We start from the raw sequence: 113,587 nt of genomic DNA, 5'->3' as shown, positions 1-113,587 counted from the left end.
ACGTGCACCAATGCGTGCTGCTTGCGCTCGACGGCGAGCCGGTATGGTTCGGCCGCGGTCAGGACGCAAACGGCGCGAAGCGCACGGTGTTCATGCAGCACGACCATATAGTTGGTTATCCAGATCATTATGTGCAGTCCGCCGTGCGTCACCCGATGGACTACCTCGCGCGCGATGTGATTGAAGCGCGCGGCTGGGGCGCGCTGAGAATCGGCGTCGAAATGGATAACTACTATTTCAGCGCAGCGGCTTACCGCTCGCTCGTCCAGCATCTGCCCAACGCGAAATGGCATGACGCAACGAGCCTCGTGAACTGGCAACGCGCGGTGAAGTCGCCGCGTGAAATCGAATATATGCGCGTGGCGGCGCGTATTGTCGAGGCGATGCATGAGCGCATTGTCGAGCGAATCGAGCCGGGCATGCGCAAGAACGATCTGGTGGCCGAGATCTATTCGACGGGCATTCGCGGCGTGGACGGTTACGGCGGCGACTATCCGGCCATCGTGCCATTGCTGCCGACCGGCGCGGACGCCGCCGCTCCGCATCTCACGTGGGACGACACGCCGTTCGCGAAAGGCGCGGGCACGTTCTTCGAAATCGCCGGCTGCTTCAAGCGCTATCACTGTCCGCAGTCGCGCACGGTGTTTCTCGGCAAGCCGCCCAAGCATTTCATCGACGGCGAACGCGCGGTCGTGGAAGGCATCGAGGCCGGGCTCGCCGCGGCGAAACCGGGCAACACCTGCGAGGACATCGCCAATGCATTCTTCGCGATGCTGCATAAATACGGCATCGAAAAGAACAGCCGCTGCGGCTATCCGATCGGCGCGAGCTATCCGCCCGATTGGGGCGAGCGCACCATGAGCCTGCGTCCAGGCGACAAGACCGTGCTCGAACCGGGCATGACGTTTCACTTCATGCCGGGCCTATGGCTCGACGATTGGGGACTCGAAATTACCGAAAGCATCCTGATCACGGAGAACGGTGTCGAGACGTTCTGCAATACGCCGCGCAAGCTGTTCGTGAAGGAGTAGTGCATATGCGCGCCTCGCCTATTCAGCCGACCGTCGACTTCAATGTCGACGGCGAACAGCATGGCTTTCTAAAACTGCCGCATTCGCACGATGCGTCCGCGTGGGGCGCCGTGATGATTCCCGTCACCGTGATTCGCAACGGCGAAGGGCCGACCGCGTTGCTCACAGGCGGCAATCACGGCGACGAATACGAAGGGCCGATCGCGCTTTCACAACTCGCTTCGACGCTCAGAGCCGCGGACGTGAAAGGCCGCGTGATTATCGTGCCGTTCATGAACTACCCGGCGTTTCGCGCGGGCAGCCGCACGTCGCCGATCGATCGCGGCAATCTGAATCGCAGTTTTCCTGGCAAGCCGGACGGCACCGTCACCGAAAAGATCGCCGATTACTTTCAGCGCCATTTGCTGCCGCTCGCTGACTATGTGCTCGATCTGCACGCCGGCGGCCGCACGCTGGATTTCGTGCCGTTTGCCGCGATCCATCTGCTATCCGACGAGCGGCAGCAGGCGCGCTGCGAAGCGGCGATGCGCGCATTCGGCGCTCCTTATTCGATGCGTATGCTGGAACTGGACAGCGTTGGACTCTTCGATACCGCGGCCGAGGAAGCGGGCAAGGTTTTCGTATCGACGGAACTCGGCGGCGGCGGCACGGCCAGCGCAAAAAGCGTCGCGATCGCAGTGCGCGGCGTGCGAGGATTTTTGCAGCACGCGGGCATTCTCGTTCAGGAACCGGGCGAGCAAGCGGCACGCACCACCACATTGCTCGATATGCCCGACGGCACCTGCTTCACCACGAGCGAACACGATGGCCTTCTCGAATTGTGCAAGGACCTCGGCGAGATGGTGGAAAGCGGCGAGGTGATCGCGCGAATCTACGATGCGTCACGCACGGGCGTTGCGCCGGTCGAATATCGCGCGCGCCGCGGCGGTCTGCTCGCGGCGCGGCATTTTCCGGGGCTCGTGCGGATCGGCGATACGGTTGCGGTGGTCGCCGATGTCGTCGAACGCGGCATACCGGTGAGCGTCTGAGCGCGATGAAACTCGACCGTTACGACCTCGCGATCCTGCGGATTCTTGCGCGCGACGGACGCATCACGAAGTCGCGTCTCGCGGAGGAAATCAATCTGTCGATTTCGCCGGCATGGGAGCGCGTCAAGCGCCTCGAGGACAGCGGCGTGATTCGCGGTTACCGCGCGGACGTCGACTGGCTGCGCGCGTTCAAGGGCGCGCGCGTGGTGGTTGAGGTCACGCTCGCGCGGCATACCGCGCAGGACATGCGGCGTTTCGAGGAACGCATTGGCGCGTCGCCCGAAGTCGTGCAATGCCATGCGACGGGCGGCGGCGTCGACTATGTGATGCACGTGATGGCGCGCGACATCGACCACTATCAGCGGTTTATCGATTCCTTGCTCACGGCTGAACTGGGTATCGAAAAGTACTTCACGTACATCGTCACGCAGGTCGTGAAAAGCATGCCCGAAGGTGTGCCCGACTGGGCCGACGAATCGTCCGGCGACGACAGTTGAAGCACGCGGCGACGCTGCCGAAAAAACACCACGCGCCGCCGCGCATTACGGAAAAAACGCCGGCTTCGGCGCACGCGAACCGAAAAAACCGCGAGGCCGCTCAACGTACAGTGACAGACATACATCGCACACAGGAGGTCGTCATGTTGCTGGGTCATCCGGTTCTGTTCAAATCGCTGTGTTACGTCGACGGGCGCTGGGTGCATAGCGCAAGCGCGGCAAGTGTCGCCGTGCGCAATCCCGCGGATCAGGAAGTGCTCGGGCATGTGCCGATGCTCGACGCGGCGCAGATCACGGAAGCCGTCGACGCCGCACAGCGCGCCTTTTCCGCGTGGCGCTGGCTGCCGGTCGCGAAGCGCTCGGCGCTGCTGCTGCGCTGGCACGAACTGATCCTGCGCCATCAGCACGACCTTGCGGCGATTCTCTCGCTCGAACAGGGCAAGCCGTTCGCCGAAGCACGCGGCGAGATTGCGTATGGCGCGAGCTTCGTCGAATGGTTCGCGCATGAAGTGCGGCGTCTGAATGGGCGCACCATTCCCACGCATATCGACGGCGCGCAACTCGGCACCGTGATCGAACCGGTGGGCGTTGCCGCGTTGATCACGCCGTGGAATTTCCCTTGCGCGATGATCACGCGCAAGGCGGCCGCCGCGCTCGCGGCCGGTTGTACGGTCGTCGTGAAGCCCGCGCACGAAACGCCGTTCTCCGCGCTCGCGCTCGCTCAACTCGCCGAAGAAGCCGGTTTTCCAGCGGGCGTATTCAACGTGGTGCTCGGCGAGCCGCAGATGGCGATGCAAACGCTCGTTGGGGATTCACGCGTGCGCTCGGTGAGCTTCACCGGTTCGACTCGCGTCGGCGGGCTCGTGATGCAGGCCGTCGCAAACGCGGGCATCAAGAAGACGGCGCTGGAACTGGGTGGCAACGCGCCGTTCATCGTCACCGAAGACGCCGACCTCGAACAGGCCGTGCGCGTCGCCATCGCCGCGAAATTCCAGACGTCGGGCCAGGATTGCTGCGCGGCCAATCGCATTTTCGTTGCGCGTCCGTTGTACGAGACGTTCGTCACGCGATACAGCGACGCCGTTCGCACATTGAAAGTGGGCTCGGCATTCGAAGCCGATGTGGACGTCGGCCCGCTGATGCATCAAGCCGCATTCGACACGACCGTGCAGCGCGTCGCCGATGCGCAAGCCAAGGGCGCGCGCATCACGGTTGGCGGATCGGCGCACGAACGCGGCGGCTGGTTCTTCGAGCCGACCGTGGTGGCCGACGCCGCGCCTGGCATGCGCATCTACGACGAAGAAAACTTCGCGCCGATTTCCGCACTCACGCCATTTGATTCGCTGGACGAAGTAATCGAGCGCGCGAACGACACCGAGTACGGTCTCGCCGCTTATGTCTGCGCGCGCGATCTGAACACGGTCTTTCAACTGATTCGGCGCCTGGACTTCGCGATGGTCTCGGTGAACGGCGCGAAGTTCACGGGTGCGCCGATTCCGTTTGGCGGCATCAAGTCGTCGGGACTCGGCCGCGAAGGCGGCGCCGAAGGCTTCGAACCTTTTGTGGAAACACGCTATTTCTGCCTCGGCCAACTCGGCTTGCCGGTGACGCAAAGCCTGCCCGCTCGCAGCGCCGCGGCCGCCTAACTCATTCACGCATTCAACGAAGGAGCATTTGATGACTCAGCCCGAACAACTCGATCAACTCTTCAGCGCCGACCGCGCGCATTTCATGCACCCGTCGACGCATGCTCACGACCATGCGAGCGGCGCGCTGCCGGGCCGCATTGTGACGGGCGCAAAAGGCATCCGCATTGAAGACCATCAAGGCAAGTCTTTTATCGACGCCTTCGCGGGTCTCTATTGCGTGAACATCGGCTATGGACGCACCGAAGTTGCCGAGGCCATTTACGAGCAGGCGAAGAAGCTTGCCTACTATCACACGTATGTCGGCCACTCGACCGATACGATCATCGAACTGTCGTCGCGCATCATCGATTGGGCACCGCAGGGCATGAAGAAGGTGTACTACGGCATGTCGGGCTCGGACGCGAACGAAACGCAGATCAAGCTCGTCTGGTACTACAACAACGTGAAGGGCCGGCCGAACAAGAAGAAGATCATCTCGCGGCAGCGCGGCTATCACGGCTCGGGCATCGTGACGGGCAGCCTCACGGGTCTGCCGAGTTTTCATCAATACTTCGACCTGCCGATCGAGCGCGTCAAGCACACCACGTGTCCGCACTGGTATCGCAATGCGCCGGCCGGCATGAACGAAACGCAGTTCGTCGCATATTGCGTCGAGGAACTGGAGCAACTGATCGCGCGCGAAGGCGCCGACACGATCGCTGCGTTCATCGGCGAACCGGTCATGGGAACGGGCGGCATTCTGCCGCCGCCTGCCGGCTATTGGCCCGCGATCCAAGAGGTGCTGAAGAAGCACGACATTCTGCTGATCTCCGACGAAGTGGTGTGCGGCTTCGGCCGTCTCGGCTCGAAGATGGGCGCGCAGCACTACGGCATGACGCCCGACCTCATCACCGTCGCGAAGGGTTTGACGAGCGCGTATGCGCCGCTCTCCGGCGTGATTGTGAGCGAAGGCGTGTGGGATGTGATCGACAAGGCTTCGCAGGAATTCGGTCCGATGGGGCACGGCTGGACCTACTCGGGACATCCGATCTGCGCGGCAGCGGCGCTGGCGAACCTCGATATTCTCGAGCGCGAGAATCTTACGCAAAACGCGGCGCAAACCGGCGCGTATCTGCTCGAGCAATTGCATGCCGCGTTCGATTCGCATCCGCTCGTCGGCGAAGTGCGTGGCGTGGGCATGCTGGCCGCGCTCGAATTCATGGCCGACAAGGACGCGCGCCGTCCGTTCGATCCGGCGCTGAAGGTCGGCCCGCGCGTGTCGGCTGCTGCGTTGCAACGCGGGCTGATTGCGCGCGCGATGCCGCATGGCGACATTCTCGGTTTCGCGCCGCCGCTCGTGACTTCGCGCGACGAGGTCGACGAAATCGTCAAGCTCGCTCGCGCCGCAGTGGATGAAGTGGCCTCGCAGGTTCTCACGCCCGCGGCTGCTGTTTGATCGAAGCCGTACGCCTCTTTGTGTGCCGCAGCAGGTGCCTTACGGATTTGCGCGGCTTCGCAAAGAGGCGCTTCGCATGTTATAAGCCCAAGGGAACTGTCGTTATCGTCAGGTGAAACAGTCGTCTTGGGGGATTAACAATGAGGTTGTTCCGCAACGCCAGATCGTCGGCCAGCGTGTTCGCACTGGCCACTGTGTTGTCTGTTTCCTTCGGCTTTCTCGAGGCCACGCCGGCCGTCGCGAAGCCGCCCGTCAAAGCGCAGCCGGCGGTTCTCACCGCGTCCGCCATCGCGGTCGCCGACGAGTACAGCGCGGATGCCGCCGAACAGATCTTCAAGGAAGGCGGCAATGCGGTCGATGCCGCGGTGGCCATCGCCTTCACGCTTGCCGTGACTTATCCGGAAGCGGGCAACATCGGCGGCGGCGGTTTCATGACGCTGTACGTGGCCGGCAAGCCGTACTTTCTCGACTATCGCGAGCGCGCGCCGCTGGCGGCAACGAAGAACATGTACCTCGACGATAAGGGCGAGGTCATCAAGGGCATGAGCCTGTACGGTTATCGCGCGGTGGGCGTGCCCGGCACCGTTGATGGCATGTGGCAGGCGCAGCGCCGCTTCGGCAAGCTCAAATGGAAGCAGGTGCTCGCACCGGCCATCCACTATGCGCGCGACGGCTTCGTGGTCAGCGAGCAATTGCAGGAGCGCCGCGATGCGGCGGCCAAGGAATTCGCCGGCAAGACGAACTTCGACACCTACTTTGGCAACATGAAGCAGGGCGTCAACTTCAAGCAACCGGATCTCGCCGCCGTATTGCAGCGGATTTCCGATCAGGGCGCGAAAGATTTCTATTCGGGCAAGACGGCTGATCTGATCGCCGAGTCCATGCGCGGTCACGGCCTCATCACCAAGGCCGACTTGCAGCAGTACAAGGCTGTATGGCGTCAGCCGATCCAGGCCGACTGGAAGGGCTACCGCGTGTACACCGCGCCGCCTCCGAGTTCGGGCGGCATCGGCCTCGTGCAACTACTGAAGATGAAAGCCGATCGCGCGGACGACTTCAAGGAGGTGCCGCTCAATTCGCCGCAATACATTCATCTGATCGCGGAAATCGAAAAGCGCGTATTCGCGGACCGTGCGCAATATCTCGGCGATCCGGACTTCTACAAGGTGCCGGTCGCGCAATTGACCGACGACGCCTACATCGCGAAGCGCGCCGCCGAGGTCAATACGGAAACGCCGTCGGACACGAAGAGCGTGCAGCCGGGACTCGGCACGTCGATGCCGGAGAAAGCGGAAACCACGCATTTCTCGGTGGTCGACAAGTGGGGTAACGCGGTGTCGAACACGTACACCGTGAACGGTTACTTCGGCTCGGGCGTGGTCGCCGATCGCACGGGTATCGTGCTGAACGACGAGATGGACGACTTCTCCGCGAAGCCGGGCGTCGCCAACATGTTCGGCGTGGTGGGCAGCGACGCCAATTCGATCGAACCGAAGAAGCGCCCGCTTTCGTCCATGAGCCCGACCATTCTGACGAAAGACGGCAAGGTGTCGCTTGTCATCGGCACGCCGGGCGGCTCGCGCATCTTCACGTCGATCTTCCAGGTGATCAACAACGTCTACGACTTCAATATGCCGCTGCCGGAAGCGGTCGCCGCGATGCGTTTCCATCATCAGTTGCTGCCGCCTAACACGATTTTCTGGGAGCCGTATATGCCGATCGACGGCGAGCTTGCAAAGGCCGTCGAAGCAAAGGGCTATACGCTGAAGGCGCAGAATTTCAACGGCGACATTCAGGCGATCAAGATCAACGACAACACGCCCGAACCGGCAGCCGATCCGCGTGGCCGTGGCGTGACGCGGATCATCCAGTAAGCGTTGTGCGGATTGTGTGAGCGGTGCATGGGTTGAGATGTGCCGCTCACAATTAACGGAAGACCTCGCGCTCGAAAGAGCCCGGGGTCTTTTTTCCGTGCCGTGTGAGACACTTTCCGGTACTCGCGCGCCGTTCGCGGCCGCTACCCGGGGAGTGAGCCACCATGAATTCGTCTGCCACGCCTTCCGATGTGCCTGCACCATCGTCCGATGCCGAGCCGCGCATCGAGTCGCTCAGCGCGATTACGCTCGCCACCGGCGACATGCAGCAAGCGGTGCGCTTCTATCAGGCTGTTGGCTTCCCGCTCAAATTCGGTGGAGAAGACGCGGCGTTTACGTCGTTCGAGTTCGGTGGCACGTATCTGAATCTGATCGCCGATCCGCGTGCGCCGGTGAATTGGTGGGGCCGCGTGATCGTCTATGTGTCCGATGTCGACGCGGTTTATCGCAAGGCGCTGGCGGCGGGCTTCGAGCCGTCGTTGGAGCCGTCCGATGCGCCTTGGGGCGAGCGCTATTTTCATATCAGCGATCCGGACGGCCACGAACTCAGCTTCGCGAAACCGTTGCGCGACGCGCGGGCGTCGGCGAAAAACTCGCTATCATGAAACGGCTGAACGGTAACACGGCTGACACCGGGCGCACCGATAATCGGGCGCGTCCGCGTCGCGCTTGCCGCCGCGCGCCCGATCATTTCCGTCGCCAGGAGAGCCGCAATGAAAGAGCAGGACCCGAGACCCGAAGCCGAGTTGCTGACTGAGCGGCAACGCCGTTTCGAGGAGGACCTCATCGACGCGTACGACGAGGAACTCGAGATGGAGGTCGACGACCGCATACTCGACGGTTCGGAAGCCTTCACGCCGGAGAACCGCGAAGCACGCAAGATGTACTTCCGCGAGCTGTTCCGCTTGCAGGGCGAACTGGTCAAGCTGCAGGACTGGATCGTTGAGACGGGGCATCGCCTTGTGGTCATTTTCGAAGGACGCGATGCCGCGGGCAAGGGCGGCGCGATCAAGCGCATCACGCAGCGGCTCAATCCGCGCGTGTGCCGCGTCGCGGCGCTGCCGGCGCCGAACAATCGCGAGCGCACGCAATGGTATTTCCAGCGCTATGTGTCGCATCTGCCGGCCGGCGGCGAGATGGTGCTGTTCGATCGGAGCTGGTACAACCGCGCGGGCGTCGAGCGCGTGATGAATTTTTGCACCGACGACGAATACGAAGAGTTCTTCCGCTCTGTGCCGGAGTTCGAAAAGATGCTGGTGCGCAGCGGCGTGCAGATCGTCAAGTACTGGTTTTCGATCACCGACGAAGAGCAGGAAATCCGCTTTCAAAACCGCATTCACGATCCGCTGAAGCAGTGGAAGCTCAGTCCGATGGATCTCGAAAGCCGGCGCCGCTGGGAGGCCTATACGCAGGCGAAGGAAGTGATGCTGCAGCGCTCGCATATTCCCGAGGCGCCGTGGTGGGTGGTGCAGGCCGTCGACAAGAAGCGCGCGCGGCTGAACTGCATCCAGCATCTGCTGAATCAGGTGCCGTATCACGAGATCGAACATCCGCGTGTCGAATTGCCCGCGCGTGTTTATCACGACGAGTACAGCCGCCAGCCGGTGCCGGCTTCGATGATCGTGCCTGAGGTTTATTGAGGGGGGAGTCGATTACGTGCGCGCGATCGACTCAGAAGCGCGCGCCTTTTAATCGACTCATGATTTGAGGCGAATGCGGGCCTTAATCGCCTCAAATCTCATCAGCATCATGTCGGCGCCTTCAGACCGCAGCAGCGGCGCTAAACCACTGCGGTCTGAGCGAAGCTGCATAACACCTTAAAACACCGCCCGAAACACCCAATACAACCCCGCCGCGAGCGCGATCGAAACCGGCAGCGTCAGCACCCACGCGAGCACGAGGCTGCGCACCGTCGCCCATTGCAAGCCCGAGCCGTTCGCGGCCATCGTGCCCGCCACGCCGGAAGACAGCACGTGAGTCGTCGAAACCGGCAGACCGTACATGTCGGCCGCGCCAATCGTCATCATCGCAACCAGTTCCGCGGACGCGCCCTGTCCGTACGTCAAATGCTGCTTGCCGATTTTTTCGCCGACAGTCACGACGATCCGCTTCCATCCGACCATCGTGCCCAGGCCCAGAGCAATCGCGACCGCGACCTTGACCCACGTCGGAATGAACTTGGTGGCGTGATCCGTTTGCGCCTTGAAGTTGTCGATGGCCTTCGCGTCTTCCGGTGCGAACGCCGGTTGCTTCGCCTTGTTCATCAGGCGGATCGCTTCCGACGCGACATACATGTTGTTGCGCACGTTATCGACGATTCCTTGCGGTACGCCGGCCATCGAACCCGAGGCGCCGACCTGCTGCGCGATCACATCCGTCAGTTGTTTTAGCGCGGGCACGGTTGCAGGCGTGAGTTGATGCGTACGCACATAGGCTTCGACATCGGCGCGCGGATTGGCCGACGGCGGCGCGCCGTTCGTGTAGCGCGCGAGCGCGGCCGACGTTTGCTGGGCGACCGCGACGAAGGTCTGCGTTTCGGCGGGCGTGACGGCCTTGTTCAACGCATACGCCGTCGGCACGGTGCCGATCAGGATCAGCATGATGAGGCCCATGCCCTTCTGGCCGTCGTTCGAACCGTGCGCAAACGAGACGCCCGTGCAGGTCAGAATCAGCAGGCTGCGAATCCAGAACGGCGGCGGCTCCTTGCCCTTCGGCTCGGCGTAAAGCGCGGGCACGCGCACAACGGCTTTGAGGATCATCAACAGCAGGCCGGCCGCGAGAAAGCCGATGAGCGGCGAAAACAGCAGCGACTTGCCGACGCCCAGCGCCTGGTTCCAGTCCACGCCACTCGCGCCGCTCGCGCCATGCATCAATTGATTCATCAGGCCGACACCGATGATCGAGCCGATCAGCGTATGCGAGCTCGACGACGGCAAGCCGAAATACCAGGTGCCGAGGTTCCAGATGATCGCGGCAATGAGCAGCGCGAACACCATCGAAAAGCCGGCGCTGCTGCCCACTTGCAGAATCAGTTCAACCGGCAGCAGTTGCAGAATGCCGAACGCGACCGCGCCGCTCGAAGTCAGCACGCCGAGAAAATTCCATGTGCCCGACCACACCACCGCGAGATTCGGCGCGAGCGAATGCGTGTAGATGACGGTCGCCACCGCGTTCGCGGTATCGTGAAAGCCGTTGACGAATTCGAAGCCGAGCGCGATCAGCAGTGCGACGCCGAGTAGCAGATACGGCAGGATGGAACCTTCGCGCACGGGTTGCAGGTCGCCCACGAGCTGCATGCTGCAATAGCCGATGCCGACTACGATGACGGCGAGGAAAACCACGAGGCCAAGATTGCGCCCCTTGCCACTGACCCCGCTCGATTGCGGGTATGAAAGCTCCGGCATGACGTGTGCCCCTGGAAGAATGTCGCGGAACTACCGATCCTGCTGGGCGCGTGTGTCGGTACGATGACAACGGCCGGCGCTCGCACAGAAGGGCTCGCACCTGACGACGCTGGCGGATCGCGCCTCGGTTTTGCCGCTGCGCGGCAGGGTGCTAGCGGCATGCGGGAATCTTTTTTGCTACGCTGGGAACGCGCAGCACTTTCCAGGGAGCTTCAATGAAGCGCGACGGTCACAAGGAAAACCGCAAAGCGGACGCAGGCGCCGCGGCCAGCGGTTCCAACGCGAGCGAGCCGACGGCGCAGGCGGCGTTCGCATCGTATGCGGCCCCGCTCGTGAGCGACGCGATCGCGTACGCCAATGCGGTGCGCGACGATCCATCGCCCGAAGCGCTGCACAAACTCCGCGTTTCGCTGCGCCGCTTGCGTTCGTTGTGGTGGGCCTTCGCGCCGCTCCTCGAAAAGGGCGAAAACACCCGGCAACGCGCGCTCTACAAGTACCTGGCCACGGCGGCCGGCAAGACGCGCGACTGGGACATCCTGATCGAACTGATCCGGCATGAAAACAGTGGCGCGGGCAGCGTCGCGCCGACGCTCGAGAAAGCGCGCGGCGATGCGCTCACAACGAGCCGCGAAACGCTGACGAACGCGGACGTCAAACATCTGCTGCGGGACGCGTTGACGAGCGCATCCACCGACATCAATACCGCACATGAACGCGTGCCGCTGCGCAAGTTTGCCAACAAGCGGGTCGCAGCGTCCGAGCGTTCGCTGATGAAGCGCGCGAAACGCGCGCGCCACGCAAAGCGCTCGAACTACGCGGCTTTTCACGACGTAAGAAAAGCCGGTAAGAAGCTCCGCTATCTGCTGGAATTCTTCGAGCCGGTGCTGAGCGGCGGCCATAAGCGCACGCTCAAGCGTCTGAAGCAGGTACAAAAACGTTTCGGGACACTAAACGATATTGTCGCAAGCGAAGTATTGCTGCGCGACAACGCCGGCCTGTTCGCCGGCTCGGGCGACGCAGCGGACGTGCTGCAGTGGCTGCACAAGGAGCGCAAGCGCCGGATGCGTTCGGCAGCCGGGCTGCTGCGCAAACTGTGACGCGCGAAGGTAACGTCCGAAGGTAAATAACTCATAACGGCCCGATGTCGATTCATGCGGGCCCGCTTGCAACGGAGGCAACGCGCAGGTGGCACATCGAGCGCATTGGCAGCGACGGCGCTGGCGCAGAAATTTGCGGCACGGAGCAGCCGGCGTCGCGCGTTACGTGGGCAATCATCCGGTGCTCGCGGGTCTGGCCGGCACGCTGGTCGCCGTCGCGATGGCGGGCCTCACGCTGCTCACGCTCCTCAACGGCCGCGCCGACGCGCTCGACCATGCGCGCGAGACGTCGCAGAATCTCGTCTCGATCATTTCCAGCGACCTCGAAAGGAACGTCGAGATCTACGCGCTTTCGTTGCAGGCGATGGTGGACGGCGCCGAGCATCATCTGAGCGCGGATCTGCCGCCCGACCTTCAGCGAGCGGTGCTGTTCGATCGCGCGACCACGGCCGCTTACCTTGGCGGCGCATATGTCGTCGGTGCGAAGGGCGAGGTGATCGCGTCGCAAAGCGGCGAGATCAGCCCGACCGTTCGCTTCACCGACCGCGACTATTTCCTCGTGCATCAGCGCAATCCGGCAGTGGGACTTTATCTGTCGCGTCCGTTTCGCTCGCGCTTGCGCGACGGCAAGTTGTCGATAGGTCTGACGCGGCGTATCAATGACGAAAACGGCGGCTTTGCCGGCGTCGCATTGCTCGCGATCCGCATCGAGTATTTCCAGCGTCTGCTCGACCGGATCAGCGTGGGCCAGCACGGCTCCGTGTTCATCGCGATGGACGACGGCACGCTGATCGCGCGCAAGCCGTACTCGCCGCGCGACATCGGCGGGAGCATCGCCGGTTCGCCGACTTTCCTGCGCATGGCCGCGCAGCGCGACGGTTCGTATGTGGCGCGCTCCGCCGTCGACGGTGTGCAACGCATGTTCACGTTCGTGCATGTGCCGGGCACGCCGCTGATCGCAGCCGTCGCGCCCGCCGTCGACGACGTGCTCTCGCCGTGGCGCCACCGCGCGATGATCGCCGGCGCGCTGACGCTCGCGTTCGGCACGGTGTTCGTGATCGTGTCGTGGCTGCTGGCGTTTGCACTGCGCGACAAGCTGCGCGCGCAGGCCGCGCTGATGCGGCTCGCCGCCACCGATCCGCTGACCGGTCTCAGCAATCGCCGCGTGCTCGACAACCGGCTCGACGAGGAATGGCGACGCGCGCGGCGCACGGGTCAGCCGCTGTCGGCGCTTTTCATCGACATCGATCATTTCAAGCGCTTTAACGACACGTACGGCCATGCAAGCGGCGACGAGGCGCTCAGCGCCGTGGCCGAATGCATTTCGTCGACGGTGCGCCGCGCCGTCGATCTGGTCGCGCGCTATGGCGGCGAAGAGTTTGCCGTGATTCTGCCGGACACGTCAGCCGATGGCGCCGCTGCCGTGGCCGAAAAGATTCGCCGCAACGTGCAGGCGCAGGACATCTTGCATGGCGGCGACGGCAGCGTGGCGGTCACGGTGAGCGTCGGTTGCGCGACGATGGTGCCCGCGCAGGGCGCGAACGCGCTCGATCTGCTGGCCGCCGCGGATCGGCAGCTTTATCTCGCGAAGGCGGCGGGACGCAATCGCGTTTCTTGCGGACGGTCGGCGGTGGGATCGGTGGCGGAGGACTCGCCGTCGTAAGCGAGACGACGCTCGGCCAACGCGCCGACGTTGCTCATGCGTTGGCCCTGCGTCGCGGCGCAAAACCGCGCAGCGTCACGGCGTTGTCCGCGGTGCGTGCATTGTCTGCGTCGCCGCCCGATTCGGCGTGCGAGGGCTCGAGCTTGCCCGTCGACACCTCATCGGCGAGCAGCAAGCCCACCGGAAAACCGCGCCGCTGCCATGCATCGAGTCCGCCATGCAGCGCGCGAATCCGCGTATAGCCGTAGTTGCGCATCCGCACGCTGATCTCGGCGGCGGTGGCGCTGTCCGGGCATACGCAGTAGATCACCATGTCGTAGGCGCGCAGTGCGAAGTCGATCTGTTCGGGCGAGTGCGGATCGAGTGCGAGCGCGCCGGGAATCGGCGACGCGGCGTCGAGCGCCGCGCCTTGCGGGCGGGCGTCGAGTACCTTGGGCGTCGGCTTGCGGCCCGATGCGTGCGATCGTTGGCCATCCGCGTCGGCATCGCCATCGGCGATGAGAGCGGCCTCACGCCGCGCCCGCCGCTGCATCACGAGCCGGTACGCGAGATACAGCAACGCGACGGCTATCAGCAGGTCGATCACGGTCCCGCCTTGTGCTCTGACGAACGCGAACAGCATGTGCAACTGCCGCTCCGCCGCCGCGCCGCCGAGCAGCCAGAACGTCGCCCACGCCATCGCGCCCGTGAGGTCCCACAGCGCATAAATGCGGGCGTCGACGGCTGTGGTGCCCATCAGCGGCGGCGTGACCAGCGCGAGGCCAGGCACGAACTTCGAGATCGACACGAGCGGCACGCCGAAGCGCTCGAACAGCGCGCGCGCCTGTTCGACGCGGGCATCGACGGCAGGCAGCATCTGGCCGAGCACGCGGATCAGCTTGCGGCCGTAAAGACGGCCCGCGGTGAACCAGACGCCGTCGCCGATCAACGCGCCCAGGACGGCCGCGGAGAGCACCGGCCAGAACGACAAGTTGCCCGCGGCAATCGCGGAACCGGCGAACAGCAGCACGGGGACCGCGGGAATCGGCACGCCGAGGCGCGTCAACAGCACGTTGACGAAGACAATCGCGCCGCCCCAGGTGGATACCGCCGACGACGGAAACTCGACCAATTAAGCGGCTCCTGTTTGTTGTTGGCAAGTTGGCTGCGCCGGTATTGCCGGCTGCCTGGCCCGACGCGTACGCAAAGCCTGTTCCCGCGCGGCTTCGCGTGCTTCCTTCGCATGCTTCGCCAATCAGGATACTCGATGGATCGCGCACGCGGCCATCGCGCGTCGGTCTGCAATTTCGTTCAAGACCTGCGCGCGCCGCATGCTTAATCTGCGTGCTGGTCCCTTGTCCTGGAGAAGCACGATGAATTCACGGTATGTCGGCTACATCTGCTGCGCCCTCGCGATGATCGGCGTCGGCAGCACGGTGGTGGTCAGCAAGTCCATTGCGGCCGGCTTGCCGCCGTTCAGCGCGACCGCGCTGCGCTTTGCGATTGCGTTCCCGTTGTTTGTGCTCGTGATGCGTTGGCGTGGCGTGCGCTGGCCGCGCCTCGACCGGCGCGACACCGCGCTGGTGATCGCGCAGGCCGCGGCGGGCAGCGTCGGTTATACGGTGTTGCTGATCAGCGGCATGAAGCTCGCCTCTGCCGGCGATGCAGGCGTGATCGCCGGCACCTTGCCCGCAGTATCGGCGATGGTGGCCATGCTCGCGTTGGGCGAGCGCCCGTCGCCCGCGCTGCTCGGCGCGATCGTTCTGGCGACAGCGGGCGTGCTTGCGTGCACCGTGTATGCCGGCGACAACGCCGCGCCGCACGCGGGCGGCTCTATTGTTGGCAACCTGCTGGTGTTCGCGGCGATTGTCTGCGAGGCGCTGTTCATTCTGCTCAATCGCAAGCTGCGCACGCCGGTTGCACCGCTGCCGCTGTCGGCGTTGATGTGCGGCATCGGCTTCGCGGTTTCGATCGTGCCCGCCTGCTTCGAGCGAGCCTGGAACATGCCGATCGACGCCGCGGCTCTCGGCGGCGTGCTGTATTACGCGCTGGTGCCGACGGTGGCCGGTTTCGTTCTCTGGTATGAAGGCGCGGCGCGCGTCAGCGGCGCGGAAGCCGGCCTGATGACCGCGCTCGTGCCGGTCAGCGCGTTGGCGTTGGCCGCGCTGCTGCTGCGCGAGCCAGTCAGCGCGGCGCAGCTTACGGGCGTGGCCTGTGTGCTGGGCGCCGTGATGCTCGCGACGTTTGGACAATCGCTCGGCGCGCGGAAGGTGGCGTGATGGACTCCGCGCTTACGTGTTATGCACCGCCACCGCGCCAGGATTGCCGACGATCGACAGAAACTCGCGCCGCGTGGACGGGTCCGTGCGGAACGTGCCCAACATGCGCGACGTGACCATCGTTACGCCCGCCTTATGCACGCCGCGCGTCGACATGCACTGATGCGAGGCTTCGAGGATTACGCCGACGCCCTCCGGTTGCAGCACGTCGTTCAGCGTATCGGCGATCTGCACTGTCATCTTTTCCTGAATCTGCAGACGCTTCGCGAATGCGTCGACGAGCCGTGCGAGCTTCGAGATGCCGACCACGCGATGTCCGGGCAAATAAGCAACATGCGCGCGCCCGATGATCGGCACCATGTGATGTTCGCAATAGCTTTCGAAGCGGATGTCCTTCAGCACGATCATCTCGTCGTAGCCGTCTACTTCGGAAAACGTGCGGGCGAGAATCTCGCGCGGGTCGATCTGATAGCCCGCATAGAACTCCTCATACGAGCGCACGACGCGCGCCGGTGTGTCGATGAGCCCTTCGCGCTCCGGGTTGTCGCCGGCCCAACGCAGCAGCACGCGAACCGCTGCTTCCGCTTCCTCGCGGCTCGGGCGGCCGTTCGCGGCCTCGGTTGCATTCGTGGCTGTGGTTTGTTCTGTCTTGCTGCTGGTCATCCGTCGCTCCTCCGCGATCGCGCGTCGACCTCGAGTGGAGTGGAGCGCGCGGGTTCATGAGTACAGCCATTGTTCCATGTTTACGGCATAACGTGCCGATGCCCCTTCAGGCGTCGCGGAGCTGACGGTTTCATTTCGGCCACTCGTCGAGCGCGTCGTTGAAGAGTTCGGCGACCACGCCACGCAGCCAGGTGCCGCGCGGATCGTTATGAAACTTGCGATGCCAGTGCTGCCGCAAATCGAAGCGCGGCAGCGGCAGAGGCGGTTCGACGAGCGTGATCGACGCATGCTCGGACACATACGCGAAGCCGATCGCGTGCGGCACCGTGGCGATCAGGTCCGTGCGCGCGAGGATGAACGGCAGGCTCATGAAATGGGGCGTTTCCAGCACCGCGCGCCGCTTGATGCGCTTTTTCACGAGGTACTGTTCGAGGACTTCCTGGCTGCGTCCTTCGGCGCGCACCACCGCATGTCCCGACGCGACATATTGCGCGAGCGTCAGCGGCGCTTTTGATAGCGGATGACCCGTGCGCATCAGGCAAATGAACCGGTGCGTGAAGAGCCGTTGCTGAAAGAAGTTATTGCCCGACAGATCGGGGAAGTAACCGACCGCGAGATCGACGTCGCCCGATTCGAGCCCGCGTTCCACATGCGAGGGCGGCAGCGACACCGAACGCAGATTCGCGTGCGGCGCGCGCTCGGCGAAAAGCTGCAATAGCCGCGGCAAAAACACGATTTCGCCGACGTCGGAAAGCGCGATCGAAAAGGTATGCGTGCTCGTGTCGGGATCGAACTCCTGCGCGTCGAGCATGCCTTTTTCGATTCGCAGAAGCGCGTCGCGCGCCGCGGGCAGAATCGCGAGCGCGCGCGGCGTCGGCTCCATGCCTTTGGACGTGCGCACAAACAGCGGGTCGTCGAAATATTCGCGCAGCCGGCCGAGCGCCGTGCTCACACGCGGCTGGCTCACGCCGAGTTGCTCGGCCGCGCGGCTCACGTTGCGCGTGTCCTCCATCGCAACGAGGTAGGGGATCAGGTTCAGGTCAAGGTTCGTGTCCGACATGCTTTTCGACGAGGGTCGCGTGGTGCTGTTCGTATTCGATGTGTCGATAAAGGGTAGCGGAAGAATCGCCGAACGCGATAGTGGGGTTTTTCTTTGCTGCCGATCAGAATCGGCGGCTCGCGACGGCCAGGTGGCGCGCACTTCGCCTTGCGGGAACCTATGATTAAGGGAAAGTCCGCGCCTTGACAATGCGGCGCAAGCGCAACCATAATCTTCGAATCGTTCGCTAATCGAATCAGTGTTCGCTATAAGAACATTGCAAGCTTCGCGGAACAGCGCAGACAACGCGATGGCGAGCCCGACGCGCGTAGCGCCTCTCAAGGAAATTCGACATGATCAACAAGATTTTCGAGTCACTTCAATCGGCCGTCGCCGATGTCCACGACGGCGCGACCGTCATGATCGGCGGCTTCGGCACGGCCGGCATGCCGTCGGAACTGATCGATGCGCTGATCGAGCAGGGCGCGCGCGAACTCACCATCGTCAATAACAACGCGGGCAACGGCGACATCGGCCTCGCGGCGCTGCTGAAGGCGAAGCGCGTGCGCAAGATCATCTGCTCGTTTCCGCGTCAGACCGATTCGTATGTATTCGACGCGCTCTATCGCGCCGGCGAAATCGAACTCGAACTCGTGCCGCAAGGCAATCTGGCCGAGCGCATCCGCGCGGCCGGCGCGGGCATCGGCGGATTTTTCACGCCGACCGGCTACGGCACGAAGCTCGCCGAAGGCAAGGAAACGCGTCTGATCGACGGCCGGCATTACGTGCTCGAGTCGCCGCTTCACGCGGATTTTGCGCTGATCAAAGCGTATAAGGGCGACCGCTGGGGCAACCTTGTTTATCGCAAGACGGCTCGCAACTTCGGGCCGATCATGGCAAGCGCCGCAAAAACCGCCATCGTGCAAGTGTCGGAAGTGGTGCCGCTCGGCGCGCTGGACCCGGAAAACATCGTGACGCCGGGCATTTTCGTGCAGCGCGTGATCGAAGTGCCGCAAGCGGCACATGCCCCGCAACCCAATCCGCGCGACGCCGCAGCCTGAACCGGAGACCGACATGAAGAAACTGACCCGCGATGAAATGGCCAAGCGCGTCGCACAGGATATTCCCGAAGGCGCGTATGTGAACCTCGGCATCGGCGTGCCGACGCTGGTGGCGAACCACCTTGCCGCCGACAAGGAAATCTTCCTGCACAGCGAAAACGGCCTGCTCGGCATGGGCCCGGCGCCCGCGAAGGGCGAGGAAGACGACGAACTGATCAACGCCGGCAAGCAGCACGTCACGCTGCTGACGGGCGGCGCGTTTTTCCATCACGCCGATTCGTTTGCGATGATGCGCGGCGGCCACCTCGACTTCTGCGTGCTCGGCGCATTCCAGGTCTCGGCGAAGGGCGACCTGGCGAACTGGCACACCGGAGCGCCCGACGCGATTCCGGCCGTCGGCGGCGCGATGGACCTCGCGATCGGCGCGAAGCAGGTCTACGTGATGATGGAGCATCTGACCAAGCAAGGCGAAAGCAAGATCGCCGCGGAATGCACGTATCCGGTGACGGGCGTCGGTTGCGTCGACCGCATCTACACCGATCTCGCGATGATCGACGTGACCGACCAGGGCCTCGTCGTGCGCGAGATTTTCTCGGACATCGACTTCGACGCCTTGCTGAAGCTCACGGGCGTGCCGCTGATCGACGGCACGCAGGCGGCGCGGGCGGCTTAAGCGCGCTGACAACTGCGGGCACTGTGACGCGCAACGCGTCATACTGCCCGCAGTGCTACATTCACCAGATCATCCGATCATCGACGTCATCATGCTCGACTCCAGCGGCCGGCTCACCGGCCTTCTTTGCGGCACGCAGCCGATGAACGACATCTGGGCGCCGCGCGCCACACTGCAACGGATGCTCGACGTCGAAGCGGCGCTCGCGCGCGCTTCGGCCGCGCACGGCGTGATTCCCGCAGCGGCCGTCGCGGCAATTGAAGCCGCGTGCCATGCGGATCAACTCGACGCCGACGCGCTCGCACGCGACGCCGCGCTCGGCGGCAATCTCGCGATTCCTCTCGTCAAGCAACTCACCGCGCGCGTGAAAGCCGCCGACGCGCAAGCATCGAAATACGTGCATTGGGGCGCGACGAGTCAGGACATCATCGACACGGCGACGGTGCTGCAACTGCGCGACACCTTCGATTTGCTCGACATCGGCCTGCAATCCACCTGCGACGCCATCGCGAAGCTCGCGGCCACGCATCGCGCCACGCCGATGATCGGCCGCACGTGGTTGCAGCAGGCGTTGCCTATCACGCTCGGTCTCAAGTTCGCGCAATGGCTCGACGCATTGCTGCGTCATCGCGAACGGCTCGACGCATTGCGCGCGCGCGTGCTCGTGCTGCAATTCGGCGGCGCGGCCGGCACGCTCGCGAGTCTGCGCGATGCGGCGCCGCAGGTCACGCAAGCGCTCGCGCAGGAACTCGGTCTCGCTGTGCCCACTTTGCCGTGGCATACGCAGCGCGATCGCATCGCTGAAACGGCATCGTTCTTCGGCATGCTGATCGGCACGCTCGGCAAGATCGCGCGCGACATCTCGCTGCAAATGCAAACGGAAATCGACGAACTATCGGAACCGGCCGCGGCCGGCAAAGGCGGATCGTCGACGATGCCGCACAAGCGCAATCCGGTCGGCTGTGCGGCGGTGCTCACGGCGGCCACGCGCGCGCCGGGGCTCGTCGCCACGGTGTTCGCGGGCATGGTGCAGGAACACGAGCGCGCGCTCGGCGGCTGGCAAGCCGAGTGGGATGCGTTGCCCGATCTCGCGCGGCTCGCGGGCGGCGCGCTTGCGAACATCGGGCAGATCGCGAGCGGACTCAACGTGAACATGCCGCGCCTGGCCGCGAACCTCGACGTCACGCATGGCCTGATTCTCGGCGAAGCGGTGATGCTCGCGCTCGGCGACAGCATCGGCCGGCTCGACGCGCATCATCTGGTCGAGAGCGCGTCGAAGGCGGCGATCCGCGAAGGGCAAACGCTTTTCGACGTGCTCTCCGCGGACTCCGCCGTGACCCTGCATCTTTCTGTCGAGCGGCTTAAGCAACTGCTCGATCCCGCTCAATACGTCGGCCAGGCGCACGCTTACGTGGACGCAGCGCTGGCGCTTCATACCGCGCGTTCGCAGCGCGCCACTTCGAAGGAGTAACCGGCATGCCATACGCCGCAGTCAACGGCACCGAGCTTCACTATCGGATCGACGGCGATCGTCACGGCAGCGCGCCGTGGGTGATTCTGTCGAATTCGCTCGGCAGCGATCTGTCCATGTGGACGCCGCAAGTCGCGGCCTTGTCGAAGCACTTTCGCGTGCTGCGCTACGACACGCGCGGTCACGGGCATTCGGAAGCGCCGAAAGGACCGTACACGATCGAACAATTGGCGGGCGACGTGCTCGGCCTGATGGATACGCTGAAGATCGCGCGCGCGCATTTTTGCGGCGTGTCGATGGGCGGACTCACGGGCGTCGCGTTGGCCGCGCGTCATGCGAGCCGCTTTGAGCGCGTCGTGCTCGCGAACACGGCGGCGCGCATCGGCTCGCCGGAAGTGTGGGTGCCGCGCGCCGCGCGCGCTCGCAGCGAAGGCATGCAGGCACTCGCTGACGCGGTGTTGCCGCGCTGGTTCACAGCGGATTACTTCGAGCGCGAGCCCGTCGTGCTTGCGATGATTCGCGACGTGTTCGTGCATACCGACAAGGAAGGCTACGCGTCGAACTGCGATGCGATCGACGCGACCGATCTGCGCCCCGAAACGCCTGGCATCAAGCTGCCGGTGCTCGTGATCAGCGGCACGCACGACGTGGCCGCGACGCCCGCGCAAGGCCGCGAACTGGCGCAGGCGATTCCGGCCGCGCGTTACGTCGAACTGGACGCCTCGCATATTTCGAACATCGAGAAGGCCGATGCGTTCACGAAGGCTGTGATCGATTTTTTGACGGAGCCCAAATGAACGACGAAGACCGCTACGAAGCCGGACTCGGCGTGCGCCGCGCGGTATTGGGCGACGCGCATGTGGACCGCTCGCTTGCCAACCGCACCGAGTTGACGGAAGAGTTTCAGAACTTCATCACGCGTTATGCGTGGGGCGAAGTGTGGACGCGCGAAGGTTTGCCGCGGCACACGCGCAGCCTGCTCACGATTGCGATGATGGTCGCGCTCAATCGCAGCGAAGAACTCGCGCTGCATTTGCGGGCCGCGAAAAACAACGGCGTGACGCGCGAGCAGATCAAGGAAGTGCTGCTGCAAACCGCGATTTACTGCGGCGTGCCGGCGGCGAACTCGGCGTTTCATCTCGCCGATAAACTGTTCCGCGAAGACGATGCGGCGGCGAAGACTTGAGGGTTTTGCTGTGGCGATGGTTTGATGAAGAAACGCGCGCCTGTGCTACGGCGCGCGTTTTTTATTGGGCGGTTGTCTCTCTCGAGTGCTTTACTTATGCCTCCGTGTCCGCATTCAAGCTAGCATTCGACGCGACATCAACCGGCAATTGCAGACGCACCGCGCGCAACACCGTATCTTTGATCACTTCGCGCCAATGCGCGAGCGCTGCCTTGTCCATCAGCGCTTCGCCGAGAAACGCGCCTAACGTGTACTGATTGGCGTTATAAAAATAACCGAGCGACGCGATCATCAGATACACGTCGCGTGCTTTGACGTCGGCGCGAAAAACGTGCTGCGCCTTGCCTGCGTCCAGCAACTTCTGCACGACTGAAATCGCGTAGCCCGAAATCTCCTTCAGCTTGGACGACTTCTTCGCATGCTTGCCTTGATGCAGATTCTCGCTCGATAGCAGCGTGACGAACTCAGGGTGATCGAGATAGTACTGCCAGACGAATTCGACCATTTGTTCGAGGCCGTGAACCGGGTCTTCGAGGTCGAGGTCGAGTTTGCTTTCCGCTTCGTTGAACTGCGTGTAGATGGTCTCCAACACTTCGACGAACAACTGCTCCTTGCTGCCGAAGTAGTAGTAGATCATGCGGTCGTGCGAGCGCGCGGCCTTCGAAATGCTTTCCACCCGGCCGCTCGCATAGCCCTGCTTCGCGAAGACCTTGATTGCCGCTTTCAGAATCTTGGCGCGCGTGTCCTGCGCCTGTTTCGCGCGGATGCCCGTGGCGCCCGGCTTGCGGCCGGCAGTGGAATTCATGGCGATCTGGTATCTCTTCGTTGGCGTGTTGAAGGGATTGAACTCTCTTGCGCGCTTGGTTCGGCATGCAGGCGTCCTCATCATACCGTGCGCATTGCAGACTGCCGAGTCTCTTTCTAGCGATGCACGGTGAACTGCTTCGGCGTAAATTGAATCTCTGGCGACGAGGCCGCGTTCAATGTTCGAGTCAGCGTTTGAATGCGGCGGCGCACCATCCGCTTGCGGGCCGGAAACTCATTGCGCAGTCTATTTTGATCGGGTAGATTTCAGACAGCTTTGGTGTAGCGAATACTACACGAACGGTAAGTGACCGCAACATGGAATCATGCGTGGAAACATGCGAGTCACGCGAAAGTGCCCTGAAACAAGGGCTATTCGTCAGCCGGGCAGGACCGATTGTGATGTCGTCGTATGGAACCCCACTATGACAGAACATACGAAGGTCGATTTCGGTGCGGAACGCGTCGACGGCGATATCGCCTCGACGCCGGGTCCCACCGTGCTCGAGAAGGCGGCGCCGCGCAGCGAGCGTATGGCGTCGAACAAGATCGAATGCAATGCCTGTCCGGTGCTGTGTCAGATCTCCGAAGGGCGCACCGGCGCATGCGATCGCTATGCGAATGCGGACGGGCGGCTGATTCGCGTCGACCCTGTCGTATTCCTGTCGCGCTCGCAAGCCGATAGCACAGATGCCCTGGTCGAATTCGGCGCATCTCAAGAAGAAGCGCGAGACGATACGGCCGACGCCGCGCTCTTCGTCACGGGCGTGGGCGCATCGTCCACCTATCCCGACTACAAGCCCGCGCCTTTCATCGTTGCCTCGAAGCTCGACGACGTCGACATGGTCACGGTCGTCACCGAAGGCATCTTCAGCTATTGCAGCTTCAAGGTCAAAATCGACACGGACCGCTTTCTCGGACCCGAGCAGGCGAACGTGCGTTGCCAGGGCGAGATCGTCGGCCATGTGACGACGGCGGAATACGGTTCGCAAATGTTGAGCCTCGGCGGCGTGCATCATCTGACTGGCGGCAGCAAGAAAGAAGGCCGCGTGACCTGCGACATGATGCTTGCACTCGGCAACAAGCAGGCGGTTGAACTCAGCATAGACGGCGGCGCGAGCCTCGTGGTGCGCGCGGGCGCGGCGCCAGTGGTCGACGGCGTCGAGGAACGGCGCATGCGCGTGGGCTGCGGTTCCGCGACCATCGGCATTTTCGCGAAACAATGGTTCGGCCATGTCGATGAGGTCGTGGTCGTCGACGATCACATCACTGGCGTCTTGACCGAGCATCAGGCGGGGCGCTGCCTCGGCATGACGCGCTCGGGCATCAAGATTCGCGGACGCAAATCGACGCCAGGACGCTATTTTCAGGTGGCCAATCCAGGCATCGGTTGGGGCGGCACCGACATACAAGACCCGCTCGCGATTATCGAAGGCTTCGATCCCGCTGTCGCTCAACCCGGCATGCGTCTCCTGATGGTGTCGACTACCGGCGAGCACGCGCAGTGGTATGAACTCGATCATGAGCTCGTGCCGCGCGTCGCGGCGATGCCCGATGCGGTGCGCCGCACGGTGGAACGCATCGGCGAAAACTGCGAGCCGTCGCTTGCCACGGTGCTGTTTCTCGGCGGCGCGGGCGGCAGTCTGCGCGCGGGCGCGACCGAGAACCCCGTGCTGCTCACGCGTGCGATCAAGCAGAAGCTCGTGAACGTGACGTGCGGCGGCGCGCCGGCTTATGTGTGGCCAGGCGGCGGCATCACCGTGATGGTCGACGTGTCGCGCATGCCCGACCGTTCGTTCGGCACCGTGCCCACGCCGGCGATCGTCGCGCCGATCGAATTCACGATGACGTACGACGCTTATCGCGATCTCGGCGGCCATCTGGATGCGGTGCGTTCGTTGGAGAGCGTGCTCGCGAATGGTCCCGAACATACGGAAGGCGCGCCGCTCGCGCGTCGAACGTTGGCGCGCAATCCGGACAATCCGTGGCCGCCCGCCATGCCGCCGATGCTGGGCTAACCGACTAACGCGGCTAACAATTCGGCCCACAACCACGCGATGAATCCAACCCGCACCCGTATCGACGCGACGCGCTGGCATTGGCAGCATGGCCCGATCGATCTGATTCTCAGCGCCGACGGCGAACCTGCCGCGCTGCAAGCCGCATATGAAGCGTGCTGGACGCGTTTCGTCGATGTATTGCCTGAGCTGGTCAGCGAACTGAAGATGCTTCGGCAACCCGTGCGCGCCGATGCACCGCTCAACGAATGCCCGCTGCAAGGCCGCGTGGCGCGCAGCATGTGGGCCGTGTGCCATCCGCATCGCGCGCGCTTTATCACGCCGATGGCAGCCGTTGCAGGCAGCGTCGCGGACGAACTGATCGGTGCATTCAAACGCGAAGGCGTGTCGCGTGCGTTTATCAACAATGGCGGCGACATCGCGTTTCATTTGACCGAAGGCCAGCAATATCGCGTGGGCGTGTTCGCGGATCTCTCGCAGTGGCTCACGAAGACGCAGCGTTCAAACGGCGATACGCTCGACGCCAACCTCACAATCGACGCAAGCATGCCGATTCGCGGCATCGCGACGAGCGGCTGGCGCGGGCGGAGCTTCAGCCTCGGCATTGCCGACAGCGTGACCGTCCTCGCAGGCGACGCGGCGAGCGCGGACGCGGCCGCGACGATGATCGCCAACGCGGTGAACCTCGATCATGCGGGCATCGTGCGAAAGCCGGCGTCGTCGCTGAAGGATGACACCGACCTCGGGGATCGGCTCGTGACCGTGGATGTCCCTGCGCTGCCGCAACCGCTCATCGACTTCGCGCTTGCTCGCGGCGTGGAAGCCGCGCGGCGCTTGGTCCAGCGCGGCCTGATAGAAGGCGCCGCGTTGTTCCTGCAAGGACGCGTGCGCACGGCCGGCATGCACGGCACACACGCGTTGCTGACGATGCATCGCGCTCACTCAACAACGGAGGCTCCGTGTTCGAAATACGCCGCGTGCTGACGCACGTCGAAGACATCTTTCACGAATTCGGCCCCGCGCCGGCAGAGCCATTAAGACGCGGCGCAATCGCCGCCGTGATGACGAACCCGTTCGCCGGCCGCTATGAGCCGAACATCGAACACGCGATGGAAGCGCTCAAGCCGATCGGCTTCGACATGGCGCAGCGTCTGCTCGCGGCGATGGCGGTGCCGCATGCGTCGATAGAAAGTTATGGCAAGGGCGCGATTGTCGGCTCGCGCGGCGAACTCGAACACGGCGCGTTGTGGCATGTGCCGGGCGGCTATGCAATGCGCGAGCTGCTAGAAAAGAACGGCGTGCCGACCAACGCAATCGTGCCGTCGACGAAAAAAGTCGGCGCGCCATCCACCGCGCTCGACGTGCCGCTCACGCATGTCAACGCGAGCTATGTGCGCAGTCACTTCGACGCAATCGAAGTGCGCGTGCCAGGCGCGCCCGCCGCGGACGAAGTGGTGTTCATCCTCGTGATGAGCACGGGACAGCGCGTGCATGCGCGCGTCGGCGGGCTCGCCAAAGAGGCGATTGTGGGCAAGGACGGCTTGCGCTGAACCACGCTGCATGTTCACTGAAGGTCGCTGAAGGTCGCAACACATACATCGAATCTCGGAGAGCGAAATGGCAATCAGGCTTCGCAAGCTGGTCGTGCAAGTGGACGAAACCCGCATTGAAATGGGCCAGAACATCGATCCGCCCACGCGCCGCGCGGTGGCGATCGCGGTGATCGACAATCCGTATGCGGGCCGCTATGAGGCAAAGCTCGACGCGCTGATCGACGCCGGCGAGGAACTCGGCGCGCTGCTCGGCAAGCGCTGCGTCGAGGCGCTCGGTATCGAACCCGGCGAAGCGCAGAGCTACGGCAAGGCCGCGATTGTCGGCGAGGCGGGCGAACTCGAACACGCGGCCGCGATCTTGCATCCCAAGCTCGGCGCGCCGCTGCGCGCGGCCGTCGAAAAGGGCGCGGCGCTCGTGCCGTCGGCGAAAAAAATGGGCACGCTCGGCGCGGCAATCGACGTGCCGCTCGGCCACAAGGACGCCGCCTTCGTGCGCAGTCATTTCGACGCGATCGAGGCGCGCGTGTCGGACGCGCCGCGTGCCAATGAAATCGTCGTCGCGGTGGCGGTGACGGCGTCGGGCCGGCCGCTGCCGCGCATCGGCGGCTTGCAGGCGAACGAGATCAAGGGCGAGGATGGTTTGCGCTGAGGTGTGCATGCATTTGTTTCGCGCGTCCCCACAAGGGATTTCTTTCAGGTAGTGTGCTGCCGTTGATGCGTGCGAGCACGGTGCCGCACGCGCCGCAACGTCTGCTGGCCGAGTGGCATGCGCATGTCGCGTGCGGGCGGTCGGCAAGCTGCCGAGGGTCTCGATGCTTTCGAATTTGCTGGTACAACTGGTCAACGGACTCGCCGATGCGTCGACGCTCTTTCTCGTCGCCGCCGGTTTGTCGTTGATCTTCGGCGTGACGCGCATCGTCAATTTCGCGCACGGCTCGTTCTATATGTTCGGCATCTACATCGCGTACAGCATCGCGAGCCGCTTCGGACATACGGCGGGCGGCTTCTGGCTGTCGGTGCTGGCCGCGGCGCTCGTCGTCGCGGTGCTTGGTGCGCTGGTCGAGGTCATCGTGTTGCGGCGCATTTATCAGGCGCCCGAACTATTTCATCTGCTTGCCACGTTCGCGCTCGTATTGATCTTTCGCGATGCCGCGTTGTGGCTATGGGGCCCGGAAGATCTGTTCGGGCCGCGCGCGCCGCATCTTGCCGGCGCGGTGAATTTCCTCGGCCATCCGCTGCCGACCTACGACATCGCGTTGATCGTGATCGGCCCGGTCGTGTTGCTGCTGCTCTGGTATGCGCTGACGCGCACGCGTTGGGGCACGCTTGTGCGCGCGGCGACGCAGGACCGCGAGATGCTCGGCGCGCTCGGCATCAATCAGGCGTGGCTGTTTACCGGCGTGTTCTTCGTCGGCGCGTTTCTCGCGGGTCTGGGCGGCGCGCTGCAAGGGCCGCGCATGTCGGCGAATCTCTCTCTCGATCTCGAGACGATCGGCAATGCGTTTGTGGTCGTCGTGGTCGGCGGCATGGGTTCGATTCCGGGCGCATTCGTGGCCGCGCTCATCATCGCGGAGATCAAGGCGCTGTGCATCGGCATTGGACATGTGACGATTTTCGGCGTCGGCCTGTCGTTGAGCCGCTTTACGCTGGTCGCGGAATTCGTCGTGATGGCGGTCGTGCTGGTCGTGCGGCCCTGGGGTTTGCTCGGCCGCGCGAGTGCTGCGGTGCGCGGCATGGCGGCGCCCGAAGCGCCGTTGCGTCCCGCAGGCAAGCGCGTCAAATGGCTGGCTGCGATCGTACTGCTGGTTCTGCTTCTCGCGCCGCTCTTGGCCAACGCATTCCCGTATATGCCGGTGCTGCTGGTGGAAATTCTGATCGCTGTTCTGTTTGCAACGAGCCTGCATTTCATCATGGGACCGGGCGGCATGCATTCGTTCGGCCACGCCGCTTATTTCGGGCTCGGCGCGTATGGCGCGGCGCTCTTTCTCAAAGTACTCAATCTGCCGATGGAAGCCGCGTTGCTGCTCGCGCCGCTACTCGCAGTGGGCGGCGCGCTCGTGTTCGGCTGGTTCTGCGTGCGTTTGTCCGGCGTCTATCTCGCGATGCTGACGCTCGCGTTCGCGCAGATCGTCTGGTCGGTCGTATTCCAATGGGACGATGTGACGGGCGGCAGCAACGGCATTCTCGGCTTGTGGCCGGCCGACTGGCTTTCGTCGCCGGTGGCCTTCTATTACGTGACGCTCGTGTGCGCGGTGATCGGCGTGTGGCTGTTGCGGCGCATGCTGTTTTCGCCGCTCGGCTATGCGATGCGCGCGTCGCGCGATTCGGTGTTGCGCGCGGAGGCCATCGGCATCGACGTGAAGCGCGTGCAGTGGGCGGCGTTCGTGATCGCGTCGCTGTTCTGCGGACTTGCGGGATCGTTGTATGCGTTCTCAAAAGGCACGATCTCGCCGGAGGTGATCAGCGTGAGCCGTTCCGTCGACGGTCTCGTGATGGTGCTGCTCGGCGGCTTGCAGACGCTCACCGGCCCCATCGTGGGCGCGGCCGTGTTCACGTGGCTGCAGGACACCGTCGCGCGGCAGACCGACTATTGGCAGGCGCTGCTGGGCTTCGCGATTTTGCTGCTCGTGATCGCGTTTCCGCAAGGCATCGTTGGCTCTATTCGCGATCGTTTCGGTGACGACATCAACGATAACGCCAACGACGCCAACAACGCGGCCGGCAAAACCACCGCACCCACTTCGCAGCGCGCGGCGATCAAGGAGGGGCTATGAGCTTGCTGCAAGTGTCCGGCCTCTCGAAGTCGTTCGGTGGACTGAAGGCCGTCGACAACGTGTCGTTCACGCTCGAAGCCGGCCAGCTTCTCGCGCTGCTCGGCCCGAACGGCGCGGGTAAATCGACGTGCTTCAACATGGTCAACGGACAGTTGCCGCCTTCGTCGGGCTCGATCCGTTTCGGCGGACACGAACTCGTCGGCATGCGTCCGCGCGACATCTGGCGGCTCGGCGTGGGCCGCACATTCCAGATCGCCGCGACCTTCAATTCGATGACCGTACTCGAAAACGTGCAGATCGCGCTCGTTTCGCGCGAACGCAAAACCTTCGGCCTGTGGAAACCCGCGGGCTCGCGCTACGCCGATGAAGCGTTCGCACTGCTCGAACAGGTCGGCATGGCCGCCGACGCGAAGCGCGCCTGCGGCGTGCTTGCATATGGCGACGTCAAGCGTGTCGAACTCGCGATTGCGCTCGCGAACCGCCCGAAGCTGCTGCTGATGGACGAACCCACTGCGGGCATGGCGCCGAAGGAGCGTAACGAATTGATGGCGCTGACGCGGCGGCTCGTTACCGAGCAGAAGATCGGCGTGCTGTTCACCGAGCACAGCATGGACGTCGTGTTTGCCTACGCCGACCGCATGATCGTACTCGCGCGCGGCAAGCTGATTGCCGAAGGCGACGGCGAGACGATCCGCAACGATCCGCGCGTGCAGGAAGTGTATTTCGGCACCGGCAAGACGTTTCAGCCACACGCGGCGCTGCATGACACGGCAGGCGGCCACGCCGGCGAAGGAGTCCTGCAATGAGCGAGCCGATGCTGAAAGTCGCGGGCCTCAACGCGTTTTATGGCCGCGCACATATTCTGTTCGACGTCGGCCTCGAAGTGGGACGCGGTGAAGTGGTTGCGTTGATGGGCCGCAACGGCGCGGGTAAATCGACCACGATGAAAGCGGTCATGGGTTTGCTGCCGCGCCGCCAGGGCGAAGTGACGTTTCGCGGACAGAACATCGCCGCGCTGCCGCCGTACAAGATCGCGCGCATGGGCATGGGCTTCGTTCCCGAAGACCGGCGCGTGTTCGCCGATCTCACAGTGATGGAGAACCTCGACGCGGGCCGTCAGCCGCCGCGCGAAGGCGCGCCGCAATGGACGCCGGAAAAGCTGTTCCGCCTGTTCCCGAATCTCGGCGAAATGCCGAAGCGTCCCGGCGGCCATATGAGCGGCGGCGAGCAGCAGATGCTGACGGTATCGCGCACGCTGATGGGCAACCCGTACCTCGTGTTGCTCGATGAACCGTCGGAAGGCGTCGCGCCCGTGATCGTCGAGCAGATGGCCAACATGATCCTCGAACTGAAGCGCGAGGGGCTGTCCATTCTGTTGTCCGAGCAGAACCTGCACTTCGCCGAGATGGTCAGCGACCGCGCTTATGTCCTTGAAAAAGGGCAAATCCGCTTTAGCGGCAGCATCGGCGAACTGGCGAAGAACGAAACCGTGAGGCGCGCTTATCTGAGCGTGTAATCGAACCGTCGTTGCAAAAGGAGAGGCAGATGGCAGCAGAGACGTTGACAGGATTGTCCGGCAAGGTCGCGGTGACGAACATCGGCCTGCTGTTATCCGGCGACATCGATCAGCCGATTCTCGACGCCGATACGCTCGTGATCGACGACGGCGTGATCGTCGCGATCGGCAAGGAAGCGGACTGCGACCTCGAAGGCGCGCGCACTACCGTCGATTGCAAGGGCACGACGGTAGCACCTGGCCTGATCGACTCGCATGTGCATCCGGTATTCGGCGACTGGACGCCGCGTCAGAATCAGCTCGGCTGGATCGAATCGAATCTGAACGGCGGCGTGACGACGATGATCTCGGCGGGCGAAGTGCATTTACCTGGCCGTCCGAAAGATGTGCTCGGCGTGAAGGCGCTTGCGATCACCGCGCAGCGTTCGTTCGAAGGCATGCGTGCGGCGGGCGTCGGCGGTGGCGTCAAGGTGATGGCGGGCGCGCCGGTGATCGAAAAAGGCATGGTCGAAGAGGACTTCAAGGAGCTCTCCGAAGCCGGCGTGAAGCTGCTGGGCGAAGTCGGTCTCGGCAGCGTGAAGGCCGGCGAGGAAGCCGCGCAAATGGTCGCGTGGGCGCGCAAGTACGGCATTCAGAGCACGATTCATACGGGCGGTCCGTCGATTCCGGGCTCGGGGCTGATCGACCGCGACGTGGTGCTTGCGGCCGACGCCGACGTGATCGGCCACGTCAACGGCGGGCATACGTCGCTGTCTTATCGCCATGTTTGCGACTTGTGCGAGCAGTCGAGCCGCGCGCTCGAAATCGTTCATAACGGCAACGAACGCATTGCATTGCTGACGGCGCGTCATGCGATCGAACTCAAATGCCCGCACAGGATCATCCTCGGCACCGACAGCCCGGCCGGCTCGGGCGTGCAGCCGCTCGGCATCTTGCGCATGATTGCGTTGATTTCGAGCCTCGCCGACGTGCCTGCGGAAATCGCGTTCTGCTTCGCGACGGGCAACACGGCGCGGCAACGCAACTTGCGTCAGGGGCTGATCGAAGTGGGCCGTCCCGCCGACCTCGTCTTCATGGACCGCGCGCAGCATACGGCCGCGGACACGCTGCTCGAAAGCGTGCAACTCGGCGATATTCCAGGCGTGGGCATGGTGATGATCGACGGCTTGATCCGTTGCCGGCGCAGCCGCAATACGCCGCCCGCGACCGAAGTGCCGGTGGTGCTATGAATGCGCGTCTTAGAGCGCGGTCGGCGCGCTCATGAACGGTCCGGCGCCGCTCGCGTTGCAGGTCAACGGCGCGACGCATGTCGTCTGCGCCAGCGCGGACACGCCTTTGCTTTACCTGCTGCGCAACGACCTCGCGCTCAATGGTCCGAAATTCGGCTGCGGCCTGGGCGAGTGCGGCGCGTGCACGGTGCTGCTCGACGGCATGCCGACGCGCGCCTGCGTGACCACGGCGAAGGTGGCGCTGGGGCACGAGATCACCACGCTCGAAGGACTCGGCACGCGTACCGCGCTGCATCCGGTGCAACAGGCGTTTATCGACGAACAGGCCGCGCAGTGCGGCTATTGTCTGAGCGGCATGATCATGACGACGAAGGCGCTGCTCGAGCGCGATCCGCATCCGAGCGTCGAGACGATTTGCCGCGAGTTGTCGCGCAACCTGTGCCGTTGCGGCACGCATGTGGAAATCGTGCGGGCCGTGCAGCGCGCCGCTGAATTGCTCGCCACGCAGAAGCGCGTTCAAGAGACCGCTGATAAAGAGGCGAGCGCATGACGGGACCGGACTTCAGCGTCGATCGACGCGCGGCACCGCCGTCGCGCAAACAACTCTACGACGCGCAGAGCGTGCTGATCGTCACGCGGCCGCCGCAAGCGCCGGTTCAACCGGCGGCCGGTCAGCCGGGCTCGCGGTCGTCGTTCATGCCCACTGACGCCGACATGTTCCTCGCCGTGCGCGACGACGGCAGCGTGATCGCGTTCAACGGCCACGTCGATCTCGGCACGGGCATCGGCACCGCGCTTGCACAGATCGTCGCGGAAGAACTCGATGTGCCGTTGACGCGCGTGTCGATCGTGCTCGGTCATACGAACGAGACGCCGAATCAGGGGCCGACGATTGCCAGCGCCACGCTTCAGATAACGGCCGTGCCGTTGCGGCACGCCGCGGCGCAGGCGCGGCAATGGCTGGTTGAGCAGGCGGCGATGCGGCTTGGCGTTGACGTGAAAAAGCTCGATGTGCGCGATGGCATCGTGTTCGAACGCGACGATGCAAATGCAAGTGGGAGTGCAAAGCGCATCGCCTACGGCGAGCTCATCGCGGGGCAACGCATCGAACTCCAGTTGACTACCGACGCGCCGCTCAAAGACCCGACCGCATACAACATCGTCGGCAAGCATGCGCCGCGTGTCGATATTCCCGCAAAGGCAACGGGCGAATTGAGCTTCGTCCACGATGTGCGCGTGCCTGGCATGCTGCATGGGCGCGTCGTGCGTCCGCCGTATGCGGGCATCGCGCAGGGCAACTTCATTGGTAACAGTTTGCTGCGTGTCGATGAAGAGTCGATCCGCGACATGGCCGGCATCGTCAAGGTCGTGGTGATACGCGACTTCGTCGGCATCGTGGCGGAGCGCGAGGAAATCGCGCAGCAGGCCGCGAAGCGGCTCGACGTGCAATGGAGAACCACCGAAGCCTTGCCGCCGCTGGATACCAGCGAGGAAGTGGAAGCCGCATTGCGCGCGAATCCTGCGAAGCGGCGCGAGCTTTTAATCGGCGGGGATGTCGACGCCGCGCTTTCACGCGACCCCACTCGCACGTTGAATCGCACGTACGTATGGCCGTTTCAGATGCATGCGTCGATTGGACCGTCGTGCGCGGTGGCCGACTATCGCGACGGTGCGTTGAAGGTATGGTCCGGCACGCAGAATCCGCATTCGCTGCGCGCGGACCTCGCGTTGCTGATGGGCATGAACGAAGCGCACATCGAGATCGTGCGCATGGATGCCGCCGGCTGCTACGGCCGCAATTGCGCGGACGATGTCGCCGCCGACGCCGCGTTGCTCTCGCGTGCGGCCGGCGCGCCGGTGCGCGTGCAACTGTCGCGCGAGGACGAGCATGCGTGGGAGCCGAAGGGCGCCGCGCAATTGATGGACGTGCGCGGCGCGTTGAGCGCCGAGGGCGAGCTCGCGGCTTACGACTTCGCGACGCGTTATCCATCGAACGATGCGCCCACGTTGGCGTTGTTGCTGACCGGCACGCTGTCCGGCGAGCCGCAGGTGTTCGAGATGGGCGACCGCACGGCCGTGCCGCCGTACGACTACGAGGCGATGCGCGTCGTCTGCGACGACACGCCGCCTATTGTTCGCGCGTCGTGGCTGCGCGGCGTGTCGGCGTTGCCGAACACTTTCGCGCACGAGTCGTTCATCGACGAACTCGCAGTGGAAGCGGGCGCCGATCCGGTCGAGTTTCGGCTGAAGCATTTGCGCGACCCGCGCGCGGCCGATCTCGTGAAAGCGGTGGCCGAGCGCGCGGGCTGGCAGCCGCGCGTGCGCGAAGCCACTGACGCTGAGGCTCACGAACGAGGCGAACAAAGCGACCAAGGCGACATCGCACGAGGCCGCGGTATCGCCTACGCCCGCTACGTGCACAGCAAATTCCCCGGCTTCGGCGCCGCGTGGTGCGCGTGGGTCGCCGACGTCGAAGTCAATCGCCGAAGCGGCGAACTCGCGGTGACGCGCGTCGTGGTCGGCCAGGACAACGGCACGACGATCAACCCGGACGGCGTGCGTCACCAGATTCACGGCAACGTGATCCAGGCGACGAGCCGCGCGCTGAAAGAACGCGTGACGTTCGGCGGCAACGCGGTGACGAGCCAGGAGTGGGGCGCGTATCCGATTCTCACGTTTCGCGAAGTGCCGGTGATCGACGTCGTGATGATGCCGCGTCACGGCGAGCCGCCGATGGGCGCGGGCGAATCCGCGTCGCTGCCCGGCGCGGCGGCGATTGCCAACGCGTTGTACGACGCGACCGGCGTGCGTTTTCGCAGGCCGCCGTTCACGCCCGAAACGATTCGCGCGGCGCTCGCCGATGCACAAGCAGAGGAGGCCGCCGCGCGCAGGAAAAAGCGCTGGCGGCTCGGTTTTCTAGGGGCGTTCGCGGCTGGCGCGGCGGGCTGGCTCGGCGCGTTGTCGCTGGCGCCGTCCGCTCTCGCGCCGATCACGCCGCCGCTCGCGAGCGCCTTCGCGCCCGAGCTGATTGCGCGCGGCAAGGTGCTCGCGTCGCTTGGCAATTGCGCGGTCTGCCACACCGCGAAGAACGGCGTGCCGAACGCGGGCGGCAAGCCGCTTGAGACGCCGTTCGGCACCGTCTACAGCACGAACATCACGCCGGATGTGCAGACGGGCATCGGCGCATGGTCGCTCGAAGCGTTTGTCCGCGCGATGCGTGAAGGCGTCAGCCGCGACGGGCATCGGCTCTATCCGGCGTTCCCGTACACGTCCTTCAAAAATACTTCCGACGACGACCTCAACGCGCTCTACGCGTATCTGATGTCGCAAACGCCTGTGCGTTTTCGTCCGCCGGAAACGAAGCTGCCGTTTCCGTTTAGCGCGCGTCCGTTGATGGCGGCTTGGAACGGCCTCTTCCTCGGGCGCAACACGTTCACCGCCAGCGCGACGCAAAGCGCGCAATGGAATCGCGGCGCGTATCTCGTCAACGGGCTCGGGCATTGCAGCGCGTGTCACACGCCGCGCAATGCGTTCGGCGCCGAGAAAAGCGGCGCGGCCTTCATGGGCGGAGGCAGCGCGGAAGGTTGGGAAGCGCCCGCGTTATCGTCGCTATCGAACGCGCCGGTGCCGTGGACCGAGGACGAGCTGTTCCGCTATTTGCGCTTCGGCCATGCGCCGCTGCACGGCGTCGCGGCGGGACCGATGGCGCCCGTCGTCGCCGATCTCGCGGCGCTGCCCGACAGCGATATTCGCGCGATGGCGACGTATCTCGCGTCGCTCGCGCCAGTGGAACCGAACGTCGATGTCGCGGCGATGGCGCGGCAATACGAAGCGGCGAGCACGATCAACGGCGCGCCGTCCAGCGTCGGCGCGCGGCTGTTCGACGGCGCTTGCGCGGCCTGTCATCACACCGGCAGCGGGCCGCAACTGTTTGGCGCGCATCCGTCGCTTGCGCTCAACACGAACCTGCATGGCGCGACGCCCGATAACTTGATCCGCGTGATTCTCGACGGCATCGGCTCGCCTGCGCGGCCCGAACTCGGTACGATGCCGGCTTATCGCGACAGTTTCAACGACGCCCAGGTCGCCGAGCTGGTGTCGTATCTGCGGCAGCAATTCGCGGGCGGCAAGCCTGCCTGGCAGAATGTGGCGGCAAGCGTCGCGAGGATTCGCGCGACGGCGAGCGCGGAGTGAGGGCAAGAACGAACGCAACAGTAAGCGCAAGAACGAACGCACGAGCCACTGCCCGCCCGGCCGCTTGAACGCCGCCGCAACGCCTGATAGAACAGCCTGTTAGAAGACCAACGCATTCCCGCAATCCCATTGATACGGAGAAACGCATGACCACGCGCGCACGATGGATCTCTCGCCTGACGCTATCGACGGTTGTTTCATTCGCCGCCTTCGGCGCCAATGCCCAGCAGACCATCAAGATCGGGGAAATCAACAGCTATAAGGCGCAGCCGGCCTTTCTCGGGCCTTACAAGAACGGCTGGAATCTCGCGCTCGAGCAGATCAACGGCGCGGGCGGCGTGCTCGGCAAAAAGCTCGAAGTCGTTTCGCGCGACGACAACGGCAACCCCGGCGACACCATTCGCGTCGCGCAGGAGCTGATCGCGCGTGAACAGGTGCAACTGCTGTTCGGCGGTTTCCTGTCGAACACCGGCCTCGCGCTCACCGATTTCGCGAAGCAGAAAAAGATCTTCTTCCTCGCCGCCGAACCGCTGACGGACAAGATCGTCTGGGCCGACGGCAACAAATACACGTACCGTCTGCGTCCTTCCACGTATATGCAGGTCGCGATGCTCGTGCCCGAAGCGGCCAAGCTGAAGAAAAAGCGCTGGGCGCTCGTCTATCCGAACTATGAGTATGGGCAGTCGGCGGTCGCGACGTTCAAGAAGCTCCTCACCGCCGCGCAACCCGACGTGCAGTTCGTCGCCGAACAGGCCACGCCGCTCGGCAACGTGGATGCGGGCGCGGTCACGCAGGCTCTCGCCGATGCGAAGCCCGACGCGATCTTCAACGTGCTGTTCGGGGCCGACCTCGGCAAGTTCGTGCGCGAGGGCAATACGCGCGGCCTCTTCAAGGACCGCACGGTGGTGTCGCTGCTGACGGGCGAGCCGGATTATCTCGATCCGCTGGGCGCCGAAGCGCCGGCCGGCTGGATCGTGACGGGCTACCCGTGGTATTCGATTGACACTCCGGCGAACAAGAAGTTTGTCGACGCCTATCAGGCGAAGTATCACGACTACCCGCGGCTCGGCTCGGTGGTCGGCTACTCGGCGCTGATGTCGATCGCTGCGGGCATCAAAAAGGCCGGTTCCGCGGATACCGACAAGCTCGCGGCCGCGTTCAAGGGTCTCGCCGTCGACACGCCGTTCGGGCCGATCACCTATCGCGCGCAGGACAATCAGTCGACGATGGGCGCTTACGTCGGCGTCACCGGTCTGAAGGACGGCAAGGGCGTGATGACGTCGTATCGCTACATCGACGGCGCGAGCGTGCAGCCGTCGGATGCCGACGTGAAAAAGCTGCGGCCCGGCGAGTAAGCAGGCGTCGCCGTCGGCCTCGGCCTCGGCGGCTATTCCTCCGCGTCGTGCTCGGCCACGAAGCGCCGCAAGTAGGCCAGCACCGCCGCTTCGACCGCGCGATGGTCGGCGGTGCTTTTCGAGCCCGCGTTCTCCTCGTCGCCGAACAGCGACGAAGGCGCGTCGTGCACGTCGATTTCCTGCCCTTCGCGGAAGATGCGAATTTCGTGGACGTCTTCCGCGTATTCCGCGATCCAGTGAACGCCTTCGATATGCGCGCCTGCGCGCACGGTGGGGATCTTCATCAGTGTCTCCCATTCGGACCGGTCCAGTGCGCCGGCCCTTGACCACACCATACGCCGTCCCCGTGAACGGCGCGAGTCCTGGCGAAGTGTCTCAGCGCTGCGGCACAGCCATTGCTTCACTGCATGGGCCACAGTCAACCGGAGAACTGTCATGCCCGAGAAGAAAACCCTCAAGCGTGCGGAAGCCGACAAACGCGCCGGCAAGTCGGCGAGCACGCAAGCTGGAGAGTTCGTCAAGGAACAGGTGGACAAGGTGCGCGCCGGCAAGCACGGCGTGCGCTCGCCGAAACAGGCGATTGCGATCGGATTGTCGGAGGCGCGTCGCGCGGGCGTCGATCTAAAGGCGCCGAAGAAGGGCAGCACGAGCGAGGCGACCCGCAAGAAGGCGGAGAAGGACAGCGCCGCGGGACACAAGAAGGGCGCCGCGAAAAAGACCGCCAGCAAGGAGTCGACGGCGAAGCGCTCGCGCACCTCGACCAATGTGCTGAAGCGCGAAAGCAAGGCCGGCGCGTCGCACTCGGCGATGTCGAAGCAGGCGAAGTCGGCGGCGGCCAAGCGGCCGGCCGCGAGCCGCTCGGCGGCGGCGAAGAAGGCTGCCGCGACGAAAGGCGCAGCCGGACGTTCAGCCGCGGCGAAGAAGGCGGCGCAGACACGCGCTGCGCGCGCGCATCAGCATCACTGACGGCGGACGGCGCGCGACCTGCGCGCCGTTGTTCGCTGTCGCCTTACTGCACCGTGGCCAGCACGTCGCCGACCGTCTTGAAGAGATGCGCGATCTGCTCTTCGTTGATGATGAGCGGCGGCGAAAACGCCAGGATGTCCCCCGTAAAGCGCACCAGCACGCCCGCCTCGAAGCATTTGACGAACGCCTCGTAAGCGCGCGCGCCCGGTGCGCCGTCGCGCGATTCGAGTTCGATGCCGGCGATCATCCCGAGATTGCGGATGTCCTTCACATGCTTTGCGCCGCGCAGCGAGTGAACGGCGGCTTCGAACGTCGGCGCGAGCGACGCGGCGCGCTCGAACAGGCCCTCGCTGCGATACAGGTCGAGCGTCGCGATGGCGGCGGCGACCGCGGCCGGGTGCGCCGAATACGTGTAGCCGTGGAACAGCTCGATCGCGCCTTGTGTGCCGCCGTTGACGATCGTGTCGTGCACTGTGCGGCTCGCCGCGACCGCGCCCATCGGGATCGACGCGTTGTTGATCGCCTTCGCCATCGTGATCAGGTCGGGCGTCACGCCGAAATATTCGCTGGCCGTGGCCTTGCCGACGCGGCCGAAGCCCGTGATCACTTCGTCGAAAATCAGCAGGATGCCGTGCTTCGTGCAGATGTCGCGCAGCTTCTGCAGGTAGCCTTGCGGCGGAATCAGCACGCCCGTCGAGCCGGCGACCGGTTCGACGATCACCGCGGCAATCGTCGACGCATCGTGCAGCGCGACGATGCGCTCCAGTTCGTCGGCGAGATGCGCGCCCCACGCCGGCTGACCCTTCGAGAACGCGTTCTGCTCGAGATTGTGCGTGTGCGGCAGATGATCGACGGCCGGCAGCAGCGCGCCGGAAAACGTCTTGCGGTTCGGCGCGATGCCGCCGACCGAAATCCCGCCGAAGCCCACGCCGTGATAACCGCGCTCGCGGCCGATCAGGCGCGTGCGCTGCGCTTCGCCGCGCGAGCGGTGATAGGCGAGCGCGATTTTTAGTGCCGTGTCGACGGATTCGGAACCCGAGTTCGTGAAGAAGATGCGGTCGAGGCCTTCGGGCATCAGCTCGGCGACCCGCGTGGCTGCTTCGAACGCGAGCGGATGGCCCATCTGGAACGTCGGCGCAAAGTCCAGCGTGGAAAGCTGCTTCGTGATCGCGGCGACGATCTCGTCGCGGCTGTGGCCCGCATTCACGCACCATAGGCCCGCGCAGCCGTCGAGCACTTCGCGGCCGTCCGTGCTGCGGTAGTACATGCCTTTCGCCGATTCCAGCAGGCGCGGCGCGGCCTTGAACTGGCGGTTGGCGGTGAACGGCATCCAGAAAGACGACAGATCGTCGATGACGGGGCGCGAAGTCATGGGTTTCTCCTCGAAGTGGTTTCCCAAGAGGGACTTCCTTTGGGCGTCCCCCAAGAATAGTTGCTTCGGGGCGTCTGCCAAGGGGACTTCCTTTGGGCGTAGCCAAAACTGTAGCGTTCGCGGTTTAATGGCGGCATAAACAGTTGACGCGGTGTCGCGCTAACTGTGTTGGTGGATCGGCGGTAACTGTGCCGACGCGATCCGCTTCGGGCCGCGCGTCGCGGCCGGCTTTTTCGTTCCGAGTCCACATCCCCGACCATGATCGAATTGAATCTCGAGCGCGACCGGCGCGCCGCTCCCACGCTCGTCGACCAGGTCGTGCAAGGCTTCGCGCAAGCCATCGAAGCGCAGTCGCTGCGCGCGGGCGCGCTGCTGCCGTCGGTGCGGCAACTCGCGCAGACGCATGAGTTGAGCACCTTCACGGTGACGGAGGCGTACAACCGTCTGGTGTCGATGGGGCTCGTGGTCGCGCGGCGCGGCTCCGGTTATCGCGTGGCGGCGCGCTCGCCTGCGCCGCGAGCGGCCGTGACCGACTGGCAGCCGCCGAGCCTCACCGCGACCTGGCTTCTGTCCGACGTATTCGCCGACCATTCGGTGCCGATCAAGGCCGGCGGCGGCTGGCTGCCGAATGAATGGATCAACGAGACCGGTTTGCAGCATGCGTTGCGCGCGATGAGCCGGGTGCCTGCCGCGCGGTTCGGCGATTACGGGCATCCCTACGGCTTCGCGCCGTTGCGCGAGCGCATCGCCGAGCAGCTCGACCGGCGCGGCCTGCCCGTCGACGTGTCCAACGTGCTGCTCACGCAGGGCGCGACGCAAGGGCTCGATCTGATCGTGCGCACGTTGCTGCGCGCGGGCGACGCGGTGATCGTGGAAGATCCCGGCTATTGCAACCTGCTGCAGATTCTCAAGCTCGCCGGACTCGTCGTGCATGGCGTGCCGCGCACAGCCGCGGGCGTCGATACCGAGGTGCTCGAAGCGCTCGTCGCGGAGCACAAGCCGAAGGCCATTTTCGTCAACACGACGCTGCAGAATCCGACCGGCGCGACCTTCGGCATGTCGGCGGCGTTCCGCCTGCTGCAGATCGCGGAGCGTCAGCGCATGTGGGTGATCGAGGACGACGTGAGCCGCGAACTGGCGCCGTCCGGCGCGCCGCTTTTTGCCGCGATGGAAGGCTTGCAGCGCGTGCTGTATGTGGGCGGTTTTTCGAAGACGGTGACGCCTGGCTTGCGCTGTGGCTACGTGGTCGCGGAGCGCGCGGTGCTGCGCGAACTGGCGCGCACGAAGATGGCGGTGGGCTTGACGTCGTCGGAGGCGATCGAGCGGATTGTCGATAAGGTGCTGCTCGAGGGCCGCTACGCGCGTCACGTGGAAGCGGTCAACGAGCGGCTCAAGCTCGCGCATGCGACCGTCGAAGAGCGGCTCGACTCGCTTGGGCTCGAAGTGTTTCATCGGCCGCGAGCGGGGTTGTTTCTGTGGGCTCGCCTGCCGATTGATCCTGCGTCTGCCGGCGACGTCGCGACGGCCGCGCTCCAGCACGGCATCTGGCTTGCGCCCGGCTCATACTTCCGGCCGGACGACGCGCCGAGCGCATGGTTTCGCTTCAACGCCCCTTATTCGACCGACGATGCGTTGTGGCGCTTCATCGAGCGAGTAGGACGCGGGGCGGTTTAGATGCGCATCGCCTGGCGCCCCTCTCACACGCTTACGCGGGGGCTGCGTCCAGCAGCTTCAGCGCGATCGGATACAGCGAAAGCACGAGCAGCAGCGCCATCGTGATGTTGAAAGCGCGCAGACGCCTCGCGTCGGACAACACGCGCCGCATCGCGGTGCCAAACCCGGCCCACAGGCAGATGCACGGAAAGCCGATCACATAGAACACCGCCGCCATCGCCACCGCGTTCATGCTGTAGCTCTCGCTCAGATGGATGGTCGTGGCGGCGGTCAGCACCATCATCCACGCCTTCGGGTTGACCCACTGGAACGCGATAGCTTCATAGAACTTCATCGGCCGGCGTTCGCCCTGCCTGACCTTAAGTTCGCCCGACGTGCCGATTTTCCACGCGAGATATAGCAGGTAGGCGACGCTCGCCACTTCGAGCACCGTGTACAGCACCGGGAAATGCACGAAGGCTTCGCCGAGTCCGACGCCGACCGACAGCATCAATAGCACGACGCCGGCGCTGATGCCTGAAATATGCGGCAAGGTGCGGCGAAAACCGAAGTTGACGCCCGACGCGAGCAACATCGTGTTGTTCGGACCAGGCGTGATGCTGGTGACGAGCGCGAACAGGATGCCGGCGGGCAGCGCGCTGAGCGTGAGGTAGGACATGGCGGGCTCCGGAACGAGGCTAGAAGATTTTGACCATTCTAGCCAGCGTTGCCGGTACAGTACCGGTACGGATCGCGGGATGATGTCCGGTACAGAGAACGTGGCTTGCGCGACGTACGATTCAATCGCGTGAAAGCGTAGGGCGCTTCATACGCATCAGCTCGGTCACCTCATGCCGATCATCCGCGGATGAAATCGGGACAGTCAGCCATTTGCCGTCGGGGTAGGCGCGGGCTTCATCGTAGAGCTTCACCAACTGTGGGCTCCAGAAGTAACGCCGCGCCTCGAACTTCTCCCGTTCAGCTCGCCCCAGGACCACGAGAACCGACAACAGCCTGTATGCGGGCAACAGCGTGCAGAGCGCCTTGGTCTTCCGGTAGCGCAGCGACCAACCGCGCTTCTTGCCGCCATATAGCCAGTCTGGCACAAAAACACCGGGATACGATGCGTCGATCCAGCTCCGCAGTTCGACCCAATGCTCGAAAGCCTCCGGCCCCATCCAGTCGCGGATAGTGCGCTCGTCGGGCTGCGAAGATTTGTCGGCGATTCTGTCGCCGATCTCAGTGGACTCGTTCACGTTTGCTTTCCTCTTCATCTGCATGGGTGGAATGCTTCGCGCGGTACCGTTAATCGCGGTATCGAAAGTTCATCCAGGTCACGGCTTCTGAGCGTTAGCCCACGAGGCCTGAATGGACGCCACAAGGAGAGAAAGCGATGCAGCCAGTAGAACGACATCTTTGAGAAGGAACTGGCCAGGCAGGGCTGAAATTGCAGGAAACCCACCCGCCGTCGCTTCGGCTACGCCTGGCGTGCTCAGGAAGAAAGTCAGCGTGATGAAGTAGGTCGCGGCCGACATCGCTGCACCCAATGCGGAGAAAACGGGCACGAAGGCTCCGATAGTCAGCGCTGCCGCAGTCGACAGTTCGAGTACGCCGATAACGTCGCTTGCCCCTTGAATTCCGAACAGGGAATGCAACCAGCTCATGATCGGGCTGTGCATAATGAACGGAGCGATGCCGTTGGCTTCGTAGGCGGTGAATTTCATTGCGCCGAACCAAAGAAAGACGATGACAAGCGCCCATCTGAGTAGAGCCAGACTAGAGAGCGATCCTGCGCTTTTCTCTGCGATTTGAAGACGGAGCTGATCTGTGGGAATAGACATTTTGGGTTTCCAATTCAGGTTGTGGGTCGGTCATTAGGAGCCTTCACTTTAGGCTTGCCCGATGCGGGTTTCGAGACTGCAATTGCTCAATAAAATGCTCAAAAGGATCAAAGAAGGCGTGGTTGCTTGATGTGTCGCAGGAGTCTTGATGAGATCCCGCACGGGAATTTTCAGGTGAGCAGTTTCCGGTACTGGACGAAGCCCGAGCGATGTCCGACGCTTTCATAAAGCCGCATGGCGGCAGCGTTGGTTCGGTGTGTCAGCCAGTGCACACGCGCCGCCCCGCGACGTTTCGCGTCCGCATAAACATGCTCGATCAGCGCGCGGCCGATGCCGCCGCCACGCACATCGGCTGCCACAAACAGGTCTTGCAGATAGCAGTAGTTAGCGGTTGTCCAGGTGGATCGATGGTAGATGGAATGCACCAGGCCGAACGCGTGTTCGCCCATCATGGCAAGCGCCGCATGCATCGGCTCCAACGGGTCCACGAAGCGTGCCCATGTTTCGAGCGTCACCGACTCGGGGATATTCACTTCGTAGAATCGCTGATAGCCTTTCCACAGAGGAAGCCAAATATCAAAGTCGTTCTTTTCAATGGCTTTGATCTCAACCGATAGCATAGATTTTCTCCTGGCTTGCGCGAGTACTTCTCACGCTATTCGCCTATTCGCCGATGCGTTTAACACCGTACTTTTGATAGTAAGTGTTCCTGATTTCATCCTGAGTTCGAGCAGGCTCCGCGAATACATGCGCCGGCGACAGCAGCGGAGAGATCGAAAGCGTTTCGATCCTGACGACGTGATCGACGGGGTACTCGGGGCCGTTCGTCGAGCGGACCCAGTCCGCGATCATCGAGTACTCGTCATCGCCTGGCGGCAGGATCGACGCATGACCTTTGAATCGATAACCGCGCCTCTCGAAGATGTCGATTACGTTGATCTCGACGGCGGGCTTGCGTTTCAGGTTTCGTATCGTCGCGGGCGAGGCGATATCGGCGAAGTAGAGAACACCGTTCCTGACTGTCAACGATGCCTTCGGCGAAAGATTCGGCGTTCCATCGTCGTTGACCGTCGCGACGAATGACAATATCGCCCGCTTGATGATCGCCTCTGCGTCGGCGTTGATTTCGATCACGGAGATCCTCGCTTGAAAAGAATGTGAGCGGCTTTATGCTTCGCTATACAGAACGTTTCGACAGCCTCGCTTCAGGCCGCGGTCACTGCCAACCCGCGCTGCACCGCCGGGCGCGCGAGACCGCGCTCGAACCAGCGCTCGACATGCGAGAAGCGGTCGAAGCCGACAAGCTCACGCGCTTCATAAAAGCCGATCAGGTTGCGTACCCAGCCGAGCAGTGAAATATCGGCGATGCTGTACTCAGCGCCCATTACCCAGTCGCGGCCCGCGAGCCGTTGGTCGAGAACACCGAGCAGCCGCGCTGATTCCGCGACGTAGCGATCGCGCGGGCGCTTGTCCTCATACGCTTTGCCGGCGAATTTGTTGAAGAAGCCAACCTGGCCGAACATCGGCCCGACACCGCCCATCTGCCACATCAGCCACTGGATCGTTTCGTAGCGAGTAACGGGATCGGTGGAAAGGAGTTGCCCGGTCTTCTCGGCGAGATAGATCAGGATCGCTCCCGATTCGAACAATGCAAGCGGCCGTCCACCGGGACCGTCGGGATCGAAGATCGCCGGAATCTTGCCGTTCGGATTGAGGGCGAGAAAAGCCGGGTCATGGTGCTCGTTTGCCATGATGTCGATGCGGTGCGCCTCATACGCAAGACCCGTTTCCTCAAGCATGATCCCGACCTTCACGCCGTTGGGCGTCGGTAACGAAAAGAGCTGGAGCCGATCAGGATGCCGCGCCGGCCAGCGCGTGAAAATTGGATGATCGAGTGTCATGCTTGTTCTCCTGGGTAAGCCGGCGGGGCAGAGCCGTCGTATGACCGGCTCTTCCGCCTTGTTTCCCAATTCCCTCGCAGACGAGGGAATAAAGTTCAGATCGAGCCGGCCGGCGTAACCGGGGGAAAGTCCTTCTCGGGATCGAACACGTTATTGAAAAAGTTCGTCAGCGAGTACATGGCCACCAGCGCGACGATCTCCATCACGTTTGCATCCGTGTAGCCGGCATCGCGGACGGCTTTCAGATGGGCGTCGCTGACTTGCCCGCGGGTCTCGATGACCTTGCGCGCAAACTGAACCGCGGCGTCGCGCTTCGGGTCGGCAGCATGTCCTTTGCGGGCGAGAATGATTTCATCGGCCGGCAGCTTCGCCATATGCTCGGCGGTAAAGCTGTGCACCGTCAGGCAGTAGTTGCAGCCGTTCACCTCGGAGACAACGAGACCGATGCTGTCACGCGTCTTTACGTCGAGTGCCTTGCTCAGCGAACCGAGCAGCGTGGCCCATGCGTTGAACGCGATCGGGCTTTGCGCGAAGCTCGACATCATGTTCGGCGTGAAGCCGATATTTTTGGTGAACGCATCGAGCGTCGGCTTCGAATCGGCCGGCACCTGTTCCGGCGTTAAAGTAGTAGTCCTTGCCATCGTAGTCATCCTTAATTGCTGGTTTTACAGATTGAGAACGGTCATTGGGAGACCATCCGTTGATTTGCTTCGCGCCCAGGTTTCGGGTCGAAGCGGGTTTGCCATTCAAGCAGGCGACACCTTGTGCCTGTCTTTCACTTCATACCAGGTCCAGCACTTCGGCCACGGGACGGCGCGGCTTCTGCGCCCAGTTTCCGGCTCGCTCCACGCCTACGGACAACAGCAGAACCGGTACTTCGTCCGCGGCCAGTCCGAACTCGCGGTGTACGCCTTCGTCATCGAAACCGATCATCGGCGTAGAACCTAGGCCCATCGAGCGGGCTGCATAGATCATCGCCGCCGCGCCGAAAGTCGCGGTGCGCACGGCCTCGTCACGACGGCGCTGCGGGTACGCCATATACAGATTGCGTGCGGGGATTTCCCACTCCGGCACCATGGTTGCAGGCATGACGCCCGCTTCCACCAGCGGTGCAAGACGCTCCGGAATCACGCTGGTTTCGACCAACTGGCCGCAGACGATGAAAGTCACCGCTGCATCTTTGACCGCGGGCTGGTTCCACGCAATCGGGCTCAGTCGCGCCTTGGCTTCGGGCGTACGTACCGCGATAAAACGCCAGTTCTGCAAGTGGAAGGATGTCGGCGCACTCGTACCGATCCGCACGAGCTCGTGGATCTGTTCGTCGCTCAAGGTCGCGGTCGGGTCGTAGTACTTGGCCGCGCTGCGGCTCAGAATGCATTCGATGACGGCGTTGGTCATGTTGATTTCGGTTTTCATAAGGATTCCTGTGTGTAGAAAGGTAGGTTCAGGCGTGGGAGTCCCTGCGCTCCACCCGGAGCGCAAAAGCACATGTCATTCAAATCAGGAAATCAGATACCGGCTGGCCCAGGTCGAGATCATTGCGGCCGCATAATCGGCGTCGGCGCGGCGCGTCAGCAGGTGGTCCGCGTTGTCCAGCGAAATAAAGCTCTTGGGGTGCTTCGCAGCCGCAAAAATACGCGCGGCGTTCTCGATGCCCACTGTCGAATCCAGTGGCGAATGCAGCACCAGCAATGGAATGCGCAACCCGGCGATTCGCGACTCGAGGTTGTGACACGCCAGGTCGTCGACGAAACTCTTGCGCACGACGAACGGCCTGCCAGCCAGCAATACTTCCGCTTCGCCGTGCGCCTCGATGGTTTCAAGGCTTTGCGGGGCGAACTGATGCAGAACATGGCGGGTATCGAACGGAGCGGCCAGCGTGGCCACCGCACGAATGCCCGGCATCTGGCCCGCGGCCATCAGGACGGCTGCGCCGCCGAGGCTATGGCCGACCAGAATCGATGGCGGCTTGCCGTCGCTGGTCATCGCGTTGCCCGCCGCAACCAGGTCGTCCACGTCGGCGGCGAAAGTCGTGTCGGCGAAGCTTCCACCGCTATTACCCAATCCGGCAAAGTCGAAGCGCAGCACGCCAATGCCGTGAGCGGCGAGCGCTCGTGCCACGCGACTGGCGGCGAGGCTGTCCTTGCCGCACGTGAAGCAGTGGGCGAGGATGGCCCAGCCACGCGGCTGGCCGTCCGGCAATTCCAGTCTGCCGGCGAGCCGGTAGCCGTGCGGTCCGTCAAATTCGAAGGCTTGTGCGCTCATAAGTCGGTCTCTCTCGTATCAGCGTGCGTTGCGTCGATGCTGTGTCAGGCGGTTAGGAGCCTCCACTTTAGCCCTCGTCGATGCGGCTTTCGAGACTGGATTTGCTCAATAAAGTATCCAAAAGGATCAAGTCGACGCGAAGCGATGATTCGGGACCGGCACTGGGACCGCTATTAGCCGTTGCGCGCCAGCCGCCGCCATTGCCCCGGCGTCATGCCCATCCTCTCGGTGAATACACGGCGGAATGACGACACCGATTGATACCCGACCGACTCGGCCACGGCCTCGGTGGTCATCATCGGTTTCTTCAACTCGTTGGCAGCGAGGCTCATCCGGATATCGGTCAACAGATCGACGGCCGAGCACCCGAGCGTGTCCTGAAAGTGCCGCATGAAAGTGGCGCGCGACATGCTGCATAAGTCGGCTAGCTCAGGCAGGTTCCAGGGCCGCGCGGGATCGGCGAACATCGCTGAAATGGCCGGCGCGAGTCGTGGATTGCCGGCCAGTGCCAACAGGCCTGCAGGGGCTTCTTCCGATTCGCTCGCCTCGCGCAACACGAGCGTGAAGAGCGCCGAGGAGAGGGCGTTGACGATCGCGTATCCGCCGACTTTGTCGCCCGTGGACTCTTCGCGCATCATCCCCACGAAACTCGCCAGGTGGTTCGGTGCAGACCCCACATCCTTTTCACTGTGACCTTCCAGGGTCCGGACGACGACATTCGTAGGCAGGTAATTGCGAATCAGCCGATCATGAGGCGGCCCGATCAGAAATCGCCCGCACAGCATGTCCAGACGCTCGCCCTGGCCGTCGTTCTCGCTGAACATCAAACCGGCGGAGTCACGGCGTTCGCACGTAGGTCGGGGCGCATGTCCGCTGCCGTCGTGCAGTACGTGCGCCGAGCCGTGAGGCAGCAGCACGACATCGCCGGCTACCAGTTCGCGCGCCGTGTCTGTCTCGGGGTCCTCGATAATGGCCCGGCCCTTGAGCACGACGTGATAGGGAACCTCTTGCGCACTGGCCTGCGGCCAGGCCACGCGCCACGGCGCACCATACGCGCAACGGACTTCCAGCCGGCCGGTGATGGTGATCATTTGCAGCAGGTGGCTCAGCCAATCGACTTGAGACATAGGGCTCCGTTAGGCTTCGGCATGGAGAAGAGCGTTTCAGTGGCCCGCGCTTTGTCCGCCATCGACGTGCAGGATTTCTCCAGTAATGAACGGCGCCGAATCGAGAAAGACGACAGCGTCGGCGATATCGCGTGTTTCACCCAGGCGCCCGATGGGGTTGAAAGCTCGCAGCGCTTCATGGATTTCAGGCGCGTGCATCGGCGTGTCCATGTTGCCGGGCGCGACGGCGTTCACGCGAATTCCCTTCTTCGCGTACTCGATTGCCAGCGACTTCGTGGCCGCGTTGATGCCGCCCTTCGTCAGCGCCGCGAGGACCGAGTAGACCCCGCTGATTGCGACCTGATCGATGCTGGCCGTGATGCTCACCACATGACCACTCGAATGCTTTTCCATCTCGGCGATCGCTAGCTGCGTGATGTAATAGAAGCCCGCCATGTTCACGTTCATCACCGCCGCATAGTCTTCCGCGGTGTGTTCGGTAAAAGGCTTGCCGATGTAGATGCCGGCGTTGTTCACGAGCGTATCGATCCGCCCGAATCGTGCGACGCCCTCGGCGATGACACGTCGCGCGGTTGCCGGGTCGCCGATGTCGCCGGCTACCGTCAGCAGGTTCGCGTCGTCCGATGGTTCGATCGAACGCGAGGTGGCAACGACGGCACAGTCGAGTTCGAGAAACGCCTGAACGATCGCGGCGCCCATCCCGCGCGAGGCGCCGGTAACGACGACAACCTTTCTCGATGTACTCATACATGTGCTCATACTTTAGTACTTTTCAAAAGGATGGTTTCTCGGGGAATCCAGCTACTGCGGAAGCCAGGATCATGCGGTGGCGATTGAGCGGCACTTGCGATCGATACACACGCGGACGAAATATCGAATCCCCGCGGCGTATCGGCTTACCGGACAGCACGCAAACGGCATCCACACGCGCGACACAGATGCCCCAGACCTGGGCCGCGCAATGACCCGAACAAGGATCGCTCCAGCATACGCTGATCGTTGTCGACGACAGCTTTTCCACGATTGAGACGCGCAAGGACGAACGTTCCTGATAAGTTACCGGCTCGACGCTTGTTCAAGCGAGGTCTGCACGAGGCTGACCATTGCCGGTTCGATCGTCGCGACGAGCGAGCGGCGAAGTTCGTTGGCGCGAGCCTCATCGATAAACGCTGTGCCTTGCAAAGGCAGGTAGTGGACTGTATTGAGACCGATGCAGCCGAGTACGGCGGTGAGGTAAGGCGTCAGGAAATCCGGCTGATTGGCTCGCTCACCAGCGAACACGCCACCCGAAGCGATCGCGACGAACACGGGGCGGTCCTGAAGCATTCCCACTTTGCCGGCTGGTGTCGACTTCATCGTGCGGCCCACACGGAGGATCTGATCGATCCACGCCTTCAGAACGGACGGCACCGTGAAGTTGTTCATCGGCGTGCCGATGACAACGACATCGGAACGCTCGACTTCGTCAATGAGTTGCTCGGCGAGCACTAGCGCGTCGGCGGAGCGTCCAGCCGCGGCCAGCGACGCGGGCGTCGCGAGCGCGGCGGCATAGTCGGCGCCCGCGTGAGGTATCGGTTCATAGCCCAGATCGCGGCGGCTGATACTCGCGTCGGGGAGGATCGAGAGGAGCTTGTCGACGACTGCCGACGATAGCTGCCGGCTGTGCGACTCGCGTCGCGGACTGCAATCGATGTGCAGGATATTCATGCGGCTTTCTCCAGCAGCTTCACAAAGGCAATGGCGGAATCGGCCACCTGTTCCCGCACATCGCCGGTTCTACTAATCATCAGACGAGCGCCAGCACATCGGCCACGGGACGGCGCGGCTTTTGCGCCCAGTTTCCCGGACGCTCCGCGCCTATCGACAACAACATCACCGGCACTTCGTCGTCGGCGAGTCCGAACTCGCGGTGCACGGCTTCGGCATCGAAACCGATCATCGGCGTCGAACCGAGACCCAATGAACGGGCCGCATAGATCATCGCCGATGCGCCGAAAGTGGCCGTACGTACCGCCTCGTCGCGCCGGCGCTGCGGGTGCGCCATGTACAGATCGCGTGCGGGGTTTTCCCATTCCGGCACCATCGCGGCGGGCATGACGCCCGCTTCCACGAGCGGAGCGAGGCGTTCCGGTATGACGCTGGTATCGACCAGTTGTCCGCAGACGATGAACGTAACCGCCGCATCTTTGATCGCGGGCTGATTCCACGCGATCGGGCTAAGCCGTGTCTTGGCCTCGGGCGTACGTACTGCGATAAAGCGCCAGTTCTGCAAGTGGAACGATGTCGGCGCGGATGTGCCGATTCGCACGAGTTCGCGGATCTGGTCGTCGCTCAACGTCGCAGCCGTGTCGTAGTACTTGGCGGCGCTGCGGCTCAGGATACATTCGATGACTGCATTGGTCATGGTTAATCCTATGGGTGAATAGATAGTTCGATATGCGAATTATTACCCGCTCGAATCGGTCGATCGGGCATGGCCTGGTATCTCCCTATTGGGCTCACATTTCTACCTGCTATGGTGGGAATATTCTGTACCATCGATGGTACGAATAGAAGAACCAAGATTCCCCATTTTCGTGTGTACCAAGAACATGCATCCAGACCTGAAAATTCGGCTCGACCGGACAGCGAAGCTGCCCCTCGCAGAACAGATTCGTGCGAGCATTAGCAGGACCATAGAGGCCGGGCTGCTCGCACCCGGCACGCGGCTGCCCTCGTGGCAGGACCTGGCGGCGCAACTCGGTGTGGCGCGCGGTACGGTTCAAGCGGCCTATGAACGGTTATGCGACGCGCAGATGATCGAAACATTCGGGGCGGGCGGCACCCGCGTCGCCCCGCGGCCGCGCGTGGTGGCGACTCAGGCGCAAGCGCCGCAGCTCGGCGCCTTTATGCGGGCTTATGAGGAGATGAACGCCGGGCCGGCGATCTTCCAGCTCGGCATTCCGGCGTTTGAAGGTCTGCCCGAACAGCTTTTTGCGCGCGCGCGTTCTTCCAATCTGCTGAAGACCGGATGCTTGTCGTCGCTGCTCTATCCCGATCCGAGAGGGGAGTTCGAACTGCGCAGAGAGATCGCGGGCTATCTGTCCATCGCCAGAAACGTCCACTGCTACCCGGAGCAGATTTTTATCACCTCCGGATACAGCGCCGGCTTGGGCCTCGCACTGCGAGTGTTAGGTCTGGAAGGCAGGAAGGTCTGGATGGAAGAGCCCGGTTTCATGGTCACGCGCAAAGGCCTGGAGCTCGCGCGTTTGAATATCGTGCCGGTGCCGGTGGATGCAGAAGGCCTCAACGTAGGCTATGGCCTTGAGAACGCCGCGGACGCCGCGTTAGCAGTCGTGACGCCTGGTCAACAAGCGCCACTCGGCTCGACGCTGTCGCTCAGGCGGCGGCTTCAACTGCTCGAATGGGCAGCCTCGAGCCACGCCTGGATCATCGAAGACGATTACCTCGGCGAGCTCCAACTGCAAGGCAGGCCCGCACCTGCGCTCGCGTCGCTGGACGAGGGCAAACGGGTCATTCACATCGGTTCGTTCAGCAAGACGGTTAGCCCGGGGTTGCGGCTTGGATTTGTCGTCGCGCCGAACGAACTGGCCAACGCATTCGCCGAGGTCGCCGCAACGCTTGCCCCGGCACCATCGCCAGTCATTCAACTCGCCACAGCGCAATTCATGCGTGACGGTCACTACATCCGGCGCGTGCGCCGGCTCAAGCGTCTTTATTCCGCCCAGCGTGACGCGCTATGCGAACAGTTACGAATGCGCGACGCGGAGTGGGTCAATGCCGGCCTGGCAGTCCTTCTCCGACTACCCGATGGCGCGCCCGACGTGCGGATCGTTCGCGAAGCGATGACCGTCGGCATGGCGCCATCGCCGTTGTCCGTGTGGTTCGCGACTCCGTCGTGGACATTACCGGGGCTTTTGCTCGGCGTTGCGACGGCGCCTGAGCAGCACCTGGCCACGTCGTGTCAGCGACTCTTTGAGATCATCGACCGATATCGCTGACGAGATGCACACCGAAGCCGAGTACACGATAAATAATCGCCCTTCCCATTTGTTGTAATTCTCATACAGCGTTTAGAACGGGCAATTGACAGTTTTTGTAAATTAAGTAATTCGACGGCAAAAAAATATCAGTCGGAGCTTATCGCGGAATTCATTCAATTCGCACCGAAGATCGCCAATGCTGCTCCAGAAATGCCGAAACAATCCAGCCGGCCAGACGGTTTGCCATCACCGGCGGCTCTGCATCGGCGTCCGGTTGTTTAAAACACACGTCGGCCACGCACGCCCGCCACGCCGTCATCTGGCGGTCACGAGGCCGACGCCAGGTAGTTGCTCGAGACCATTCAATCCTGCCCCGATTGTTAAATAAACAATACACGTCGTTATTCTGTGGATTTACGTAGACAAATAAATGGCCATATGCCAAAGTCCCGCCGAGCACTTGCCTTACCAACCGTTACAGCGCTGTGACGCGTGTTGCCGCATTGGACAAAAGATAGTGCTCGCAGAGTTTTCGAAAAGAGATACTGACGATTGTCGGAGAGTCCGTGCCACGCGGACGCACCGATAGCGCAACCGAACAAACCGAACGACCGAATAAGCGGCTTGGTGAGGGCACGGCAATATGAGCACCCAGAGGCTAACAGGCCATCGATACGGCCAAAAACAGGTAGTCAATCTACTTCAATCAGCATTCCCACGCGCTCCTTGCGCCGGCCGCTGAGCAATTTTCGGCCTGCTACTTCGCGTCTCGCTGCCAACGGTTAATGCCTCCTCGCATGTCGAGGACGGGTCTGCTGCGCCCGTGCTTGCACACCGTGTCGTGCAACGAGCATGCGTCGTGCAGATGCCGCCGGGTTTCAGCGCAACGACCGTGAAGGCCATGCCGCCCAAGTGCTAATGAAGGATGACACCCCATGCGTGTGCTGATAGTCGAAGATGATCCCGTTCACGCGAAATCCGCGGCGCGGGTCGTGGAGCCCCTCGGGCACGAGATCGTCGAAGTGAGTGACGGCGAGCAGGCGGTCCGCCTGCTGCGCTCGGAGCCGTTCGACCTGGTGATTGTCGACTGGCTGCTGCCCAGAATGACCGGTTTCGAACTGCTTTACTGGATTCGCCGCACGCTCGGCGCATCGCCTACCGTGCTGTTCGTGACCAGCAAATCGCTCGAAGACGACGTCGTGCTCGCGATGGAAGCGGGCGCCGACGACTACCTGGTGAAGCCGTTTCGCGTCGCAGAACTGGTGTCGCGCGTGAACGCGCTGCTGAGGCGCGCAACGCGCGGCAACGAGCACGGCGGCCTCATCTGCGCGGGCGAGTATGTGCTCGATTCCGTGGAGCGCACCGTGTCGCTGCGCGGTCAACGCATCGAACTCACGCCGAAGGAATTCGATCTCATCGCATTCTTCTTCAACAATCTCGGCAAGCTGTTATCGCGCAAGGTGGTGAGCATCAGCACGTGGGGGCGTGAACTCGATCCGGCTTCGCGTACGCTCGACACGCACATCTATCGCGTGCGTCAGAAGCTTGCCCTCGCACCTGAAAACGGACTGCGGCTGAGTTCCGTCTACACGCACGGTTATCGTCTCGAGGCCGTGCCGGCGCGCACGCTTCATCCCGCGGCGCCGAGCCATCATTCGCCTGCGCAACCAATGCAGGCGGCGCAGTGGGCGCCGGCCGGACTCGCCTATGAGTAAGCGGGCTAAGCGGCCGAAGCGGGCGGCCTGTGAGCGTGTCCGGCCAACTGGACAGCCGGTCAGCAATCTCGCGGGCGCACGCTGATGCACGCCGACGACAGTCCCGCGCCCGTCGACATGGCGCGTGAATGCCTCGCGCTCGGCGTGTTCCTCGTGCTCGTATGTGTGGCGTTGACGATGTCGGGCGTATTGCGCCGCGCCGATCTGTTCTTCTTCGACATCGCACAGCCGCGCCTTCAAAGGCCGTCGCCGGCGAAGATCGTGCTGGCCGCCATCGACGACGCGAGCGTGCAGGCGCTCGGCGGATGGCCCGTGCCGCGCAAGGACTACGCGGCGCTCATCGACCGGTTGACCGCCGCCGGAACCGCAGCCGTGGGACTCGACGTGGCCATGACCAACCACGGAAGGCTCCAGCCGGCCGGCGACCAACGACTCGCCGACGCGATGAAGCGCAATGGCCGCGTCGTGTTGCCGGTGGTGGTTGTCTCGGGCGACGCGGATACAGCCGGCATGCCGGAAGTCATCGAACCCGTCGCGCCGATGGCCGAGGCGGCCTTTGCGCTTGCCGAAGCCAACGCCGCACCGGACGCCGACGGCGCCACGCGCAGTTTCTATCTACAGGAAGGTCGACCGTCCGCCGTCTACGAGCACATGAGCGTGGCGCTGCTGCGTACCGGTGGTTTGCCTGTCGCGCGATGCGGCGAAGCGCCGGCACGCGAGGCCGGCCGCTGGTTCAGCGCGTGCCGCCGTTACGTGCCGCTCGGACGCGAGCGGTCCTACGCGTCGTATTCGTTCGTCGATATGCTCGAAGGCCGCGTGGCTTCGAGCGCGTTAAAGGACGCGGTCGTTATCGTCGGGCCGACGGCGAGCGCCGCCGACACGCATTTCGTCACGCCGGGCCGCGGACGGCATCTGCTGTCGGGCGTGGAGTTTCTCGCCGAAGCGACGAGTGCGCTCGCGAGCGGCTCGTTCGTGCGTGCAGCGCCGACAGCCGCTCAACTTCTGTTCAGTCTGTGCATGCTGCCGTTGCTGTGCGCCGCGCAGTTCACGCTAGGACCGCGCTCGGGGTTGATCGCCGCCGCGGCGCTCGCACTCGCGGCGTGCGCCGCGTCGCTCGTGCTGCTCAACACCATGCACGTGTTCTTCTTTCCAGGCACCGCGGTGGCCGCCTGTCTCGTGGCCTATCCGGTCAGCGCGTGGCGGCGGCAGGAGGCGCTATTACGCTATCTGAGCGAGGCGGCGGCGCGCGCAATGGCAGAGCCTGGCTTCCCCGGCGAGCCGCCCATGCATCGGCCCGCGATCGACCCGCTGCATCGCCGCGTCATGGTCATGAGCGCTGTCGTCGCGCGGTTGCGGCGTTCGGCGTCTTTCATCTCCGAGTGGATGAACAGCCTGCCCGAGGCGACGCTCGTGGTGGCGTCTTCGGGCGTCGTCATGCTCGCGAACCGGAAGGCCGTCGCGCTGTACGAGTCCGACTCGCACGCGCCAGACTCGCCGCGGCGTCCCGCGGGCCGGCTTGCGACGGATGTCGTGCGCGACATGACGGCCTCCGAGCATGCCGTCGAGTACGTCCAAAAAGCGCTGCAACGCCTTGCCGAGACCGCGCGTTCCGAGCCGGCTACTCGTGCCGCAAGTGAGAGCAGCGCAGCATCGCGCGTGGAATCTGCGGCACAGATGGACGGCATCGAAATTGTCGACGCAAAACGACGTTCGCTGCTCATCAAGTGCGCGGTGGTGCCCGCGCTGCATGCGCGCGACGCTGCGCTCATCTTTCATGTGGCCGACGTCACGCCGATGCGCATCGCCGAACGTCAGCGCGACTCGGCGCTGCGCTTTCTGTCGCACGACATCCGCTCGCCGCAAGCCGCAATACTTGCGTTGATCGAGCAGCGTCGCCATGCGGGCGGCGATCTGCCGGAGTCACGCTTCGTGGAGCTCGTGGGCCACTACGCGCAGTGGTCGCTCAGCCTCGCCGACCAGTTCCTGTTGCTCGCGCGTGCCGAAGGCCGGCCGCCCGCAGCGAGCACCGTCGATCTGGCCTTGCTGCTGGGCGACGCCGTCGACGATCTCTGGCCGCAGGCCAGCGCGAAGCAGACATCCGTACACCTCGCCGCCGAGCCGGGCATGCTGGTAGTGGCCGATGCGCCGCTACTGCGCCGCGCGTTCGCCAATTTGATCGACAACGCCATCAAGTTCAGCCCTCCGCGGGCGACGGTCAGAGTGGCGGCAGGTGAGCGCGGAGAGCGCTGGGCCGTGACCGTCGCCGACACGGGCAGCGGCATACCGGCCGATCAGATACCCAACCTGTTCACGGAATTCTTCCGGCTTCCGTCGGATCATCCGGCGCCTGGACACGGGCTCGGGCTCGCCTTCGTCAAGCACGTCATCGACACGCTCGGCGGGCACATTGATGTCGAGAGCGAAGTGGGACACGGTTCCCTCTTTACGCTTCTATTGCCGAAAAAATCCGGCTCGCCTGAATAACAGTCATTCGCTGATGGCGCCAAATGCGCGCGCCGGCATTTCCTGAAGAATCTTCAATAGCTTTGAAAAACCTTTGCGACAAACCGGGATCGCGCCGCGATATATGGCGCGGTACGCCAATTGCGTCTTGCGCTTAAAGAATTCGCATTTCGACCGGTTCGAGAATTACGGATAAACAATCAGTCCGCATTAATCCGGCTGCACAAAAAAACGTCAAATGTGACATGCGTCGGCCTGTTTCTTGATTTTGCCGACGCCCGGACAGGCAGGCGAGCCGTGACTGTCGGCATGCCCGTTCAACTTTGTCACATTTCAGTGACAATTGTTCAATATTGTCCGCTCTCTTTTCCATCGGCCTATCCCTTACTCTATGTTTCACCGGGTTCTCGCCTGATTCAGGTAACGGAATTACGACAACCAGCGCTTAAAAAATACGCAATCGATCGGATTGCCGGTATTTTTGCTCGCCCCTGTCTGACGTTATTCGTTCGACTCGAATTATTCGAGGCGAGGACCTCATTCGTCGATAACAAACGGTTATTTATTTAGCTCGGCAGACGTTTATCGCACTTATGCAGATTCAAGCTGCCATGAGTGCGTGATGCGTCTGTGTGGAACACGCCGCTTACAGGCAGGGAAATCTATGAATCGAACTTACCGCACTGTGTGGAACGCGGCGCTCGGCGCCTTCGTCGCCGCGTCCGAACTCGACCGGACCAACGGCAAGGGCAAAGGCGCGTCTGCGGGCGTCGTCAATGTCTGCGCCGCGGCTGCAAGCAGCGACGCAACCGACGCGCGCAGCCGTGGTCGTGCCATGCCATCGCTTGCCGCGGCGGCGTTGGTGCTGCTGGGCAGCGGCCTCGCCGCCCCGAGCGCGCATGCCCAGTTTGCGTTGGACGGCGGCAGCGCGAGCGGATCGACCAGTGCAATCGCAATCGGTATAGGGTCGACTGCCTCGCAGCAGAACTCCACGGCGTTGGGCAACCTGGCGATCGCCACGGGCATCTCAGCGAGCGCACTGGGGCCAGGCGCGCTGGCTTCCGGAAACAATTCGACGGCCGTGGGTATTAACTCGACGGCGAGCACCACGGGCACCGTTGCGGTAGGGCTCGGCGCCGTTTCGTCGGGAGCCAGCGCCGTATCGATCGGCAGCACCAGTGTTGCGAGCGGCGTCAACAGTACTGCGACGGGCTATCTGTCCAGCGCAACGGCTCAAGGTGCTGCCGCTTACGGTACTTCGGCAGGCGCAACCGGGCTTAATTCCAGTGCGCTAGGACCCGGCGCCAAGGCGTCCGATACCAATAGCTCCGCGTTAGGATCGTTCGCCAACGCTTCCGGCGCGGCCGCTGTCGCGGCGGGCGCTGCCAACGCTTCGGGCGCCTCTTCGTTCGCGGGAGCGGCCGGGGCAACGGCATCGGGCGATCACGCGACGGCGCTCGGACCCTTGTCGACTGCGGCCGCCGGCACGTCGGTCGCCATCGGCAATCAGGCGATCACGACCACCGGGGGCGATGCCGGTGTCGCGGTCGGTTCGGGCGCGATGGTGAGCGGCGCATCCGGCGTCGCGGTCGGCGTGAACAGCGGCGCGTCGGGCACTGGGGCGATTGCGATCGGCGTGGGCGGCACCGCAGGTGTACCGGGCTCCGGCACGCAGGCCACCGGCAACTTCGCGATCTCGATGGGCAACAACACCATTGCGAGCGGCGCGTCGGCTCAAGCCTTCGGCAGCGGCGCGACGGCCAGCGGCAACAGTTCGGTTGCGGTGGGCGTCGGCGCGCTGACATCCGGACTGTCGAGCAGCGCCTTCGGCAATCTCGCGAGGGCGACCGGCACGTCGGCCGTCGCGCTCGGCGCGGGCGCGAATGCAACCGTCGACAACACCTCGGCGCTCGGTCTCAACGCGAGCGCCACGGCAACCTCCGCGACGGCGCTGGGTGCGGGCGTTCATGCAACGGCCCTGAACGCGACGGGCCTCGGCATCAACGCGCTCGCCACCGGCGTGCAGACCACGGCGTTGGGCGGCGCGACCACGGCAAGCGCCAACAACGCCACCGCGGTCGGCTATACGGCGGTCGCGTCGGCGGCAGGCGCAACGGCAATGGGCATCGGCTCACAGGCGCTTGCCACGATGACGGTCGCCTTCGGCGCCAACAACATCGTCGCGGCCGCGGCCGGCACCGGCGCCATTGCGGGCGGCCATAATTCGCAGGTCACGAGCGGCACGGGCGCGGTCGCACTCGGCGAAGCCCAGACGGCGAGCGGCAACGGCGCAGTGGCGATCGGCGATCCGAATTCGGCCATCGGCAACGGCGCCATCGCGATGGGCGCGAACAACACGTCCAACGGCCAGGGCGCGATCGCGCTCGGTAACGGAAACGTTGCGACCGGACAAGGCTCCGTCGCGCTCGGCAACGCGTCGCAGGCCAACAGCGCGGGCTCAGTTGCACTCGGCGATACGGCCGTCGTGCAGGCTGCCGCATCGCGCGGGCTCGCGCTCGGCTCGGGCGCCAACGCGAGCGTGGCCAACAGCGTCGCGCTGGGTGCGAGTTCCACGACGACCACGTCGACGCCCACCTCGGGCGCGACCATCGGCGGCGTGAGCTACTCGTTCGCCGGCGCGTCGCCTGCGGGCGTCGTGAGCGTGGGCGCGTTGGGTGCCGAGCGGCAAATCCAGAACGTGGCCGCGGGTCAGTTGAGCCAGTCCAGCACGGACGCCGTGAACGGCTCGCAGCTTTACGCGACGAACCAGCAGGTCACGGCCAACAGCACCGCCATCGACAACATCAACAACGGCGCGGGCATCAAGTACTTCCACGCCAATTCGACGCTGGCCGATTCTGTCGCCACGGGCACGGATGCGATCGCCGTGGGCGGCAACACGCAATCGACGGCGGCGAACGCCGTGGCCGTCGGCTCCAACGCCATCGCCAGTGTCGCGAACAGCGTGGCGCTGGGTGCGGGTTCCACCACCACGGCCGCCACGCCGACGTCGGGCGCGACCATTGGCGGCGTGAGCTACACGTTCGCGGGCGGCGCACCCGCGGGCGTCGTGAGTGTGGGCACGTCGGGCGCCACGCGGCAGATCCAGAACGTGGCCGCGGGCGAGTTGAGCCAGTCGAGCACGGACGCCGTGAACGGCTCGCAGCTCTACGCGACCAACCAGCAGGTGACGGCCAACAGTACCGCCATCGACAACATCAACAACGGCGCGGGCATCAAGTACTTCCACGCAAGCTCGACGCTCGCGGACAGCCTGGCGACGGGCACCGACAGCGTCGCCATCGGCCCGGCCGCGGTCTCGGCCGGCACCTCGAGTCTCGCCGCGGGCAATGGGGCCTCGGCGCAGAACGCCAACTCGCTTGCGCTCGGCACGCTGTCGAGCGTCACCGTCGACGACGGCGTGGCGATTGGTTCGGGCTCCGTATCAGATCGCGCCGTGCTCTCAGGCGTCGGCTCGATTGCCAACGGCACGCATTCGATTCCGTACAACACGTCGGATCGCACGCTGCTCGGTGCGGTGTCGTTCGGCAATGCGTCGACGAACACCTATCGCCAGCTCACCAATGTCGCGGACGGCACTGAAGCGCAGGACGCCGTCACCGTGCGTCAGCTTGCGGGCGCGTTGTCGTCGTTTGCCGTGACCGGGCAGTTGTACTTCCACGCGAACTCGACGGCGGCCGACTCGCTCGCCGTCGGCGCGGAGTCCATCGCGGTGGGCCCCACGACGGTCGTGAACGGCGACAACGGCGTGGGCATCGGCAACGGCGCAGTCGTGGATGCCACGGCGCCGGGCGGCGTGGCGATCGGCCAGGCATCGAGCGCCGCGCAGGCCGATGCGATCGCGCTCGGCAGCGGCAGCGTGGCGGGCGGCGCGCAGTCGATTGCGCAGGGCGCGAATTCGAGCGCGGCCAACGTCGGCAGCGTCGCGATCGGTTCGGGCGCGCGCAGCAGTGCCGTGGATGCCATCGCGTTTGGCTCGGGAGCCAGCGCGACGATGGCGAACAGCATCGCGCTCGGCGCCGGCTCGCTCACCACGGTCGGCGCGCTCAGCAACTACGTGGCGTATGGGTTGAGCAGCCCGCAATCGTCGGTGGGGGAAATCAACGTCGGCAACCGGCAAATCACGGGCCTGGCCCCTGGGCGCCTCGGCACCGACGCCGTGAATGTCTCGCAACTCGACGCCGTCGCTTCCCAGCTCACGACGCTCATCAACCAGAACACCACCAATAACGGCGGTGGCTATACGTCGACGCCGGGCACCGGCAACAGCACGGCGCCCTCGTCGACGGGCACGAACTCGTCCGCGGGCGGCTCCGGGGCCGTCGCCTCGGGCTCGAACAGCACGGCGGTCGGCAACGGCTCGCAGGCGACGGGCAACGGCTCGACGGTGGTGGGTACGGGCGCGACTTCGTCGGGCAGCGGATCGGCGGCAATCGGTGCGGGCAGCGACGACGGCGGCCGCTCGAACGTGGTTGCCGTGGGCTCCGCAGGTTCGACCCGCCAGGTCGTCAACGTCGCGGCGGGCACGGCGCCGACCGATGCCGTGAACGTCGGCCAGCTCAACGCGAGCGTGAGCAACGCGCTGTCACAGGCGAACAGCTACACGGACAGCCAGGTGGCCGGCCTGCGCAACAACCTCGACTCGTATCGCCGCGACGCGGACGGCGGCACCGCCACGGCGATGGCTGTAGCCGGCCTGCCGCAGCCGTCGGGGCCGGGCAAGAGCATGGTGTCGATTGCGGGCAGCGTGTATCGCGGTCAGTCGGGCCAGGCGCTCGGCGTTTCCACGATCTCGGAGAACAACCACTGGGTCTACAAGGCGGCCGTCTCGACGAACACGCGCGGCACCTACGGCGCCGTAATGGGCGCGGGCTATCAGTGGTAGGCGCGGAAGGCGCGGAAAGCGCACTAGCCGCAGTAGCCAAGCCGATGCGAAACCTCAAACAAGACAACAAGCGAATCATGAAATTACAACCAGCTATGCTGCTTTCGATGTGCCTCGCGGCTGCCGTCGTCATGCAGGGATGCGCGGTGCCGCAGACGCCGCCGAAGTTTCCGGACGCCACGTCCGCGTCGCCGGCCGGCGGCACGTTCGTGAACGTGGCGAACCTGCGCAACGTGAGTACCGGGCTCAACAAGGACCAGCTCTATGACCTGATCGGGCCGCCGCACTTTAACGAGTGGTTCGTGGGCAATCATGTCTGGAACTACCTGTTCGATTTCCGTCGCGGCGACCGGGTGGTGTCGTGTCAATATCAGGTGCAGTTCGACAAGAACATGCGCGTGAGGGCGACGTACTGGCGCGATCCACAGTGTGCGGACTTGATGAGCGACGCCGCACCGGTTGCGCCTGCTCCGGTCGCGGCGAAGCCGGCGGCGCTCGAACAGTTCACGTTCGAAGGCGAGGCGCTGTTTCCGTTCGGGAAATCGAGCCTCAATTCGATGCTGCCGCGCGGCCGCGCCGAACTGGACGCCGCGATCGAGAAAATCCGCAAGGAAGACGGCGTGACGCGCATCGACGTGGTGGGTCACACCGACCGTATCGGTTCCGACGAGAGCAACCGTGCGCTGTCGCAGGCGCGAGCCGAAACCGTGAAGGCGTATCTGGTGGCGCACGGCCTCGACGCTGAGCGCATTCGCGCTTCGGGCGCGGGATCGTCTCAGCCGGTTTCCCATTGCCCGCCGGGTGAAACGCCTGCCGTCATTGCTTGCCTGCAGAAAGACCGGCGGGTGACGATTGCGATTTACGGGCAGCGGTGAGGGTTGGTGGTTGGGGTTGCGGTTGTGTGCAGTGGGGGTAGTGTGGGAGCGGTTGTTCCGGTGACCGCTCGCCAGTACCCCGGATTTACGAAGTGCTCGGGCAGAGCCACCGCAATCAGGCAATTGAGCCGCGCCTTCGCACGTTGGCTGGTCTTCTTCGATTAGTCGTCTCGCGGACCCGCGTGTCGCATGGCAGCGTCTAAAATGGGTTTACCCATGCCGTCCGGCCGCCCGGAGGCCGCTCATGAAAATCCGCCGACTCGCTGCGTCGCGCGCCAGAGTGCTTGTGAGTGCCACATGCCTGGCATCCCTGACATTCCAGGCGTCCGCCAGCTACAACTCACCTGCGGCCGACGCGAATCCATCGAACACCATAACAATCGTCGCGGGAACCTACGGCCGAAACTGCGGCCAGCAGGAGGGCAACGCCACGCTCGAGCTCGCGCGTCGATGCGATGGCCGCACAGCCTGCACCTACATGCTGACCGGTGACGTCGCCGGTGGAGGCGTCCTGTCATGCCGCAGCGATCTGACCGCGCAATGGCAGTGCGGCGACGGCCGGACGCACGCCGCAGCGCTTGCGCCAGGCGCGGCGCCGGGCGACCAGTTGTTGCTCGGTTGCCGCGAGTTTCCCGGCGCGGGCAAATGACGCGGAAGCCCCGCAACGCTGCCCCTTGCCCCGCCGGACGGCTTGGACCATCATACTAGGATCGTCAGTGCCAGGGTGCTGGGGGGAAATATCATGGCTACATTCGGTATCGACGCTGTGCGCATCAACCCTTCGAACGACCGGATCACGCATGTGCGCTGGGCCACGGTCGACCCCGCCACGCGCAGCTGGTTGTCGCCGACCTCGATTGTCGAAGTCGCCCAGGTGGTGGCCGCGATCCGTCGCGGCGACGCCGTCTGGTCGCTCTTCACGCTCGGCGGCACGCGCTTTCTCGGGCCGAAAATCGTGGCCGTCTCCCACACCAACGGGCATGACGGAATCGACACCGACGTCCCCGACGGCCACATCGAAAAATGCATCGACGACCTGCCGCGCATCTAGCGCGCGGCCCGCGCTTTCGTCGTACGTTGCCGCTCAGCGCAGTTCGAGCCACATCGGCTGATGATCCGACGACCGGCTGTGCGCGTCGACCTCGCAACTCACGACGCGCGGCGCAAGGCCTTCGGTGACGAACACGAAGTCGCAGGCAAACGGTCCGTCCGGCCATTGCTCGCGGTCGTACAGGCCGACCGTCGCGGCGCGTGCGTCGTTGCGGTGCGCGAGCGTCCAGGCGTCGGCGAATGCGGGCGCGCCGGCAATCGGCTCGAGCATCTTGCGATACGCGGCGCTTTCGAACGCGCTGTTGAAGTCGCCGCAGACAATCGCGCTCATCGGACGGCCGCTGTCGGCGAACGGGCTGTCCTGCTTCTCGGCGCGCGCCGGGCGGCGCGCGTGCCCGCATGCTTCCTGATGCAGCTCGCGCAGCCTGTCGACCTGCGCGAGCCGCTGCGTTTCCGAATAAAACTCCAGGTGCGTGCTGATCACGCGCAACGGTCCGACGTCGGTATCGATCACGGCCTCGAGCGCGACGCGCAGCATCGACGGCTTCGCGGGGTCGGCGGGCCACGGCAGCGAGTGGCGCAGTACCTGCCTGACCGGCAGACGCGTGACGATCGCGTTGCCGAACTGCCGCCGCGGCTTGCCGCCACCGACGCCACCACCGACGCCCGGAAGATCCGAGCCGATCGCGTCGATCACGGTCATGCCGGGCAGCAACGCGGCGAGTTCGGCGAACTGATCGGCGCTGGGACCACCGGCCAGTCCGCCCATCTGCTGCGGCTCATGAAAGCCGCGCGTCACTTCCTGCATGCACATGATGTCGAAATCGCACAGCGCACGCGCCTCCCGCACGATGCGGGCGAGATCGACGCGGCCATCCACGCCGCGCCCCCACTGAATATTCCAGTCGACGAGCCGCATGAGATTCTCCTGCAAGAGCTGTGTTGGTAGTCTATCGCTCACAGGCGAGTCGAGCCGTCCGCGGTGTCCGGCCGACGTAACGGCACCCACAACGCGTGACGATTTTTATCGCGCATCGTGTCGATTCCGCTGCCGTCGAATCGTCGTAGCAGTGTGTCCAACTTCTCAACCGAAAGGCGGCTTACCATGACTACCGGAACCATCAAACTCCACCGCGTGCTGCGCGCGCCTGCCGAACGCGTTTATCGGGCGTTCCTCGAACCGGACGCGCTCGCGAAATGGCTGCCTCCGTATGGCTTTACTTGCCAGGTCCATCACTTCGAAGGGCACGTGGGCGGCACCTACAAGATGTCGTTTCGCAACTTCGGCACCGGCCACAGCCACTCGTTCGGCGGCGAGTACGTCGAACTCGTGCCGAACGAGAAAATCCGCTATACCGACCGCTTCGACGATCCTAATCTCCCCGGCGAAATGTCCGCGACGATCACCTTCCGCACGGTGCTGTGCGGCACCGAAGTCTCGATCCTTCAGGAAGGCGTGCCCGAGGTGATTCCCGTGGAGATGTGCTACCTCGGCTGGCAGGAATCGCTGATGCAACTGGCGAAGCTGGTCGAACCCGAGATTCCGGCCGAGCCGGTTTGAGGGGCACGTCCACCGCTTAATGCCATCTTCGCCACCCGTTTTGTCGGACTCGTTCTGCGCGTAGACTGAATGTAGGTCCCGCATTCGCCGGCAAACGTGTCGATGCGTGCGCTGCGGTTTCTGCTGCAACGCGGCACGCAGACGAACGGGCGCCGGCTGCAAGACGGAGGTGGCCATGAGCGATTTCAACGAGGCCCGCGAGCGGATGGTGGAGCGGCAGCTCGTCCGCCGCGGCATTTGCGATTCACGTGTGCTGGATGCGATGCGCCGCGTGCCGCGCGAAGCGTTCGTGCCCGACTGTCTGCGCGATCTCGCTTACGAAGACAGGCCGCTGCCTATCGGCAACGATCAGACCATCTCGCAGCCGGCGATCGTCGCGACGATGATCGAGGCCGCGGAGCTTGCGCCCGCCGACGTCGTGCTCGACATCGGCACCGGCTCGGGCTATGCGGCTGCCGTCGCGGCCGCGCTTTCCGCGCATGTCCATTCAATCGAACGTCACGCGGACCTGGTCGCGATGGCGCGCGACATTCTCGCGCGGCTGAATATTTCCAACGTGACCGTTTATCTTGGCGACGGCACGGCGGGACTCGCGGAACACGCGCCGTACGACGCGATCATCGCCGCGGCGGGCGGCCCGCATATTCCACGGATGTGGCGCAAACAGCTCGCGATCGGCGGCCGGATCGTGATGCCGGTCGGCCGCGAGCGGCACTATCAGAAGCTCGTCAAACTCGTGCGCCGCAGCGAGGACGACTACGAAAGCAGCTCGCTTGGCGAAGTGAGCTTCGTGCCGCTCGTCGGCGCCGACGCGTGGCCCGCGCCCGATGCGGCGCAATCGGACGGCACGGCGCCGCAGCGCATCCAGGAGACGTCGCCATGAACGGCTATCAGATCACTTTTTTCACGCAGCAGGATCGGCGGCATCGCGGCAAGCCGATGGCCGACTGGCTCGTCGTTCTCGCCGGCGAACTCGGTCTGCGCGGCGCGACCGTGATACCGGCGAGCGAGGGCATCGGCCACCATCATCGCGTGCATTCGGCGCATTTTTTCGAGCTGGCGGATCAGCCGTTATCGGTCGTGATGGCGGTAACGAGCGACGAAGCGGCCAGGTTGTTCGAGCGGCTGCGCGCCGAGGACGTGCATCTGTTCTACGTGAAGACGCCCGTGGAATTCGGTGTGACCGGCGACGACGATGGAGACGTTGCACGGTAGCGCGCTTGCTGCGGTGCAGACCCAAAGACAAACACGCCGGCGCTCCGCAAAGAGCGCCGGCGTCATGCAGCGAGCCACACGCAGTCGCCATCAAACCACAGTAATCACCACGTCGATGTTGCCGCGCGTCGCCTTCGAATACGGACACGTCTGGTGCGCCATATCCGTGAGCTTCTGCGCAGTCTCGCGTTCGATTCCAGGCAGGCTGACATTGAGCCGCGCACGCAGAAAATAGCCGCTATTGTTCATTGCCAGATCGATTTCGGCATCGACGGCGGTTTCGGCGGGCAGTGCGACTCCGAGCGTCTTAGCTGCGATACCCATTGCGCCGATGAAGCACGCGGACCATCCCGCGGCCAGCATCTGTTCCGGGTTCGTGCCGGTCGCGGATGCGCCGGGCGAGCCGAGCTTGACGTCGAGCCGGCCGTCCGAACTGCGCGACGCGCCATCGCGTCCGCCGGTGGTGTGGGTCTTGCCGGTGTACAGCACTTTGTCTGATTGGGTCATGATCGATTTCGTCGGTAATAAGTCGGTAGATAAGGAGAAAAGTACCAAGAGCGTGGCCGCTTAGCAGCCCGCTTTAGCTCCCTTGGTAAATCTTGTTCAGCGATGCCAATTCGCCGCTTTTCGTCGCACGCGCCAGTTCCTGGCGAACCTCGAAGCGGCTCTTCGCGGCAGTGTTCTGCGCCGGCGTCCATTGCTGCGTGTGCTGCCCGTCGACGTTGCTCACGGCAGCGGCGGGATTGGCGGCAAAAGCCGGAAGCGTCGTAGCGGAAACAGCCAGAGCCAAAGCGATCATCGAAACTTTCATGTCGTTCTCCAGAATAGGTAGGAAGCCAAGCATCCGTCGGGTTTCAGCGAGGCTTGCCGAAGAGCGGCGATGTCCGCATCGCAACATCTGGCGTGGCCTCGAATCCGTCGTTGATGAGATTAGAGTCGCGCCGGGTATCTGGCTTGTGTCGGCGAAGCGGCGTATTGCAATGCTGTGTATCTCGCGGCGCCGCATATACAGTGCGATACAAATAGATCGACGCCGCGCGCCGCGAAATGGCGAAACGCGGGCGAACGCGGCCGAACGCGGGCCAACCCAGCTAGAGCGCACCGGTGCAATGTTTTGTGTCAGATACAGGTTCGGATACATTGCGACATAAACCGCGGTCGGACGCGCGTTATAAAGCAGGCATCGAGAGTCACGGAGATGCTGATGAACACCGAAACGCTAAAGGGAAGCTGCCACTGCGGCTCCGTCAAATTCGAGGTCAGGACACCGCTTGCGCCCGCCGCGCGCTGCAATTGCAGCCTGTGCCGCCGCAAGGGCGCGCTGATGAGCCCGCCGTTCGAGGCCAGCCGGTTGACGATCACGCAAGGCGAGGACGCGCTCACGCTGTATCAGTTCAACACGCGCGTCGCGAAGCATTTCTTCTGCAGGCACTGCGGTATTTATCCGTTTCATCAGACGCGCCGGGACGCGAAGCTGTGGCGCGTCAATATCGGTTGCCTGGAAGGGATCGATCCGTATACGCTGGATGCCGGTCTTTCCGACGGCGCCAGTCTTTCCGTCGTGGAGGACGCATGAAGCGGCTGCTTGCAATCATCGCGTTCATCGCGGGCGGTGTGGCGGCCGAATGGGCGCATCCGGTCCAGTGTTCGATGCTGTGCGCGAGCCGGGTGCAGGTGAAACGTCAAAAGAGATGATCCATTCATGGACACGATCGACCACGTACTGATCGTCGACGACGACCGCGGCATTCGCGAACTGATCGCCGGCTATCTGGAGAAGAACGGCATGCGGGTTTCGCTCGCGGCCAACGGGCGGCAAATGCGCGCCGCTCTCGAGCAGGGCGCACCCGACCTGATCGTGCTCGATCTGATGATGCCCGGCGAAGACGGCCTCGTGCTATGCCGCGAACTGCGCGCGGGCAAATTTCGCACGGTGCCCGTGCTGATGCTCACCGCGCGCAACGAAGAAGCGGACCGCATTCTCGGCCTCGAAATGGGCGCCGACGACTATCTGCCCAAGCCCTTTGCCGTGCGCGAACTGCTCGCGCGCATTCGCGCGGTGCTGCGCCGCGCGCGCATGCTGCCGCCCGGCATGCAGGTGACCGAAAGCGCGCAAATGCTCGGCTTCGGCGACTGGCGGCTCGACACCACGGCGCGTCATCTGCTCGACGCCGAAGGCACGATGGTCGCGCTAAGCGGCGCCGAATACCGCTTGCTGCGCGTATTCCTCGACAATCCGCAGCGCGTGTTGACACGCGATCAACTGCTCAATCTCACGCAAGGCCGTCAGGCCGATCAATTCGACCGCTCAATCGATCTGATGGTGAGCCGTCTGCGTCAGCGCTTGCGCGACGAGGCGCGCGAACCGCGTTACATCAAGACGCTGCGCAGCGAAGGCTATGTGTTTTCCGCGGCCGTGAACGTGATCGGGGACCCGCAATGACATTTCTTCGGTCGCTGCACTGGCCGCGCACGCTGTTCGCGAGGTTGACGTTGATTCTCTTCGTCGGACTCGCGTCGGCGCAGGCGCTGTCGTTCTGGCTCACCATGACCGAACGCGACCAGACCATGACGAACGTGATGATGGGTTACATCGAACGCGAGGTCGTGAGTTCGGTCGCGCTGCTCGATCATCTGCCCGCTAACGAACGCGCTCAATGGCTGCCGCGTCTCGCGCGGCGCAGTTACGAGTTCATGCTGGGCCCCGGCGTGAGCGGCGGCCCGGTGGATGCGAACCTGTCGGCGCGCGTCGCGCGCTCCATCGCGGATGGCATCGGCACCAACTACCCGCTCACGGTGAATGCGGTGCCGGGCGAGCGCGAACGGCTGCAGGTTCATCTGAAGCTCAGCGACGGCTCGCCGCTCACCATCGACATGCGGCCGATGTCCGGCGCGCCGCTGTCGCGCTGGTTGCCGCTCGTGCTGCTGCTGGAACTCGCGGTGCTGCTCGGCTGCTGCTGGTTCGCGGTGCGCACGGCCACGCGTCCGCTCAACGAGTTGGCGGTCGCCGCCGATGCGCTCGGCCCCGATCTCAAGGCCGGGCGTCTCAGCGAAACCGGGCCTTCCGAAATCGCGCGCGCGGCCCGCGCTTTCAACGCCATGCAGGAACGCATTGCGATGTACGTCACCGAACGCATGCAGATTCTCGCGGCCATTTCGCACGATCTGCAAACGCCGATCACGCGCATGCGTTTGCGCGTCGACATGATGGACGCGGAAGCCGAAGGCGCGAAACTCCGCCAGGATTTGCAGGAGATGGAAGCGCTCGTGAAAGAAGGCGTCACGTATGCGCGCACGCTGCACGGCGCGACCGAAACGCCGTGCCGCATCGATCCCGATGCGCTGTTCGACAGCCTCGTTTGCGATTACGTGGATGCCGACCAGGCCGTGTCACTGCATGGCCGCTTCGACATGCCGCTGATGACGCGGCCGCAGGCGCTGCGGCGCATCGTCGGTAATCTGGTGGATAACGCGCTGAAGTTCGGCGGCGCGGCGCAGATCGAGATCGCGATGTCGCCGGACAAGCACGCCACCATCTCCGTGCTCGATCGCGGCCCGGGCATTCCCGCCGATTCGCTGGAAGATGTGTTCCAGCCGTTCTACAGGATCGAAGGATCGCGCAATCGGCAAACGGGCGGCACAGGGCTTGGCCTTGCGATCGCGCGTCAACTCGCGCTTGCGATGGATGCCACGCTCGAACTTCATAATCGCGCCGGCGGCGGGCTGGAGGCGAGGCTCACGCTGCGCAATCTCGTGAAGGCGTCGCCGGCTACGGTCGAGTGAGCGTGGCAAGTAGCGAATAAAGCGAAAGCCCGCATTCGCTGCAATGCATATCACGATTGATCGTTTTGCCGCGGCGCATCGCATTGCTAGCATCGTCGACTTCTCCATGAAGCGCCGCTGCCGCAATGAGCCAAAGCAACACGCCGTTAAATCTGCCGCCCGATCCACCTTCCTCCCGTAGCCGCCGCCGTCTGCTCGGCCGTCTTGCGGCGGGCGGTCTGGTCGCGTCGCAAGGCGCGGCGGCAGCCGCGGGCGAATTGCTCAGGCCGCTCGAAGCCGCGCCGTCGAGCCGTGTGCCGGGCGCGCCGGTGCTCGAGCATCCGTATGGCGTGCCGTCGCCGCGCGAAGCCGGCGTCGTGCGCCGAAGTGCCCGCCAATGGCCGCTGCCCGGCGCGGCTTCGTCGATGACGCCGCTTGCGGATCTGCATGGCACGATCACGCCGAACGGCCTCGTCTACGAACGTCATCACGGCGGCGTGCCCGACATCGACGCCGATCAGCATCGGCTCGCGATTCACGGCCTCGTGCGCACGCCGAAGCTCTTCACGATGGACGACCTGCTGCGGCTGCCCGCTGAATCCCGCATCCATTTCCTCGAATGTTCCGGCAATACCGGCAGCGAATGGAATGGTCCGAGCGGCTTGCCGGTGCAACTGACGCACGGTCTGCTGTCGTGTTGCGAATGGACAGGCGTGCGTCTTTCCACGTTGCTGGAAGAGGTCGGCGGCGGGTCCGTGCAAAGCAACGCTAACGGCGGCGCGTGGCTGCTCGCGGAAGGCGCGGACGCCGCCGCGATGACGCGCAGCCTGCCGCTCGATCGCATACTCGAGCGCGCGCTCGTGGTCTATGCGCAGAACGGCGAACGCTTGCGGCCCGAGAACGGTTATCCGTTGCGGCTCATCGTGCCCGGCTTCGAGGGCAATACCAATGTGAAGTGGCTGCGCAGACTCAAGGTGGTCGACGCGCCGCTGCAAACGCGCGAGGAGACGTCGAAATATACGAGCCTGCTCGCGAACGGCACCGCGCGTCAGTTCGTGTTCGAGATGGATGCGAAGTCGGTCATCACGCGGCCATCGCCGGGGCATCGTCTCACCACGCACGGTTATTACGCGATTAGCGGCATTGCGTGGTCGGGGCGCGGCACGATCCGCAAAGTCGAAGTTTCCACCGATGGCGGCGCGTCATGGCGGCTCGCGCGTCTTGATGGCGCGGCACGCGACCGTGCGCTGACGCGTTTCGAAGCGGATTGGCGCTGGGACGGCGCGCCGGCCGAGATACTTTCGCGCGCCACCGATTCCACCGGCTACGTGCAGCCCACGCGCGCGCAACTCGTCGCCGCGCGCGGCCTGAATTCGCAGTACCACTACAACGCGATCCAGCAATGGCGCGTGGATGCGAGCGGCGAGGTGCGCAATGCGTGAACGCCCTTCGACGCGCATCGCCGCGCTTGTTTTCATGACGACGCTCGCCGCGTGCTCGTCCATCAAGCCCGATTCCCGCGATGCAAGCGCGACCTACGGCATCGGCACGCCGCTTAACGAAACGACCATCGCTGCCTGGAACATCGACATCGCACCCGACGGGCGCGGCCTGCCCGCCGGCAGCGGCGACGTGGCCACCGGCGCGCGCGTGTTCGCCACGAAATGCGCGGCGTGTCACGGCGCGCGCGGCGAGGGCGGTCTCGGCGACCCGCTCGTGGGCGGCCTAGGCACGTTGTCGGGCGCGAAGCCGAAGCGCACCGTGGGCAGCTACTGGCCGTACGCCACGACGCTCTTCGACTATATTCGCCGCGCGATGCCGTACAACGCGCCCGAATCCCTTTCCGCCGACGAGGTCTATGCGGTCAGCGCGTTTCTGCTGAACCAGAACGGCATTGTGCCCGCGGACACGCGGCTCGACGCGGCATCGCTGCCGCGCGTCGCGATGCCGAATCGCGATGGCTTCGTGCCCGATCCGCGTCCGGGCCAGCTCTGACATGGAGCCGTAATATCGCTCGTGCGCGTCGTCGCGCGTTAAAACATCGGGTTTATCACTCCAGCAGATAAACGTATCGGATTTGCTTCGTTGTCGTCGGGTGCGCGCGCCGGTACATTCATCTGACTGCGACCCGATACGACGAAGAGTTTCCCGTGACGACAGCCTTTGCTTCCACCGCCGCCCAGCATTCTCACGATTCCCACGCCGCCGGCGGCGCCATTGCCGATCAGCCCATCGAGATTCGCGCTTTCGACGGCCCGCTCGGCGCCGAAGTGCTCGGACTCGATCTGAGCAAGCCGCTCGGCCAGGCGGATTTCGCGCGCATTCATCGCGCGCATCTCGACTATCACGTGCTGGTGTTTCGCGATCAGCGCATTACACCGGACGAGCAGATTGCCTTCAGCCGCCGCTTCGGTCCGCTGCAGATCCATGTGCTGCATCAGTTCCAGTTGCCGGACTATCCGGAAGTGCTGGTGGTGTCGAATATCGTCGAAAACGGCAAGCCAATTGGTCTCGGCGATGCCGGGCATTACTGGCATTCCGATCTGTCCTACAAGGAAAAGCCGAGCCTCGGTTCCTTGCTGCATGCGCAGGAATTGCCGGCCGAAGGCGGCGACACGCTGTTTGCCAACATGCATCTCGCGTGGGACACCTTGCCCGCGCATCTGCGCAGCGCGGTCGAAGGACGCACGGCCGAACACACGTATCTCGCGAAGTACGCCGAACTGCAAAAGCGCAGCCCGTGGCGGCCGAATCTGTCGCCCGAACAGATCGCACAAGTGAAGCCGGTCGTGCATCCGATCGTGCGCACGCATCCGGAGACGGGGCGCAAGGCGCTGTTCGTGAGCGAGCATTTCACGACGCGTGTAATCGGCTTGCCCGAAGACGAAAGCCGGCAATTGCTCGAAGAACTCTTCGCGCACAGCGTGCGCGCCGAACATGTGTACCGGCATCGCTGGGCGGAACACGACATGGTGTTCTGGGACAACCGTTCGTTGATGCACCTCGCGGCCGGCACGCCGGATGACCAGCGGCGCAAGCTTTATCGCACGACGATCGAAGGCGACGTGCCTTTCTGATCTTTTGCGCGCAACCAGCGCGCCGTGCCATTCACACAACTCAAATACTTAAACGCCACTCGCCGATCGGAGTTTCGATGTTCGCCAGGTTTCATTCGACCGCTTTCAGTCATACAGTCAATCGTTTCAAGCGTCGTTTCACCGCGACGTTGCTCGCCGTTTCTATCGGCGCGGCCGGCATGAGCGCCGCTATACCCGCGCATGCCGAAGGACAGATCCGCATTGCCGAACAGTTCGGCATTGTCTATCTGCTGCTGAACGTCGCGCGCGATCAGCAGTTCATCGAAAAGCAAGGGCGCAAGCAGGGCCTCGACATCAAGGTGGATTGGGTGCAGCTCTCGGGCGGGGCCGCCGTCAACGACGCCTTGCTGTCGGGCGCCGTGGATGTCGCCGGCGCCGGCGTGGGCCCGTTGCTGACCATCTGGGATCGCACGCACGGCAAGCAGAATGTGAAGGGCGTCGCTTCGCTCGGCAATCTGCCGTATTACCTGGTGAGCAACAATCCTGACGTCAAGACGATTGCCGATTTCGGCGCGAAAGACCGCATTGCGGTGCCGGCGGTGAATGTGTCGGTGCAGTCGCGCGTGTTGCAATACGCGGCCGCGAAGCGCTGGGGCGACAAGGAATACAACCGTCTCGACAAGTACACGCAGGCGCTGCCGCATCCTGATGCTGCGGCGGCGATCATCGCGGGCGGCACGGAAATTACCGGTCACTTCGGCAATCCGCCGTTTCAGGATCAGGAACTTGCGGGCAATCCGAAGGCGCATATCGTGCTGAATTCCTACGATGTGCTCGGTGGCCCGAGTTCCGCAACGGTTCTCTATGCGACGGAAAAATTCCGCGACGGCAATCCGAAAACGTACCGCGCGTTCGTCGATGCACTCGCCGACGCATCGCGTTTTATTGCCGCGAATCCGGACGCCGCCGCCGATATTTATCTGCGCGTAAACAAGTCGAAAATCGATCGCGCGCTGCTCCTGAAGATCATCAAGAATCCGCAAGTGGAGTTCAAGATCGCGCCGCAAAACACGCTCGGTCTCGCGCAGTTCATGTATCGCGTGGGGGCGATCAAAAACGAGCCGAAGTCGTGGAAAGACTATTTCTTCGACGACCCGGCAACCGCGGCAGGCAGTTAAGCATGACGCTTCGTGTTTCTAACTTCAGCGGACTGCGGGGCAGTAGTGAGCCGCTCGCGCAGTCCGCAACCTGGGAGCGATCCGATGGTGGCTAATCCCACGCTACTCTTTCCAGAACGCGCTGACCGTGCCGTGCGCAGCGGTCCCGCCGTCAGCGAAAAACTGCTCGCAGTCGAGAACGTCAGCCTCGAATACCGCACCCGCGAGCGCATTGTCCGCGCGACGCACGAGGTCAGCTTCGACGTCTACGGCGGCGACCGTTTCGTGCTGCTCGGCCCGTCGGGCTGCGGCAAGTCGACGTTGCTGAAGGCCGTGGGCGGTTTCATCGAGCCGAGCTCGGGCACCATCTCGCTCGACGGTCAGATCGTGCGCGGTCCTGGCGCCGATCGCATCGTCGTATTCCAGGAGTTCGATCAGTTGCCGCCGTGGAAAACGGTGCTGCAAAACGTGGCCTTTCCGCTGCGCGTCGCGAAGAAGCTCGCGCGTGCCGAAGCGAATGAGCGTGCGTTGCATTATCTCGACAAGGTCGGCCTCGCTGCGTTTGCGAATGCGTATCCGCACACCTTGTCGGGCGGCATGAAGCAGCGCGTGGCGATTGCCCGCGCACTCGCGATGCAGCCGCGCGTGTTGCTGATGGATGAACCGTTCGCCGCGCTCGACGCATTGACGCGCCGCAAGATGCAGGAAGAACTGCTGCGCTTGTGGGAAGAGGTCAATTTCACGCTGCTGTTCGTGACTCATTCGATTGAGGAAGCGCTGGTCGTGGGAAACCGCATTCTGCTGTTGTCGCCGCATCCGGGCCGCGTGCGTGCCGAGTTGAACAGTCATCAGTACTCGCACGACAGCTTCGGGCGCAACGATTTTCAGCGCAGCGTCGCGCGTATTCATCGCCTGTTGTTCGAAGAGACGGAGGCCGCGCAATGAGTTCGCCCGCCACTTTATTGCCGCCGATTCGCGACGAATACGAACGCCCGCTCGAACCGCCTGGCGACTTCGTGCTCGAAGCGCCATTGCCGCTCGGCAAACGCGTCTTCGCGCAAAGCTGGGTGCGCAAGGTGCTGATCGCGCTGGTGTTGATCGCCGTGTGGGAAATCGCCGCGCGCGTGGTCAACAACGATCTGCTGCTGCCCACCTTCGGCGCGACTTTCGTCGCGTTCGTGCAGGGCGTGTTGTCCGGCGAGTTGCTGCAAAAGACGGCGGTGTCGATGTCGGTACTGCTGCGCGGTTATCTGCTCGGTGCGGCGCTTGCGTTCGTGCTGACGTCGCTGGCTGTGTCGACGCGTGTGGGCCGCGATTTGCTGTCGATGCTCACCGCGATGTTCAACCCGCTGCCTTCCATCGCGCTGTTGCCGATCGCGTTGCTCTGGTTCGGTCTCGGCACCGGCAGTCTGTTATTCGTGCTCGTGCATTCGGTACTGTGGCCGCTCGCGCTCAACACGTACTCAGGTTTCCAGTCGGTGCCGGCGACGCTGCGCATGACCGGACGCAACTACGGCCTGACGGGAATGCGCCACGTACTGCTGATTCTGATGCCGGCCGCGTTGCCGTCGATTCTCGCCGGCTTGCGGGTGGGCTGGGCGTTTGCGTGGCGCACGCTGATCGCGGCCGAGCTGGTATTCGGCGCGAGTTCCGGCAACGGCGGACTCGGCTGGTACATTTTCCAGAATCGCAACGAGCTTTACACGGACCGCGTTTTCGCGGGACTTGCAGCGGTAATCGTGATCGGGCTGTTGATCGAACATCTCGTGTTCGATACGTTGGAACGGGTGACGGTGCGGCGCTGGGGCGTGCAGCACTAGTCAAGCGAAAGCGGCCGCGAGGCCGCTTTTTGTTTTGCAATGCGCGTTTTAACCGCGCGAGCGCGCCGCGCCTACGGACAATGGCCGGTCTTTCTCCTCGTCTTTTACTTCATTGCGTCCCGCGAGTTCGGCTGTCGTCTCCGCGCCGAACAGAAACACCGCCGCCGAAAAATACAGCCACATCATCAGCACGGCGAGCGAGCCTGCGGCACCGAAAGAACTCGCGGTGCCCGCATGCGTGAGATAAAGCCCGAACAGATGCCGTCCGACCGAAAACAGTATCGCCGCCGTCATGCCGCCGACCGCCGCATGGGGGAGACTCACCTGCGCGTCTGACATCCACCGAAGCAGGGCGGTGAACGCGGCGCCCAGCACGATCAGGCCGAGTACCGTTTGCACGATCGCGGTAACGACGACCAACGGCGAATCGCCGAATATCGCGTGTCCGGCGAACGTGATCGCCGTGTCGAGCACGAGCGACACCACGAGCAAGAAGCCGAGGCCGAGCACCATGCCGACCGACACCAGCCGCGTGCGCACGAGCCACGTAATGCTGCCCTTGCTTTTGACGTTTTTCTCCGCCTCGAGCACCACGTCGAGCGCGGTGTTCAGCGAAGTAAAAGTCGCCGACGCACCGATGATCAACAACACGACCGACACCACGGCGGCAATGCCGCTGCCGCTCGCGCGATGCGCGTGTTCGACGATGGTCTGCATCGCTTCCGCGGCGTCCTTGCCCATAATGCCGCGCACCTGCTCGAACAGACGTCCGCGCGCGGCGTCCTCGCCGAAGAACCAGCCGGCGACCGCGAGCACCATCAGCAGCGTCGGCGCAAGCGAGAACGCCGAGTAAAAGCCGACGCTCGCGGCCATCATCGGGCAGCGGTCCGACATGAAGCGCTTGCCTGCGTTGACCACGGTGGTGAAAGCGCCGCGCAGCCTTCCGTGTTTTTTCGGCACCGCGGCGGGTGAAGAGACCTTGTTCATAAACGCCTCGCCATTGAGCGTGATTGCGCGCCGCATTCGATTCGACTAGCCGATGACCGGGCCGCCGAAGCCGCAGCGCTGGATTGCACGCCGCATGTCGCGTGCCCGCCAGGCGGGCGTGTCACGGTGGCCGGTGCGTTCGGCACGACCGTTTAGCCATCGGCATCCAGAACCGCCGTAGTTTTTCTTTCCCGCCGACGCAAATCTTCTCGTTTGTTTAATGCCTGCGCAAAGCCGATAGTTCAGTCACCGAGGGCGCACTGCAAGACTCGCGGCACACAGCGGCAGCCGGCCAGGCAACCGCTCTCATTTCTGAATTGCATGACAACAACTCTGGAGCACAACATGAATACGTCGGAAAAAGTGGCGATCGTTACTGGCGCATCGCAAGGCATCGGCGCGGAACTGGTGAAGGCGTTTCGTCAGCGCGGCTATCGCGTGGTTGCGACGGCTCGCGGCATTACACCGTTCGACGATCCGAACATCGCGACGGTGGCGGGCGACATCGCCGATCCCGCCACCGCGCGCCGCGTGATTGCAGAGGCGGTGACGCGTTTCGGGCGCGTCGATACGCTCGTCAACAACGCGGGCGTGTTTGTCGCGAAGCCGTTCACGAGCTATACGTCTGAAGACTACGCATTGGTGAAGGGCGTCAACCTCGACGGCTTCTTCAATATCACGCAGCTCGCGATTGCCGAGATGGAAAAGCACGAAAGCGGCCACATCGTCACCATCACGACGAGTCTCACCGATCATGCGATTAGCGGCGTGCCCTCGGTGCTCGCGTCGTTGACCAAGGGCGGGTTGAATGCGGCGACGAAGTCCATCGCGATCGAGTACGCTAAAGCCGGGATTCGCGCGAACGCGGTCTCGCCTGGCATCATCAAATCGCCGATGCACGCGCCGGAAACGCATGCGGGGCTCGGCGCATTGCATCCGATGGGTCATATGGGCGAAATGGACGACATCGTGCAAGCGGTGCTGTACCTGGATTCGGCGCCGTTCGTGACGGGCGAGATCCTGCACGTCGACGGCGGCCAGAGCGCCGGCCACTAAGCGCGGCTTTTAACAACAGCGGAACAACGGGCGCCGATTCGCGGCGCCCGCCTTTGCCACGGAGAACGACATGCCTATCGTCACGATTCAGGTCACGCGCGAGGGAACCAAGCCTGGCGCAACCGCCGTCACGGCCGAAGAAAAAGCGCGCTTGATCAGCGGTGTCAGCCATGTACTGCTCGATGTCCTGAACAAGCCGCTCGAAGCGACGTTCGTCGTGATCGAAGAAGTCGATATGGATAACTGGGGCTGGGGCGGCTTGCCTGTGGAGCAATACCGCAAGCAACTGGCGCTGAAGGCGTCGGGCGGCGCGAAGACGGACTAGAGAGTACTAACGCGGCGCGCGGCTATCGCGCGTTCGCCTCGGCAAGCAGCCACTCCTTGAACGCGACCACAGCCGGCTCGTTGCCGTTGTCCTTTCTATGCACCACGTAATAGGCGAGCTCGCACGTCTGCGCGTCGGGGAACGGCCGCACCAGCCGGCCTTCTGCGATGTCGCGCTCGACGAGGCACGTTCTGCCGAGCGCGACGCCGTTGCCCGAGATAGCGGTATGAATCGCGGCGGCGGAGTCGTTGATCTGCAGACCGCGATCGCAATCGACACGCCCTGCGTTGCCCGTCTTTTGCACCCATGATCGCCAGGTGGGAAACGTGGGCGCCGCGCGCATCGATATGTCGTGAATCAACGGATGGTAGTTGAGATCCGCCGGTGTTCTGAGCGGATGCTCGCCTTCGAGCAGCGCGGGGCTGCACACAGGGAAGAACTCGTCGCGCATCAGGAAGGTCGCGGCGAGATCCGGCCACTGACCGGTGCCGTAGCGGATGCCGGCGTCCACTCTATCCGCGACAAAGTCGACGAGTTTCAGCGACAGGTCGATGCGCAAATCGTAGCGCGGATACTTGCGCTGAAACCGCTCCACGCGATGCAAAAACCACTTGTCGGCAAGCGCTGGCGGCACTGTCACGGTGACCGTTATGCGCGCCTTGCTGGCCTTCAGCCTTTCGACCGCCTGCGCGAGCAGTTCAAAGCCGCCCTGCAATTCCGGCATGGCGGCGCGCGCCGCGTCGGTGAGCACGAGGCGCGACGCACCCGACGTTGAGCGATGAAACAGCTCGATTTCCAGCGTCTCCTCGAGTCCGCGAATCATCTGGCCGATTGCCGCGGGCGTCACATGCAGTTCTTCCGCAGCGGCGACATAACTCAGATGCCGGCCGACGGCCTCGAAAGCACGCAGTGCATTGAGATGATTGGGTGCTCGCATGGGCCGCTCGACAGGCTGATTGATTTCGATTGCCGCATGCTCGCAGGCGGGCATGGCGGCGTCAACACTTCAATGCGGCACCGCGTCAGCCCGGTTGCGCTAACAGCTCGCGAATCTTCGCTTCGGTCTGCGCATAGTCGCCCTCGCCGAAGTGGCTATACACGACATGTCCTGTCTTGTCGAACAGATACACCGCGGGCCAGTACTGGTTATTGAACGCGTTCCAGGTCGCGTACTGATTGTCGAGCGCGACCGGATACTGAATATCGAACTTCTTCACGGCAGCGCGCACATGCCCGGCATCGCGTTCGAACGGGTACTCCGGCGTGTGCACGCCGATCACTTGCAGCCCCTGGTTGCCGTACTGCTTATACCAGTTCTTCACATACGGCAGCGTGTTCACGCAGTTGATGCAGGAGTAGGTCCAGAAATCGACCAGCACGACCTTGCCGCGCAGTTGCGAAAGCGTCAGCGGCGAGCCGTTGATCCATGTGTCGATGCCGGTTATTTGCGGCGCAACCGGCGTATTCCGTTCGGCGGCAGTGAGCGCGCTGCCGCGTGTCGCAAGCACGCTGGCGAGCAACGCGAGCGCGATGAAGGAGCCGATAGTGGCGAGGGTTTTGAGTCGGGCGTGCATGATGGAATCGTCCTTTGCATGAGAGGCGCGGTGCGCGCGAGGGTTGATCGGCAAGCGCGATGTCTTTGGATAGTCATTGGACGCCGTGGACGTATCTGGCGTGTGTCGCTTGCGGCTGCCTGTGCAACGTTCTGTGTCCGCGCCACTGTGCGATACGTTGGGATACAAACCCGCGCGTGCGTGTGTGTGTGCCGCTCACATGCCTCGCCGGACGCGTTTTGTATCGCACTGTATCTACGCAGCAGGCCGATACACGAGCTTGCACAACGCCGCGTTCGCCGACACAAGCGCGATACGTCCCGGTAGTTCAATGCATGAATGCCGTAACACGCTCATTGAACAAAAAGGACACCGTTATGCTGCTCACACTTCTCGCCTTCGCCGGCGGCATGCTTACCATCCTGAGTCCGTGCATTCTTCCGGTCGTGCCGCTCGTGTTCGCGCGCGTCGATCAGTCGTTCGTGCGTCACGGCGTGCCGCTTCTCGCCGGCATGGCGCTGACGTTCGCCGCCGTCGCGAGCCTCGCGGTGGCCGGCGGCGCGTGGGTCGCGCACGTCAACGAATACGGCCGCTGGATCGCGCTCGCGTTCTTCGCCGTGTTCGGCGCGGCACTGCTGTTTCCGTCGATGGCCGAGCGGCTCACGCATCCGCTCGTGAACCTCGGCAATCGTCTGGATGGCGCGGTGCGCCGCGACGGCGGCGAGCCTCGCGTGATGTCGTCGGTGGTACTCGGCGTTGCGACCGGCTTGCTGTGGGCGCCGTGCGCGGGACCGATCCTCGGTCTTGTGATGACGGGCGTGATCCTGCATCGGCCAGGCGGCGCGGGCGTGTTGCCGTTGCTCGCGTTCGCAGCGGGCGCGGCGGCATCGCTTGCGATCCTGCTCGCAATCGGCGGACGCGTCGTCGCGTCGCTCAGGCGCTCGTATGCGGTGAGCGAGCGCGTGCGTCAGGTGCTCGGCGCGGCCGTGGTGCTGTCCGCTGCGGCCATTGCACTCGGCTTCGATACGCGCGTGCTGGCGCTGTTGCCGTCGCTGAATACGACCGGTATCGAAGAGAAACTGGTGCAGCGCTGGTCGCCGCGTGCGGGTTCGCGGGGTGTTCAAGCGGAGAAGGTGAATGCACAACAGGTCGATTCAAAGGCCGGCGATTCACAGGCTGCTGATTCACAGGCTGCTGATTCGCAAGCCATGAATGCAGAGCAGCCAAACGCTGGCGCGCTTCTGAAAGTGAGCATGACCGCAGAACCCGCGGCCGCGACAAACCCGACGCCCGCAGCCGCAAAACTTTCCTTACCGGCCGAAGGCACGATGCCGTCGCTGTCCGGCGCCGTCGACTGGCTCAATTCGCCGCCGCTGAAAACCAGCGATCTGCGCGGCAAAGTGGTGATCGTCAATTTCTGGACGTACTCGTGCATCAACTGTCTGCGCACTCTGCCGTATCTGAAGGCGTGGTCGAACAGGTATCGCGATCAGGGGCTCGTCGTGATCGGCGTGCACGCGCCCGAGTTCGCGTTCGAGCACAACATCGCCAATGTGAAGCGCGCGGCGGCCGATCTGCATATCGACTATCCAATTGCCATCGATAACAACCTCGCTGTGTGGCAGGCATTCGACAATCAGTATTGGCCGGCCTTTTATATCGTCGATGCGCGCGGCGAGATTCGCTATCACCATTTTGGCGAAGGCGGATACGACGAGTCGGAAGCAGTCATCCGTCAATTGCTCGCGGACGCCGGGCATTCGAAACTGCCCGCGTCCGCTGGCGCCGCGAAAGCGTCGGGCGTCGAGGCCGCCGCCGATCCGCAGGATTTGCGCTCGGGCGAGACGTACGTCGGTTATCGCCAGGCAGAAGGTTTTGCGTCGCCGGAAACATTGGCGCCCGACATGCTCCGCGCGTACAGCAGCCCCGCGCGGCTGCGTACGGGAAGCTGGAGTCTCGACGGCGAATGGAACGTTGCCGGCGAGCGCGCGCAATCCGGCGCGGGCGGCGCGAAGATCGCCTATCGCTTTCACGCGCGCGATCTGCATCTGGTATTGGGACCGATGGCGGACGGCAAGCCGGTGCGTTTCAGAGTGACGCTCGACGGCAAGCCGCCGGGTGCTTCGCACGGCGCCGACACGGATGCGAATGGCGTAGGTGTCGTCGATAAAGAGCGGCTTTACCAGCTCGTGCGCCAAAGCGGCGCGGTTCAGGATCGAACGTTTGAAATCGAGTTTCTGGATGCCGGCGCGAGCGCGTATGCGTTCACGTTTGGTTAGCCAAACGCGACGAGCCGTGCGCTACTCGCATACGGGCTAATGCGCCGACGGCTTATGCAGGGACTGCGCGTGCGCATAGGCCGGATGCCAGCCGCCGAGCAGACGGTCGACCGCTTCGCGCGCATCGCGCAGGGCGTTGGTCAGCAATTCATGCGAGGTGTCAGTCGAATACGCAGTCGTGTCGCAACGCGTATCGACGGTAAGCATGCGCTCGCCGAGCTTTCGCGTAATCGTGCGTTGTACGCGAATGCGTTGCATGTCGTCGGCGGGAAGGGCTTCGATCAGCAGATCGAAGCCGCGATAAATTTCGCTGAGGCGTTGCGTCATATCGTGCCGTCCCGTGTCACGCACGCTTTGCCGTCGAGGCGAATCGACCCTCGCGACGTTCACAGCGCTCACGCCGCTCACGCCGCCACCTGAACCGGCCGCTTAAGCACACCGACCGCGAGCGCCGTGACGACGGTGCCCACCGCGATCGCCAGCACATACATGCCGAGATGCGTGACCGCGTTCGGAATCGGCAGCACGAAGATGCCGCCGTGCGGCACTTTCAGATCGACCGCCGACGCCATCGAAATCGCGCCCGTGATCGCCGAGCCGATCACGCACGCCGGAATGATCCGCATCGGATCGCGCGCGGCGAACGGAATTGCGCCTTCGGTGATGAACGCCATGCCGAGCACCGCGGCCGCGTTGCCCGCTTCGCGCTCGTCGGCGACGAAGCGGTTGCGGAAAATCCACGTCGCGAGCGCGATGCCGAGCGGCGGCGTCATGCCCGCGGCCATCGCCGCCGCCATCGGCGTGTAGACCTGGCTTGCGATCAAACCGGTGCTGAACGCATACGCGGCCTTGTTGACCGGGCCGCCCATGTCGAAGGCCATCATCGCGCCGAGCAGCAGGCCGAGCGTGACGGCGCTGCCGGTTTGCATCGAGCGAAGCCAGTTTTCGAGGCCGTGCAGCGCGGTCGCGACGGGCGTGCCGACCACGTAGATCATCAGCAGACCGACGACGAGCGTCGAGACTAGCGGGATGATGAGCACCGGCTTGAGACCCTCCAGGTTGCGATGCAGCTTGAGCTTGCGGCTGATCAGCAACGCCGTGTAGCCCGCGAGAAAGCCCGAAATGATGCCGCCGAGAAAACCCGCGCCGAGGCTGGCGGCAAGCATGCCGCCGACCATGCCGGGCGTGATGCCCGGACGGTCCGCAATCGAATACGCGATGTAGCCCGACAGCACCGGCACCATCAGCGCAAACGCGGACTTTGCGCCGATCTGGAACAGCGCCCACGCCAGCGTGCCTTTGTGCGCGTCGTCGAATGCGTAGATGCCGCCGAGCGCGAACGAAATCGCGATCAGCAGGCCGCCCGCCACCACGAACGGCAACATGAACGACACGCCGGTCATCAGATGCCGGTACGGTCCCGACGCTTTCGCCGAGCGCTGCTTCTTCGCTGCGGCGACCTGATCGGCGAGCGCGCCGCCCGCCGCCGCTTGACCGTTTGCGCTTGCGCTTGCTTGCGAAGCGGGCGCGTTGCCATCGACGGACGCTTCGGCAATCGCTCGTTCGATCAACGCCGCGCCTTTGCCGATCGCGCCCTTCGTGCCGGTTTCGTAGATGGGCTTGCCGCGAAAGCGGCTTTTGTCGACCTGCGTATCGGCGGCGATCACGACGAGGTCGGCAACTGCGATCTGCTCGTCGCTCAGCGTGTTTTGCGCGCCGACCGAGCCCTGCGTTTCGACGTGAATCGCGTGACCGAGCGATTTCGCGCCTTGCGCCAATCCTTCGGCGGCCATGAAGGTGTGCGCGATGCCGGTCGGGCACGATGTGATCGCAACGATTTTCAGCGCGCGTGGCGAGGCTTGCGCACCTTGCGCGGCGCGTGCATTGCCTGCGCCTTGCGCCGTATTCGAAGCCACATTCGCGCCCGCGTTCGCGGCGACGCGTGCGAGCACCGCATCGGCTTCGCGGATCGCGTCGTCGAGCGACACGCGGTGAATCGTCTTGCCCGCAAACGGCGTTTCGTCGATGCGCTCATCGGCGTCCGCTGCGATCAGCACCGCGTGCGCCGCGTCGATCTGCGCCGCATTCAACGGATGCTGGACGCCGAGCGCGCTGCGCGTTTCGACGGCGAGCGAAGCGCCGCGTTTTTGCGCCGCGCGGTTCAAGGCCTGCGCCGCGACCATCGGCGACGCGCTCTGTTGCGGGGACGATACCAGTCCAATCAGCTTGTCCATTGCTCTTCCTGGCTTACACGGCTTGATGTTGGGTCACGCGCAGCGGGTTCGCGGCGACGCTGAAGGTGCGCAATTCGACTTGCGCGGCGAGCGCGTCGAGCGTCGCGCGATCCGGCAGATGCGGACCGACGCGCGCGAGCTTGCCCGCGGCGAACGCGGTGGCGCGGCGGCCGACCTCGTGCCACGGACGCTTTTCCGCGAGACTCGCGACGAGCCCCGCGACGAGCGCGTCGCCGGCACCGACGGTGCTTGCCACCGGCACGCGCAACGGCGCCGCGCGCCAGCCTTCATAGGCTCCGGCACTTGCGGCTGCTTGGGAGTGCGCTTGCGAAGAATGCGCTTCAGATTGCAAGCGCGTCACGCCGAGCGCGCCGCGCTCGCCCAGCGAAACCACCACGTACTTGACGCCGCGTTCGGCCAGCTCCCACGCGGCCTCGATCAACGCGTCGTCGTCGGCGAGCGAACGGTCGAGCGCGGCTTCCAGTTCCGCGCGATTCGGCTTGACGAGATCCGGCAGCGCGCCGGGCTCGTTCGCCGCGAGCGCGTCGGCGAGCGGCGCGCCGCTCGTGTCGAGCGCGACCTGCGCGCCCGCCGCATGCAATGCGCGCGTGAGCCGCCGATAGAACGACACGTCCACGCCCGGCGGCAAGCTGCCCGCCAGCACGAACCAGCGGCCCGGCGCGGCGAGTTCGATCACGCGCCGTTCCAGTGCGTCGACGTCGGCCGCGTTCGGCAGCGAGGTCGCGAGATTGATGTCGGTGGTTTGATCGCGTGCGGTATCGACCAGCTTCACGTTGATGCGCGGACGCCCCGCGATTCGCACGAAGCGGTCGACGATCTGCTTGTCGGCGAACATCGCGTCGAACGCGGTTGCGTCGTCGCGACCGAGCAGGCCCGTGACGATCGTCGCAATGCCGTAGTCGGCGAGACAGCCCGCGACATTCACGCCCTTGCCGCCCGCGTTGAATTCGAGCGATGCCGCGAGATTGACCTCGCCGAGCGCGAGATTCGCGACGCGCACGGTCTGATCGAGCGCCGGGTTCGGCGTGACGGTGACGACCGTGTTCATGCGGCCGCCTTGATCTCGGTGGCTTCGAGCGCGCGAACCGCGTCGACGTCCTCGCAATCCAGCGCGCGGCGCGCGAGCGCCTGCAATGCGTCGAGACGCGACGCGCGCAGCCGCGACTTGACGGCGGGAATGTCGCGCGAGCTCATCGACAGTTCATCGACGCCCAAGCCCGCGAGAATCGACGCGCCGAGCGGATCGCCCGCGAGGCCGCCGCATACACCGACCCACTTGCGATGACGCCGCGCGCCGTCGACGGTCTGTTTGATCATGCGCAGCACGGCGGGATGCAGGCTTTCGGCCATGCGCGCGAGTTCGGGATGTTCGCGGTCGACGGCGAGCACATATTGCGTGAGGTCGTTCGTGCCGATCGAAAAGAAGTCGACGAGCGCGGCGAAGTGATCGGCAAACGCGGCCGCCGACGGCGTCTCGACCATGATGCCGAGCGGCACCTTCGGCGCGTCGAGTTCGGCGCGCACGGTCTCGGCGAGCGCGAGCGCCTGACGCGCTTCGTCCAGCGTGGAGACCATCGGGAACATGATCCACAGCGGGCCTGTTTTGGCCGCGCGATAGAGCGCGCGCAACTGCGGCACGAACAGATCGGGACGGCGCAGGCACAGACGCAGCCCGCGCACGCCGAGAAACGGATTCGATTCGTGCGGCAGATTCAGATACGGCACCTGCTTGTCGCCGCCGATGTCGAGCGTGCGAATGATCAGATGACGTCCGCCGCTCGCTTCGACCATGCGCCTATAGCAGTCGTACTGTTCGTCCTCGCTCGGCGCATCGTGGCGTTCGAGAAAGAGGAACTCGGTGCGCATCAGGCCGACGCCGTCCGCGCCGTTCGCGATCGCGTCGCGCACCTGATCCGGACGCGTGATGTTTGCGCCGATTTCGAGCACGTGGCCGTCGAGCGTCGCGGCGGGCAGCGCGCGATTTGCCGCGGCGCGTCGAGCCTGCTCCGCGAGTTCGGCTTGCGTTTGACGCGCTCGCTCGAGGTCGCGCGCCGACACGCCGGCATACAGACGGCCGCTCGTGCCGTCGAGCACGGCGGCGCTGCCGTCCTGGATGTTCATCAACGCTGCGCCGCACGCGACCGCCGCCGGCACGCCGAGCGTGCGCGCGAGGATCGCGGTGTGCGAGGTCGGGCCGCCCGACACTGTGCAGAAGCCGAGCGTGACGGCGGGGTCGAGCATCGCCGTGTCCGATGGCGTGAGATCTTCGGCTATCAGGATGGCGGGCGTGTCGAAGCGCGTGTCTGTCGCGACGTTTTCGCCGAGGTGCTTGAGCACGCGCCGCGCGACGTCGCGCAGATCGGTCGCGCGCGAGGCGAGCAGCGGATCGGGCAATGCGGCGAGGCGCGCGGCCTGCCGTTCGGCGGCCTGATGCCACGACCACGCAACGCCGTGTCCGTCGAGCAGCAGGCGTGCGGCTTCGGCGAGCAAGTCGGTGTCGTTGAGCAGTTCGCGGTGCGCCGCGAAGATCGCGCCTTCTTCCGCGCCGAGGCGTGCGGTCGTGTCGCGTGTGAGCGCGTCGAGTTCGTCGGCGGTAAGGCGCAAAGCTGTGTCGAGCCGATGCGTCGCTTCGACGGTTTCTTGCGGTTGGTCCTGAATGTCGAGCTGCGCGGTGCGCATCACGCGGATCGGGCCGATGGAGAAGCCCGGCCCGGCGCTGACGCCTTCGAACACCGTCGCCGGATCGGCCGGTTCCCACGACACCGGCTGCGCTTTGTGCCGACGCGCGCGCGCCGCGGCGGCGCGCTCGTGCTCTTCGGCGGACAGCGCCTCGATGGTGCGCTTGAGGGCCGTGAGCGCGTCGGCGGCGTCCACGCCTTGCGCCGACAGCACCAGTTGCGCGTTCGCGGTCGCGCCGAGTTGCAACAGGCTGACGAGATTCTTCGGATCGGCGGCGAGCTTGCCGTTGCGCACGCGCAAGGCGGCCTGATAGCGCTTCGCCGTGGCCACCCATGCGCTTGCCGGCCGCGCGTGCAGCCCGTGCGGATAGTCGAGCACCAGTTCCACGCGCTGCGCGAAATCGGCGGGCGTACTGTCGACGACGCTCGTCACCGGATCGGCTGAGGCGCCGTTCAGCGCATCGACGATCAGGCCAGGATCGCGCGCGTCGATGAGCGCGCGCAGCTTGTCCGCGTCGCCGATCAGACGCGTGAGCCGTTGCAGCAGCGCGATGTGTTCGTCCGATTGAGCGGCAATCGCGACGACCAGGTTGGCGCGCTCGCCGTCATGCCACTCGACGCCTTCGGGCAATTGCAGCACCGCGACGCCGGTGCGCCGGATCAGATGGCGGTCTTCCTGCATGCCGTGCGGAATGGCGACGCCGCTGCCCAGATACGTATTCGAGACTGTTTCGCGAGCGTGAAGACTGTCGACGTAGCCGGGCTCGATATAGCCGGCCGCGGCCAGCAGTTCGCCCGCCTGTACGATCGCGTCGTGTTTCGAACTGGCCCGTGCGTTCAATCGAACCAGCTCCGCGGTAAGCAGCGACGGCATCGCGTCTCCTGAAATCGAATCGTTGAAGTGGGTGTTATTGGAATCGATACCACTTTGTCCGTCAAGCGTTGCCCGCAAGCGGCATAGTTCACTTGAAATGGCATGAACGCAGGTAGAATGGCTCGAAAGAGCCGAGCAGCCTGTGTCCGGCGACAGCGGGCAAATGCCGAGGTCGTCGGGCAATCCAGGGAAAATACCGAGCGATTCGAGGAATCGATACCACTTTCATGAATCTACGAATCAAGGATGTTGCGGAAGCCGCCGGCGTGTCGGTCACGACGGTTTCGCGCGTGCTGTCGAACAATGGGCCGGTGCGCGATGCGGTGCGTCAGCGCGTGCTGGGCGCGATCGAGCAATTGGGTTATCGGCCGAACGCGGCGGCGCGGCGTCTGCGTTCCGGCGATACGGCGACCATCGGCCTGATCGTATCGGACGTGCGCAATCCGTTCTTCACCGAAGTCAGCCGCGCCGTCGAAGACGCCGCCTATCAGCAGGGCTTGCGCGTGATCCTCTGCAACACGGACGAAAACGCCGAGAAAGAGGCCATGTATCTGCGGCTGATGGAAGAGGAGCGCGTCACGGGTTGCATCTATTCGCCGACGCACGACGCGGCGCAGCGTTTCAAGGCGCAGGCCTATGACTTTCCCGTGGTGATGATCGACCGCGCCGGGCCGGCGGGCAGCGCGGATGCCGTCGTGCTCGATAACCGCGACGCGGCGGCGCGCCTCGTCGAGCATCTGGTGGAGCGCGGCTACCGGCGCATCGCCGGGCTATTCGGCAACGCGAGCACGACGGGCCGCGAGCGTCACGATGGTTTTGCGCACGCGCTTGGCCGACACGGTTTGCCGGTGCTGGCGGAATTCGTCGAACCGAACCCGGCGAGCGCGCTCGAGCATGTCGGCGCGTGGCTCGCGCGCGACGCGGATACGCGGCCCGATGCGATTGTCGCGAGCAACGGCCTGTTGCTGCTCGGCGCGTATCGCGAGATGCGCGCGCGCGGCGCGACGCCTGGAACGGACATCGCGCTCGCCGGTTTCGACAACGACGCGTGGACCGACCTCGTCACGCCGGGCATTACCGTCGTCGCGCAGCCGGTGTATGAGATCGGCAAGATCGCCATGCAATTGCTTACCCAGCGTCTCGCCGATCCTTCCATGTCCACACGTTCGCTCGTGCTGCCTGGCGATCTCGTGGTTCGCGGGTCCACCGCGGCGCGCTAGCGCTTCGCGCTTCACCGGCCACGTTCACGGCCATTTGGTATGCCACTTGCTGGATCGCGATGGTTTTTCTCTCGCAGGTCGCCATACATGTCAGCAACAACGAGTACCTGTCAAAGGTGGAGCGCCCGCCAGGTGCGGGTATTACACGAGGTGCCGCGTGTCCTCGTGGTCGACGACAACGAGGATGCGGCCGAAGCGCTTGCGACGTATCTATCGTATGAAGGTGTGGAAGCGCGCTCGGCGAACGGCTGTGACGAGGCGCTCGCGTGCGTGAAAGACTGGGTGCCCGACGTGGTCGTGCTCGACATCATGATGCCGGGGCGCGACGGCTACGAAACAGCAAGCGCGCTGCGCAGCTATCTGCCCACGCCGAGCCTCGGCATTGTTGCGTTCACTTCGCTCGATGAGGAACACGTGCGGGAGACCGGCCGCGGCCGACACAATTTCGACGGCTATTGTCAGAAGGGCACCGCGCCTAACGTGCTGCTCGCCTTGATGCGCACGCTGTGGCGCGAGAGAAACTGAACACGCGATCGGATCAGTGCAAGGCGAGCGTGACGATGCAGCACAGCACGAACACCAGCAACCCGGCGGCGACGGCCACATCGACTGGATAGCGCATGCTTCACCCGCACTGACGTTTAAACAGTCCTTATCCTAATCAACAGAGGGAAGACGAAAAAGCGGCCAGTGAACAGCAATGTGGGAGAACCAACGCTGCGCGAAGAACGTCGGCGCGAGCGTGTTTGCGGTAGCGCTTCCAGTTGCCGATGCGTGTTTGCTAGGGCTTGCTTTGCGGCGCGCGGTCGAATGGCGGGCGCGGCATCTTGTTGATTGCCGCGAGGTCTTCCGACAGGCTCATGCGCAACGTGGCGATTGCCTGCTCGGGATTGGCGGGCTTCAACTGCTCGCGCGCGAGCGAGTCGTACACGTAGTGGCGCAGCATCGGGTCCTGCGTTTTGTTCAGCACGTCGTGATAGACCGCGACGATGTCGCCCGGTCGTCCGCTCAGCGCATAGAGACGGCGCAACTGTTCGAGATCGTTGACGACTGCGAAGCCGGGACCCATCGGGCCGATTGGACCGGCGGGCTCCATCGCGGCATGAGGTCCATGCGGCGCATCGCCTTGCGCGTGCGCGGGCGGCGGCGCGTTTTCTTCTGCCGATGCGGTTGTTGCCGCGACTGCGGCGAGGTTTATCGCGGCGGCCAGCGCCGCGCCCAATATCTGTTTTTTCATCACGTCGCTCCCATTCGACAAATGCCGGCGCGACAGTGCGCCGGTTCATCGAAAAGATAGACGAGACACCGTCGCCGCGGGTTACGAACGCGTGTCCGCACACTTACGAACTCTTGCTGCCGATGCGCGTGTTCATGCGGATGGAGACGCGCCGCGAAGAACTTCGCACGGCGCGTGGAACGGCGCATGCGCTGGCGCAATGACGTCGGATGGCGCATGATGGACGCAATGTGCCGTCCGACCCCGCAACCGCGCAGCGCGGCCGCAGGGGCGCGGCGCACCGGGAGCGCCTGCGTGTGTGTCTGTGTTTGCGTCGCGTGAATCATGCGGCGCAGCGCCGCCGGCGATCGTTCAACCGTAAAGGAGGATTTCGCATGGACCGACCTGATACCGCCAATCCGTTTGGCGATTTCACCAAAATGCTCGAGCAGTTCAAGCTGCCCGGCTTCGACGTGCCCGCCATCATGGAAGCACGGCGCAAGGACGTCGAAGCACTGGTTCAGGCGAATCAGACTGCGTTTCAAGGCATGCAGTCGCTCGCGCAGAAACAGGCGGAGATGTTGCGCACGACGCTGGCCGAGTTGCAATCGCTGACGACGCAACTATCGGCAAGCGGCAGCACGCCTTCGCCAAAAACCGCGGAGCTGATCCAGCAAAGCCTGCACAAGTCGCTCGCGGATATGCAGCAACTCGCGCAGGCGGCGTATCAGACGCAAGCGGAGTCGTATGCGGTGATCGCAAAACGCGTCGAAGAAAACGTGCAGGAATTGCGCTCGCTTTTGCAGCAGCAACAGCAGAAGACGTAATTGCCCAGTAGTCTGCCGCTCGCGGACGGCTGATGCCGTTCGCAAGCCAGGCCGCGGAAGGTCGTCGAAATCCGGCGAACCTTTCGCGGCTTTTTCATGTGCCGCGCTCGTCGTTGCTCGTTTAAAGCGGCGGAAATTTCAGCGCGCGCTTACATCGCTCGCTTCGCTGCGCGCCACGGGGCTCTTTTTCGGAAGCAGCGTGTTGCCGGTTCGCGCGAGTCGGAACAACGCGTATTACTGCCCGTCTTCGACACAGCAGTTGAGCGCGATGATCGAAGGCGCGAACGGCGCGACGAGCGCGGTGAATTTCAGCGTGGCCAATGCAGATGCCGTTGCGCAAACCTATGCCGGCGACTCCGCATTGCCGCTGCTGGCAGGGCCCGCTTTCGTGACATCGTCGATTTTCGATTGGGGCTTGCCGTTCTTCTATGGACGCAACGTGTACGCCGCCATCGAGCAGCAGGCCACACCGAGCGGCGTCGGGCCTTACGTCGCGTATTGAACCGTTGCGAGAGCCCGCCAATAAAAAAGCCACACCGGGTTATAGGCCGGTGTGGCTCTCGTTTGACCTGCTGTTCTTTATTGCTTGTCCAACTCGTGTAGCAGCTTGAGTACGGATTTGCCGAATGCCTGCGGGCGGCCCTTAAAGATCCGCTCGACGGCTTTATCTTCGATCAGCCGCCGGCGCAGCGCTTCCCGTTCGTCGTGTTGTTCTGCGAGACGTGCCGCGGCTTTCACGTATTCGTCTTTGGAGTAGGTCGTGAGCCAGTCTGGCAGACCCGCGCGCTCGAAAAGTCCGCGGTCGATATGTTCGAAAACTTCCGGCCCGCAAAGATTGACGCCCGGCAGACCCATCGTGAATGAATCGACGATACCGTTGGTGTTGCCGAACGGGAAGGGGCTCACGAACATGTCCAGGCCGTTCAGTACTTTCAGATAGTTCGGATAGGAGAGGGAGCCGTACACGTCCACGTCGGATTCGGGCAGCGTTGCGTGAATAGATTTCCTGACGTAGGCGAGATCGATGCTCTCGCTCCAGGCGGTCATGAAGTGGAAGTGCACCGGCACACGCGCTGTCTGCACGATCGCTCTACATGTCTCGAGAAAGTCCGGGTTGATTTTCATGGCGCTTGCTGTCACGCCGATATGCACGACGTCGCGACGTTCGGGAACGGATGCCGTGATGGGCGTCAGCAGTTTTGAAGGCACATACGGCTGTCCATCCTTCGGAAGACGAAGCAACTTCTCGCTGAAGCACGCCGGGTCGCCCACAAAATCGTCTTCGACACTCACATAGTCGATGTGCGCGGAATGCATGGTCGCGGGATGGCCGAGTCCGGCAATCTGCAACGGCGCAACGCGCAGGTTCGATAGAAAGATCGTGTGCGCGAACATGCCGACGCTCGGCATATACAGCACGTCGGGTCGTTCCCGCTCGGCGAATTCCTGAATCTGCCGAATGCAGTCGCCGATAAACTCCGGATGCTCGAACTCGATGAAACGGTCGAAAACCGCGCGCCCGGTTTCGTCCACGTGCTGATCTTCGCCGAACGCGACGACTTCGAAATGTTCGCGTGCCGCGAGCATGGTGCGCGAATGCGTCCGGTAAATAGAATGGCCGCCGGAAAACCATTCGAGCACGACAAGCATGATTGGCTTACGTCCTTTAACTGGCCTATGGGTAACGCTGGATTCAGGTCCCAACAACTCGAGGGTCTCCAGCTTTTTGCGTACCAGACGACTGATGCTGCGCTTGAGCTCATGCCGCTTCGGCGAAGTGGAATAGCTGCAGTGCATATACGAGCCGAAAACCGCGTTGGCCGGCAGATCGTCCAGGTCTTCCACCAAGTCGACCTTTCCCGGAAGCCATTCGAGCAGACGTTCGCGCTTGTCGTGCGCGGCGGGCGAGATATGTACCGCAGCACTGACGATTGAAATGGCGAGACTCGTCGCAAGCACGGGGTCGCACTTGTGAAGTTCCTCGAAATCGATGTCGTACTTCGAGCCGGACGTGTAGAGCACGAGTTGCTTGCGGGTCAATACGTCGCGAGCCGTGGCGTCGTCGCTGTCACGCGACGTCTCGAGCAGTTTCTCGACGATGTGATCCGTCGAACCGTACGAGCTCACCGCGAAAATCATATCGATCCAGGAACGGCCGCAGAACATGACGTTGATCCTGTCGGCGTCAAGCGCGTATTCCGGTGCCGAGAGCAGCGCAGTGAAGGCGTCCGCGATGCGCTGCAGCGTTTGCCGCGCGGCTTCGTCGTCGGCGGGATTCGGACGGTTTTTCGCAAAGCGCTCGATACCGAGCCCGCCGCGATTTTGCCGCAGGGTGTCCAGCAGTGCGGCGAACTCTTCATGCGCGGCGTCGTAGTCGCCGGCCTGGACCTGGGATTCGAAACGATCGAGGGAAAATTGTGTGCTCATGGCCGTGGTCAGTAGTGAGCGGCTTGCGGTGTTCTGCGCGGCCGTCGTAATCAATGGAAAACGCGAGCGGCGGAAATGCGGGCAGCCTGGATCAGACTGCGACGCATGTCTCGTCGGCTAAATACGATTTTCAGAGATTTGAGCGGGCAGGTATCTAGGAGCAGTCTTATTTTTGAGACGGAACTCCTAGACGACTCCTGCAGGCCGGCGCGGCTGTGAGCGCGGACTCCGGCGCTGCTAGTGCTGTGCTGGCGGCGAAGCCGGCGATTTGTCCCCCGCTTCCGCGATCACGCGATGCACGAAGCGCAGTTTGTCCACGACGGGCGCGGCCAACGCGAATGGATAGCCGTCCGGCATGCCGAGGCTGCGATTCAGGCCGTTCAAGGCGTAGGTGAGCGGAAACCAGCGCTTCATGAGCGTATCGAAGCTCGCGTTTTCAACGGGCGTGCGGTCGGTCAGCGTGGGCTCGCGCGGATCGTCGGAAAGCAGCGCGATGCCATACGCGGTCGACGTGTCGAGCACGTCGACGATCATCAGATAATGCGCCCATGTCTCCGCCCAATCTTCCCAGGGATGCATCGTTGCATACGCACTGATGTACGACGCCTGCCAGTCGGCCGGCGCGCCGACACGATAGTAGTTGTCGAGTGCGTCACCGTAATTCGCGCGCTCGTCGCCGAAAAGCTCGCGGAACGCTGGGAGCCAGCGCGGATTGTTCGCTATCAGCCGGCTGAAATAGTAGTGCCCGGTTTCGTGGCGGAAGTGGCCGAGCAGCGTGCGATACGGTTCGCCCATTGCAGTGCGGACTTTCTCGCGATGCGCGTCGTCGGCCTCGGCGATGTTGAGCGTGATAAGCCCGTTGTCGTGGCCTGTCATCACACGCGAACCGTCGCCACTGTCTTCGAGAAATTCGAACGCGAGACCTTGTTGCGGATCTTGCCGGCGCGATTTGACGTCGAGACCGAGTTCGGCAAGCGTGTAAAGCAGCCGCCGTTTCGCCACTTCCAGACGATACCAGTAGAGCCGGTTATCCGGCGTGCTGAGATTCGGAATGGTGCGGGTCAGTTGGCAGGCGCGGCACAGCGTGTCCGGCGAATCGGCCGGAATCATCCAGTTGCAGACGTTTTCCACCGCGTAGTTGTGGCATTGCTTGTAAAGCGCACCGTCCGCTTGGGGATGCAGGCTGCGCCAGCGCGCTTCGCCTGCATCTTCAAACGCGCTGATTGCACGCAGTTGCGGCAGGTAGCCGAGCAGTGCCTCGCAGCGTTCACAGCGGACGTTTTCGAAGAACACTCGTTGCGAGCAGCGGTTGCAGTGGAACGTTTTCATGACGAAGCTCGAGCGGTGAGTGGCCTGAAAGTGCCAGTAAGAAGCCTGGGCTTTGCGCAATGTCCGTGCCGCGTTTCGCTGACGTCGCCAGTTTCGGGCATGGCTGATGCGTGCTGAATGTGCAGCGAGTCAGGTAATCGGCCAACGCCTTGCTGGCAATATAATCCTTTGCATACTGCGAAGTCACGAGGTGATCATGACGCGGCCGTTTTTCACGATCGGGCATTCCACGCGCACGCTTTCCGAGTTCATCGGTCTGCTGGAAAATTCGGACGTCGAAGTATTAGTCGACGTGCGCAGCATTCCGCGTTCGCGAACGAACCCGCAGTTTAACCGCGATACGTTGCCGGAGTCGCTGGCGCCGGCTCATATCGACTACGTGCATCTGGAGGAACTGGGTGGGCGGCGCGGCCGCCGCAAGGACGAAGGTCCGTCTGTGAACGACTACTGGACGCATCCCGCGTTTCGTAACTACGCCGATTACGCAATGACGGACGCTTTTCAGAAGGGACTGGCGGAACTGCGGGAACTGGGGCATCGCCGACGTTGCGCGATCATGTGCTCCGAAGCAGTCTGGTGGCGTTGCCACCGGCGCATCATTACCGATTACCTGCTGATGCACGGCGAACCGGTGTGCCACATCTTGAGCGCGCAGCACGTTGACACCGCAACCATCACGCCGGCTGCGCAGGCGCAGCCTGACGGCCTGCTGATCTATCGTGCGGATTCCGCTTCGCATTGAAGCGGAATCGTTGCGCTAGCCGGTTGCGCTTAGCCGGCCTTGCCGATCGGAGCGAAGCGGCGCTTTGCGCGCGTCGGCGTCAGACGACGGAACCGCTCTTTCTTGTGTTCTTCTTCGAAGTAAGTGAGCGACGGCTTGACGAGATCGCTGCGCGAGACGATGCCAACAAGACGCATGGACTTCGAATCCGCCACGACGGGCAGCCGTTCGAGGCTGTGCACAGCAAGTCTCGTCGCAACAAGTCGACACGTTTCGGTCGGCAACGCGAACACCGGCGAGCGCCGCTCGAAGACACTCTCCACGTTCATGGCAGTCCGCAGATCGGGGCTCTCATCGCGGAACTGTTCGAGCAATGCGCGATCGGCCACGCCGATTACCGCACCTTCACGCACGACAGGATACGCGCGGCGAGTCTGCTTCGCGCCGAAGAAGGTGTCGAGCGCCGCGCCGACTGTCATGCCGGCATCGATCGAGTCGACCGAGGCGGTCATCACTTCATCCACGTGATGGCGCTCGAGCGGATCGACGCCGTACTCACGGTAGATGTGATAGCCGCGCCGCGCGATTTTTTCCGTCATGATCGAGCGGCGCATGGTCACGGTGGCGAAGCCATGCGCGACGAGAGTTGCGGTCAGCAGCGGCAGCAGCGCGTTGCTGTCGTGGGTGAGGCCGAAAGCGAACACGATTGCGGTGAGCGGCGCACCGAGCGTGGCGCCGAGCGTCGCGGCCATGCACACGAGCGGCCACAACGCAGGCTCATTGCCCGGCAGCCAGTGCGAGAGGACGGTGCCGAGCCCCGCGCCGAGCATCAGCAGCGGGGCGAGCACGCCGCCCGACGTGCCCGAACCGAGCGCGACCACCCACATGACCGCCTTCACCGCGAGCAGCACGATTGCGATCTGCAACGCGATATGCTGATGCAGCAGATCGCCGATCACGTCATAGCCCACACCGAGCGCGCGCGGTTCGAGCCATCCGCCGATACCGACGACGATGCCGCCGAGCGCGGGCCACCACATCCAGTGAATCGGCAGTTTGCCGAAAAGATCTTCGGTCTTGTAGAGCGAGGCGGACAGTGCCGACGCCAGCGCACCGGACAAAAGCCCTGCAATCAGGCAGGAAAATAGCGACCAGCCATCGGGCGCCGCTGTTTCGAGCGGGAAGAGCGGACCCGTGCCAAAGAACGCCGCGCGAGCAAAACCGGCCACCGCGCACGCCACTGCGACCGGCAGGAAACTGCGCGGGCGCCATTCGAACAGCAGCAATTCGACCGCCAGCAGCACGGCCGCCAGCGGCGTGCCGAACACGGCGGTCATGCCCGCGGCGGCGCCTGCGACGAGCAGCGTCTTGCGTTCCGCCGCCGTCACCTTGAAGCATTGCGCGATCAGCGAACCGAGCGCGCCGCCCGTCATGATGATCGGCCCCTCGGCGCCAAACGGACCGCCGCTGCCGATCACGATGCCCGACGACAGCGGCTTGAGCACCGCCACTTTCGGCGACATCCGGCTCTTGCCGAAGAGAATGGCTTCGATTGCCTCGGGAATGCCATGACCGCGGATTTTTTCGGAGCCGAAGCGCGCCATCAATCCGACAATCAGTCCACCGACTACCGGCACGCCAATGACCCAAACGCCCAGGCTGTTATGCGCCGGCGAATGTTCGGCGAATGACAGCGTGCCGAAGAAGAACAGGTTCGTGAACAGATGAATCAGATTGAGCAGCACGAATGCTGCCAGCGTACTGACCGCGCCGATGCACGCAGCGAGCGCGAAGATGCCCGGCAGCCGTGCGTTCGCGGAGAAGTCGCGCTTGTGGGAGTCCGTGGTCATAGTTAGTCGAGGTCGATCTGGGGAACCTGGAACGCGCCTTTCAGCGATTTCAGCTCGGCGCGGTGCAGTTCCGCGAGTCTCGCAAGCACCCGCTCGCCGGCTTTTTCAATGTGCACTTCAACCTGGCGGCGATCGGTCTCGCTAGTCTGGCGGCGCACGAGCTCGAGCGCCTCGCAACGCGACACCAGCGCGACGACGCCGTGATGCTGCGCCTGAAGCCGCTCGGCCAGTTCGCCGACCGTTGCCCAGTCGCGCTCCGGATAGCCCTTGATGTGCAGCAGCAACAGATACTGCAGCGGCGTAATCCCTTCGCTCTGCGCGGCCTGTTCCGAGAACCGCTCGAAGCGCCGCATCTGATAGCGGAACTCCGACAGTTGCTCAAAGTCGGCTTTGCGCAGCCCGCGAGCCCGTTCTTTCATTGTTCGTCTGCCTGCTTGAAGAAGACAAAAATTATATCACAAAATGATGTAATCGACCGGTGCCATTCGTCTGCGGATAGCTTGGCGCAGTGCTTACGCGGCCTGCTGCGCCTTCACCACGGTCTGACGATAAAGACCGGAAATCAGATCGACTTGCGTAATCATGCCGACTACATGTCCGGCGGCATCGAGTACAGGAATATGGTGGTGCCCGTAGTCCGCGAACATCGGCACGAGGTCCGTTATCGGCGCATTCACTTTAACGGTGCACACGTCGGTCGTCATCACGCTGCCCACGGTCGGCGCACGCAGTGCATCGCCGCGCAGCCAGCCGTCGAAATAGGCGACGAACGGCACGAACTGGCCAAAGATTCTTTTATCGACGAGGTCGGCACGCGTCACGATGCCGACCAGCGTGTGGTCCGCGTCGATCACGGGCAGCGCTTTGACCTTGTTGCGCTTGAGCAGCGCCCAGGCGGCGACCGCGCGCGTCGCCGCCGATACCGACACGACGTGGCGCGACATGATGTTCTCGCAGGTCAACTCGTTAAAGCTGCGCGAGAAGGCCTGAAGCTGCGTTTCGCGCAACAGCGATTCGAGGTCGTCCGGATCGATGTCGAGCATTTCGCTGCGCCGCCTGAGCACCGCTTCGAGGTCGGCGCGCGTGAAGCCGGCGCGCGACGACGCGTCGGCCGCACTGCCCGGCGCGCCGCGTGCCGCGCGCACCGAATGCGGATAGCGGTGGCCCGTCGCGGCGTGATAGGCGATGGCGGCGGCCAGCAACGCGGCGGATTGCACGGCGATCGGCTCGAGCACGAAGCGGTAGCCGAGCGCATGAATTGCCGGCCCGCCGAGCACGGCGGTCAAAGCGACCGCGCCCGAGGGCGGATGCACGCAGCGAAGCGCGAACATGCCGCATATCGCCAGCGCGACTGCCAGCGCGGCCGCGAGTGTCGGGTCGGCAATCACGTTAGCGCAGGTCACGCCGATCGTCGCCGAAACCAGATTTCCGCCGATGATCGACCACGGCTGCGCCAGCGGACTTGCCGGCACCGCGAATAGCAGCACGGCCGAAGCGCCCATCGGCGCAACCAGCAGCGGAATGTTCGCGCCGGGTCCGAACAGCAGGTACATCGAGCCGCCGGTGAACGCGATGCCGATCAGCGCGCCCAGACAGGAACGCGCGCGCTCCTGCCATTGCACTGTGACTGGTACGGGGACGAAGCTGGACAGCCAGCGCAGGACGAGAGAGCGGGACAAGGTGCGAAAAAGGCGAGTGAGTGGATTGTGCTGGAGTGCGACGATACCAGGGAAACCCCGGGCAACGCGAATACCGTCTGGTCATGATTATATTTCAATATGATATAAACGGCCCGCACGCCGACGGACGATGACCGGTTCCGATTCAGCAGGGCAGCGTATCAGTACGGCGTTGGGCTCCATTCGCCAGCCGCGCTAGCGGCGCGATTTCACCTGTCATTTAAATCACGTTGTGATATAAATGGGATGGGTGCGTAACGGCACTCAACCGCGCTGCGTGCGTATGCAAAAGGAGCCATCATGCTGATCACTTTTCAATCCAGTGCGTCACCTGATGTGGTGATGCTTCGCGACCTCGCCCAATATCTATTGGGGCTGATCGGTAAGCGTCTGAACGAGCGGGGCGTGATCATGCACGACGAATTGCCCGCCGCGATTAACCGCCTGGAATCGGCCATTACCGAAGACGCCAGCGCGGAAGTCGCGCTCGAGGCGTTGCATCGCTCGCCTGGCAATCGGCGTGAGCCGAGCAATGGGCTTTCGCAACGTGCATGGCCATTTCTGGATATGTTGCGCGAGGCGCGCAAACGCGGCGCGGACATTATCTGGGGGCTGTAACCCCCGCCGTGCCGACGCGTTCTTCAGATGTTGCGGCCGCGTTTATCGGCTAGGTGAATAGCGGCACGGCTTCGATCAGCGCGAAGCCGACTAGCGCTCCGACCGTCGCGCCTATGAGCCGGGGATGCAGGCTCTGCAGGTGCAGCGTGTCGAGCAACGCGCCGATCAGAATGATGCCGAGCAGCGCAAAGGCGACCAGCAGAAAGCCGATTTCGAAATCGTTGCCAATGATCATTTGATCCTCCCACGGAAAGCGCGACCGGCATCGACAACATGTTGCGCAGATCACGCTCGCCTTTATTATATGTCATATTATGATGTATCAGGCGATGAGTAGTTGAAGGCCGTGTACAGCAGCGTTGCGGTCTACCTCGCTTATGCCGCAAAGCGGCATATACTGAATTGCGCAGGTTCGTTTTTCTTAGAGGAGGAACGACATGTCGGCCTTCAACCGCATTCTTCTCTGTTATGACGGGACCCGCGAAGGGCAGCACGCGCTTGCGGACGGTGCCCGTCTCGCGCAAGAACTCGCGGCGCAAGTGCATGTGCTCTCTGTCATCGACAATTCCGCGTGGGTGCAAGGCGCGGATATTACGTCGGCGATACCGGTGGATATGATTAACGATTCGGTCAAAAGCGTGCTCGACGAAGGCTTGAAAAAGCTGGCCGCCAAGGGCATTCACGCGACCGGGCACTTTGCGATCGGCGATCCGCTCGATCAGATTCCTTACTTCGCCAAAGAACTGAACGTCGATCTGATTGTCGTGGGACATCATCGGGCCGGCCGGCTCGCACGGTGGTGGGGCGGCAGAACCGATGGCCTGTTGCTCGACAGGGTGAGTTGCAGCGTGCTCGTCACGATGGGGCCGGAAACCGAATCGGCCGCGGAATCGGCCGCGGAATCAGCCGCGGAATCGCGCGGTGCCGCGAGTCCCGGCGAAACGACGTCTCCCGTCGAGCATTCGTGACACCTCAATCGATCTGCCCGCCGCCGTTCGCGTGCTCCAGTTCATTCACCTGATCGATCGCGGCGTTGCGGGCATAGATGTACGCGCGATTGAATGGATAGTCGCTGCGGGTCCACGGCAGGCGGCCGGCCGATTCGTCGTGTATTGTCGCCGGCTCTGCTGGACGCGATGCAACGATCTGAAACAGCGACGTCCAGCCGCGCTCGAATCCCATTGCCGACCCGGCGAGATAAAGCCGGTACGCGCGAATAATCTTTTCCGCGTCCTCGCCGAGAATGCGGCGCGCTTCGTCGATATGTGCGTCGAGCGCATCGGCCCAATGCCAGAGCGTGCGCGCGTAATGCGGGCGCAGGCATTCCGCGTCGACCGCTTCGAGGTTGCCGCGCGTCATCGCATCCATGATGACGCTCACGTGTACGAGCTGGCCGCCGGGGAAAATATATCGGTCGATGAAATCGCCCATGCCTCCGCCGACTTCTCCGTTTTCCACGCCGCCGGCGGTAATGCTGTGATTCATCATCAGACCGCCGGGTCGAAGCAGTCGCCGCATCTTGGCAAAGTACAAAGGCAGGTTAGGGCGGCCGACGTGTTCGCACATGCCGACCGAAGCGATCTTGTCAAAGGGCGCGGATTCGTCGACGTCGCGATAGTCCTGCAGCAGCATCGTGACGCGCCCTTGCAGTCCTTTTTCCTCGATGAGCCGGTTGACGTACGCATGCTGGTTCTTCGACAGCGTAATGCCGGTAGCGGCAACACCGTAGTGTTCCGCGGCCCACAGCAACAGCGCGCCCCAGCCCGCGCCCACGTCGAGAAAACGTTCGCCGGAGCGCAGCATCAGTTTCTTGCAGATGTGATCGAGCTTTGCCTTCTGTGCGTCGGCAAGCGACATATCCGGTGAAGAAAAGTAGGCGCACGAATACACGCGCAGCGGATCGAGCCACAGCGCGTAAAAGTCATCGGAGATGTCGTAATGGTGCTGAATCTGCGCGGCGTCTTTTGCACGGCTATGATGCGTGCGCTCCCACACGGCGCGTCGCGTGCGGCTCACGCGATCGACCAGCCATCCATGCGATTCGTGCGTAGGGTCGCCGCGCAGCAAAGCCGGCGCCGCGGCCATCAGGTCGTGCATGTCGCCTTCGATTTCCAGCCGGCCTTCCACATAGTCTTCCGCGAGCCGCCCGATCGCGCCCTGCCGCAGGTGCAGCAGCGCCCGCATGTCGCGAATCTCAAACGACAGACGCGCCTCTCGCGCGCCGATACGATGGCCGTCGGGCAGCGCGACGGCGCAGGGCACCGGCATGCCGGCTATCTGCTGTTCTGCGGGCGAACGCAAAAGGCTCCAGAGCGTCATGGCGTCGACTCCTCGTGAGAACTTTCGTGTTTCTGGGGAGCATCATTCGTGCCGCGACAAACGAGCCAAGCAACGCTGCATAAGCAATCGAAAAACGTTGACATAGCAACCAGCGCATTCGCTATTAGCCCGCCTTTCCCCTCATTGCAAAGCTTTCATTGCAGTGACAGGATGCTTACATGCAGGGCGTCGATGCGGACGCCCCGCGCATTTCATCAGACGTCGACACATCATGCAGCGCAGGGACTTTGTACTCGCAGCGTTAGGCACGGCCGGCATGCTCGGCCGCCCGCCCACCATGTCGACAGCCGACTTCGAGATCGTGTATCCGCGAATCCGCACTGGCGGCGAGGTGCACGCGGCATTCGCACTCGCGGTATTGGATCTGGCCATGAAGACGGCCAACGTCACCTACTCGATTCGTCAGGCCGATGTCGCGATGGAGCGCCGCCGCGCGTTAGCCGAATTGGCCGACGGCAATTCGATCAATCTTCTTTGGACGAGTATGGACAGGCGCGCCGAAAGCGGCCTGAACGTGGTTCCTATTCCGGTGAATCGCGGCTTGATCGGCTATCGCCTCTTCGTCATAAGAAAAGACCGGCAAGCCCAATTCGACCGCGTTCAAAACCTCGCCGATCTGCGGCAGTTGACGGCCGGCCAGGGGCTCGGCTGGGTCGACACCGACATTCTGCTCGACGCCGGTTTGAAGGTCGAAACGTCGAGCACCGACACACTCTTCGCGATGACGCGCGCCGGGCGAATAGATTATTACCCCAGGGGACTCATCGAGGCGTTTCCCGAAATTGAAGCGCACAATCGGATCGACCCTGAATTGACGGTGGAAAAACGTTTGCTATTGAAGTACCGGTCCGACTTTCTCTTTTATGTCGCTCGCCGGAATCCGGCTTTGGCATCGACAATCGAGCGCGGCTTCATCGCGGCTTATAAAAACGGCTCGTATATGCGGCTGTTCAATGCGCATCCGTACATTCAGGGTGCGTTGGCGCAGGCCGATTTGCGCGAGCGGACAGTGATTGAACTGGAGAATCGCTATCTTTCCGCAGCAGACCGAAAGATTCCGGAAGAGTACTGGATGCAGTGGCCAATTGTGGCGCGCAACCGCTAGGGCAATGACAATGTGCGAGCGGGGTCAGGATTTCCTTACCCGCGAATCGGGATACCCCTGGCGCATTCTCCGCGCTGACTGACTGCCGTGCGATGCGCTTCGTTCTATGATGAGCGGGTCAAAATGGCCTAACCGGATGAGCAGAAATGATTCCGTATCTGTCGCAGCGCGAAAACGAGGTGGAGCATATCAATTCGATCTGCTTCCGGCTATTCGATATCTGGTGCGAACGACGCTGCATCACGCCGCTGGGGTATCTGCTGCATTGCTGGCCGCTGGTCGACAGCGGACCGAAGGCGATCAGGCGAGTAGGCGAAACACTGCGGGAATTGCGCAAGTCTCATCATACGGAACTGGATGACGACGTCGCGGCAATGCTTCGCGAACTGGCCGATTGCGTGGACGATCTCCTGCTTCGCGCAGTGCACGAGCCGGCAGGGGCAACCGGAATCCGCCTGTCGTCGTGAGTCGAATACAGCACGCTGGGCACGTAATCCGGCAACGCTCTCGCATGGCGTCATAACGTAATAACCGCTTGTTTAAGGCGGGTGCCGTAAAACCGCAGTCGCTGCACGAGCGCGCAACACGAACTGACATCACCATGCTTGCGGGGGCAATATGGCTGTCGACCTCATGGGACAGTGGCGGTATCCGCTCAGGCGGTTGCGGCACAGTGTCGTGCTCCGGCTTCTCGCAGTCGTGATTCTGTTTAGTTGCGTGCTCACCTTGTTGTTGACCGCGCTGCAGATCGAACGCGATTACAGCGCCGGTGTTGCGCTGATCGAGAACCGTCTCGCGGATATCGATAAAAGCTACCGCGATAGTCTCGGAGAGGCGCTGTGGCGGTTAGACGATGCGCAATTGCGGCTTGAACTGGGCGGCATTGTGCGTCTCGCGGACGTCAGCACGGCTCAGGTGCGTCAGTCCGGAAGCGGCACGGCGCCGCTGCTCGTGTCCGCCGGCAAGGCCGCAGGCGGACCCGCAATCACGCGCGAGTACCCGCTCGTCTATCGCGTGCTCGGCAAGGAGCAACGCATCGGCACGCTGTATGTGCAGGCGACGTTGAACGATCTCTACGACGATCTCACGCACACGGCGCTGCTCATTCTCGTTACTCAGGCCGCCAATACCTTCCTCGTTTCTCTTTTCATCTTCTACGTACTCACGCGGCTCGTGACGCGTCATCTCGCGGTACTCGCGCATACTGTCGAGGACTACGATTTTCGCGAGCCCGCGCAGCCGTTGAAACTGAATCGGCGCGCGCCCCGTGAGCCCGACGAACTGGAACGCGTGGTGACGGCCTTCAATTCGATGGGCGCGCGCCTGCACCACGCCTATCTCGACGAGCGCGAGGCCGCCGCCGAGCGCGAAGCGCGTCGCTCGGCCGAGGCGGCGAATCGCGCGAAAGGGGAGTTCCTCGCCAACATGAGTCACGAATTACGCACGCCGTTAAACGCCATTCTCGGCTACGCGCAGATCTTGCGGCGCGACGCAAGCCTGAGCGAGCACCATCGCGAAGGCGTCGGCGTGATTCAACGCAGCGGCGAACATCTGCTCGCACTGATTGGCGACGCGCTTGATTTCGCGCGGGTCGAAGCGGGCCGTTTGCGCATCGAGATGAACGATGTGCCGCTCGCCGGCACACTCGACGCAATTCGCGAGATCATTGAAGTGAAGATTGCGCAGAAGCATGTCGAGTTTATCTGGCGCGTTGCGCCCGATGTGCCCGATGCCGTGCGCGCGGACGAACGGCGCTTGCGTCAGGTGCTGCTGAATCTGCTGGTCAACGCATTCAATTACACGGATCAGGGCAGCGTGAGCCTGTTGATCGAAATGAGCGCGGCGGGCAAGGTCTGCTTTGAAGTGCGCGATACGGGCATCGGCATGGATGCCGATCAGCTCCAGACTATCTTTGAGCCTTTCGAACAGATCATGCATACGGAGCGCGGCGCGAGCGGCACGGGGCTCGGCCTCACGATCAGTCAGCAGTTGCTTCGCGCAATGGGCAGCGAGATTCATGTGCAAAGCCAGCCTGGCCGCGGCAGTTTGTTCTGGTTCGAACTCGACGCGGCGGCAGTCGTCGCGCCGCTCGCGGCGCCTGCCCGCACGGACGCGCGCATGGCGACGGGTTACAAAGGGCCGCGCCGCAAGGTGGTCGTGATCGACGACGTCGCGATGAACCGCGCGGTCATGGTCGAGTATCTCGGCCGGCTCGGCTTCCAGATCGTCGAGGCGACAGGCGGCCGGCAAGGACTTGCGAGGATCTTGAGCGAACGTCCCGCGCTGATCGTCACCGACGTCGTGATGGCGGATATGGACGGACTCGAAGCGACCCGCCGATTGCGGCAGATTCAAGGCTTCGCGAATGTGCCGGTCATCGCGACATCGGCGAGTCCTTCCGGCGTGGGCGAACAACGCAGCCTCGCGGCCGGCGCGAATGCGTTTCTTTCGAAGCCGATCGACTTCGACAAACTGCTCGCGCAACTCGCGCGTTTGCTCGACCTCGAATGGACTTACACGCAAGCCAACGATCCTGCGGTCGTGCTCGATGCACCGACTGCACCGCTTGTCCCCGTGCCCGAAAAAGAACTCCAGCAATTGCATTTGCTCGCGCGCCGCGGCGATATGCAGGAAATCGCGCTGTGGGCCGAGCGCGTCGGCAGACATGCCCCGCATTACCACGCGTTCACCGCGCGGATTCTTTCTCTTGCGAAGGGCTATCAGTCGAAGACGCTGCTGCATCTCGTCGAAGAGCAACTCGAACGTCAGGCGGTAAGATGAGCGAGATGACTCTTCCTGGCGACGCTTCGCCCACTGTTCTGATCGCCGACGACAACCCCGCGAATCTCGCGGTCGTCGTCGAAAGCTTGGTCGCGCGCGGCTTCAAGGTACTGGTCGCGCTCGACGGTCCGGAGGCGATTCAGCGGGCGCAATTCTCGCAGCCCGATCTGATTCTGCTCGACGTGAGAATGCCGGGCATCGACGGTTTCGAAACCTGCCGGCGCCTCAAATCCGACGAGCGCACGCGCAATATCGCCGTGATCTTCATGACGTCGCTAACGGGCAGCGATGACATGGTCGAAGGCTTCTCCGCGGGCGGCGTCGATTACCTCACAAAACCCGTTCACGTCGATGAGATGATGGCGCGCATCAGCACGCATCTTGCGTTAAGAGGCATGCACCAGAAGCTGATTGCGCAGAACCGTCAATTGCAGGAAGAAGTATTCGTGCGCCAGCGGGCGGAAAGTGCATTGTCGCGCGTGCGCGACGGTCTCGAAGAAAGCGTCGCTCAGCGCACCGACGAACTCGCGCGGGCGAATGCAACGCTGCAAGCGCAGATCGAGGAGCGCAGACGCGCCGAAGCGCGGCTCGTTGCAAGCGAGTTCCGTTTTCGCACAATTGTCGAGACGAGTCCGGTGCCGCTTTGTATTACGTCGATGCCGGAAGGGCGCATTCTCTATACCAACAAACCGTTGCGCGAACTATTCGGCGTCGACTACGTGACCACGCACATCACGAATATCGGCGAGCTTTATGCGGACACTGACGACCGCGACCGGCTGGTCGATCAACTGCGTCATGAAGGAAACTTTCGCAATACCGAGGTCAAGTTCAGGCGGCCGGACGGCACGATGTTCTGGGCGATCGCCACCGCGCGCGTCGCGACTTACGACGATGCGCCGGCGATCTTCGTCGGCCTTAACGACATCACGGAACGCAAACGCATCGAACAGGAACTGGTCGAGTCGCGCGAGCAATTGCGAGAACTTTCCGCCTATATGGAAGCGATTCGCGAGGAAGAGAGAAAGCGCATCGCGATGGAAATTCACGACGAATTGGGCCAGCTTCTCACTGCGCTAAAAATGGATGTGTCGCTGCTCAAGATGCGTCTTCCCGGCGATCAGGAAGTGGCGAGAAGAGCCGACGATATGCGTGAACTCGTTGAGAGAACCATCTGGATGGTGCGCAACGTCGCGAGTCATTTGCGGCCGGCCGCGCTCAATTACGGTATCGTGTCGGCGCTCGAATGGCTCGTCGACGATTTCGGGCGGCGCAGCGGACTCGCCTGCCAGTTCCGCCTGAACGGCAACGAGCCCATACTGTCCGATGCGCACGCAACCGCCATGTTCCGTATCGTGCAGGCTTCGCTGACCAACGTCGCGCGGCATGCCAGCGCGACGCGCGCGGACGTCACGCTCACGAGTACGCAGGCCGCGTTGGACCTGCATGTGAGCGACGACGGCTGCGGTTTCGATCAGGAGGCGGTGCGCCGCGATTATTCATACGGACTGCTCGGCATGAGCGAGCGGGCGCGTCTGATTGGCGGATCGTTGCTGATCGACAGCGCGCCGGGCACCGGCACTTCGGTTTCGATTCATATACCGCTTCAGGATGGGCTTCAGACATGATCAACCTTTTGATTGCCGACGATCACCCTTTGGTGCGCGGAGGTCTCAAGCAAATAATCGAAACGACGCCCGACATCGTGGTGGCCGGCGAAGCGGCTCAAGGCTCCGAAGTAATCGAAAAACTGCGCACCTGTCAGGTCGATCTGCTGCTGCTCGACATGACGATGCCCGGCATTAGCGGTGTCGATCTGATCCGGCGCGTGCGTGCCGAGCGTCCATCGCTGCCGATACTCGTGTTGAGCATCCATAACGAGGCACAAGTCGTCTCTCGCGCGCTGCGCGCGGGCGCAACCGGTTATGTGACGAAAGACAGCAACCCCGACGTGTTGCTCGCGGGGATTCGCAAGCTCGCCGAAGGCGGGCGCTTTATCGATCCGAAGCTGGTTGAGGGGATCGTGTTCGAAACCTATTCGGGCGATGCGCCACCGCACGAAATTCTTTCCGATCGCGAGTTTCAGGTTCTGCAGATGCTCGCGCTCGGCAAGAGCCTGAATGACATCGCCGACGCGTTCGCGCTCAGCGCGAAGACGATCAGCACGCACAAGATGCGGCTCATGCAGAAGCTCGGCCTCGCCAATAACGCCGATCTGATTCGCTATGCGATCAGACACGGACTCGTCGCCGAATAGGTCACGAACGCGCAATTTTGACGCGTCAGGAAAACCTGAGCCCAAAAACAGGCATTCCTGAACCGACATTCCGCCGCCGCCGATGGAGGCGTTGCCACCGCCGACTTACGATGCATGATGGGAACCGGCGGAGGACCTAATGGCAGCGTCAGAGCGATCATTGCGTGACCTTATCGAGAAGTGGCTCGACGCAACAGGTGCCGCATCGGCACGCGTGCAGTTGCAACCGTCCCCGCGTCGTGGGATGAAGCGCTGCGTCTGCGTCGAGGCGCAACGCGAGGCCGGCGCACTCACGCTGTTTTTCTTTCGACACGGCGACGGCCTTTGGCACGTCTTTCCGCCTGACGAGCGGCCGGCCATGAGGATCGCCATGATGGCCGCCTAAACGGCAGTTTGCGCAACGGAGGCAGGATCATGACCCGACAGGAATGGGGTTTGGTGTCGCCGGAAGTACTGGCGCTGCGCATGTGGATGAGTGTGTGGTACGACCATGCAGTGGTGTCCGGTTTCATTCGCGCGCCCTTCGAACTGAACGACGCCGATGCTGAGCGGCTCGAAGGTTATTTCAGCCTCGGCCTTACGCCGCAAGAAGGCGCTGTCGTGTTCTTTTCCAAATCTCACTGATTCGCGCTTTAAACATTTCTCTCCCGCAGCAGTTTCGTTTAGCATCAGTGCCACTTTCATATGAAGAACAAGAGACATGGCACTTATCGCTCGCGACGTACTCGGCATTGCCGTACTGCTGCTCATCGCCTTTATCTTTTCGACCAATCGTCGCGCTATTCGCTTACGGACTGTAAGTAGCGCGTTGCTCGCGCAATTCTGCATTGGCGCATTCATTCTGTTCGTGCCGCTCGGCAAGACGATTCTCGCGGCCGCCGCGACCGGCGTGAATAACGTGCTCGGCTACGGCAATGCCGGCATTGAATTCCTGTTCGGCGGACTCGTGCAGGCGAAGATGTTTCAGGTATTCGGCGACGGCGGCTTTGTGTTTGCGGTGCGCGTGCTGCCGGCCATCATCTTCGTGACGGCGCTCATTTCCGTGCTGTACTACCTCGGCGTGATGCGCTGGATCGTGATCGTACTCGGCACTGTCTTCCAGAAACTGCTTGGCGTGTCGAAGCTCGAATCGTTTTCCGCTGTCACCACGATCTTTCTCGGGCAAAGCGAAATGCCCGCGGTCGTCAAACCGTTCACGCGCGACATGACGGGTGCCGAACTATTCGCGGTGATGTCGAGCGGCATGGCCGCGGTCGCGGGCTCGGTGCTCGCAGGTTATGCGGGACTCGGCGTGCGAATTGAATATCTGCTCGCGGCGTCGTTCATGGCCGTGCCCGGCGGACTGCTGTTCGCCAAGATCATTCATCCGTCGACGGAACCGAGCCGCGTTCATCTCGACAACCTGAACTTCGACGAAAAGCGTCCCGCCAATGTGATCGAAGCCGCGAGCTCCGGCGCGACCGTGGGACTCAAAATCGCCGTGATGGTGGGCGCGATGCTGATCGCATTCGTCGGACTCATCGCATTGCTCAACGGCCTGGTGGGCGGCATAGGCGGCTGGTTCGGCCACCCGGATCTGTCCATGCAATCCATCCTCGGCACGGTGTTCGCACCGCTCGCGTGGCTGATCGGCGTGCCGTGGAGCGAGGCCGCGATTGCCGGCAATTTTCTCGGGCAGAAGATCATTCTCAACGAGTTCGTTGCATACGCATCGTTGTCGCCCTATCTGAAGGATGCCGCGAGCGTGAGCGCAGCGGGCCTGCAGGCGCTCGATCCGCGTACGCTTGCTATTCTGTCGTTTGCGTTATGCGGCTTTGCGAACTTTGCGTCGATCGCGGTGCTGACGGGCGGATTTAGCGCCGTCGCGCCGGAACGACGCGCCGAAGTCGCGCGCTACGGCTTGCGTGTGGTGCTCGCGGCAACGCTCTCGAATCTGATGAGCGCGACCATCGCGGGCATGTTCATTACGCTCAATTGATTCGAGGACGTCTCGCATGAACATGGAACAACTGTTGGAGCGCGCGGGTGCCGCGCGAGAAAAGGCCTATGCGCCGTATTCGAAATTCAAGGTCGGCGCTGCGTTGCTGACGAAAGACGGCCGCGTATTCGACGGCTGCAATGTGGAGAACGCGTCGTATGGTTTGTGCAATTGCGCTGAACGTACCGCGTTTTTCAGCGCGATTGCAGCGGGCTACCAGCGCGACCAGTTTGCCGCGCTAGCCGTGATCGGCGACACCGATGGGCCGATTGCGCCCTGTGGTGCGTGCCGCCAGGTGATCATTGAACTCGGCGGCCCCGAGTTGCGCATTCGACTCGGCAACCTGCATGGCGCGACGCGTGACACGACCGCGCGCGAACAACTGCCGGACGCGTTCTATCTATGAGCAGGCACAAGGTGATTTACGACACCGACCCCGGTGTCGACGATGCGATGGCGCTCGTCTTCCAGGCGCTGCATCCGGATATCGAACTGCTCGGATTGACGAGCGTATTCGGCAACGCGACGATCGAGACGACCACGCATAACGCGCGCTTTCTCGCGGGCCGCTTCGCGCCCGGCGTGCCGGTCGCGCGCGGCGCCGCGGCTCCGCTCAAACGCGCCGCGCCGCAGCCGCTCGCGTGGATTCATGGCGACAACGGCCTCGGCAACATCGTGCTGGGAGACTCGCCGGCTGCACCGCTCGACCCGCGGCCCGCGCACCGGTTTATTATCGACAGCGTGCGTGCGCATCCCGGCGAAGTCACGTTGCTGGCCGTCGGCCCGCTGACCAATCTCGCGCTCGCGCTCGCCGACGATCCGCAGATCGCGCCGCTCGTGAAGCAGGTAGTCGTGATGGGCGGCGCGTTCGGCACCGAGGGCGTGCTCGGCAACGTGACGCCCGCAGCCGAGGCCAACATTCTCGGCGACCCCGACGCCGCCGACATCGTGTTCGGCGCGCCGTGGCCTGTGGCCATCGTCGGGCTCGACGTCACGCAGCGCACCATCATGAGCCAGGAGTATCTTGCGTCGATCCGCGATCGCGGTGGCGCCGCGGGCCAGTTCATCTGGGACGTATCGCGGCACTACGAGGCGTTTCATCAGCAAAGCGCGCAGTTAAAGGGCATTTATGTGCACGACTCGTCGGCGGTCGCGTATGTGCTTGCGACGCATCTGTACACCACGCGCAGCGGTCCGGTGCGCGTGTTGACGGAAGGCATCGCCGTCGGCCAGACGATCCAGAAACCGTCCACGATGCCGGTGCCCGCGCCTGCGTGGGACTCGCGGCCCGCGTGCAAGGCATGCGTCGGCGTCGACGCGGCCGGCATGCTCGCGTTATACGAGAACACGCTCTGCGCGAAGCCGTGAGCATGTGCGCTTGTCCGGTGCATTGCGCCAATCTTTGCTACATTGCTTCGAGCGACGACATTCATTCGAGAGGCCAAAGATGCGAATTCTGGTTGTAGGCGCGGGCGCCGTGGGCGGCTACTTCGGCGGACGGCTCGCAGCGGCGGGACAGGACGTCACTTTTCTCGTGCGCGCGGGCCGGGCGGACAGGCTTCGGCGCGACGGACTGGTGATCAAAAGCGCGCGCGGCGATCTTACGCAGCGTGACGTGAAGACGATTCTGGCCGGCGTGAACGCCGAACCGTTCGATGTCGTGCTGCTGAGTTGCAAGGCATACAGTCTCGACGATGCAATCGATTCGTTTGCACCGCTCGTCGGCGAATCGACTGTGATTCTGCCGATGCTGAACGGCATGCGTCATATCGACGTGCTCACGCAACGATTCGGCGAAGCGCGCGTGCTCGGCGGCCAATGCGTGATTGCGGCCACGCTCAACGCCGATCAGCAGATCGTGCATCTGAACGACACGCATGCGGTCACGTTCGGCGAACTGGCGGGCGGCGTCTCCGAACGCGTGCAGGCGATTGCCGACGCGATGGCCGACGCGAACTTCGACGTCGTGGTCAGCGAGAACATCTTGCTGCGCATGTGGGAAAAGTGGGTGTTCCTTGCGACGCTCGCGGCGAGTACATGTTTGATGCGCGGTTCGATCGGCGAGATTCTTTCCGCACCGGACGGCAAGCGCGTGATCGAGAATCTGCTCGCCGAGGCCCGCGCCGTTGCGCAACATCACGGCTTTACGATGGCGCCGGATTTCGATGCGCGTGCCACGCAAATGCTTTTCACGCCGTCGCCGCTTACCGCTTCCATGTTGCGCGATGTAGAGAACCACTCGCACACCGAGGCCGATCATATTCTCGGCGATCTGATCGCGCGCGGCGGCGAAGCGCAAAAGAGCGAGCAGAGTTTGTCGTTGCTGCGCATCGCGTATAGCCATCTGAAGACGTATGAGGCAAGGCAAACGCGTACCTCGTGACGTAGTGAAAGTGAGCGTGAGTGGTGAGTCGTGAGTCGTAGCCCCATGACCGGAGGAGGTCAACATGCCGGCTCCAATCGGATCGGTGCCCGCGCTTAGCGCTGCGTCGGCGACCATCTTCTCGATCGGTATCGCGTTTCTCGGCTATTGGGGAATGTATGAGCCGACCGGCTGGCGGGTAGCGGACGTGATCGTGTTCATCCTCGCGCTACTCGGCTTCGGCTGCCTCGGGCTCGTACCGTGGATGGCAACGACGCCCGTCGAACCCGAAACGAGCGACGTGAAAATACGCATTGCGCGACATCTGTTTCTCGGCGGCGTAGCGGCGATCTGGCTTGCGGTGGCGGTGTCGGTCATCTTCTAAAACGCATTCGCGCGCAAGAAAATCGCGCGCCTCTATGCAACGAGGCGCGCGATTTTTCATTTATGTCGAAGCACGAACCGCTGCGCTCACCGTTCGATCTGCCGGTTCCAGCGCGTGTCCCACTGCGCGCGATGCGCGTTGATCGTGTCCCAATCCACCACCGTCACCTTGCGCACGAGGTCTTCCAGATTGCCGAGGCTTTGCTGCATTGCCGGCGTCATCTTCGCGAGACGGTTGGTCGGAATCTGCTTGCCCGCTTCGGCGGCTTTGGTCTGCGCCGGCGCGGACAGCAGGAATTGCGCGAGCTTTTGCGCAAGCTGCGGATCGGGGTTGTTGTTGACCA

109 protein-coding genes and 1 pseudogene (2 of these 110 cut by a window edge) are annotated in these 113,587 nt (G+C 63.4%); 70 read left to right on the top strand and 40 right to left on the bottom strand.

Annotated features, from left to right (window positions below; all coding sequences use genetic code 11):
- The 8 genes from doeA to ppk2 form a co-directional block, all read left to right on the top strand.
- A protein-coding gene (doeA, locus tag CUJ91_RS28335; protein WP_029966822.1) for an ectoine hydrolase DoeA crosses the window boundary here: on the top strand, positions 1-1,031 show its 3' portion. 196 nt of this gene lie to the left of the window's left edge; the window shows 1,031 of its 1,227 coding nt (coding positions 197-1,227); its start codon lies off the left edge, out of view; it ends in the stop codon at positions 1,029-1,031.
- Positions 1,032-1,036: 5 nt separating this feature from the next.
- On the top strand, positions 1,037-2,059 hold the full coding sequence (doeB, locus tag CUJ91_RS28330) for a N(2)-acetyl-L-2,4-diaminobutanoate deacetylase DoeB (protein ID WP_107706913.1): 1,023 nt from the start codon (positions 1,037-1,039) through the stop codon (positions 2,057-2,059).
- Positions 2,060-2,064: 5 nt separating this feature from the next.
- A complete protein-coding gene (locus tag CUJ91_RS28325) occupies positions 2,065-2,556 on the top strand; it encodes an Lrp/AsnC family transcriptional regulator (protein ID WP_114157703.1) in 492 nt (163 codons plus the stop codon).
- 143 nt (positions 2,557-2,699) lie between these two features.
- Entirely contained in the window at positions 2,700-4,202 is a 1,503-nt protein-coding gene (locus CUJ91_RS28320) for an NAD-dependent succinate-semialdehyde dehydrogenase (protein ID WP_107707132.1), read from the top strand.
- Between the two features lie 31 nt (positions 4,203-4,233).
- Positions 4,234-5,640, top strand: coding sequence for an aspartate aminotransferase family protein (locus tag CUJ91_RS28315; protein WP_029966814.1), 1,407 nt, complete (start codon positions 4,234-4,236; stop codon positions 5,638-5,640).
- A 140-nt stretch (positions 5,641-5,780) separates the two neighbouring features.
- Positions 5,781-7,514: a gamma-glutamyltransferase gene (gene ggt / locus CUJ91_RS28310; protein WP_107706912.1), complete on the top strand. Its 1,734-nt coding sequence runs from the start codon at positions 5,781-5,783 to the stop codon at positions 7,512-7,514.
- A gap of 164 nt (positions 7,515-7,678) precedes the next feature.
- Positions 7,679-8,119: a VOC family protein gene (locus CUJ91_RS28305; RefSeq protein WP_107706911.1), complete on the top strand. Its 441-nt coding sequence runs from the start codon at positions 7,679-7,681 to the stop codon at positions 8,117-8,119.
- 108 nt (positions 8,120-8,227) lie between these two features.
- Positions 8,228-9,154, top strand: a complete 927-nt coding sequence (ppk2, locus tag CUJ91_RS28300; protein ID WP_006049611.1) for a polyphosphate kinase 2 — start codon at positions 8,228-8,230, stop codon at positions 9,152-9,154.
- A gap of 177 nt (positions 9,155-9,331) precedes the next feature.
- Here the strand turns inward: ppk2 and CUJ91_RS28295 are convergent, their stop codons facing one another.
- Positions 9,332-10,918, bottom strand: coding sequence for an inorganic phosphate transporter (locus CUJ91_RS28295; RefSeq protein WP_107706910.1), 1,587 nt, complete (start codon positions 10,916-10,918; stop codon positions 9,332-9,334).
- Positions 10,919-11,133: 215 nt separating this feature from the next.
- Here CUJ91_RS28295 and CUJ91_RS28290 point away from each other — a divergent pair, with 215 nt between their 5' ends.
- A complete protein-coding gene (locus CUJ91_RS28290) occupies positions 11,134-12,015 on the top strand; it encodes a CHAD domain-containing protein (RefSeq protein ID WP_107706909.1) in 882 nt (293 codons plus the stop codon).
- An 88-nt stretch (positions 12,016-12,103) separates the two neighbouring features.
- A complete protein-coding gene (locus CUJ91_RS28285; RefSeq protein ID WP_114157702.1) occupies positions 12,104-13,678 on the top strand; it encodes a GGDEF domain-containing protein in 1,575 nt (524 codons plus the stop codon).
- A 34-nt stretch (positions 13,679-13,712) separates the two neighbouring features.
- Here CUJ91_RS28285 and CUJ91_RS28280 read toward each other — a convergent pair whose 3' ends face one another.
- Positions 13,713-14,789, bottom strand: coding sequence for a VTT domain-containing protein (locus CUJ91_RS28280; protein WP_114157701.1), 1,077 nt, complete (start codon positions 14,787-14,789; stop codon positions 13,713-13,715).
- Between the two features lie 241 nt (positions 14,790-15,030).
- Here CUJ91_RS28280 and CUJ91_RS28275 point away from each other — a divergent pair, with 241 nt between their 5' ends.
- Positions 15,031-15,936 (top strand): DMT family transporter, encoded by a 906-nt coding sequence (locus CUJ91_RS28275; RefSeq protein ID WP_114157700.1) that lies wholly within the window; start codon positions 15,031-15,033, stop codon positions 15,934-15,936.
- A gap of 12 nt (positions 15,937-15,948) precedes the next feature.
- Here the strand turns inward: CUJ91_RS28275 and folE are convergent, their stop codons facing one another.
- Both folE and CUJ91_RS28265 read right to left on the bottom strand, forming a co-directional pair.
- Complete coding sequence (folE, locus tag CUJ91_RS28270) at positions 15,949-16,599, bottom strand: GTP cyclohydrolase I FolE (RefSeq protein WP_006049605.1); 651 nt, start codon at positions 16,597-16,599, stop codon at positions 15,949-15,951.
- Positions 16,600-16,729: 130 nt separating this feature from the next.
- The gene (locus CUJ91_RS28265) at positions 16,730-17,659 is read right to left on the bottom strand and encodes a LysR family transcriptional regulator (protein WP_006049604.1); all 930 of its coding nucleotides are present in this window, start codon (positions 17,657-17,659) and stop codon (positions 16,730-16,732) included.
- Positions 17,660-17,991: 332 nt separating this feature from the next.
- On the opposite strand from CUJ91_RS28265, the gene CUJ91_RS28260 reads away from it, so the two are divergent.
- The 5 genes from CUJ91_RS28260 to pcaC all read left to right on the top strand — a co-directional run bounded on the left by CUJ91_RS28260 (position 17,992) and on the right by pcaC (position 22,029).
- Positions 17,992-18,699, top strand: coding sequence for a 3-oxoacid CoA-transferase subunit A (locus CUJ91_RS28260; RefSeq protein WP_006049603.1), 708 nt, complete (start codon positions 17,992-17,994; stop codon positions 18,697-18,699).
- Between the two features lie 13 nt (positions 18,700-18,712).
- Positions 18,713-19,372 (top strand): 3-oxoacid CoA-transferase subunit B, encoded by a 660-nt coding sequence (locus CUJ91_RS28255; protein ID WP_114158090.1) that lies wholly within the window; start codon positions 18,713-18,715, stop codon positions 19,370-19,372.
- A gap of 91 nt (positions 19,373-19,463) precedes the next feature.
- Complete coding sequence (locus tag CUJ91_RS28250) at positions 19,464-20,843, top strand: 3-carboxy-cis,cis-muconate cycloisomerase (protein WP_114157699.1); 1,380 nt, start codon at positions 19,464-19,466, stop codon at positions 20,841-20,843.
- 5 nt (positions 20,844-20,848) lie between these two features.
- A complete protein-coding gene (gene pcaD / locus CUJ91_RS28245) occupies positions 20,849-21,640 on the top strand; it encodes a 3-oxoadipate enol-lactonase (RefSeq protein WP_053859980.1) in 792 nt (263 codons plus the stop codon).
- Complete coding sequence (gene pcaC / locus CUJ91_RS28240; protein WP_006049599.1) at positions 21,637-22,029, top strand: 4-carboxymuconolactone decarboxylase; 393 nt, start codon at positions 21,637-21,639, stop codon at positions 22,027-22,029. Before pcaD ends, pcaC begins: the two co-directional genes overlap by 4 nt.
- A gap of 94 nt (positions 22,030-22,123) precedes the next feature.
- On the opposite strand, the gene CUJ91_RS28235 is transcribed toward pcaC, so the two are convergent.
- Entirely contained in the window at positions 22,124-22,834 is a 711-nt protein-coding gene (locus tag CUJ91_RS28235) for a TetR family transcriptional regulator (RefSeq protein ID WP_107707131.1), read from the bottom strand.
- Positions 22,835-23,258: 424 nt separating this feature from the next.
- Between CUJ91_RS28235 and CUJ91_RS28230 the strand changes: the two genes are divergently transcribed.
- The 11 genes from CUJ91_RS28230 (at position 23,259) to CUJ91_RS28180 (ending at position 37,472) form a co-directional block, all read left to right on the top strand.
- Complete coding sequence (locus CUJ91_RS28230) at positions 23,259-24,851, top strand: 6-hydroxynicotinate reductase (protein ID WP_114157698.1); 1,593 nt, start codon at positions 23,259-23,261, stop codon at positions 24,849-24,851.
- 39 nt (positions 24,852-24,890) lie between these two features.
- Entirely contained in the window at positions 24,891-25,835 is a 945-nt protein-coding gene (locus CUJ91_RS28225; RefSeq protein ID WP_053859982.1) for a UPF0280 family protein, read from the top strand.
- Entirely contained in the window at positions 25,811-26,401 is a 591-nt protein-coding gene (locus CUJ91_RS28220) for an amino acid synthesis family protein (protein ID WP_006049595.1), read from the top strand. The genes CUJ91_RS28225 and CUJ91_RS28220 overlap by 25 nt, the downstream gene beginning before the upstream one ends.
- Positions 26,402-26,468: 67 nt before the next feature.
- Positions 26,469-27,053, top strand: coding sequence for an amino acid synthesis family protein (locus CUJ91_RS28215; protein WP_114157697.1), 585 nt, complete (start codon positions 26,469-26,471; stop codon positions 27,051-27,053).
- 163 nt (positions 27,054-27,216) lie between these two features.
- Positions 27,217-29,178: an ABC transporter permease gene (locus CUJ91_RS28210; protein ID WP_114157696.1), complete on the top strand. Its 1,962-nt coding sequence runs from the start codon at positions 27,217-27,219 to the stop codon at positions 29,176-29,178.
- Positions 29,175-29,984 carry an ABC transporter ATP-binding protein gene (locus CUJ91_RS28205; protein ID WP_114157695.1) on the top strand — a complete coding sequence of 270 codons (810 nt, stop codon included), beginning with the start codon at positions 29,175-29,177 and terminating at the stop codon, positions 29,982-29,984. The genes CUJ91_RS28210 and CUJ91_RS28205 overlap by 4 nt, the downstream gene beginning before the upstream one ends.
- Positions 29,981-30,694 (top strand): ABC transporter ATP-binding protein, encoded by a 714-nt coding sequence (locus CUJ91_RS28200; RefSeq protein WP_114157694.1) that lies wholly within the window; start codon positions 29,981-29,983, stop codon positions 30,692-30,694. Before CUJ91_RS28205 ends, CUJ91_RS28200 begins: the two co-directional genes overlap by 4 nt.
- A 29-nt stretch (positions 30,695-30,723) precedes the next feature.
- Positions 30,724-31,923, top strand: coding sequence for an amidohydrolase family protein (locus tag CUJ91_RS28195; protein ID WP_107706901.1), 1,200 nt, complete (start codon positions 30,724-30,726; stop codon positions 31,921-31,923).
- A gap of 31 nt (positions 31,924-31,954) precedes the next feature.
- Entirely contained in the window at positions 31,955-32,473 is a 519-nt protein-coding gene (locus tag CUJ91_RS28190; RefSeq protein WP_114157693.1) for a (2Fe-2S)-binding protein, read from the top strand.
- Positions 32,470-36,117 (top strand): molybdopterin cofactor-binding domain-containing protein, encoded by a 3,648-nt coding sequence (locus tag CUJ91_RS28185; RefSeq protein WP_114157692.1) that lies wholly within the window; start codon positions 32,470-32,472, stop codon positions 36,115-36,117. The genes CUJ91_RS28190 and CUJ91_RS28185 overlap by 4 nt, the downstream gene beginning before the upstream one ends.
- Positions 36,118-36,263: 146 nt before the next feature.
- Positions 36,264-37,472 (top strand): ABC transporter substrate-binding protein, encoded by a 1,209-nt coding sequence (locus CUJ91_RS28180; protein WP_053859988.1) that lies wholly within the window; start codon positions 36,264-36,266, stop codon positions 37,470-37,472.
- Between the two features lie 32 nt (positions 37,473-37,504).
- Here the strand turns inward: CUJ91_RS28180 and CUJ91_RS28175 are convergent, their stop codons facing one another.
- On the bottom strand, positions 37,505-37,756 hold the full coding sequence (locus tag CUJ91_RS28175) for a hypothetical protein (protein ID WP_006049586.1): 252 nt from the start codon (positions 37,754-37,756) through the stop codon (positions 37,505-37,507).
- A gap of 151 nt (positions 37,757-37,907) precedes the next feature.
- On the opposite strand from CUJ91_RS28175, the gene CUJ91_RS28170 reads away from it, so the two are divergent.
- Complete coding sequence (locus CUJ91_RS28170) at positions 37,908-38,438, top strand: DUF6496 domain-containing protein (protein ID WP_114157691.1); 531 nt, start codon at positions 37,908-37,910, stop codon at positions 38,436-38,438.
- Between the two features lie 43 nt (positions 38,439-38,481).
- On the opposite strand, the gene aptA is transcribed toward CUJ91_RS28170, so the two are convergent.
- A complete protein-coding gene (aptA, locus tag CUJ91_RS28165) occupies positions 38,482-39,810 on the bottom strand; it encodes an omega-aminotransferase AptA (RefSeq protein WP_114157690.1) in 1,329 nt (442 codons plus the stop codon).
- A 258-nt stretch (positions 39,811-40,068) separates the two neighbouring features.
- Here aptA and CUJ91_RS28160 point away from each other — a divergent pair, with 258 nt between their 5' ends.
- Positions 40,069-41,484 (top strand): aminotransferase-like domain-containing protein, encoded by a 1,416-nt coding sequence (locus tag CUJ91_RS28160; RefSeq protein WP_114157689.1) that lies wholly within the window; start codon positions 40,069-40,071, stop codon positions 41,482-41,484.
- A gap of 31 nt (positions 41,485-41,515) precedes the next feature.
- Here the strand turns inward: CUJ91_RS28160 and CUJ91_RS28155 are convergent, their stop codons facing one another.
- The 14 genes from CUJ91_RS28155 to CUJ91_RS28090 all read right to left on the bottom strand — a co-directional run bounded on the left by CUJ91_RS28155 (position 41,516) and on the right by CUJ91_RS28090 (position 51,001).
- Entirely contained in the window at positions 41,516-42,142 is a 627-nt protein-coding gene (locus CUJ91_RS28155; protein ID WP_107706895.1) for a LysE family translocator, read from the bottom strand.
- A 121-nt stretch (positions 42,143-42,263) separates the two neighbouring features.
- Positions 42,264-42,743 (bottom strand): DUF3788 domain-containing protein, encoded by a 480-nt coding sequence (locus tag CUJ91_RS28150; protein ID WP_374710169.1) that lies wholly within the window; start codon positions 42,741-42,743, stop codon positions 42,264-42,266.
- Positions 42,744-42,797: 54 nt separating this feature from the next.
- On the bottom strand, positions 42,798-43,304 hold the full coding sequence (locus CUJ91_RS28145; RefSeq protein ID WP_006049580.1) for a YkgB family protein: 507 nt from the start codon (positions 43,302-43,304) through the stop codon (positions 42,798-42,800).
- Positions 43,305-43,474: 170 nt separating this feature from the next.
- Positions 43,475-43,924 carry a GNAT family N-acetyltransferase gene (locus CUJ91_RS28140; RefSeq protein WP_114157688.1) on the bottom strand — a complete coding sequence of 150 codons (450 nt, stop codon included), beginning with the start codon at positions 43,922-43,924 and terminating at the stop codon, positions 43,475-43,477.
- 43 nt (positions 43,925-43,967) lie between these two features.
- Positions 43,968-44,438 carry a pyridoxamine 5'-phosphate oxidase family protein gene (locus CUJ91_RS28135; protein ID WP_006049578.1) on the bottom strand — a complete coding sequence of 157 codons (471 nt, stop codon included), beginning with the start codon at positions 44,436-44,438 and terminating at the stop codon, positions 43,968-43,970.
- 71 nt (positions 44,439-44,509) lie between these two features.
- A complete protein-coding gene (locus CUJ91_RS28130; protein ID WP_006049577.1) occupies positions 44,510-45,205 on the bottom strand; it encodes a glutathione S-transferase N-terminal domain-containing protein in 696 nt (231 codons plus the stop codon).
- Positions 45,206-45,300: 95 nt separating this feature from the next.
- Positions 45,301-45,846 carry a carboxymuconolactone decarboxylase family protein gene (locus CUJ91_RS28125; RefSeq protein WP_114157687.1) on the bottom strand — a complete coding sequence of 182 codons (546 nt, stop codon included), beginning with the start codon at positions 45,844-45,846 and terminating at the stop codon, positions 45,301-45,303.
- Between the two features lie 139 nt (positions 45,847-45,985).
- Complete coding sequence (locus CUJ91_RS28120; protein ID WP_114157686.1) at positions 45,986-46,621, bottom strand: nitroreductase family protein; 636 nt, start codon at positions 46,619-46,621, stop codon at positions 45,986-45,988.
- An 84-nt stretch (positions 46,622-46,705) separates the two neighbouring features.
- Positions 46,706-47,470, bottom strand: a complete 765-nt coding sequence (locus CUJ91_RS28115) for an alpha/beta hydrolase family protein (RefSeq protein ID WP_114157685.1) — start codon at positions 47,468-47,470, stop codon at positions 46,706-46,708.
- Between the two features lie 173 nt (positions 47,471-47,643).
- Positions 47,644-48,597 (bottom strand): AraC family transcriptional regulator, encoded by a 954-nt coding sequence (locus CUJ91_RS28110; protein ID WP_114157684.1) that lies wholly within the window; start codon positions 48,595-48,597, stop codon positions 47,644-47,646.
- 36 nt (positions 48,598-48,633) lie between these two features.
- On the bottom strand, positions 48,634-49,344 hold the full coding sequence (locus CUJ91_RS28105; protein WP_107706892.1) for an SDR family NAD(P)-dependent oxidoreductase: 711 nt from the start codon (positions 49,342-49,344) through the stop codon (positions 48,634-48,636).
- A 25-nt stretch (positions 49,345-49,369) separates the two neighbouring features.
- Entirely contained in the window at positions 49,370-49,633 is a 264-nt protein-coding gene (locus tag CUJ91_RS28100) for a DUF3331 domain-containing protein (RefSeq protein ID WP_081652980.1), read from the bottom strand.
- 20 nt (positions 49,634-49,653) lie between these two features.
- Positions 49,654-50,304, bottom strand: a complete 651-nt coding sequence (locus CUJ91_RS28095) for an FMN-dependent NADH-azoreductase (RefSeq protein WP_107706891.1) — start codon at positions 50,302-50,304, stop codon at positions 49,654-49,656.
- 79 nt (positions 50,305-50,383) lie between these two features.
- A complete protein-coding gene (locus CUJ91_RS28090) occupies positions 50,384-51,001 on the bottom strand; it encodes a nitroreductase family protein (RefSeq protein ID WP_107706890.1) in 618 nt (205 codons plus the stop codon).
- A gap of 187 nt (positions 51,002-51,188) precedes the next feature.
- Between CUJ91_RS28090 and pdxR the strand changes: the two genes are divergently transcribed.
- The 7 genes from pdxR to CUJ91_RS28055 all read left to right on the top strand — a co-directional run bounded on the left by pdxR (position 51,189) and on the right by CUJ91_RS28055 (position 63,590).
- Positions 51,189-52,598: a MocR-like pyridoxine biosynthesis transcription factor PdxR gene (gene pdxR / locus CUJ91_RS28085; protein WP_114157683.1), complete on the top strand. Its 1,410-nt coding sequence runs from the start codon at positions 51,189-51,191 to the stop codon at positions 52,596-52,598.
- A 917-nt stretch (positions 52,599-53,515) separates the two neighbouring features.
- Positions 53,516-54,295, top strand: a complete 780-nt coding sequence (locus tag CUJ91_RS28080; RefSeq protein WP_114157682.1) for a response regulator transcription factor — start codon at positions 53,516-53,518, stop codon at positions 54,293-54,295.
- 84 nt (positions 54,296-54,379) lie between these two features.
- The gene (locus CUJ91_RS28075) at positions 54,380-56,779 is read left to right on the top strand and encodes a CHASE2 domain-containing protein (protein ID WP_114157681.1); all 2,400 of its coding nucleotides are present in this window, start codon (positions 54,380-54,382) and stop codon (positions 56,777-56,779) included.
- A gap of 643 nt (positions 56,780-57,422) precedes the next feature.
- A complete protein-coding gene (locus CUJ91_RS28070; protein WP_114157680.1) occupies positions 57,423-61,664 on the top strand; it encodes a YadA-like family protein in 4,242 nt (1,413 codons plus the stop codon).
- A 44-nt stretch (positions 61,665-61,708) separates the two neighbouring features.
- Positions 61,709-62,539, top strand: a complete 831-nt coding sequence (locus CUJ91_RS28065) for an OmpA family protein (RefSeq protein WP_053860001.1) — start codon at positions 61,709-61,711, stop codon at positions 62,537-62,539.
- Between the two features lie 244 nt (positions 62,540-62,783).
- Entirely contained in the window at positions 62,784-63,188 is a 405-nt protein-coding gene (locus tag CUJ91_RS28060) for a hypothetical protein (protein WP_114157679.1), read from the top strand.
- Between the two features lie 93 nt (positions 63,189-63,281).
- Positions 63,282-63,590 (top strand): hypothetical protein, encoded by a 309-nt coding sequence (locus CUJ91_RS28055; RefSeq protein WP_006049563.1) that lies wholly within the window; start codon positions 63,282-63,284, stop codon positions 63,588-63,590.
- Positions 63,591-63,623: 33 nt separating this feature from the next.
- Here CUJ91_RS28055 and CUJ91_RS28050 read toward each other — a convergent pair whose 3' ends face one another.
- Positions 63,624-64,508 (bottom strand): endonuclease/exonuclease/phosphatase family protein, encoded by an 885-nt coding sequence (locus CUJ91_RS28050; protein WP_114157678.1) that lies wholly within the window; start codon positions 64,506-64,508, stop codon positions 63,624-63,626.
- A 186-nt stretch (positions 64,509-64,694) separates the two neighbouring features.
- On the opposite strand from CUJ91_RS28050, the gene CUJ91_RS28045 reads away from it, so the two are divergent.
- From CUJ91_RS28045 to CUJ91_RS28035, 3 genes are all read left to right on the top strand, one after another.
- Entirely contained in the window at positions 64,695-65,150 is a 456-nt protein-coding gene (locus CUJ91_RS28045) for an SRPBCC family protein (protein ID WP_006049561.1), read from the top strand.
- Positions 65,151-65,325: 175 nt separating this feature from the next.
- Entirely contained in the window at positions 65,326-66,033 is a 708-nt protein-coding gene (locus CUJ91_RS28040; RefSeq protein WP_114157677.1) for a protein-L-isoaspartate(D-aspartate) O-methyltransferase, read from the top strand.
- On the top strand, positions 66,030-66,365 hold the full coding sequence (locus CUJ91_RS28035; protein WP_006049559.1) for a DUF190 domain-containing protein: 336 nt from the start codon (positions 66,030-66,032) through the stop codon (positions 66,363-66,365). The genes CUJ91_RS28040 and CUJ91_RS28035 overlap by 4 nt, the downstream gene beginning before the upstream one ends.
- Positions 66,366-66,455: 90 nt before the next feature.
- Here the strand turns inward: CUJ91_RS28035 and CUJ91_RS28030 are convergent, their stop codons facing one another.
- Positions 66,456-66,872, bottom strand: coding sequence for an organic hydroperoxide resistance protein (locus tag CUJ91_RS28030; protein ID WP_053860006.1), 417 nt, complete (start codon positions 66,870-66,872; stop codon positions 66,456-66,458).
- A gap of 73 nt (positions 66,873-66,945) precedes the next feature.
- A complete protein-coding gene (locus CUJ91_RS34970) occupies positions 66,946-67,506 on the bottom strand; it encodes a DUF4148 domain-containing protein (RefSeq protein WP_244231036.1) in 561 nt (186 codons plus the stop codon).
- Between the two features lie 63 nt (positions 67,507-67,569).
- Between CUJ91_RS34970 and CUJ91_RS28020 the strand changes: the two genes are divergently transcribed.
- The 10 genes from CUJ91_RS28020 to CUJ91_RS27980 all read left to right on the top strand — a co-directional run bounded on the left by CUJ91_RS28020 (position 67,570) and on the right by CUJ91_RS27980 (position 76,142).
- A complete protein-coding gene (locus tag CUJ91_RS28020) occupies positions 67,570-67,941 on the top strand; it encodes a GFA family protein (RefSeq protein WP_114158088.1) in 372 nt (123 codons plus the stop codon).
- A complete protein-coding gene (locus CUJ91_RS35155; protein WP_006049555.1) occupies positions 67,938-68,060 on the top strand; it encodes a hypothetical protein in 123 nt (40 codons plus the stop codon). Before CUJ91_RS28020 ends, CUJ91_RS35155 begins: the two co-directional genes overlap by 4 nt.
- 7 nt (positions 68,061-68,067) lie before the next feature.
- Entirely contained in the window at positions 68,068-68,808 is a 741-nt protein-coding gene (locus tag CUJ91_RS28015) for a response regulator (protein WP_006049554.1), read from the top strand.
- A complete protein-coding gene (locus CUJ91_RS28010; protein WP_107706880.1) occupies positions 68,805-70,148 on the top strand; it encodes an ATP-binding protein in 1,344 nt (447 codons plus the stop codon). Before CUJ91_RS28015 ends, CUJ91_RS28010 begins: the two co-directional genes overlap by 4 nt.
- 125 nt (positions 70,149-70,273) lie before the next feature.
- Positions 70,274-71,569, top strand: a complete 1,296-nt coding sequence (gene soxC / locus CUJ91_RS28005) for a sulfite dehydrogenase (protein WP_114157676.1) — start codon at positions 70,274-70,276, stop codon at positions 71,567-71,569.
- Positions 71,562-72,122, top strand: a complete 561-nt coding sequence (locus CUJ91_RS28000) for a c-type cytochrome (protein WP_107706879.1) — start codon at positions 71,562-71,564, stop codon at positions 72,120-72,122. Before soxC ends, CUJ91_RS28000 begins: the two co-directional genes overlap by 8 nt.
- A 155-nt stretch (positions 72,123-72,277) precedes the next feature.
- A complete protein-coding gene (locus CUJ91_RS27995; RefSeq protein ID WP_114157675.1) occupies positions 72,278-73,204 on the top strand; it encodes a TauD/TfdA dioxygenase family protein in 927 nt (308 codons plus the stop codon).
- A gap of 77 nt (positions 73,205-73,281) precedes the next feature.
- On the top strand, positions 73,282-74,343 hold the full coding sequence (locus CUJ91_RS27990) for an ABC transporter substrate-binding protein (RefSeq protein ID WP_114157674.1): 1,062 nt from the start codon (positions 73,282-73,284) through the stop codon (positions 74,341-74,343).
- A gap of 84 nt (positions 74,344-74,427) precedes the next feature.
- The gene (locus tag CUJ91_RS27985; protein ID WP_114157673.1) at positions 74,428-75,267 is read left to right on the top strand and encodes an ABC transporter ATP-binding protein; all 840 of its coding nucleotides are present in this window, start codon (positions 74,428-74,430) and stop codon (positions 75,265-75,267) included.
- The gene (locus tag CUJ91_RS27980) at positions 75,264-76,142 is read left to right on the top strand and encodes an ABC transporter permease (RefSeq protein ID WP_114157672.1); all 879 of its coding nucleotides are present in this window, start codon (positions 75,264-75,266) and stop codon (positions 76,140-76,142) included. Before CUJ91_RS27985 ends, CUJ91_RS27980 begins: the two co-directional genes overlap by 4 nt.
- A 48-nt stretch (positions 76,143-76,190) precedes the next feature.
- Here CUJ91_RS27980 and CUJ91_RS27975 read toward each other — a convergent pair whose 3' ends face one another.
- On the bottom strand, positions 76,191-77,129 hold the full coding sequence (locus tag CUJ91_RS27975; protein WP_029966737.1) for a YihY/virulence factor BrkB family protein: 939 nt from the start codon (positions 77,127-77,129) through the stop codon (positions 76,191-76,193).
- Between the two features lie 345 nt (positions 77,130-77,474).
- On the opposite strand from CUJ91_RS27975, the gene CUJ91_RS27970 reads away from it, so the two are divergent.
- Together CUJ91_RS27970 and CUJ91_RS27965 are read left to right on the top strand one after the other, a co-directional pair.
- The gene (locus tag CUJ91_RS27970; RefSeq protein WP_006049545.1) at positions 77,475-78,185 is read left to right on the top strand and encodes an SDR family NAD(P)-dependent oxidoreductase; all 711 of its coding nucleotides are present in this window, start codon (positions 77,475-77,477) and stop codon (positions 78,183-78,185) included.
- A gap of 70 nt (positions 78,186-78,255) precedes the next feature.
- Positions 78,256-78,510 (top strand): tautomerase family protein, encoded by a 255-nt coding sequence (locus CUJ91_RS27965; protein WP_006049544.1) that lies wholly within the window; start codon positions 78,256-78,258, stop codon positions 78,508-78,510.
- A gap of 22 nt (positions 78,511-78,532) precedes the next feature.
- Here CUJ91_RS27965 and CUJ91_RS27960 read toward each other — a convergent pair whose 3' ends face one another.
- Positions 78,533-79,447: a LysR substrate-binding domain-containing protein gene (locus CUJ91_RS27960; RefSeq protein WP_029966736.1), complete on the bottom strand. Its 915-nt coding sequence runs from the start codon at positions 79,445-79,447 to the stop codon at positions 78,533-78,535.
- 85 nt (positions 79,448-79,532) lie between these two features.
- A complete protein-coding gene (locus tag CUJ91_RS27955; RefSeq protein WP_006049542.1) occupies positions 79,533-80,084 on the bottom strand; it encodes a thioredoxin family protein in 552 nt (183 codons plus the stop codon).
- A 356-nt stretch (positions 80,085-80,440) separates the two neighbouring features.
- Here CUJ91_RS27955 and CUJ91_RS27950 point away from each other — a divergent pair, with 356 nt between their 5' ends.
- A complete protein-coding gene (locus CUJ91_RS27950) occupies positions 80,441-82,342 on the top strand; it encodes a cytochrome c biogenesis protein DipZ (protein ID WP_114157671.1) in 1,902 nt (633 codons plus the stop codon).
- Positions 82,343-82,378: 36 nt separating this feature from the next.
- Here CUJ91_RS27950 and CUJ91_RS27945 read toward each other — a convergent pair whose 3' ends face one another.
- From CUJ91_RS27945 to ptsP, 4 genes are all read right to left on the bottom strand, one after another.
- Complete coding sequence (locus tag CUJ91_RS27945) at positions 82,379-82,669, bottom strand: DNA-binding protein (protein WP_114157670.1); 291 nt, start codon at positions 82,667-82,669, stop codon at positions 82,379-82,381.
- A gap of 77 nt (positions 82,670-82,746) precedes the next feature.
- Positions 82,747-84,576: a PTS fructose-like transporter subunit IIB gene (locus CUJ91_RS27940; protein WP_114157669.1), complete on the bottom strand. Its 1,830-nt coding sequence runs from the start codon at positions 84,574-84,576 to the stop codon at positions 82,747-82,749.
- Between the two features lie 13 nt (positions 84,577-84,589).
- Entirely contained in the window at positions 84,590-85,645 is a 1,056-nt protein-coding gene (locus CUJ91_RS27935) for a 1-phosphofructokinase family hexose kinase (RefSeq protein WP_114157668.1), read from the bottom strand.
- Positions 85,642-88,149: a phosphoenolpyruvate--protein phosphotransferase gene (gene ptsP, locus CUJ91_RS27930; protein ID WP_114157667.1), complete on the bottom strand. Its 2,508-nt coding sequence runs from the start codon at positions 88,147-88,149 to the stop codon at positions 85,642-85,644. Before ptsP ends, CUJ91_RS27935 begins: the two co-directional genes overlap by 4 nt.
- A 227-nt stretch (positions 88,150-88,376) precedes the next feature.
- Between ptsP and CUJ91_RS27925 the strand changes: the two genes are divergently transcribed.
- Both CUJ91_RS27925 and CUJ91_RS27920 read left to right on the top strand, forming a co-directional pair.
- Entirely contained in the window at positions 88,377-89,369 is a 993-nt protein-coding gene (locus CUJ91_RS27925; protein WP_029966727.1) for a LacI family DNA-binding transcriptional regulator, read from the top strand.
- A 132-nt stretch (positions 89,370-89,501) separates the two neighbouring features.
- A complete protein-coding gene (locus CUJ91_RS27920; RefSeq protein WP_006049535.1) occupies positions 89,502-89,894 on the top strand; it encodes a response regulator in 393 nt (130 codons plus the stop codon).
- 256 nt (positions 89,895-90,150) lie between these two features.
- On the opposite strand, the gene CUJ91_RS27915 is transcribed toward CUJ91_RS27920, so the two are convergent.
- The gene (locus CUJ91_RS27915) at positions 90,151-90,606 is read right to left on the bottom strand and encodes a hypothetical protein (protein WP_114157666.1); all 456 of its coding nucleotides are present in this window, start codon (positions 90,604-90,606) and stop codon (positions 90,151-90,153) included.
- A gap of 374 nt (positions 90,607-90,980) precedes the next feature.
- Between CUJ91_RS27915 and CUJ91_RS27910 the strand changes: the two genes are divergently transcribed.
- Both CUJ91_RS27910 and CUJ91_RS27905 read left to right on the top strand, forming a co-directional pair.
- The gene (locus tag CUJ91_RS27910) at positions 90,981-91,412 is read left to right on the top strand and encodes a phasin family protein (protein ID WP_006049533.1); all 432 of its coding nucleotides are present in this window, start codon (positions 90,981-90,983) and stop codon (positions 91,410-91,412) included.
- Positions 91,413-91,584: 172 nt separating this feature from the next.
- A pseudogene (locus CUJ91_RS27905) lies at positions 91,585-91,914 on the top strand (DUF3443 family protein); the annotation flags it as partial.
- A gap of 77 nt (positions 91,915-91,991) precedes the next feature.
- Here the strand turns inward: CUJ91_RS27905 and CUJ91_RS27900 are convergent.
- Together CUJ91_RS27900 and CUJ91_RS27895 are read right to left on the bottom strand one after the other, a co-directional pair.
- The gene (locus CUJ91_RS27900) at positions 91,992-93,839 is read right to left on the bottom strand and encodes an adhesin (protein WP_114158087.1); all 1,848 of its coding nucleotides are present in this window, start codon (positions 93,837-93,839) and stop codon (positions 91,992-91,994) included.
- A gap of 237 nt (positions 93,840-94,076) precedes the next feature.
- The gene (locus CUJ91_RS27895; protein ID WP_114157665.1) at positions 94,077-95,168 is read right to left on the bottom strand and encodes a zinc-binding metallopeptidase family protein; all 1,092 of its coding nucleotides are present in this window, start codon (positions 95,166-95,168) and stop codon (positions 94,077-94,079) included.
- A 196-nt stretch (positions 95,169-95,364) separates the two neighbouring features.
- On the opposite strand from CUJ91_RS27895, the gene CUJ91_RS27890 reads away from it, so the two are divergent.
- A complete protein-coding gene (locus CUJ91_RS27890; protein WP_029966717.1) occupies positions 95,365-95,910 on the top strand; it encodes a DUF488 domain-containing protein in 546 nt (181 codons plus the stop codon).
- Positions 95,911-95,939: 29 nt separating this feature from the next.
- Here the strand turns inward: CUJ91_RS27890 and CUJ91_RS27885 are convergent, their stop codons facing one another.
- The 3 genes from CUJ91_RS27885 to CUJ91_RS27875 all read right to left on the bottom strand — a co-directional run bounded on the left by CUJ91_RS27885 (position 95,940) and on the right by CUJ91_RS27875 (position 99,418).
- Positions 95,940-97,739, bottom strand: a complete 1,800-nt coding sequence (locus CUJ91_RS27885; protein WP_114157663.1) for a chloride channel protein — start codon at positions 97,737-97,739, stop codon at positions 95,940-95,942.
- A gap of 2 nt (positions 97,740-97,741) precedes the next feature.
- Positions 97,742-98,158: a MarR family winged helix-turn-helix transcriptional regulator gene (locus tag CUJ91_RS27880; protein ID WP_029966714.1), complete on the bottom strand. Its 417-nt coding sequence runs from the start codon at positions 98,156-98,158 to the stop codon at positions 97,742-97,744.
- 93 nt (positions 98,159-98,251) lie between these two features.
- Positions 98,252-99,418: an HPP family protein gene (locus tag CUJ91_RS27875; protein ID WP_029966713.1), complete on the bottom strand. Its 1,167-nt coding sequence runs from the start codon at positions 99,416-99,418 to the stop codon at positions 98,252-98,254.
- Between the two features lie 300 nt (positions 99,419-99,718).
- Here CUJ91_RS27875 and CUJ91_RS27870 point away from each other — a divergent pair, with 300 nt between their 5' ends.
- Positions 99,719-100,036: a DUF1840 domain-containing protein gene (locus CUJ91_RS27870; RefSeq protein WP_006049525.1), complete on the top strand. Its 318-nt coding sequence runs from the start codon at positions 99,719-99,721 to the stop codon at positions 100,034-100,036.
- A 49-nt stretch (positions 100,037-100,085) separates the two neighbouring features.
- Here the strand turns inward: CUJ91_RS27870 and CUJ91_RS27865 are convergent, their stop codons facing one another.
- Complete coding sequence (locus tag CUJ91_RS27865) at positions 100,086-100,271, bottom strand: hypothetical protein (RefSeq protein ID WP_114157662.1); 186 nt, start codon at positions 100,269-100,271, stop codon at positions 100,086-100,088.
- Between the two features lie 202 nt (positions 100,272-100,473).
- Between CUJ91_RS27865 and CUJ91_RS27860 the strand changes: the two genes are divergently transcribed.
- Positions 100,474-101,004 carry a universal stress protein gene (locus tag CUJ91_RS27860; protein ID WP_006049523.1) on the top strand — a complete coding sequence of 177 codons (531 nt, stop codon included), beginning with the start codon at positions 100,474-100,476 and terminating at the stop codon, positions 101,002-101,004.
- Between the two features lie 4 nt (positions 101,005-101,008).
- On the opposite strand, the gene CUJ91_RS27855 is transcribed toward CUJ91_RS27860, so the two are convergent.
- Positions 101,009-102,355 (bottom strand): class I SAM-dependent methyltransferase, encoded by a 1,347-nt coding sequence (locus CUJ91_RS27855; protein ID WP_114157661.1) that lies wholly within the window; start codon positions 102,353-102,355, stop codon positions 101,009-101,011.
- 232 nt (positions 102,356-102,587) lie between these two features.
- Here CUJ91_RS27855 and CUJ91_RS27850 point away from each other — a divergent pair, with 232 nt between their 5' ends.
- From CUJ91_RS27850 to CUJ91_RS27795, 11 genes are all read left to right on the top strand, one after another.
- Positions 102,588-103,481: a hypothetical protein gene (locus CUJ91_RS27850; protein ID WP_114157660.1), complete on the top strand. Its 894-nt coding sequence runs from the start codon at positions 102,588-102,590 to the stop codon at positions 103,479-103,481.
- A 146-nt stretch (positions 103,482-103,627) separates the two neighbouring features.
- Positions 103,628-103,948 (top strand): hypothetical protein, encoded by a 321-nt coding sequence (locus CUJ91_RS27845; RefSeq protein ID WP_114157659.1) that lies wholly within the window; start codon positions 103,628-103,630, stop codon positions 103,946-103,948.
- A gap of 151 nt (positions 103,949-104,099) precedes the next feature.
- Entirely contained in the window at positions 104,100-106,262 is a 2,163-nt protein-coding gene (locus CUJ91_RS27840) for a hybrid sensor histidine kinase/response regulator (protein ID WP_114157658.1), read from the top strand.
- Complete coding sequence (locus CUJ91_RS27835) at positions 106,259-107,890, top strand: hybrid sensor histidine kinase/response regulator (protein WP_006049518.1); 1,632 nt, start codon at positions 106,259-106,261, stop codon at positions 107,888-107,890. Before CUJ91_RS27840 ends, CUJ91_RS27835 begins: the two co-directional genes overlap by 4 nt.
- On the top strand, positions 107,887-108,519 hold the full coding sequence (locus CUJ91_RS27830; protein WP_029966706.1) for a response regulator: 633 nt from the start codon (positions 107,887-107,889) through the stop codon (positions 108,517-108,519). Before CUJ91_RS27835 ends, CUJ91_RS27830 begins: the two co-directional genes overlap by 4 nt.
- 414 nt (positions 108,520-108,933) lie before the next feature.
- Entirely contained in the window at positions 108,934-109,143 is a 210-nt protein-coding gene (locus CUJ91_RS27820) for a hypothetical protein (protein WP_006049515.1), read from the top strand.
- Positions 109,144-109,219: 76 nt separating this feature from the next.
- Positions 109,220-110,497, top strand: a complete 1,278-nt coding sequence (locus CUJ91_RS27815; protein ID WP_114157657.1) for a NupC/NupG family nucleoside CNT transporter — start codon at positions 109,220-109,222, stop codon at positions 110,495-110,497.
- On the top strand, positions 110,493-110,903 hold the full coding sequence (locus CUJ91_RS27810; protein WP_482811981.1) for a cytidine deaminase: 411 nt from the start codon (positions 110,493-110,495) through the stop codon (positions 110,901-110,903). The genes CUJ91_RS27815 and CUJ91_RS27810 overlap by 5 nt, the downstream gene beginning before the upstream one ends.
- Positions 110,900-111,865 carry a nucleoside hydrolase gene (locus tag CUJ91_RS27805; RefSeq protein ID WP_114157656.1) on the top strand — a complete coding sequence of 322 codons (966 nt, stop codon included), beginning with the start codon at positions 110,900-110,902 and terminating at the stop codon, positions 111,863-111,865. The genes CUJ91_RS27810 and CUJ91_RS27805 overlap by 4 nt, the downstream gene beginning before the upstream one ends.
- A 79-nt stretch (positions 111,866-111,944) precedes the next feature.
- Positions 111,945-112,880, top strand: a complete 936-nt coding sequence (panE, locus tag CUJ91_RS27800; RefSeq protein WP_053860028.1) for a 2-dehydropantoate 2-reductase — start codon at positions 111,945-111,947, stop codon at positions 112,878-112,880.
- A 64-nt stretch (positions 112,881-112,944) separates the two neighbouring features.
- A complete protein-coding gene (locus tag CUJ91_RS27795; protein ID WP_029966700.1) occupies positions 112,945-113,244 on the top strand; it encodes a hypothetical protein in 300 nt (99 codons plus the stop codon).
- Positions 113,245-113,330: 86 nt separating this feature from the next.
- Here the strand turns inward: CUJ91_RS27795 and CUJ91_RS27790 are convergent, their stop codons facing one another.
- A protein-coding gene (locus CUJ91_RS27790; protein ID WP_006049508.1) for an ABC transporter substrate-binding protein crosses the window boundary here: on the bottom strand, positions 113,331-113,587 show its final stretch. The gene runs 790 nt beyond the window's last position; only the last 257 of its 1,047 coding nucleotides appear in the window; its start codon lies beyond the right edge, outside the window — the gene reads right to left on this strand; its stop codon occupies positions 113,331-113,333.

Origin of the sequence: Paraburkholderia graminis, from assembly GCF_003330785.1 — a bacterium.
GTDB classification, from domain to species: Bacteria; Pseudomonadota; Gammaproteobacteria; order Burkholderiales; family Burkholderiaceae; genus Paraburkholderia; species Paraburkholderia graminis.
The sequence above is the reverse complement of the archived record's forward strand: the minus strand, read 5'-3'. Positions and strand labels throughout refer to the sequence as shown.

Bases quoted from the DNA above. Each gene is read 5' to 3' on its own strand.
- CUJ91_RS28250 (WP_114157699.1), top strand. From the start codon at position 19,464: ATGCTCGACTCCAGCGGCCGGCTCACCGGCCTTCTTTGCGGCACGCAG.
- CUJ91_RS28080 (WP_114157682.1), top strand. From the start codon at position 53,516: ATGCGTGTGCTGATAGTCGAAGATGATCCCGTTCACGCGAAATCCGCG.
- CUJ91_RS27965 (WP_006049544.1), top strand. From the start codon at position 78,256: ATGCCTATCGTCACGATTCAGGTCACGCGCGAGGGAACCAAGCCTGGC.
- CUJ91_RS28035 (WP_006049559.1), top strand. From the start codon at position 66,030: ATGAACGGCTATCAGATCACTTTTTTCACGCAGCAGGATCGGCGGCAT.
- CUJ91_RS28150 (WP_374710169.1), bottom strand. From the start codon at position 42,743: ATGCAGATGAAGAGGAAAGCAAACGTGAACGAGTCCACTGAGATCGGC.
- CUJ91_RS28185 (WP_114157692.1), top strand. From the start codon at position 32,470: ATGACGGGACCGGACTTCAGCGTCGATCGACGCGCGGCACCGCCGTCG.
- CUJ91_RS27820 (WP_006049515.1), top strand. From the start codon at position 108,934: ATGACCCGACAGGAATGGGGTTTGGTGTCGCCGGAAGTACTGGCGCTG.
- CUJ91_RS27890 (WP_029966717.1), top strand. From the start codon at position 95,365: ATGACGCGGCCGTTTTTCACGATCGGGCATTCCACGCGCACGCTTTCC.
- CUJ91_RS27815 (WP_114157657.1), top strand. From the start codon at position 109,220: ATGGCACTTATCGCTCGCGACGTACTCGGCATTGCCGTACTGCTGCTC.
- CUJ91_RS27885 (WP_114157663.1), bottom strand. From the start codon at position 97,739: ATGACCACGGACTCCCACAAGCGCGACTTCTCCGCGAACGCACGGCTG.
- CUJ91_RS28050 (WP_114157678.1), bottom strand. From the start codon at position 64,508: ATGCGGCTCGTCGACTGGAATATTCAGTGGGGGCGCGGCGTGGATGGC.
- CUJ91_RS28160 (WP_114157689.1), top strand. From the start codon at position 40,069: ATGATCGAATTGAATCTCGAGCGCGACCGGCGCGCCGCTCCCACGCTC.
- soxC (WP_114157676.1), top strand. From the start codon at position 70,274: ATGAGCCAAAGCAACACGCCGTTAAATCTGCCGCCCGATCCACCTTCC.
- ggt (WP_107706912.1), top strand. From the start codon at position 5,781: ATGAGGTTGTTCCGCAACGCCAGATCGTCGGCCAGCGTGTTCGCACTG.
- CUJ91_RS28210 (WP_114157696.1), top strand. From the start codon at position 27,217: ATGCTTTCGAATTTGCTGGTACAACTGGTCAACGGACTCGCCGATGCG.
- CUJ91_RS27980 (WP_114157672.1), top strand. From the start codon at position 75,264: ATGAGTTCGCCCGCCACTTTATTGCCGCCGATTCGCGACGAATACGAA.
- CUJ91_RS28115 (WP_114157685.1), bottom strand. From the start codon at position 47,470: ATGAGCGCACAAGCCTTCGAATTTGACGGACCGCACGGCTACCGGCTC.
- CUJ91_RS34970 (WP_244231036.1), bottom strand. From the start codon at position 67,506: ATGTATCCGAACCTGTATCTGACACAAAACATTGCACCGGTGCGCTCT.
- pcaD (WP_053859980.1), top strand. From the start codon at position 20,849: ATGCCATACGCCGCAGTCAACGGCACCGAGCTTCACTATCGGATCGAC.
- CUJ91_RS27900 (WP_114158087.1), bottom strand. From the start codon at position 93,839: ATGAGCACACAATTTTCCCTCGATCGTTTCGAATCCCAGGTCCAGGCC.
- CUJ91_RS28065 (WP_053860001.1), top strand. From the start codon at position 61,709: ATGCGAAACCTCAAACAAGACAACAAGCGAATCATGAAATTACAACCA.
- CUJ91_RS27870 (WP_006049525.1), top strand. From the start codon at position 99,719: ATGCTGATCACTTTTCAATCCAGTGCGTCACCTGATGTGGTGATGCTT.
- CUJ91_RS28030 (WP_053860006.1), bottom strand. From the start codon at position 66,872: ATGACCCAATCAGACAAAGTGCTGTACACCGGCAAGACCCACACCACC.
- CUJ91_RS28190 (WP_114157693.1), top strand. From the start codon at position 31,955: ATGAACGGTCCGGCGCCGCTCGCGTTGCAGGTCAACGGCGCGACGCAT.
- CUJ91_RS27940 (WP_114157669.1), bottom strand. From the start codon at position 84,576: ATGGACAAGCTGATTGGACTGGTATCGTCCCCGCAACAGAGCGCGTCG.
- CUJ91_RS27855 (WP_114157661.1), bottom strand. From the start codon at position 102,355: ATGACGCTCTGGAGCCTTTTGCGTTCGCCCGCAGAACAGCAGATAGCC.
- pcaC (WP_006049599.1), top strand. From the start codon at position 21,637: ATGAACGACGAAGACCGCTACGAAGCCGGACTCGGCGTGCGCCGCGCG.
- CUJ91_RS28090 (WP_107706890.1), bottom strand. From the start codon at position 51,001: ATGACCAATGCAGTCATCGAATGTATCCTGAGCCGCAGCGCCGCCAAG.
- CUJ91_RS28140 (WP_114157688.1), bottom strand. From the start codon at position 43,924: ATGCTATCGGTTGAGATCAAAGCCATTGAAAAGAACGACTTTGATATT.
- CUJ91_RS28040 (WP_114157677.1), top strand. From the start codon at position 65,326: ATGAGCGATTTCAACGAGGCCCGCGAGCGGATGGTGGAGCGGCAGCTC.
- CUJ91_RS28275 (WP_114157700.1), top strand. From the start codon at position 15,031: ATGAATTCACGGTATGTCGGCTACATCTGCTGCGCCCTCGCGATGATC.
- CUJ91_RS28120 (WP_114157686.1), bottom strand. From the start codon at position 46,621: ATGAAAACCGAAATCAACATGACCAACGCCGTCATCGAATGCATTCTG.
- CUJ91_RS28060 (WP_114157679.1), top strand. From the start codon at position 62,784: ATGAAAATCCGCCGACTCGCTGCGTCGCGCGCCAGAGTGCTTGTGAGT.
- CUJ91_RS27990 (WP_114157674.1), top strand. From the start codon at position 73,282: ATGTTCGCCAGGTTTCATTCGACCGCTTTCAGTCATACAGTCAATCGT.
- CUJ91_RS28170 (WP_114157691.1), top strand. From the start codon at position 37,908: ATGCCCGAGAAGAAAACCCTCAAGCGTGCGGAAGCCGACAAACGCGCC.
- CUJ91_RS28055 (WP_006049563.1), top strand. From the start codon at position 63,282: ATGGCTACATTCGGTATCGACGCTGTGCGCATCAACCCTTCGAACGAC.
- CUJ91_RS27805 (WP_114157656.1), top strand. From the start codon at position 110,900: ATGAGCAGGCACAAGGTGATTTACGACACCGACCCCGGTGTCGACGAT.
- CUJ91_RS28155 (WP_107706895.1), bottom strand. From the start codon at position 42,142: ATGTCCTACCTCACGCTCAGCGCGCTGCCCGCCGGCATCCTGTTCGCG.
- CUJ91_RS27945 (WP_114157670.1), bottom strand. From the start codon at position 82,669: ATGACGCAACGCCTCAGCGAAATTTATCGCGGCTTCGATCTGCTGATC.
- CUJ91_RS27835 (WP_006049518.1), top strand. From the start codon at position 106,259: ATGAGCGAGATGACTCTTCCTGGCGACGCTTCGCCCACTGTTCTGATC.
- doeB (WP_107706913.1), top strand. From the start codon at position 1,037: ATGCGCGCCTCGCCTATTCAGCCGACCGTCGACTTCAATGTCGACGGC.
- CUJ91_RS28200 (WP_114157694.1), top strand. From the start codon at position 29,981: ATGAGCGAGCCGATGCTGAAAGTCGCGGGCCTCAACGCGTTTTATGGC.
- CUJ91_RS27975 (WP_029966737.1), bottom strand. From the start codon at position 77,129: ATGAACAAGGTCTCTTCACCCGCCGCGGTGCCGAAAAAACACGGAAGG.
- CUJ91_RS28000 (WP_107706879.1), top strand. From the start codon at position 71,562: ATGCGTGAACGCCCTTCGACGCGCATCGCCGCGCTTGTTTTCATGACG.
- CUJ91_RS27960 (WP_029966736.1), bottom strand. From the start codon at position 79,447: ATGCGAGCACCCAATCATCTCAATGCACTGCGTGCTTTCGAGGCCGTC.
- CUJ91_RS28295 (WP_107706910.1), bottom strand. From the start codon at position 10,918: ATGCCGGAGCTTTCATACCCGCAATCGAGCGGGGTCAGTGGCAAGGGG.
- CUJ91_RS28235 (WP_107707131.1), bottom strand. From the start codon at position 22,834: ATGAATTCCACTGCCGGCCGCAAGCCGGGCGCCACGGGCATCCGCGCG.
- CUJ91_RS28110 (WP_114157684.1), bottom strand. From the start codon at position 48,597: ATGTCTCAAGTCGATTGGCTGAGCCACCTGCTGCAAATGATCACCATC.
- panE (WP_053860028.1), top strand. From the start codon at position 111,945: ATGCGAATTCTGGTTGTAGGCGCGGGCGCCGTGGGCGGCTACTTCGGC.
- CUJ91_RS27910 (WP_006049533.1), top strand. From the start codon at position 90,981: ATGGACCGACCTGATACCGCCAATCCGTTTGGCGATTTCACCAAAATG.
- ppk2 (WP_006049611.1), top strand. From the start codon at position 8,228: ATGAAAGAGCAGGACCCGAGACCCGAAGCCGAGTTGCTGACTGAGCGG.
- CUJ91_RS27985 (WP_114157673.1), top strand. From the start codon at position 74,428: ATGGTGGCTAATCCCACGCTACTCTTTCCAGAACGCGCTGACCGTGCC.
- CUJ91_RS28010 (WP_107706880.1), top strand. From the start codon at position 68,805: ATGACATTTCTTCGGTCGCTGCACTGGCCGCGCACGCTGTTCGCGAGG.
- CUJ91_RS28045 (WP_006049561.1), top strand. From the start codon at position 64,695: ATGACTACCGGAACCATCAAACTCCACCGCGTGCTGCGCGCGCCTGCC.
- CUJ91_RS28305 (WP_107706911.1), top strand. From the start codon at position 7,679: ATGAATTCGTCTGCCACGCCTTCCGATGTGCCTGCACCATCGTCCGAT.
- CUJ91_RS28180 (WP_053859988.1), top strand. From the start codon at position 36,264: ATGACCACGCGCGCACGATGGATCTCTCGCCTGACGCTATCGACGGTT.
- CUJ91_RS27795 (WP_029966700.1), top strand. From the start codon at position 112,945: ATGCCGGCTCCAATCGGATCGGTGCCCGCGCTTAGCGCTGCGTCGGCG.
- CUJ91_RS28075 (WP_114157681.1), top strand. From the start codon at position 54,380: ATGCACGCCGACGACAGTCCCGCGCCCGTCGACATGGCGCGTGAATGC.
- ptsP (WP_114157667.1), bottom strand. From the start codon at position 88,149: ATGCCGTCGCTGCTTACCGCGGAGCTGGTTCGATTGAACGCACGGGCC.
- CUJ91_RS28145 (WP_006049580.1), bottom strand. From the start codon at position 43,304: ATGTCTATTCCCACAGATCAGCTCCGTCTTCAAATCGCAGAGAAAAGC.
- aptA (WP_114157690.1), bottom strand. From the start codon at position 39,810: ATGACTTCGCGCCCCGTCATCGACGATCTGTCGTCTTTCTGGATGCCG.
- CUJ91_RS27970 (WP_006049545.1), top strand. From the start codon at position 77,475: ATGAATACGTCGGAAAAAGTGGCGATCGTTACTGGCGCATCGCAAGGC.
- CUJ91_RS28015 (WP_006049554.1), top strand. From the start codon at position 68,068: ATGGACACGATCGACCACGTACTGATCGTCGACGACGACCGCGGCATT.
- CUJ91_RS28130 (WP_006049577.1), bottom strand. From the start codon at position 45,205: ATGACACTCGATCATCCAATTTTCACGCGCTGGCCGGCGCGGCATCCT.
- CUJ91_RS28020 (WP_114158088.1), top strand. From the start codon at position 67,570: ATGAACACCGAAACGCTAAAGGGAAGCTGCCACTGCGGCTCCGTCAAA.
- pdxR (WP_114157683.1), top strand. From the start codon at position 51,189: ATGCATCCAGACCTGAAAATTCGGCTCGACCGGACAGCGAAGCTGCCC.
- CUJ91_RS28125 (WP_114157687.1), bottom strand. From the start codon at position 45,846: ATGGCAAGGACTACTACTTTAACGCCGGAACAGGTGCCGGCCGATTCG.
- CUJ91_RS28320 (WP_107707132.1), top strand. From the start codon at position 2,700: ATGTTGCTGGGTCATCCGGTTCTGTTCAAATCGCTGTGTTACGTCGAC.
- CUJ91_RS35155 (WP_006049555.1), top strand. From the start codon at position 67,938: ATGAAGCGGCTGCTTGCAATCATCGCGTTCATCGCGGGCGGTGTGGCG.
- CUJ91_RS27935 (WP_114157668.1), bottom strand. From the start codon at position 85,645: ATGAACACGGTCGTCACCGTCACGCCGAACCCGGCGCTCGATCAGACC.
- CUJ91_RS28325 (WP_114157703.1), top strand. From the start codon at position 2,065: ATGAAACTCGACCGTTACGACCTCGCGATCCTGCGGATTCTTGCGCGC.
- CUJ91_RS28230 (WP_114157698.1), top strand. From the start codon at position 23,259: ATGACAGAACATACGAAGGTCGATTTCGGTGCGGAACGCGTCGACGGC.
- CUJ91_RS27850 (WP_114157660.1), top strand. From the start codon at position 102,588: ATGCAGCGCAGGGACTTTGTACTCGCAGCGTTAGGCACGGCCGGCATG.
- CUJ91_RS28315 (WP_029966814.1), top strand. From the start codon at position 4,234: ATGACTCAGCCCGAACAACTCGATCAACTCTTCAGCGCCGACCGCGCG.
- CUJ91_RS27895 (WP_114157665.1), bottom strand. From the start codon at position 95,168: ATGAAAACGTTCCACTGCAACCGCTGCTCGCAACGAGTGTTCTTCGAA.
- CUJ91_RS28205 (WP_114157695.1), top strand. From the start codon at position 29,175: ATGAGCTTGCTGCAAGTGTCCGGCCTCTCGAAGTCGTTCGGTGGACTG.
- CUJ91_RS27845 (WP_114157659.1), top strand. From the start codon at position 103,628: ATGATTCCGTATCTGTCGCAGCGCGAAAACGAGGTGGAGCATATCAAT.
- CUJ91_RS27865 (WP_114157662.1), bottom strand. From the start codon at position 100,271: ATGATCATTGGCAACGATTTCGAAATCGGCTTTCTGCTGGTCGCCTTT.
- CUJ91_RS27880 (WP_029966714.1), bottom strand. From the start codon at position 98,158: ATGAAAGAACGGGCTCGCGGGCTGCGCAAAGCCGACTTTGAGCAACTG.
- CUJ91_RS28175 (WP_006049586.1), bottom strand. From the start codon at position 37,756: ATGAAGATCCCCACCGTGCGCGCAGGCGCGCATATCGAAGGCGTTCAC.
- CUJ91_RS28195 (WP_107706901.1), top strand. From the start codon at position 30,724: ATGGCAGCAGAGACGTTGACAGGATTGTCCGGCAAGGTCGCGGTGACG.
- CUJ91_RS27915 (WP_114157666.1), bottom strand. From the start codon at position 90,606: ATGAAAAAACAGATATTGGGCGCGGCGCTGGCCGCCGCGATAAACCTC.
- CUJ91_RS27830 (WP_029966706.1), top strand. From the start codon at position 107,887: ATGATCAACCTTTTGATTGCCGACGATCACCCTTTGGTGCGCGGAGGT.
- CUJ91_RS28070 (WP_114157680.1), top strand. From the start codon at position 57,423: ATGAATCGAACTTACCGCACTGTGTGGAACGCGGCGCTCGGCGCCTTC.
- CUJ91_RS27950 (WP_114157671.1), top strand. From the start codon at position 80,441: ATGCTGCTCACACTTCTCGCCTTCGCCGGCGGCATGCTTACCATCCTG.
- CUJ91_RS28290 (WP_107706909.1), top strand. From the start codon at position 11,134: ATGAAGCGCGACGGTCACAAGGAAAACCGCAAAGCGGACGCAGGCGCC.
- CUJ91_RS27955 (WP_006049542.1), bottom strand. From the start codon at position 80,084: ATGCACGCCCGACTCAAAACCCTCGCCACTATCGGCTCCTTCATCGCG.
- CUJ91_RS28225 (WP_053859982.1), top strand. From the start codon at position 24,891: ATGAATCCAACCCGCACCCGTATCGACGCGACGCGCTGGCATTGGCAG.
- CUJ91_RS28255 (WP_114158090.1), top strand. From the start codon at position 18,713: ATGAAGAAACTGACCCGCGATGAAATGGCCAAGCGCGTCGCACAGGAT.
- CUJ91_RS28265 (WP_006049604.1), bottom strand. From the start codon at position 17,659: ATGTCGGACACGAACCTTGACCTGAACCTGATCCCCTACCTCGTTGCG.
- CUJ91_RS27860 (WP_006049523.1), top strand. From the start codon at position 100,474: ATGTCGGCCTTCAACCGCATTCTTCTCTGTTATGACGGGACCCGCGAA.
- CUJ91_RS27925 (WP_029966727.1), top strand. From the start codon at position 88,377: ATGAATCTACGAATCAAGGATGTTGCGGAAGCCGCCGGCGTGTCGGTC.
- CUJ91_RS27840 (WP_114157658.1), top strand. From the start codon at position 104,100: ATGGCTGTCGACCTCATGGGACAGTGGCGGTATCCGCTCAGGCGGTTG.
- CUJ91_RS28105 (WP_107706892.1), bottom strand. From the start codon at position 49,344: ATGAGTACATCGAGAAAGGTTGTCGTCGTTACCGGCGCCTCGCGCGGG.
- CUJ91_RS28260 (WP_006049603.1), top strand. From the start codon at position 17,992: ATGATCAACAAGATTTTCGAGTCACTTCAATCGGCCGTCGCCGATGTC.
- CUJ91_RS28095 (WP_107706891.1), bottom strand. From the start codon at position 50,304: ATGAATATCCTGCACATCGATTGCAGTCCGCGACGCGAGTCGCACAGC.
- CUJ91_RS28215 (WP_114157697.1), top strand. From the start codon at position 26,469: ATGGCAATCAGGCTTCGCAAGCTGGTCGTGCAAGTGGACGAAACCCGC.
- folE (WP_006049605.1), bottom strand. From the start codon at position 16,599: ATGACCAGCAGCAAGACAGAACAAACCACAGCCACGAATGCAACCGAG.